The sequence below is a fragment of the Pseudomonas putida genome, from assembly GCF_022627325.1.
Lineage (GTDB): Bacteria > Pseudomonadota > Gammaproteobacteria > Pseudomonadales > Pseudomonadaceae > Aquipseudomonas > Aquipseudomonas putida_X.
Genome location: NZ_JAETZZ010000011.1, coordinates 163,534 through 245,214 on the forward strand (window position 1 = coordinate 163,534; position 81,681 = coordinate 245,214).

Below are 81,681 nucleotides of genomic sequence, written 5' to 3' on the forward strand. Positions count from 1 at the left end.
GTCATCGTCACCGAAGTGGCCGACCTGTTGCCACCGCTCAAGCGCCTGCTGATCAACAGCGTGGTCAAGTACGTGAAGAAGATGGTGCCGGCCTACAACCTGCCGAACGCCGTGCGCTTCAACGATGCCCTGGCGCGGGGCAAGGGCCAGCCGGTGGTCGAGGCCAACCCGCAAGCCAATGATGTTGCCGTGCTGCAGTACACCGGCGGTACCACCGGTGTGGCCAAGGGCGCAATGCTGACGCACCGCAACCTGGTGGCCAACATGCTGCAGTGCCGGGCGCTGATGGGGTCGAACCTGCATGAAGGTTGCGAGATCCTCATCACCCCGCTGCCGCTGTACCACATCTATGCCTTTACCTTCCATTGCATGGCGATGATGCTGATCGGCAACCACAACGTGCTGATCAGCAACCCGCGTGACTTGCCGGCAATGGTCAAGGAACTGGGCAAGTGGAAGTTCAGCGGCTTCGTCGGCCTCAACACCCTGTTCGTTGCCCTGTGCAACAACGAGGCGTTCCGTGCGCTGGACTTCTCGGCGTTGAAGATCACCCTGTCCGGTGGCATGGCGCTGCAGCTGAGTGTGGCCGAGCGCTGGAAAACCGTCACCGGTTGCGCCATTTGCGAAGGCTATGGCATGACCGAGACCAGCCCGGTTGCGGCGGTCAACCCGGCCGAAGCCAACCAGGTCGGTACCATCGGTATCCCGGTGCCCTCGACCCTGTGCAAGGTCATCGATGACAGTGGCAGCGAGCTGCCGCTGGGCGAGGTGGGCGAGTTGTGCGTCAAGGGGCCGCAGGTGATGAAGGGCTACTGGCAGCGTGAAGAGGCCACCGCCGAGATCCTCGACAGTGATGGCTGGCTCAAGACCGGGGACATTGCCCTGATCCAGCCCGATGGCTACATGCGCATCGTCGACCGCAAGAAGGACATGATCCTGGTCTCGGGCTTCAACGTGTATCCCAACGAGCTGGAGGATGTACTGGCTGCCCTGCCGGGCGTACTGCAGTGCGCTGCGATCGGTGTGCCGGACGAAAAGTCGGGCGAATTGATCAAGGTGTTCATTGTGGTCAAGCCGGGCATGACCGTCACCAAGGAGCAGGTGATGGAGCACATGCGCGCCAACGTCACCGGCTACAAGGTGCCGCGTTACATCGAGTTCCGCGATGCGTTGCCAACCACCAACGTGGGCAAGATCCTGCGCCGCGAGTTGCGTGATGAAGAGCTGAAGAAGCAGGGCCTGAAGAAGATCGCCTGATCCTCGCCAACGCCCGGCAATATCCGCATCACACTGGAAATCCGGGGCCGCTTCGCGGCCCCTTTCGCGACATCCCGCCGCGCCTGCCGGGCAGTGCAATCAGCGCAGTTTTTCCAGCATCTGGTAGTACCACATCCCCGCCGCCAACAGCGGATTGCCCAGCAGGTCCCCCATCGGCACCTTGATGTGCTTGCACCCGGCAAAGGTATCGAACTTCTCCAACGTACCGGTCAGCGCCTCGGCCATGATTTCGCCCATGATGTGGCTGGTGGCGATGCCGTGCCCCGAATAGCCCTGGCAGTACCAGACGTTGTCCGAAAGCTTGCCCAGTTGCGGTATGCGATTGACCACGATCCCCATCGCGCAACTCCACTGGAACTCGATCGGCACCCCTTTGAGGGCCGGGAAGGTGCGCTCGATGCATGGGCGCAGCTCACCTGCGATATCACGTGAATCCTTGCCTGAATAGTTGGCGCCGCCGCCGAACAGCAGGCGTTTGTCGGCAGTGAGGCGATAGTAGTCGAGCACGAAACGGCAGTCGTACACCGCCAGGTCCTGGGGGTTGATCTGTTCGGCCAGTTCGCCCAGCGGCGCGGTGGTGACGATGCCGCCCATGGCGGGGAAGATCTTGCCCTTGAGCTGACGCTTTTCCAGCTTGTGGTAAACGTCGCCGGCCAGCATCACCTGGCGTGCTTCGATTCGGCCTTGGGCAGTGACCACTGCAGGGCGCGGGCCATGCACGATGTCCAGCACCTCGGAGTTCTCGAAGATCAGCGCGCCCAGTGCGTGCGCGGCACGCGCTTCGCCCAGGCACAGGTTGAGCGGATGCAGGTGCAAGTTGCGCAGGTTCTTCAGGGCGCCCAGGTACAACGGGCTTTGCAGATGCTCGGCAACCGCGTTGCGGTCGAGCATCTGCACCTGGTCGCCCATGCCGCGGCGATGCGCCTGGGCTTCGAAGGCGCGCAGCTCGTTGAGGTGTGACGGTTTCATCGCTGCATGCAGGTGGCCGCGTTTGAGGTCACAGGCGATGCCATAGCGCTCGACCCGCTGCTCGATGATCTGGTGCCCGCGCCAGCGCAAGTGCCAGATAAAGTCATCCACCTCGCTGCCCAGGCGGTCGCGCATCTGCGTGCGCATGGCTTCGTCGCCCGAGAGGCTGCCGGTGACCTGGCCGCCGTTGCGGCCGCTGGCGCCCCAGCCGATGCGGTTGGTTTCCACCACCGCCACTTTCAGGCCGCGCTCGGCCAGCTCCACGGCGGTGGCCACGCCGGTGAAACCGCCGCCGATAATCGCCACGTCCACCTGCACAGTGCCCTTGAGCTGCGGGTACTGCGTGTGGTCGTTGAGCGAGGCACTGTAATAGGAGGGCGCGCGCTGGGCCGGGCCGTTGTTCACTGCTGCGTTCATGGGTGTTCCTTATTCTGAATTGGGTGAGGCTCAGGCCTGGTGCAGGTACCAGCGCCAGTCCTGTTCGCTGACTTCGGCCATGAACTGGCGGTACTCGGCGCGCTTGACCTTCAGGTACACCCCGAGGAAGTCCTTGCCGAGTGCTTCGCGTGCCCACGCCGAACGCTCCAGGGCGTCGAGGGCGGTCAGCCAGTCGGTGGGCAGGTGCTCAGTGGCTTGGGCGTAGCCGTTGCCTTCGACCGGTGCGCCCGGGTCGAGGCGTTCGCGGATGCCGCAGTGGCTGGCCGCGAGAATCGCCGCGGCGGCCAGGTACGGATTGGCGTCGGCGCCACAGATCCGGTGTTCGACATGGCGGCTGTTGGCCGGCCCGCCGGGCACGCGCAAGCTCACCGTGCGGTTGTCGACACCCCAGGTTGGCGCCAGCGGTGCATAGCTGTTGGCCTGGAAGCGGCGGAACGAGTTGGCGTTGGGGCAGAACAGCAGCAGCGCGTCGCGCAGGTGGCGCAGCATGCCGGCAACCGCTTGGCGCAGCAGCGGGGTGCCGGCCTTGTCCTGGCTGGCGAACAGGTTGTTACCGGCGCTGTCGGCCAGGCTCAGGTGCATGTGCATGCCGGTGCCGGCCAGTTGCGCGAAGGGTTTGGCCATGAAGCACGCCTGCATGCCGTGGGCGTGCGCCACGCCTTTGACCAGGCGCTTGTAGCGCACGGCCTGGTCCATCGCTTCCAGAGCATCGCCATGCTCGAGGGTAATTTCCACCTGGCCGGGGGCGTACTCCGAAATCGCCGTGCGGGCCGGGATGCCCTGGGCTTTGCAGGCCGCGTAAAGGTCGGCGAGAAACGGCTCTATCTGCTCCAGCTCACGCAGGCCATAGACCTGGGTGCTGCGCGGGCGGCCACCGTCGTTATCCAACGCCGGTTGCGGACGGCCCTGGGCGTCACGCTGCTGGTCGAGCAGGAAGAACTCCAGCTCGCAGGCCATCACCGGGTGGTAGCCATCGGCCTTGAGCGCTTCGATCGTGCGTACCAGTACATGGCGTGGGTCGGCGACGCTGGCCGGCAGGCCTTCGCTGGGGTGCATGCTGACTTGCACGGCGGCGGTCGGCACGCGGCGCCACGGCAGGCGCACCAGGCTGCCCTCCAAGGGGTAGGCGCGACAGTCGATGTCGCCGACGTCCCAGACCAGCCCGGAGTTTTCCACGTCATCGCCGTTGAGGGTCAGGCCCAGGATGGTGCTGGGCAGCGGGCGGCCGCTCTGGTACACCGCCAGCAGTTCCTCGCGGTGCAGCAGCTTGCCGCGCGGCACACCGTTGGCGTCGAGGATGAACAGTTCGAACAGCTCGATATCGGGGTTGTCGGCAAGGAAACGTTGGGCGTGTTCTACGGGTGCAAAGTGCATGAGAAATTCGCTCGTGAGCATACAGGGCCGCCGCCTGGTGGCGGCCCGGCTGAGTCAATCGGCCGAAGGGTGGCCGGGTTTTGTCAGATGCGCGAGTGAAGTGTCCGGTGGGCGGGCGTGGCGACAGTGCCAGAGAGCCCAGAAGGCCAGGATCACATGGACCAGCGGGTTCTCACCGGCGCACGTGCGGGCCTTCGGTAGCGAAGGGCGCGAAAGCGGCGGGGCGATGGGCTGGGCACAGATCATGCGTTGGATACTCACATGCGACGTCAGGTTGATTAAAGCAGTGAATGGCAACCTTCACTCTGGTATCGGCTAAACATTCGGGCGGGCCGGTACAGACAGCAAAATGCCGGTAAATCTGCGACAATCGCGCATCCATCGAATGCCGATCATGCACAAGCAGGCTCACCTGCATCACTAAAAAGCCCCATGACTGACCACGCCATCGACAAACTGCTGCAAAACCTCGACCACGCCATGATCGCCGACCGCCATCGCCTGCGCCGGCAACTGCATGAGCTGCGCAAGCGCCCCGACGAGGCCAAGCTCGCGCAGTGGGTGGAGAAGGTCCAGGCGTCTTGCGCCCAGGTCACCGCGCGCCAGCACAGCGTGCCGCGCATCCGCTACGACGACAGCCTGCCGATTGCCGCCAAGCGCGACGAGATCAAAAAGGCATTGGCCGAAAACCAGGTCCTGGTGATTGCCGGTGAGACCGGTTCGGGCAAGACCACCCAGTTGCCCAAGATCTGCCTGGAGCTGGGCCGCGGCAGCCACGGCCTGATCGCCCACACTCAGCCACGGCGGATTGCGGCGCGCAGCGTTGCTGCCCGGGTGGCTGAAGAGCTGGGCACACCGCTGGGCGCCCTGGTCGGTTACCAGGTGCGGTTCGAGGACCAGAGCGACGCCAATACCTTGGTCAAGCTGATGACCGATGGCATCTTGCTGGCCGAAACCCAACATGACCGCTTCCTCGAGCGCTACGACACGATCATCGTCGACGAGGCGCACGAGCGCAGCCTGAACATCGATTTTCTGCTCGGCTACCTCAAGACCTTGCTGCATCGCCGCCCGGACCTGAAGCTGATCATCACCTCGGCGACCATCGACCTGGAGCGCTTCTCCAAGCATTTCGACGGGGCGCCGATCATCGAGGTGTCTGGCCGTACCTATCCGGTGGACACTTGGTATCGCCCGCTGACCAGCGAACAGGACGAAGAAGGCAACCAGGTCGAAGAGGACCTCACCGTCGACCAGGCCATCCTCGCCACCCTCGATGAGATCGCCCACCACGAGCGCAGCGAGGGCAAGGGCCCCGGCGACGTGCTGGTGTTCCTGCCGGGGGAGCGCGAGATTCGCGATGCCGCCGAAATCCTGCGCAAGGCCCAGTTGCGTCATACCGAGATCCTGCCGCTGTATGCGCGCCTGTCTCCGGCCGAGCAGCAGCGTATCTTCCAGTCGCATACCGGCCGGCGTGTGGTGCTGGCCACCAACGTGGCAGAAACCTCGCTGACCGTGCCCGGCATCCGTTATGTGATCGACACCGGTACTGCGCGCATCAGCCGCTACAGCTACCGTGCCAAGGTCCAGCGTTTGCCGATCGAAGCGGTGTCCCAGGCCAGCGCCAACCAGCGTAAAGGCCGATGCGGCCGTGTCGAACCGGGCATCTGCATACGTCTTTACAGCGAAGAAGACTTCAACGGCCGGCCAGCCTTCACCGACCCCGAGATCCTGCGCACCAACCTGGCGGCGGTGATCCTGCAGATGCTGCACCTGCGTCTGGGCGCCATCGATGCCTTCCCGTTCATCGAGCCGCCCGATGGCAAGGCCATCAGCGACGGCTTCAACCTTCTGCAGGAGCTGTCGGCGGTCAACCGTGAAAACCAGCTGACGCCCTTGGGCCGTCAGCTGGCGCGCCTGCCGATCGACCCCCGGCTGGGCCGGATGCTGCTCGAAGGCGCTCGCCAGGGCAGCCTGCAGGAAGTGCTGATCGTCACCAGTGCATTGTCGGTGCAGGACCCCCGCGAGCGCCCGCCGGAGCGTCAGCAGGCGGCTGACCAGGCGCATGCGCAGTGGAAGGATGTGGATTCCGATTTCGCCGCGCTGGTCAACCTGTGGCGTGGCTTCGAGGAGCAGCGCCAGGCGCTGACGGCCAACCCGCTGCGTAACTGGTGCCGCAAGCATTTCCTCAACTATTTGCGTCTTCGCGAATGGCGCGATGCCCATCGTCAGTTGTCGCTGATCTGCCGTGACCTGCAGCTGACGGTCAACAAGGAACCGTCCGACTACCAGAAGATGCACAAAGCCATCCTCAGCGGGCTGCTCAGCCAGATCGGCCACAAGACCGAAGACGGCGATTACCAGGGTGCGCGTCAGCGGCGCTTCTGGGTGCACCCTTCCTCGGGTATTGGCCGCAAGCGCCCGCAATGGGTGATGGCCGCCGAGCTGGTGGAGACCACGAAGCTGTATGCGCGCATGGTGGCCAAGATCGAGCCCGACTGGATCGAGCCGCTGGCGACTCACCTGGTCAAGAAGAACCACTTCGAACCGCACTGGGAGAAGAAGCGTGGGCAGGTGGTGGCCTACGAACAGATCACCCTGTACGGGTTGATCCTGGTCGGCCGCCGCCCAGTGCACTATGGCCCGATCGACCCGGTTACCTCGCGTGAACTGTTCATACGCGAAGGGCTGGTTGGCGGCGAGATCCAGTCGCGGGCCAAGTGCCTGGCCGCCAACAAACGCCTGCTTGAAGAGCTCGACGAGCTGGAAGCCAAGGCGCGCCGGCGCGACATTCTGGCGGATGAAGAAACCCTTTACGCCTTCTACGAAGCGCGCCTGCCAGCGGAGATCCACCAGACCGCGACCTTCGACAGCTGGTACCGCATGGGCAGCCAGAAGGACGCCAGCCTGCTGATCATGCGTGAGGAAGACGTGTTGGCCCGTGAGGCCAGCGAAGTCACGGCGGCGCAATACCCGGACAGCTTGCAGGTAGGCGAACTGCGCCTGCCGTTGAGCTACCACTTCGAACCGGGCCACCCCCGCGACGGTGTGACTGTAAGGGTACCTGCGCCGCTGCTGCCAAGCCTGCCGGGCGAGCGCCTGGAGTGGCTGGTGCCGGGCTTGCTCGAAGCCAAGTGCGTGGCGCTGGTGCGCAACCTGCCCAAGGCCTTGCGCAAGAACTTCGTACCGGTCCCGGACTTCGTCAAGGCATCGCTGGCGCGCATGACGTTCGGCCAGGGTGCCTTGCCTCAGGCCTTGGGCCAGGAGCTGTTGCGCATGACCGGCGCCCGTGTGTCCGATGAGGCCTGGGCAGAGTCGGTAGGGCTGGTCGAAGGGCATCTGCGCATGAACATCGAGGTGGTCGATGGCCAGGGCAAGTTCCTCGGAGAGGGCCGCGACCTGGCCGAGCTGACCGCACGCTTTGCCGCCGCCAGCCAGGCAGCGCTGGCGGTGCCGCGCGAAGACAAGAGCGCGCAGCCGGTTCAGGCCAAGGCCTTCAGTGAGGTCAAGCAGACCGCCCAGCAGAAGATCGCCGGGCTGTCGATGACGGTGTACCCGGCGTTGGTGGAAGAGAGCGGCAGCGTGCGCGAAGGGCGTTTCTCGACCCAGGCCGAAGCCGAGTTCCAGCATCGCCGTGCTTTGCAGCGCCTGTTGCTGCAGCAGTTGGCCGAGCCTGCCAAGTTCTTGCGTGGCAAGCTCCCGGGGCTGACCGAACTGGGCTTGCTGTACCGCGAACTGGGCCGCGTCGAAGCGCTGGTAGAGGACATTCTGCTGGCCAGCCTCGATAGCTGCATCCTCGAAGGGGAGGCCACGCTACCGCGCGATGGCGCGGCATTGGCCGGGCTTGCCGAGCGCAAGCGGGGAAGCTGGGCGGAACATGCCGAGCGCCTGGCCCGCCAGACGCTGGAAGTGCTCAAACTCTGGCACGGCCTGCAAAAGCGCTTCAAAGGCAAGATCGACCTGAGCCAGGCGGTGGCGCTTAACGACATCAAGCAGCAGTTGGCCAACCTGGTGTATCCGGGCTTCGTGCGCGAGACGCCTGGGGTGTGGTTCAAGGAGCTGCCCCGTTACCTCAAAGCGGTGGAGTTGCGCCTTGAGAAGCTTGGCAGCCAGGTGCAGAAGGACCGGGTTTGGAGTGGCGAGCAGGCCAACCTCTGGGCCCAGTACAAGGCCCGTGCCGACAAGCACGCCCAGGAGGGCAAGCGCGACGCGCAGTTGACCTTGTACCGCTGGTTGCTGGAGGAATATCGGGTGTCGCTGTTTGCCCAACAGTTGGGCACGAAAGTACCGATTTCTGACAAACGTCTCAGCAAACAGTGGTCTCAGGTAGAAGCCTAAACCCGGGAACTTGTGGCAATATTGAGGCAATTCGGGGCCGCATTGCGGCCCCTCGCGGGTTCAACCTGCGCCTTGGACTTGGTACTAAAGTGCTATTACTCCAGCCAGCGCCCTGTGGCGATGGCCTTTGACCAGAGGAACGATCGTGCATAACGTCGTGATCAGCGGCACCGGCCTGTATACCCCGGCCCAGAGCATTTCCAACGAAGAACTGGTGGAATCTTTCAACACCTGGTCGCAACAGTTCAACCGCGACAACGCTGCCGCCATCGAGCGCGGCGAGGTCGAGGCTGCGCCTCTTTCGGACGCTGCCTTTATCGAGAAGGCCTCGGGTATCAAGAGCCGCTTCGTCATGGACAAGGCCGGCATTCTCGACCCGCAGCGCATGAAGCCGAGGCTGGCGGAGCGTTCAAATGACGAGCAGTCGATCCTCTGCGAGATGGGCGTGGCCGCTGCCCGTCAGGCGCTCGAGCGCGCAGGGCGCACGCCTGCCGATGTCGACGGTGTGATCGTCGCCTGCTCCAACCTGCAGCGCCCGTACCCGGCCATCGCCATCGAAGTGCAGCAGGCGCTGGGGATTGAGGGCTTCGCTTTCGACATGAACGTGGCTTGCTCTTCGGCCACGTTCGGTATCCAGACCGCAGCCAACAGCGTGCAGCTGGGCCAGGCCCGTGCCTTGCTGGTGGTCAGCCCGGAAATCTGTACCGGCCACCTGAACTTCCGCGACCGCGACAGCCATTTCATTTTTGGTGACGCCGCCACCGCCGTGCTGGTCGAGCGTGCCGACCAGGCCACCTCGGCGCACCAGTTCGATATCCTCGGTACCAAGTTGCAGACCTCGTTCTCCAACAATATCCGCAACAATTTCGGCTTCCTCAACCGTGCTGCGGAAGAAGGTATCGGGACGCGGGACAAGTTGTTCGTGCAGGAAGGCCGCAAGGTATTCAAGGAAGTGTGCCCGATGGTCGCCGAGCTGATCGGCAAGCACCTGGGTGAGAACGGTCTGCAGCCCTCAGACGTCAAGCGCTTCTGGCTGCACCAGGCCAACCTGAGCATGAACCACCTGATCGTCAAGAAGCTGCTGGGGCGTGAGGTGGCCGAGGAAGAGGCTCCGGTCATTCTCGACCGTTATGCCAACACCAGCTCGGCGGGGTCGGTGATCGCCTTCCACCTGTACCAGGATGACTTGGCCAAGGGTTCGCTGGGCGTGTTGAGCTCATTTGGGGCAGGTTATTCGATTGGCAGTGTGATTCTGCGCAAACGCTGACGGTGGGCACTGGCCCTGCGCCGGGTTGCCGGCGGCGGGCCTGTGTATTTCTGGCAGGCGAAAAAAGGCGGGAAATGCCGGATGGGGTCGGCATTTCCCGCCTTGAGTGAAGCTTGGCCGTTGCAGCTTAGAACTTGGCTTCCAGGTCCACCTGCAGCGTGTCGACGTCGGCGTTGCTGTTGGGCAACTGCGACAGGTCGGTCTTGGCCATCAGGTAGGCAGCGCCCAGCGAGAAGTTCTTGTCGATTTCATAACCGACCTTGAACTTGTGGCCGCGCGAGCCGGTGTAACCGTTGCCGAAGTCGGAGTCGGTGAACAGGCTGACCACGGCGTTGCGCTGAACATCGCGGTAGTTGTAGTCCAGGCTCCAGGCGCCGACTTTGGTCTTCAGGCCAGCCAGCCAGGCCTGGTCTTCGCCGTCGGTGCTTTCGGTGTTCTTCACGTACTGGCCATACGCCGACAATGGGATGGCGAGGCCGGTGAAGTCCAGCTGGCCGAAGCCTTCCACCAGGTTGAACTCATTGGTGGTATTGCCGAACGACTGCAGGATGGTCGCTTCCTTGTCGTTGTCGTAGCCATAGATGCTCGCGCCGACGGTGAGCTTGAGTACATCGGCGGGGGCGAACTTGGCGCCCAACTGGCCGTGGTAGACCTGGGCGTCGTGCTTGTACTGCACGCCGTCGCCGTCCACGTTGTCCTTGAGCGTGTACTGGCCCGCGCTGGCGAAGACTTCGGCGCCGCCGAGGTCGGTCTTGTAGGTAGCGGCAACGCCTTCCGGGTTGATGTCGCCGTCCCAGATGATGTCACCCATGCTCACCCAAGGCTGTGCCATCTTGCCGCCGATCAGGTGCAGGTTCGGGATTGCGGTGGGGTGCCAGTCGAGGTAGGCCAGGTCGACCCACAGCGATTTCTTGTCGAAGTAGTTGTCGAAGCTCTGGTTGGTCGAACGGCGGTCTGCGCTGCTGCCGGTGGCGATGCGGATGCCAGCGTCGACTTGCGGGTTGATCTCGCTGTAGAAACCGACGCGGGCGCGGACGCGCTGGCGGTCCTGGTTGCCGCTGCTGCTGTTCGGGTCGTCGACGTTGACGTCCTCGTAGCGCAGGCGCACATCGCCTTTGACCTGGGTCTTGGCAGCCCATGCCACTTTTTGTTCGAAGGAGCTCATGCGTTCAGACTGAGCTTTCTGGTCGGCCTTTTCCTTGGTTTCTTTTGCCAGGTCACCTTGCAGTTCGTTGTACTGCGCCTGGTTGATCGAGCCGTTGGCGCGGAGCATTTCGAGCAGCTTGGCGTCGACAGCCGCACTGGCCGGAGTACTCAGAGCCAGCATCATGCCGGTAAGGCTCACTCCGGTAAGTGTAGAAACAAGACGCATAAGGTTCTCCCTACTAAAAAATATTGGGGAGGCTCAGCGTCCACCCCCATGTTGGCATGTCTTCGGAAAGGGCCTGAATAGACAGGTTCTGAGGTTCCGGAAAACAGGCGCAAGTATTGCGGGGGCGAATGACAGAATAATGTCTATTTGGTGGCACTGCCGTTAAGTAATTGAGAATCAAAGGGTCGGGCCGGCATTCGGCATTTGAGTGAGAGGCCGGTATTCCCTGATACTGATGCCCTCACTCCGCGAGTCGACATCGTGACCAGCCTCTACAGCCTTGCCCATTTGCGTGACCTCCCTGCGGCGACCTGGGACGCCCTGGTGCCTGCCGGCCAGCCGTTCCTGCGCCATGCCTTCCTGAGCGCCATGGAGGACAGTGGCAGTGTCGCGCCAGCTACCGGCTGGGCGGCAGAACACCTGGTGCTGGAGCGTGACGGGCAGGTGCGTGCGCTGCTGCCGGCGTACCGCAAGTGGCACTCGTACGGTGAGTACGTGTTCGATCATGGTTGGGCCGACGCTTGTGAGCGTGCCGGTATTGCCTATTACCCCAAACTGCTCGGCGCCGTGCCGTTCAGCCCGGTCAGCGGCCCGCGCCTGCTCAGCGTCGACCCGGCCGATGGCCTGCTGGTGCTCCAGGCGTTGCCTGAGTATTTGAGCAAAGCCGGGCTATCCGGGGCTCACATCAACTTCACCGACCCTGGCCTGGATGCAGATATGGCCGGCTTGCCTGGCTGGATGGAGCGCCTGGGGTGCCAGTTCCACTGGCGCAACCGTGGCTACCGCGACTTTCAGGACTTTCTCGACAGCTTGAGTTCGCGCAAGCGCAAACAGATGCGCAAGGAACGTGAGCAGGTGGCGGGGCAGGGCATCGACTTCCGTTGGTACCGAGGCGATGAACTGGAAGAGGCCCAATGGGATTTCATCTACCTCTGCTACGCCAATACCTACGCCGTGCGTAGGCGTACGCCGTACCTGACCCGCGAATTCTTCAGCCTGCTGGCCCAGCGCATGCCCGAGGCCCTAAGGGTAGTGATGGCCCGTCAGGGCGGTCGCGATGTGGCCATGGCCCTGAGCCTGGTGGGGGGCGACAGCCTGTTTGGGCGCTATTGGGGCTGCCTGGATGAGTTCGACCGGCTGCACTTCGAGACCTGCTTCTACCAAGGCATGGACTTTGCGATTGCCGAAGGCTTGCAGCGCTTCGATGCCGGCGCGCAGGGCGAGCACAAGCTGATTCGTGGCTTCGAGCCGGTGCTGACCCGCTCCTGGCATTATCTGCTTCACCCAGGGCTGTGCAGGGCGGTGGGTGATTTCCTGCAGCAGGAGCGGGCAGGGGTCATGGGGTATGCCGAGCAGGCGCGTGAGATGTTGCCTTACCGCCGGGATTGAGACCTGCCAGGCCTCAATCCACCCCGACGAAGCCGCCCGTCTGGTGATGCCATAGCCTGGCATACAACCCTTGCTGGGCCAGCAGTTCACTGTGGCTGCCACTTTCGACGATATGCCCCTGGTCCAGCACCACCAGGCGGTCCATGCGCGCAATGGTCGAGAGGCGGTGGGCGATGGCGATCACCGTCTTGCCTTGCATCAGGGTTTCCAGGCTTTCCTGGATCGCCGCTTCCACCTCAGAGTCCAGCGCTGAGGTGGCCTCGTCCATGATCAGGATGGGCGCGTTCTTGAGCAGCACCCGTGCTATCGCGATGCGCTGGCGCTGGCCACCGGAGAGCTTGACCCCACGCTCGCCCACATGCGCGTCGAAGCCCGTGCGGCCTTGGGCATCCGACAGCTGCGGAATGAATTCGTCGGCACGGGCCCGGCGCACGGCTTCGTGCAGCGCTTGCTCGCTGGCATCAGGGCGCCCGTACAACAGGTTGTCGCGGATCGAGCGATGCAGCAGTGAGGTGTCCTGGGTGATCATGCCGATCTGCGCCCGCAGGCTGGCCTGGCTCACCTCGGCGATGTCCTGCCCGTCGATCAGGATACGCCCGCCCTGCACGTCGTAAAGGCGCAGCAGCAGGTTGACCAAGGTAGATTTGCCGGCGCCGGAGGGGCCGATCAGGCCGATCTTTTCGCCCGGGCGGATGTCCAGGTTCAGCCCGTCGATCACGTTGCGAGCCTTGCCGTAGTGGAAGTCGACGTTATCGAAGCGCACCGCGCCACGGGTCACTTTCAGCGGCGCTGCCTTGGGTTTGTCGGTGACAGTGACCGGCTGGGCGATGGTCTGCAAGCCGTCCTGCACCATGCCGATGTTCTCGAAGATGCCGTTGACCACCCACATGATCCAGCCCGACATGTTGACGATACGGATCACCAGCCCGGTGGCCAGGGCGATGGCGCCGACGGTGATCAGCGATTGGCTCCACAACCAAAGGGCCAGGCCGGTAGTGGCGACCACCAGCAAGCCGTTAAGGCTGGTGATGACCACGTCCATGCTGGTGATCACCCGCGACGCCAGCTGGGTCTTTTCAGTCTGCTCGCGAATCGCTTCGCGGGCGTACTGCTGCTCGTAGTCGGTGTGGGCGAACAGCTTGAGGGTGGCGATGTTGGTGTAGCCGTCGACGATACGCCCCATCAGCTTGGAGCGGGCATCGGAGGAGACCACCGAGCGTTCCTTGACCCGTGGCACGAAGTAGAACAGCGCGGCGACATAGCTGGCAATCCAGGCCAGTAACGGCAGCATCAGGCGCCAGTCGGCCTCGGCGAACAGCACCAGTGAGGTGATCGCATAGATCAGTACATGCCACAACGCATCCACCGCCTGTACTGCCGAGTCGCGCAGGGAGTTGCCGGTCTGCATGATGCGCTGGGCGATACGCCCGGCAAAGTCGCTCTGGAAGAAGTTCAGGCTCTGCTTGAGCACATACGTGTGGTTTTGCCAGCGGATCAGGCTGGTCATGCCCGGGTTGATGGTCTGGTGCACCAGCAGGTCATGCAGACCGAAAAACACCGGCCGTAGCAGCAGGATCACCACGAGCATCCAGATCAGCTCACCGCTGTGCTCGCTGAAGAAGTTGGCATTGGGCGTGCCTTGGGCCAGGTCGATGATGCGGCTCAGGTAGCTGAACATCGCCACCTCGATCAGCGAGGCGACCAGGCCGACCACCAGCAGGGCGAGAAAACTCGGCCACACCTGGCGTAGGTAGTAAAGGTAGAACGGCCACACCTGGGTGGGCGGCGACTCGCTGGGCGCATCGCGGAAAATATCGATCAGTTGTTCGAAACGGCGGTACAGCATGGGTGACAACACTCCTGTTCAACCCGACCCTCAGGCGGTTTCACGTCCTTGTGAAGCCTGCGGTCAGTCGATGCGTTTGGCTGACTTGATGAACACCGGGTCGGCCGGCACATCGCGCATGCCTTTCTTGACGGTGGTGGGCGAGTTGACGATCTGGTCGACCACTTCCATGCCCTTGGTCACTTTGCCGAACACGGCGTAGCCGGCGTCGCGGCCCGGGTTGAGGAAGTCGTTGTCGGCCACGTTGATGAAGAACTGGCTGGTGGCCGAGTTCGGGTTGGACGTGCGGGCCATCGACAGGGTGCCGCGGGTGTTCTGCAGGCCGTTGCTGGCTTCGTTGCGGATCGGGTCACGGGTCGGTTTTTGCACCATCTGCTCGGTGAAGCCCCCGCCCTGGACCATGAAGCCCGGGATCACGCGGTGGAAAATGGTGTTGTTGTAGAAACCGCTATCGACGTATTCGAGGAAATTCTTGGTACTGAGCGGCGCCTTCTCGGCATTGAGCTCGATTTCGACCTGGCCGAAGCTGGTGTCGAGCACTACGTGAGGGGTCTTGTCGGAGGCCATGACGGTGGTAGCAAAGGCGACCGAGCAGGCGGTGAGCAGAAGTTTTTTCAGCATGAGCTCAAAGATCCTTGAGAGGTGGAAGCGGCTGCGAGGAACTGCAGCAAAGTCTGGTTGAAGACTTCGGGTTGATCGAGGGGTGTAGCGTGCCGGGAATCATCGATGACTACCAGCCTTGCCTGCGGCATCAGGGCAACATAGCGCTCTTTGAGTTGGACCGGGGTGTAATCGTGGTCGGCAGCGAGCACCAGCGTGGGACAGTGTATCTGGCCGATGCGTTCCTGCACGCCCCAGTCGACGATGGCGTCGAAACTCTTGAGGTAGGCGCGTTTGTCGTTGCGTGCCCAGCGTTGCGCCATTTTCTGGCGCAAGTCGGCTTGCTCCGGTTTGGGGAACAGGCGCTGGGCCAGGCCCTTGCCGACTGTCTCGACACTGAGGATGCGCGCCAGGCCCCAACGCTTGGCCCACCAGACCCAGTCGCTGCGTGTGCGGCGTTTGACCTCGGGGGCGCTGTTGACGATGCACAGGCTGCGCAGCCATTGCGGATGGTCGACGGCGAACTGGAAGCCGACCATGCCGCCCATCGACAGCCCCACGAAGTGCACCGGGCCGGTCTGCAGGTGTTCGAGCAGGGCCAGCAGGTCTTCGCTGAATGTGGCGATCTGGTAGCCCTCGCGGGGCTTGTCGGAGCGGCCGTGGCCGCGGATGTCCATGAGGATCACCCGGTAGTGACGGCTGAGCGCGGGTAGCTGCAGCTCCCAGTCCTGGCTGCTGGAGCCCAGGCCGTGCAGCAGTACCAGGGGGTCGCCCTGGCCGTATTCCTGATAATGCAGCGAGCATCCTTCATGTTCGAAATAGGCCATGGGCACGGTTCTCTCAGGCTTGCGGCGGGGCTGCGAAGGGCACGTCCAGTGGCGCGGTATCGAAATTGCGCAGCAGGTCGATGAGGATCTGCGTGGCCGGGCCCAAGGTCTTTTCTTTGCTCGAATAAAGGTAGAACAGTGGATGTCGGCTGCCACCCTGGTCCAGTGGCAGCGGCTTGAGCACCCCTTCGCGCAGTTCGCGGTCGATCATGTGCCGCGGCAGCCAGGCAAAACCCAGTCCGCTGCTGACGAAGGTGGTGGCGGTACCCAGGCTACCGACGGTCCAGCGCTGTTCGGCGCCTAGCCAGCCCACATCGCGGGGTTGGGCGCGGCCGGAGTCGCGGATCACCACTTGCAACTGGCTTTCCAGGTCCTGGAAGGTGATCTCCCGGCCCAGGCGGTGCAAGCTGTGCTCGGGGTGGGCGACGGCCACGAACTCCACAGCACTGAGCTCGGTGCCCAGATAGCCGCCGATGCTATAGCTGCTGATGGCAAGGTCGGCGATGCCTTCATGCATGACCTCCTCCACGCCCGACAGCACTTCCTCGCGCAGGCGCACCCGGCAACCACGGCTCTGTGGCATGAACGCCGCCAGGGCACGTACCAGGCGGGTACTGGGGTAGGCGGCATCGACCACGACCCGGACCTCGGCTTCCCAGCCTTGCTCCATATGGTGCGCCAGGTCTTCCAGCTGGCTGGCCTGCTTGACCAGGTGCCGTGAGCGGCGCAGCAGTACGTTACCGGCCTCGGTCAGCACGGCTTTGCGGCCATCGATGCGCAGCAGTGGCACGCCGAGCTGCTCTTGCATGCGTGCCACCGTGTAACTGACCGACGATTGCGAGCGGTGCAGAGCTTCGGCTGCCTGGGCAAACCCACCGTGATCGACCACTGCCTGCAAGGTTCGCCACTGATCCAGGGTTACGCGCGGCGCTTTCATCTTTGGCTCCTGTTGACCTAAGCTGCGCTCTTTCAAGGAGAGCGCCCCATGAAGAAATGTTGTGCGGCAATACTGATGTGCCTGCCCCTCGGGGCCATGGCTTACCCCATCGACGTGGAGAAGGAACTGGCCGGAGTCAAGCTGGACTACACCGCCTACGACACCGCGTACGACATCGGAGCCATCACCCTGAACAACTATGGGCAAGTGCCGGCGGCCTGCAAGGTGACGTTCCGCAACGGCCCGGAGGCGCCACGGGTACGCCGGGTGAACGTACCGGCGGGCAAAAGTGTGGACGTTACGGCCAAGTTCAACCGGCAGATCATCAAGCTGCGTATCGCCTTGGACTGCAAAGCGGTATAAAACTGATTATTCGATAAATTGAACCCACTTTTTACGCTTTTTTATCGATAGGTCAAGCCTTAATCTCACCTCCATCGAATCGCAACCCTTTCTGCCGATGGAGGCACCCATGTCCCGCGTACTGATCATCGAAAGCAGCGCCCGCCAACAGGATTCCGTTTCCCGTCAACTGACCCGCGACTTCATCGAACAATGGCAAGCAGCGCACCCGGCCGACGAGATCACGGTTCGCGATCTGGCGGTGACCCCGGTGCCGCACCTGGACGCCAACCTGCTCGGTGGCTGGATGAAGCCTGAAGAACAGCGCAATGCCGCTGAGCTGGACGCCCTGGCCCGTTCCAACGTGTTGACAGATGAACTGCTGGCGGCCGACGTGCTGGTGATGGCTGCACCGATGTACAACTTCACCATCCCCAGCACGCTCAAGGCCTGGCTTGACCACGTCCTGCGTGCCGGCATCACCTTCAAGTACACCCCGACCGGCCCGCAAGGCCTGCTGACCGGCAAGCGTGCCATTGTGCTGACGGCCCGTGGCGGCATCCACGCTGGCGCCACCAGCGACCATCAAGAGCCGTACCTGCGCCAGGTGATGGCATTCATCGGCATTCACGATGTGAACTTCATCCATGCCGAAGGCCTGAACATGAGCGGTGACTTCCACGAAAAAGGCCTCAACCAGGCCAAGGCCAAGCTCGCCACCATGGCCTGAGCGTCAACGAATTCCCAACCCTGACACCTTGTTTGCTCCTTTGGGTGTACCCGCCCGGCCTCGATGGCCGGGCTTTTTTGTGGGTGAATCGCTCACGCCCATGAAATGCGCAACCCCCACATCGCGCAGGGTTGAACACATCGGGCGCAACCCGCTAAGGTCGCGGCCTTGATTTACGAGAGGCAACCATGGGCTACCTGATAATCGTCGCGCTGATCCAGGCGTTTTCCTTCAGCCTGATCGGCGAGTACCTGGCCGGGCACGTCGACAGCTACTTTGCCGTGCTCGCACGGGTGGTGCTGGCGGGCCTGGTCTTCCTGCCGCTGACCCGCTGGCGCCAGGTCGAACCGCGCTTCATGCGCTCCATGCTGCTGATCGGTGCGCTGCAGTACGGCATCACCTATGTCTGCCTGTACCTGAGCTTCCGCGTGCTGACCGTACCTGAGGTGCTGCTGTTCACCATTCTCACGCCCTTGCACGTGACCCTGATCGAGGACGCGCTGAACCGCCGTTTCAATCCTTGGGCCTTGCTCGCCGCCCTGGTGGCGGTCGCAGGTGCGGCGGTGATCCGCTTCGACAGCATCAGTGGCGACTTCTTCATTGGCTTCCTGCTGCTGCAGTTGGCCAACTTCACCTACGCTGCCGGGCAGGTGCTGTACCGCCATCTGGTTGCCCGCCACCCCAGCGACCTGCCACATTACAAGCGTTTCGGCTACTTCTATCTGGGTGCGTTGATCATTGTGTTGCCGGCCTTCCTGCTGTTTGGCAACACTCAGCATTTGCCGAGCACCGACGTGCAATGGCTGGTGCTGCTGTTCCTCGGGCTGTGCCCGACGGCGCTGGGCTTGTACTGGTGGAACAAGGGTGCGTGCATGGTCTCAGGCGGTACGCTGGCAGTGATGAACAACCTGCACGTGCCGGTGGGGCTGCTGCTCAACCTTCTTATCTGGAACCAGCACGAGCCATTGGGGCGCCTGTTCATCGGTGGTGCGATCATCCTGGCCTCGGTGTGGCTGAGCCGTCTGGGCAGCCGTACGGATGCACCGCTGGTGCGCAGGGCCTGACATGCACACCATCCTGGTCATCGTCGCGCCGATCTTTGCGCTGATCCTGGTCGGTTACCTTTGCCGCCGGACCAACAAGCTTGGCGACGAGGCGGCGGCCGAGATCAACAAGATGGTGGTCTGGCTGTGCCTGCCGGCCCTGTTGTTCAAAGTCACGGCCACTGCAACCTGGAGTGAGGTATGGCACCCAGGGTTCATCGTGGCCTTTGGCGCAGGGGCGCTGGCCATGTTCGTGGCCACCCTGGCCTGGCGGCTGTGCAACGGCCACGGGCTGGTCGCAGCCAGTATCGATGGGCTCAGCGCGGGGTATGCCAACACCGGCTATATCGGCATCCCATTGTGTTTGCTGCTGTTCGGTCAGCCCGGATTGCAGCCGGCGTTGATTTCGTCGTTGATCGTGGTCTGCCTGGTATTCGCGATATCGCTGACGCTGATCGAGATCGGCCTACAGGAAGAGAAGCGGATCGGCCGCGCCATGTGGGTAGTGGGCAAGGCGCTGGCGAAGAATCCCTTGGTGATTTCGCCCGTGGTGGGGGCTGCTTGGGCAATGACCGGTCTGGGCTTGGCGGAACCGGTGATGCATTTTCTCGACATGCTCGCCGTCGCTACCACGCCGTGTGCGTTGATTTCGCTGGGGGCGTTTCTGGCAGAGAAACGCAGCGGCGCCCAGGCCAGCCCATGGCCACTGATTGCGATGAAGCTGGTGGGGCAGCCGGCGCTGACGTGGGTGCTGGCGTTCAAGGTGTTCAGCCTGCCGACCATGTGGGCCGCATCAGCGGTGCTGCTGGCTGCACTGCCGACGGGGACCGGGCCGTTCATGCTGGCGGAGTATTACAACCGGGAAGCGGGGCTGATATCGCGCACGATCCTGTTGTCGACGGTGGCTTCTCTGGTCACCTTGACTGGTTTGCTGTACCTGCTGGGGTATGCGGGGTGATTTGGAGTTGCTTTGCAGCCCTTTCGCGACACAAGGCCGCTTCCATGGACGAATCTTGAAGCGCACATGGTCTGCACGCCTTACACGCTGTTACGTCTAGCGGATAACTAAATCAGATTTAGTCCCTTTCCTGTAGGGCATTTCCCAAAGATACTGCCGGTGATTGTGGTGTTTTGGGTTGGCTACTAGTCTCGGCTGGTCGTTGAGTTTCAACGATCGGCTTTGACAGGCCGACTCAAATTGCAATCCATAGCTTTGCCTTCAATGGTGGCTGTGCGTGGGGCGCCTTCGGGTGCGCCGGGTTTCTCAATTTGACCGGTCTGTCAACCCGTGCACAGCTGCCACCCTTTGTTTGACAGCAAAGGGCGGTGGTCCCGATCCACAAATTGAGGGTTACATCATGCTGAAGATAGTCCCCGATCCACCCTACAACCTCCACTCCCTGGAAGACACGCTGCTGATGGCCGCCGACTATGCGCTATGTGCAGAAGCCGTCGCTCAGCAAGCCGTTTTGTTGCAACCGAGGTCACCCGTTGCGGTGTTGATGATGACGTCCATGCACGAACTTGAAACCCTGCGCAGGTTACTTGAATCAGCGCTGGCTCAAGTCCAAAAGCCAGCGGATTCTCACACATTACATTAATCCGCATCATGATTTGCCTGGGCTGACCTGTGGTGATAGGGCGAGTCCAGGCATCTGGAACTTCAGGGAGATGAATCTGTGGCCACCGAAGAAACCAACTTCACTGTTGGCAGAACCATCTTTTACCAAGGTGAAAATCAAAACCATCCATTATTCCGCATCGAACCCGGCATCCCTTGCCAGAGTGCTCGCGAACAGGCCTCAGAACTGATGGGTTATGCCCATGACCTGTCCATCGACGGTCTGATGGAAGATAAACCCCAGCTACTTTGGGCCTCGCATTACCTCTGCGCCCTAGCCAAGGCCCTGCTTGATGATGCCGAACTGGGGATGATGAAAAGCTCTTGAACCAGTCACTGCGCCGTTCCCCTTTTGTGTTTATGCGGGGTAGCTGAGGGCCTCATCGCCGGCAAGCCGGCTCCCACCACGACCGTGCAGTACTTCAGGTCTGCGCTTTACCTGTGCAAGCAACCGTCTTGGCCAATTTTTAGAGGCCGGCGCAATCCATGTGGGAGCCGGGCTTGCCGGCGATGGGCCGCACAGCGGCCCCTGGGATCTCAAGCCTCGCTCAGGTATTCCAGGCGATGCGGCGCTCGCTCCGTCGAAGCGCGCCCCGCCAGCCCGATGCGCATGTCATTGCCGCTCGGCTGCTGATACAGGCTCAGCCCGAACTCCGGCAACACTGCCAGCAGGTAATCGAAGATATCCCCCTGGATCCGCTCGTAATCCGCCCACACCGTGGTGGTGGTGAAGCAGTAGATCTCCAGCGGCACCCCCTCGGCGCCGGTCTGCATCTGCCGGACCATGCAGGTCATGTCCTGATGCACGTTGGGGTGGTTTCTCAGGTAAGCCAGGGCAAAGGCGCGGAAGGTGCCGATGTTGGTCAACTGGCGACGGTTGGCCGACAGCTCGGCCACAGGCCCCAGTGCTTCGTTCCACTCAAGAAGTTCCTGACGCTTGCCGGCCAGGTAGTCACCGAGCAGGCGCACGCCGCTCAGGCGCTGTTCTTCTTCCCGGGTCAGAAAACGCACGCCCGATGCATCGATGAACAGGCTGCGTTTGATCCGCCGGCCACCCGATTGCTGCATGCCCCGGTAGTTGCGGAACGACTCGCTCATCAGCCGCCAGGTTGGGATCGAAACGATGGTCTTGTCGAATTACTGCACGAGTGAGCTCAGGCCTCTGACCGACAACCGACATTCATTAATATCAACAGCTTACGTAAACATGACTGATGTCGGTTTTTTTCAAGCCCGATTGACACCGTATAACTATAGCGCCCCCAGTTCAGCTCGCACCTGGATGCCGCTTCCTTCCTTCAACAAGCTAAGCAAGTCAAAAGTCAGCCTCCTCGTGTAAGGCATATGAATTCAGAAATACCTCGAAAGCGAGATGGGTCTGGTGTCTGGCTTTGATCAGTCTGATCGTTTGGCAAAGAAGCGCTGCACGCTCGACTTCGACACGCCCAGCTCCTGGGCAATCTCAGAGTTCGACATGCCGGCCGCCTTCAAAAGGGGAGCGCGTTCGAGTGCTTTCTGAACGTCGGGTGCAGCAGGTCTACCAGCTCTTCGTGCGGGCTGCGTGGTGATGGCATCGATAGTCCCTTCCTGTTTGAGAGTGTCCAGCTTGGAAGAGATCCGCTTGAGCGCGATATCAACAGGTTCCCCAGAGTGAGCAGAGTGGGCGAGCAGGAGTAAGAGCGCGGCATCGACCTCGAGCATGGAGGCCACGTTCGAAACGGTCTCCATCGTCACGTTTGTCTTGCCACGCTCGATGCGATTTCTCTCTCTCCGACCGATCAGGGTCAGATCGTCTTGCGTCATTTTTCGGCTTCGTCGCAAGGCTCTGACAACCGCCGCAAGGGCCTCGCTGAGTGACATGTTCGCCATCCGTAAAAAGCAGGATGTAGCCACATTGCGTCGACCCATAACACGCCCTATAATGCCCATTAAGAATCGAAGGAGACTCCTCCATACCCGCAAAAATTTTGCGAGGATGCTCTGCACCCAAAATTTAGTTGGGCTAAATATATGCCGTAAATTGACAAAAGTAGGATGCGGAGAAGTTGGTGCATTGCCTCCGGGCGGTGGCGTCACGTAACAGGCTGGAAAGCCTAGGCAGAGTGGTGCGTTGCATTAATCGCGTAGTAATTGCTTTCGACTACGGTTTTTGTGTGCGAGTAGATAAACGTAAGGATAGGAAATATGTTCGTAGCTCATGAATCTTGGAGTTCAAACGCATCTGCGCTGTTAGGCGAAGGCCACACATGCATGAGGATTGTGGAGTGGCAAAGCTTCTATCACCTGTATCAAATAGTCGTGAATGAAATGCAAGGCGGAAAAAAGGTTGCGCGTCAATATTTTCTAAGTGATGTGGATGAATTGGAAAACGTTCTTGAAAATCAGAGTGATGAATTTGAAGTGGCGGAGGTTTTGTTGCAGAGTCCTGGCTGGATGAACGGAAGTGGGGGGTGGGCTCTGAATAAGATTTTGAGTTTAATCGTTGGGCGTGGGCAAGAGGGCGGTAAAGTCATCATGCATAAAGTAGGGGAGGGCGTGGTTTACACGTCACCGGCTGGGGGTAAGATTGATACGTTAGAGGAGGACGGCTTCAAAGTCCTTATCTAAGTTTCCGGTTAGGTAGGGTGTAGTGGATTTACTTGATTAACCGCTAGCGCTATACAGCAGGCACGCTGCGAACGCTCGCGTGAAATGGCGAAATATGCTGTGCCATGAACGGTGCGAGACGAGATGCCGGATTCGGTTGGGAGTGCGTCATGATGAGCTCAGTTCGACCACGGTTAATAAGCCCCGGCGACGCCGTTCTGTTTCTAGACTTCGACGGCGTGCTGCATCCCGATGCTGCATTTCGTACCAAGCACGGGATCGAGTTGCGGGCAGCCGGAGAGTTGATGATGCATGCAGAAGTGCTGCAGGGCATTTTGGATGACTTTCCAAGAGTTAGGATTTCACTATCTACATCTTGGGTTCGAATGCTCGGCTATCAAAGAGCGCGTGCCGCCTTGCCTGAGGGGTTGCGAAATCGAACGGTATCTGCGACTTGGCATTCCCGAATGCGCGCTACGGCGAGGGAAGGGTATGACCTTTGTACTCGGTATGAGCAAATTTGCGGTGCTGTAGCACGAGCTGGAATTACTCGGTGGGTCGCGATAGATGACGATCCAGATTTCAGTTGGCCCGACGGTGATTCTCGTTTGGTTCGTTGTGACCGTAATCAAGGGCTGGGAAGTCCGACAACGCAAGAAGAACTGCGAGTAAAGCTGGCGAAGCTGTTCAGCTGAACTCAATCCCACCGAGTAGGAATTTTCACCCGCTACAGGGTGCTCACCATCCTGTGCGCTGTGGCGATCGGACTCAATCACGCTTATCGAGGTTCCTGATGATTAAGAAGCGAGCTCCCCTTTCGACGCGTGATGCGGTTGATGATCCTGCGGTCACAATGCCGCGCACCGTATTGAAGGCGATGGAACTGAGTTTCGGATTTCCGATCACGGCATATCTGTCGGCAGCTGTGTTCGGTGCAGGGGAGTTCTACATTGAGGGGTTCGTGTTTAAAGACAGCTGTAGACGCTTCGATGATGGAGCCAGGATTCGTACCTCTATCATCATGTCGTCTCAAACTGTCGAGGGGTACTTCGTTGCGCAGACGCTGAGTAGTACATATGTGATTTGTGATTGGGCAGGCGTCGACGCAACTGATCAAACAAGATTCAAGCATTGATCAAGTGACGCCTGCGGGAGGCTGGTTATGCGACGGTTTCAATCCAGCCGGCCTGCAGCCCGGAGGAGCGATAGATCGAATTACAGATGCTGCTGCATCACATAGTCGAGAGAAGTTTTCTCAGAAACTCCTGGCGACGGTGAATGCTACCGAGGATCTTGTAGTCGCGCTCACCATCTTGGTTAAGGCTGCCCGCGTCCATCAGACCTAGGATATAGCCCTCGATTTTGTTCCTTGCCTGCCGAGTCGTTAGAAAACGTTGGGGCATTGAGCAATGTTTCGTAGTAACCCAAGACTGCTGGCGTGTTCAAGCGAGATCTCCACGAGATAAACCTGGAGCGATTTTATCATGCGTATACTCAATCGCCTGTTACTGCCCCGGCAGAGGCTGGCTCCTCGAGGGGTATTCAAACCTGAGTACTGAACTGTGGAGTCCCGCTAGGTCGAGACCAGGACGATGCCGCATGCGTTGAAAGGTGGAGGAGGTACTGAATGAAGGTCACACAAGCAGGTCAGCTCGATGGGATCATTGATGTGGTATGCGATGTATGCGGGATGTCCACACGAGATGGTGACGGTGAGCTTCAGTACGGAACCATGCATGCGTCTTGGGGTAGGGGCTCAGCGCATTGCGGCGAAACGTACGAGCTTCATCTGTGCGAGAACTGCTTCTTCTCTCAAGTGGCGGAGATGAAGCGGATGAGGTGGCTCGCTGCGATGTTCGATGACGATGGTGATGCGATTTTGGATAATCACTTATATGGCCGGGTTCGACAACCTGCTGGAGATGGTGGTAGCGGGCTGATCTGACCGATACGCAGATCTTGGTTAGGTCAAATTATGGCTCAGCAATAATTATGGCTGATCCATGATTTCCCTTAACTTTGAGCCATCTGCCGTGTCTGGTTTTGACCTTTCAAGCTTCGATTCAGTCACCAGCACGCTCCTGTCGCTAGGATGGGTCGTGAGACATTTGAGCCTCAGGGAGCGCATCGATGTAGTGGATTTGCGGTAAGTGCGGACAACCTGGCATACACGAAATAGCGTTGAGCCATAATTCACTCCTTCTTCTTAGAGTTGGAGCGTTTTTGTGGGTAGGCACCAGCCACTCAGCAGGAGTTGCGGAGGCGTGAGAGACCGCTGCCTACCTAGGCAATGTGCGTTTAGCGCACGCTCGCTCGCACTTTCTCCCGGAAGCTGTTCTCGTAGCCGTCCTGTAGTTTGACCTTCTCTGCAAGGGTTGACAGCAAGGTGCGCGCGATGACGATGATGCCGTCTCGGTCACCGATGATAGCGTCGCCTGGGTAGCAAACGACATTGCCGCAGGCGACTGGAACGCCTACCTGGCCTGGGCCCCATTTCGACGGGCCGGCAGGATTCACTGCTCGCGCATAGACAGGCAAGCCCATGCTGTTCAGTTCTTCAATGTCACGTATCGCACCGTCAATCACGACTGCTGCCACCTGCTTGGCCAAGCAGATCTCGCCCAGCAAATCGCCGAAGACCGAACGGTTTACTTCGCTGTTGCCATTGATGACAAGCACATCACCAGGCTGTGCTTCGTCCAGAGCCCGATGAATGGCGAGGTTGTCACCTTCACGGGTATTCAGCGGCAAGATGGTGCCGAAGAACGTGGCCTTGCCAGCGGTGTGGCGAATGGCAGACGCCATCATGCCCATGCGCTGGAGTACGTCACCGATGAGCGCTACGGGGTAGTGAGAAATTTCTTCGATCAACGACAGGTCAGCTCGCTCCCAGTTGGCATTTACGCTGATCGACTCATCGGACACATTGATGAACATTTGATACCTCCACTTCGTATAAAAACGGCTTAGCTGAACGATTTCGGCACAGGCTGGTTGACTGGATGGGCAGGGGCTCCACCTTTGAGCACGGCAGCAATTGCCTCGAGTGCGCTCATGCCGACGCGCATCAGCGATTCGTCCGTCTGTCCGGCAACGTGAGCGGTGACGATCAAGTTGGGGGTATTGGCGATGTCCGGGGTTGGGTGATCAAACGGCTTGATCATGTCGATGTTCTCGGCATCAAGTACGTCTGCGCCTGCGCCGGCGAGTTTGCCGCTCTTCAGCGCATCGACCATCGCGCTTTCATCGACAACTCCACCTCGGCTGGTATTGATCAGCATCGCGCCATCTTTCATCTTGGCGAACTCTGCCGCCCCTATCAGGTTGCGAGTTGTTGGAAGTAAGGGGACATGCAGGCTTACAACATCGGCGGTTGCAAGCAGCGTGTCGAAATCTACCCAGCGACTATCGGAGCTCGGCTCGATCGCTGGATCGGTGAAAATCACCTTCATGCCAAAGGCTTCAGCAACCGGTGCCACGCTGGAGCCGATGTTGCCGAAGCCGACCAAGCCCAGGGTGCGGCCTTCAAGTTCGATTCCGGTCAACGCTAGGCGGTCTTGAGCCCAGTTACGGTTACGAGTTTGCTCGGTGGCCGTTGGAAGCTTGCGGCACAGCGACAACAACAAGGCGAAGACATGTTCAATCACGCTGCGCTGGTTTGCACCAGGGGTGTTGGTCACCCAGACGCCGTGGCTTTCAGCCGCTTTGTAGTCAACGTTGTCATAACCTGCACCGTGACGCGCAACGATGCGTAGCTTGGGAGATGCAGCGATCATCTCTGCGCTGATGTGGCCACCGCGCAGAAACACAGCGTCCACCTGATTCCGGATCTCTTCGTAGCCAACGGCGTTAGGGCCATATGCCAGTCGAACTTCACCCAGCTCAGACAGGCGGGCAAGAACGGTTTCGTGAATTGGACTGGTAACGTAGATAAGGGACATGCTGATCACTCAAGAAAATTGGTGTTTTTTATCGTCTGCAGCTGCTTGGCTGCGAACTGTCCAGAGGACGATCAAACCGAGCAGGCCTGCGCCGGACAGAATGAAGGCGGGAGCGGTTTGGTTACCGGAAACGCCGATCAGCCAGGTGGCCATGAAGGGGCCAATGCCGCCGCCGATCACGGCGCCTACGCTGTGTCCGAATGCGACGCCGGTGTGGCGAACATGGGTGGGGAAGAACTCCGGCATTACCGAATAGGTACCAGCCAAGCACAGCGCGTAGGGGATCATGCCCAAGGCAAGGCCTGCCATGGCGAGGCTCATTTGGCCTTGCTGCATCATCATGAAAGATGGAACAGAAACGACTGCATACCCGAGATACGAAAGGCGCAACACTGATTTGCTGCCGATTATTGAACCCAGGTGACCAGCCAGAGGGATCATGACCGCAGCGAAAAGAACTGCTACCAGCACGATAGTGGACGCATCTGCTTTGGAGTATCCGAGGATCGAGCTGAAGTAAGCGGCAATAAATACCGTGCCGATGTAAGTGCCGATGTTCTGCACCAAAGAGATCATCATCACTTTGAGGAGGGGAAGAGGGTAGTCGCGAATCAGCTCAGCAAATGGCTGGCTTTTTGGGTTCTCGATGTCGGCTTTTTTGGACTCAAACTCAGGGCTGTCTTCGATGCCCAAGCGCATCCACAGGCCGATGATGCCCAAGGGCAGCGCGAGCAGGAAAGGAACGCGCCAGCCCCATTCGGACATCTGCGGATCAGTCAGCGATGCGGCAGCGAGACCGGCGATAGCAGCTGCCAAACCTTTACCGAACTGAGCAATGGAAGGCAGGAAGGAGATGTAGAGCGAGCGTCTGTTAGCTGGAGCCCATTCACGAATGTAGCTCGCGGCGCCACCGATTTCGCCACCAGCGGAGAAGCCTTGAAGCATGCGCAGAAGCACCAAGAGAATCGGTGCCCATACACCAATCTGTGCGTAACCTGGGAGCAGACCGATTAGCGTAGCGGCCAGACCCATCAGCGTAATACTGGCGATCAGACTTGCACGGCGCCCCACTTTGTCGCCGAGCCAACCGAATGCAACTGCGCCGATGGGACGTACCAGGAAGGCGGATCCGAACACTAAAAATGTGTTGAGCAAGCCAGTGGTGGGGTCATCGGATGGGAAGAAGACCAGCGCTAGGGTGGCAGCGAGGTACCCGTAAACGCTGAAGTCGTAATACTCAACGAAGGTTCCGAAAACGGCGGCAGCAGTGGCTTTTTTGGCCTTCGACTTACTATCAGCTCCAAGCTCCGGCATGGCGACGGACTCCGTCAACGTGTTGTTGTTATTCATAGGTCACTCCAGCTTATCGGTCACGTCCATCTTTAAAAAATGGGACAGTGTCCTGTTTTGTTTTTTAAAGAATCCTCGGGCTCAGCCACCTTGTCAACAGGCGGCGATTGCTCTGCAGCTCAAAACCGGCACAGAATGGGCCCTCCCCCATGCCCAGCAAGTCGATTAAATGTCAAACGCGCCCACTGAAAATGCGGCTTCCAAAGCCCCCGCAGCTACGTCCAGCCACGGTCGATTGATTGTGGTGCTGGATGCTTTGGTCAGACGAGCGGATGGCGAAGCGTGGGGCGTCAGAGAGTTGGCTAATGACCTGGGTGAAAGCCGGAGTACCATCAACCGCATCTTGGTTTCTTTGGTTGACCGAGATTTTGCGGTTGAAGATGGGGTCGGGAAGTATCGAGTGGGGCCGCGCTTCAGAGTGCTGATGCACGCTTTGAATCATCGCAGTCATCTGTTGGAGACGGCGCGACATCTCCTCGACGGACTGGCGGAGGGTGCAAAACAGGCGGCGTTGTTGTCGGTGTACGCGCCGCATCTAAACGGCTACTACGTTCTACACTGCGGCGAGGCCCCGGCCACTCTGTTATTCAGGCCCAAGAGCGGAAATCCCTTTCCCTTGGAGTTCGGAGACATCGGTAGAGGGTTCAGGGAGTATCTTCGAAAGCATCCCTCTTCAGATGAAATATCACCTGGCCAAACATCGATTGAACCGCCGCAGGGTATTTCTGAGACCGAGTTTCCCCCTGCTGTTTCGATGGTGGTGAGGCAATTGGCACCGGGGTTGCTGATCTTAGTTTCGCTTCACGATCTTGGTGGTTTTGATGCCAAGGATCGGGACTCGGCCGGGGCGACTCTCAATGAGATAGCCGACCGGCTATCGCAGGCATTTGGGGTATCTGACAGCTTCGGTCGTGATGTGGTCAACGACGGCGACAGTTCTATCGTTGCCCGGCTAGAGGGGCTGCTGCAGTTGGTATGCGCCCAGCCAAATGGCTACAGGTGCAGATTGGGCATGGCTGCTCATTTGCAATGCAATGCAGCAACTGCCAAGAAAATCATCGGTTCTGTCATTGTGGAACGCTTGATACATATTGATGGCCAGGTGATCTATCCAGGTGCCCGTCTGTACCAATGGGCTGCTCTGCTAAGCAATGAAACCTACTCTCCGGTGAAACTCTGCAAAGCCATCATTGACTCCGTCGTGAAGGAGACGGGAGAGACAATTGCGTACCTCTCGTTTGACGGGGCTACTTCCAAGGCCCAGTTCCTTGAGGTTATTCAAGGTTGGCGTCCTATCCAATACAAGCTAGAAACTGGGGTAGATGTCCCGCTATATGCAGGGGGGGCCGGCAAGGCTGTGCTAGCCCATTTGCCGGCGGATTTTGCTGATGGTTTGAAGCTTGAGAAGTTCACCGAGACAACCATAACTTCCCATTCACAGCTCCGGTCTGATCTTCAGGCTATCAGGGAGCGAGGATGGTCGGTGGGGGACGGCGAACGGGTTCTGGGCGCGTTTGGTATCGGCGTTCCGTTCTTTATCGATGGGCGAGTAGCCGGCTCAATCTCCGCCACGATACCGAAGTACCGGAAGGAAGACTGTGACGTTCCGTCCTTGGTCGAAAACATGAAGCGGGCCTCTAGACGCATAGGCCAGTTGCTTTCAGTAATCAAATTAGCTGATCCTCAGAGGCCTTGAAAACTACCCAGGATAGTGTTCCCGTAATCAGTATGGTTGGCAGGTTAACGAGGCTGCTTTCGCATATAACCCCAACCGAACCAAACACGGTTTCTATTCCAACGTCGAAATTGAGATGGGTGAGAAATTTAGCGTCAACCAGGCGTTTATGGCGCGGCATTCGCACTGGAGAGTGCAGGGAGTCTTAGCGTAATCCGGGTAATACCCAGCGTACTCGTAGCAGCGATGGGTGAGATTCTCAAGCAGTCGATCCACGGTCATCGACTCACTGAACTTGTATGCCGCTCCAATATCCATGAAGAGGTAACCACCGTAGGTACCTTGCTTGTTCTATTGCTCAAAGTAGAAATTAGTCTGCGCGATGGCTAATGCGCATCATTCCAGGTTTGTTTTGGCAGTTTATATGAATATGTCGGAACGGACGCTCATTGGAAATTATTGATGAGATCGGACAAACACCTGAGAAAGCAGTAGAGGCGGCACGGATCGAGGAGGCCTGAAATATGCTCGTTAACTGAAAAATACCATTAAGGGTTATTGCGCCGAAAACTGATTCAGATAGGTGAGCGGGCTCATGGCGCCCACCTATAACGGTTTGCTGGATGATTGTGATTAGGTTTTGAAAACGCCGACAAGACGCGTCTGCTCTACGGCTTGTTCGTTCAGTAATTGGCTAGCTTTGAAAGAAGCTCGGCTCTTTTCGGATAACGATTCTGTAACGTCACGTATCGTTGAGACGCTCCTACTCACTTCGTCTGTTACTCGGCTTTGTTCCTCAGCCGCGCTGGCTATTTGTAGGGTCATTTCATTAACCACACTTACGGCTGATCCAATGCTATGGAAGGATTGAGCAGCCAAATTGACCCTGTCTACGCCTTCAGCGACTTGTAGAGTACCACTGCTCATAGCGCTGTGAACATTCCGAGCGCAAAGTTGAAGTCGGACAATTACATCCCGGATTTCTTCAACCGAGCTACCAGTATGCTTAGCTAAACTCCTAACTTCATCGGCTACCACAGCGAATCCTCTGCCACTCTCTCCAGCTCGAGCTGCCTCAATGGCGGCATTCAAAGCGAGTAGATTGATTTGTTTTGCGATAGAGTGGATGACTTGTAAAACAGAGCCGATTTGCTGACTGCTATCAGACAGTCCTTGAGCATGATCCATTGCTTCGGCCAACCCTTTAGCCAGTTGTTGAATCGTATTGGCAGTCTGGGTTATGACGCTCAAACCTTGCTGGGCAGAATCCTCTGCCTCTCTAGTCGCTAGCGCAGCTTGAGATGCGTTCTTAGCTACGTCAATTGCAGAGGAGCTGAGTTCATGCGTAGCAGTAGCGACCTGGTCGACCTCTAGAAACTGTTTTTGTATCCCAATATCAAGGTCGGTAGCTAATGAGGCCGACTGTTGTGATGTCTTGTTTGCATCTCCAGCGAGATCCTGGATTTCTTTAATCAATGGCTGAAGGGAATCCAAGAAACGGTTAAACCAACTTGAGAGCTGTCCCAATTCATCGCTTCGTTTGTAAGAAACTCTTGAGGTCAAATCGCCTCCGCCCACTGCAATATCTTTGAGCGCATTTGCTATTTCTAATATGGGCTTCGTCACGCCTTTCGCGGTAAACCAAATGAAAATTAATCCCAGCAAGCCAACAAGGCTACCCACTAATAATTGGAGGGCGAGGTTCTCATCGTTTCTATGATCAAGTTCGCTTTTAAGATATAAAGCAGGAACCAAAACTTTAGACTTAGGGGCGCTGATCAGAATTTTCCACGGTTGCGAGTCAGGAATTGGTGCTGTAGGAGTAGACACACTGAGGCTTTGCTCGTCAGATACGATTTCCTGGCCATCGCTCAGCTTGCTGCCTGTAATGGCGCGCGTTGTGTCGCTAGTAACAGTGCCTAGCAGGTTCTGATTAGCGCTGTCGCCGGCGATGATTCCGCTTGGTGTGAAGATTCTTATTGTACCTGTCCCGCCGTAAAGTGAGTTTGCTGCGCTTCCAACCAGTGCTTGTAAGTTGTTGAGGCTGATATCGAGGCCGGCCACACCTAAGACTTCACTCCCGCGCTTGATGGGGAAAGCAAGGGTGATGATTAGAGTGCGCGTACCAGAAGAGTCATCGAAGTAGGGTGAAAGCAAGCACGGTTTGCCCGTTTGAATAGGGCAGTCATACCACCTGCGAAAGGGCGATCCGTCAAGTCCGGGTGTCTCGTCATTTATAATGGATTCCGGTGTGGCCATTGATGTTAGGCTTCCGCTTCCACGTGATATATAATATGAAAATCGGCCCAGTTCATTACTACCAAGGGCTGTTTGATTTATATAATTTCGGTCTGATTTGTCAAGAGCGTTTGGCTCGAATACAATGTACATACTAAGAATTTCAGCGTTGTTTGACAGTTTTTGAGAAGCTAGTGAAATAAGTTCCTGTCTAATTGCTCCGGGGAGGAAGTTGTGTCTTACTGATAGCTCTTGTATCTTTGAGGCCTGGTTTGCTAAGTCTTGTCCTTCCTTGAAGGCCGATAAAAAATATTTTTGCAAGCTGAAGCTTTGTGCTTTGCCTTCAACTAGAAGCCGCTGTTCGGTCGCGAGTTCGATAGATTGAAAACTGCTATTCTTAACGAATTCATTGGATATATTAGCTCTGATGATCGATGTATACGTTAAGCATGCAATGGAAGATAGAAGACAGATTCCAACGAGCAGCGTTAAACGGTGCTGTATTGACATTCGTAGCAGGGGCATTGGAACGCTCCGAAATTTCTCGATGTAGAGCTGACGGTAGACCCGTCAGCTTGGTACCTAGATCTCAAAAGACTGCTCAGAAGAAAGTGCCGACGACCAACTGGAAATAGGAATTCAAATTATTACTTCCCGTTTGTAATCCGCCATTTTCAGAAGATTTATCGGGTTTGAAAAAACCTATAAGCGGACTAATCATAAAGTGCTCATTTATCATCCACTCTACATAAATATCGGCTTCATCACCCGAGAGGTTTGTATGCGACTTATCAATGCCATCGAAGTCAAAGTACAAAGCACCAATGGTAAGGTCGTCACTTGGTCTCGCCTTAAATCCTACGTGGTGAACGCGAGTATTAGTATTGAAGGGGCCAGCATAGTTTCCAGCCACCTCGCCTTGGAACCAAGTTCCGTAGCCGCGGCTCAAACCATAAAACAGTGGATCGAACTCTTCTGAAAACCGACTGTACCGATATGTCGCTTCTGGTTTCCAAGGCGTTTCGCTGAACGTCCAGCTACCTTCAAGATACCAAGCGTTTTCTCTTCCGCTTTTCTTATCTTGTGTAGCGTATTCGAATGCGAGATTTAGATCATCTATGCCAAACGAACTTTTCCCGCGCATACTTACAGTTTCCATACCGTCCCGCTCCAACTGTGCCGGAGTGGAGTAGTCTGGATTAACGTCAAGGCCTTTAATGTATGTAGTGCCCAGTGTACCACTATCGCTAATGTACTCCGCGTTCACCACTGCAAGCTCTGTTTGAGCCTGGGCTCTGTTATCAGATTTTAGCCACATAAAATCGCCGCGAAGCCCACTGCTGCCACCAATTCGGAGGACGGTGGTTTTATCAAAGGCTTTACGAGGTGCTAGGTAATAGGCGCCTCCTCGGTCGAAATTTGACCCAAGGTTTGCATCTCCGAAGTTTAAAGCGTCACCTTTAATAAGGAAACCATCTCCAACTGTTACTTCTTGGCGTCCAGAAGAGATATCAATTCCATTATTGCCAAAAGCTGGGAACAGATTACCTGAGCGCCATCCCAGATAAGCATCCTCAATTGCGGTACGTCGTTCGGTTCCTTTTGTGAAACCAGCTGCATCGCCGTCGCCCCAGCTTCCGGAACTCAGAGCACTCAACGCGCCATAGAGTGTAGTGTCAAGTGCAAAGGCTTGACTCCCGTCAAACCCTAGTTTTACGTAACCTTCCTGCCACTCTTTACTGCCAGATGACGTTTGCCCCACCGTTGAGTACGATTCATCGGAATGCATGAATGCAGCGATGGCTTGGAAATTTGCGTTGAGCTTGGTCTTTTCGTGATTGACTAATTCGTACGCTGAAACCTGCAAGCAAGGAATGAAGAGGACAAGCGCTGATGCGATTTTTTTTCTGGTATGCATTTCTACCGTGCTCTTATGTTGTTGTGAGGCAGAGGTGATTGCAACTCTAGTTTTGGTGGAGGCGCCGTAGCTTTGTTTATGCAGGGCACACATGTGAATGGGCGCCATTAGATTTATTTGCAGATGCCGTGCCAATGAAGGTTCAACGCTTAACTCCAGGGCGCTTGGTAACAACCGAGGGTCAGCACAGCGTGAAAGTGTTCATTTATTGAACGACAGTGTTTAAAGCTTGAACAAGTTTTGTCGCTTATCAAAGGCTAGGGTTACGCTGTGGAGGGCAGTTCACAGATGAAGTGTGCAATATTTGAACACGTACTTTAATAGTTGTGTTCAAAAATTAAACACGCATGGGCTCAAATCCTATGGATCTAAGGGTGGCACAATTTGTGCTAGATGAAGATTGGTTGCAATCAAAAACAACAAGGCAAAGGTAAGTTATGAGCAGTCTCGAACAAATGTTGCCCATGGAACTCTGGAGCGGCCGTCTTTTTACAGGTCAATGGATTTCTAGTGGTGCTAATCGACCTGTCTTTGAGCCCGCCACCGGCTGCGAGCTTGGTTCTGTCGCGATGGCTGACGCGCAAGTCGTTTGCGAGTCTGTTAAGATCGCAAAAGTTGCTCAAGACTCTTGGTACCAATTGCCATACGAAAAGCGCGCTGAGATTCTAAGAAAGGCCTTTACAATAGGTGAGACTTTCCGAGAGGAAATAGTTTATTGGATTGTCCGCGAAAGTGGTTCTACAAGGGCAAAGGCAGAGTTTGAGCTATCAGTTTCGCTCAAGTCCTTGCAAGAAGCAGCTGCACTTCCCGCAAGAAGTCAGGGTGAAGTATTGCCCGCACGCGCCGGGCGCCTGAGCATTGCTAGGAGACGGCCGTTGGGAGTTGTCGGTGTAATCTCTCCCTTTAACTTCCCGCTATACCTAGCAATGCGTGCAGTTGCGCCTGCACTCGCTGTTGGAAATAGCGTTGTGTTGAAGCCAGATCCCAGGACGGCTGTTTGCGGAGGTTTGATAATTGCCCGGCTCTTTGAGCTCGCAGGGCTGCCCAGTGGGGTGCTACATGTGCTTCCGGGAGAAGGTGATGCAGGTGCTGCATTGGTCTCGGCACCTGAAGTAGCAATGATCCAGTTTACCGGATCTACAGCCGCGGGGCGGAAAGTCGGTGAAGCTGCAGGAAAACATTTAAAGAAAGTTTCTCTAGAGCTAGGTGGAAAGAATTCACTTATCATCTTGGACGATGCTGATATTGATATCGCTGTTGCTAATGCTGTATGGGGCTCATACTTGCATCAAGGTCAAATCTGTATGGCGACGGGAAGAATCCTCGTTCAGAGGGGGATATATGACCAGTTTCTGACCCGCCTTGTAAAAAAAGCAAAAACCATGCAGGTTGGTGACCCGTCAAAAGAAAATGTCGAGTTAGGGCCAATCATTAATCAGCAGCAGATCGATAATATAAAGCGTATTGTCCGGTCTGCAGTTGAGGCCGGAGCGAAGCTGGAGGTCGGCGGGGGGCACGAAAATCTATTTTTCGAGGCAACCGTATTGAGCAATGTTAGTAATTCCAATCCTGCATTCAAAGAAGAGATTTTCGGCCCCGTGGCTGTGGTGATTCCTTTTGACAAGGATGATGATGCCTGTATTTTGGCAAATGATACAGAATATGGCCTGTCTGCTGGTGTTATCACAAGTAATGTAGGACGAGCTATGAAAATAGCTGACTGTATAAATTCCGGTATACTTCATATAAACGACCAGACGGTTAATGATGAAGTAGTCAACCCTTTCGGTGGGACTGGAGCTTCCGGAAATGGGTCTAGCGTTGGCGGGGCGTCAAATTGGGAGGAGTACACACAATGGCAATGGCTCACTGTCCAAAGTGAGGCGCCACTGTACCCGCTCTGAAGACATTAAGGATTGTGTGGTAGCTCTCTTTGGCGCCAAGGCAACTCGGCGCCTTTTTTAGGACGACAGACGGAGAGCTAGATATAATCGAAAGGGCATGGAACGCATATCTAGGAAATACGTCTAATTGAAGCGGTAACGCCATGATAAATAAAGACATCTCACGAATGGCCATCCTCGATGACGCAAGGCGTGCATTGTGGGAGGGAGCAACGCTACCCAGTGGTCTCCTTTCGGCCGACGTGGCTGAATCCTGGAAGCGCTCAAGAGATGCTGGCGTGTCACCGTGGGATAAGCGACTGGGCGTTTATTTTGCTATTCATGAGCTTTCTGATAGCGATTTGCTTTTGGGTAAATGCGCAGCTCCAGAATTGGAGAGGCTTTGGGATGTATTGGGTGGCTCTAACTGGACGTTACTTTGTGTGAACACTCAGGGGGTAATAGTGCATGCTAAAAATTCCCAAGTCACAAGCCCTCTAGATTCTTTGGTTGTCGGAGCTCGTATACATGAGTCAGATATAGGTACCACAGCGCCAGGATGCACTATCTTCGGCCAGCAGCCTATAGTTATTGCCGGTGGCGAGCATTACCTTAAAGAGTTCGAAAACTTCTTCTGTGTTTCAGTGCCGTTATTTGGTTTGCGAGGTGAGTTTGTCGGTGCATTGGATGTGACGGGAATAGGTTCTAAGAACTCAGGTGCTGTCTTGGAGCAACTAACTATCGCGGCTATGGCGGTTGAGAGCCGCTTGTATGCATCCGTTAAGGATTGCGAAATTATCGCAATGCAGTTTGACCCTCGTTTCATAGGTACGCCGTATCAAGGGCTGCTCGCCATCGATTCGAGAGGAGTTGTCCAAGCCGCAAATGGTGTGGCAAGAAAAATTCTCGGATTAAATGGGCCGCTTGATGCTCAATGCGAATTAAGATGGGATGAGGTTTTTCAAAGTAGCTCTAATAAAGTTTCTGGGGCGCCTGATCTTATAGATCTGCATGAGGGAGCTTCAATTTATGCCCAGCTCTTGCAAAGCAGTAAGCTCCCAGCCAGCTTTAATCTTGACGTTGTTCCAACCGTCTTAGGTGAAGACGCTGTAGTTAATAAAATGTTTGGGATGGCCAGTAAAGCCTTTGCTGCCGGAGTACCCATCTTACTCCTAGGTGAGACTGGCACTGGTAAAGAGGTTTTTGCACGCGCTTTGCACGACGCCCATTGCACAAATGCACCGTTTGTTGCAATAAACTGCTCTGCTATCCCGGAATCGTTAATAGAAGCTGAGCTATTTGGATATGTTGAGGGATCTTTCACCGGCGCAAAAAAAGGCGGGGCTAAAGGACGTTTAGAGGAAGCCAACGGCGGGACGCTGTTACTCGATGAAATCGGTGATATGCCATTCTTGCTCCAATCTCGACTTCTTCGAGTACTGCAGGAAAAGGCTGTAACAAAAATAGGTAGTTCCGAGAGGTCTTCTCTGGATATCCGAATTGTTTGCGCTACTCACTGTGATGTCAACCAGCTGATCGCCGAGAAGCATTTTCGCGAAGATTTATACTACAGAATCAATGGCTTAAAGGTTTCCCTTCCTCCGCTTAGAAATAGGAAAGATGTACATGCGCTTATCAAGCGGCTTTGCTTGGCGCTTCAGGGAGGTGCTCTCAGCGCTGAATCGTTAGAATTGCTCCTAGGCCAAAAGTGGCCAGGTAATATTCGCCAGCTCGAACAGTCGATTAAGTTGGCAGTAGCGCTTGCAGGGCCCGGTGCTACATTACTTCCGGAACATTTTCCAAATCTGACGATTCTCGAAGATAGTCGCAGTTCTAGTCTTCTCAAAGAGTATGAGAAAAGTAAGATTCAAGATGCTCTAGAGGCAAATGGCGGTAACGTCAAAGCTACCGCAGAGCAACTAGGGATTGCTCGCGGTACTATCTACAGGCGATTGCGCAGCGAGTGAACTTAGCCGTATCGCCGCGAATTGCTCCGCTGAACAGAGTCGTGGAGAATCTGGATGCTTCTGGGAATGTTAGTCAAGTTAGTTGATGGGTCTAACCCTGCGCGATTGAGAGAAGGGTTGGCCTGGCTGTTTGAGTTTGTCCGGCCACGCATTTATTCAGTTAGCGGCTTGCTTATTCTGTCTGTAATAGCATCAGCCCTCGCGTTAGTTCAGCCCTGGCTTATTAAACACTTGATAGATGAGGGCATCTTGCGGAAGGATTTTACGCACCTGATGCAGACTGCAATTTGTATGTTTGCAGTTGGAGTTTTAAGCAGCGTTTTAAGTTGTGTAAGTCGCTATTTTCATACGAGGCTCTCTGGTGACATATTGTTCGATTTACGCAAGTCTATTTATAGCCATTTGCAAAAGTTGCCACCCAGCTTTTATGTGAAGAGGCGGCTGGGCGATATAGTGTCGCGGATAGATGGTGATGTCTCCGAAATTCAAAGGTTTTCGATTGATGCGCTATTTACAGCCGTTTCGTCAGTCGTAGGTCTCATAGGTGCGATATGCTTTATGTTGATGTTGTCCTGGCCTCTCACTCTGATGTTGTGCGTGTTAGTGCCCTTCGAAATTTTATGGCTTAGTTATATGCGTAAAAAAGTTGCGGCAAATACAGCTCTCTTGCGTGAGCGGTCAGCCGATGTCTCTTCGTATTTAGTTGAGAAATTGCCGGCCATGAAATTTGTACAATCGTGCGTTAAGGAACAGGCCGAGATTGAACAGTATAGCTCGCTGGGTCAGCGTTATATGCATCAGTTGTTAAGGCTTCAGGTGGTTGAGTTTATCACCAAGGCATTACCTGTAACGGCTATTTCCTTCTGTAAGATGCTTGTGTTTGTTGTTGGTGGTTATTGGGTGATGGCAGGTCAATGGCAGTTAGGTGCACTGATTGCCTTTTCAACATATTTAGGAATGGCAGTCGGGCCGGTTCAAAGCATGATGGGGCTGTATGTCGCAATCCAAAGGATGACTGTTAGTCTCGATCGCGTGCTTGAGTTGAAAGGAGAACCAGTTTTGGTGAGCGATATTAAAGCGCCGAAAGAGCTCAAGAATCACACCGGCGATTTGGTCTGTGATGGTGTTTGGTTTAGATATCCAGGTCAAGATAGCTACGTGCTGCGTAATGTAAGTTTCCATATTGAATCGGGTTCTAAGGTTGCTTTTGTGGGTTCATCCGGTTCAGGTAAGACAACTTTAACCGACCTTTTGCTTAGATTTTACGATCCGGACGGCGGTAGAGTCTTTCTCGGTGGTATTGATTTGCGCAATATGAGTCTTGCTCATTTGCGCAAGAAAATTGCTATTGTTTCTCAAGATATCGTTCTGTTTAGAGGTACTTTGAAGGAAAATATTACCTATCCCTCAGCGTGTTCTTCATTATCAGACCTCAGGCAGGCGTGCGATCGAGCTAAACTCACTGATTGGATTGATTCACTTCCTGAAGGCCTAGATACGCAAATGGGCGAGCGTGGTCAGCGGCTATCAGGAGGTCAAAAGCAAAGACTAGCGATAGCGCGTGCGCTTCTGCAGCAACCCGAAATTCTCATATTAGACGAAGCTACTTCAGCAGTGGATGAGCATACCGAGCGCGAAATTCTTGACGAGATCGATCTTCTCTTTACAGGAAAAACAAGAATTGTTATTAGCCACCGCAAATCTACGCTTGAAGGTTGTGACAGGCAGCTGTCGTTTTGTAATGGAGGCGTGAAGGTTGAAATTCAGAAGCTTGAACTGCATAAAAAAACTAAAGCGGAGTATTGAAATTGAGTATTGTGGTTGTTGGTGGCGGGCCAGCCGGTGTATCTTGTGCAGTAGGTCTTACCCGTATGGGATATCCTGTCCAACTAATAAATTCGCCTCGTCGGTTCAACTCTTATGAAGGTATTTCCCCCCGAGTCTGCCGAGCCTTGGTAGACGCTGGTTTACAAAGGGCGGCCGCTACAGTAGAGACGCCGAAGCTAAGACAGGTTGAATGGGGTGAAGAGATCAGTCGCTTTAATAGCGAGTCGGTTATTGATAGGCGGGTTTTTGATTTGGCCCTGTTAGAGGACGCTGCCGCGCACGGTGTCGTGATTATCAATGGCCAGGTAACAAAGATTGAAACGATGCGTAATGGCTATGTCATAAGTTTCGAATCTGATAGCAGACAAGAAAAACTGCAAACTTTTTTCCTAGTTGAGGCTCGCGGACGAAAGGCTGCCTACGGTAGGGACAAGATAACCGGGCCAGGCAGTGTGAGTTTAATCGCCGGCTGGAAGTCAGGCGTCATTCTAAGATCATCGATACTCGAAAGCCTAGAGACTGGTTGGATGTGGGCCAACAGTACTAGCGATGGTTTTTTGTATACTCAACTATCCCTAGATGCAGCTAGTGACTTTTTGAAAGATCTTATGGAGCCCGCTGCATATCTCGATTATTTGCGTAAAGAATCTAAATTTTTTTCAAAGATTTGCATGGCCGGAATTCAATCAGCTCAACCAGTATTTGCTCGTGGTAGTACGCCGATTTGTAGTTCTGCAGTAGGTGGCCCAAATTGGTTGAAGATTGGTGATGCTGCAATGGCCGTCGATCCTCTATCCGGAAATGGAATTTTTCAGGCGTTATCTACGTCACTTCAAGCGCCCGCAGTGATCAATACGCTTATCACTCGCCCTAAAAGCTCACAACTAGCCTTGGACTTTCACCGTGATCGCATTCAACATCTTTTTACGCGATTCGCACGCGTCGGGCGAGATTTCTACAGAATCGGTTTGCAAAACAATCCCAATTCAGATTATTGGAAAGCGCGTTCGCTATGGCCTGATGACGTTCCCTTAGATACAGTAATCAATTTCAAATCAATTCATATTACCGAAAGGGGGGTGGTGGATCACGGTTTGATCAAGCGGGCTCGAGTTGTCGCCTCGTCCGAGCAGCCGCTTGGGATGTGGCACTTGGGAGGCCTGGAGTTAGCGCCAAGAGTGCAGCGTGTACTGCAAGGTGAAAGTCTTTCGAGCGTGGTATCCGATCTGGAGGGCGACGATTCAAAGAGGTTTAAAGCTTGGCTACGTAACCAAGGCTACAATGGGGGATGATCACCTACGAGCGTGTATAGGTGCGTGTTCAGTTGCCTTGAACACGTGTTCTAAAATTGAGCATTTCTACCGAGTTCGCTCATGGCATTGCCCTGTCTCGTTTGAGGTTAACTAGCTGATTTTAAAGCATTTGTCATTTCTGGCACGTATTTTGTTGTTGGTTGTTGGTGTGTGCGCCCGTTCAGATGAACGAGAGAAAATAAGCACGTCGCGGTATTCACTGCCTAACAATAAGAGGGCCTTAGCCCTTGTGATAAGCCAGAGGACGTCGATTGATGAAGTCACTAAAACACCTCGTTGTAGCCTCCAGCTGCGCGGGCTTTTTCTTATTCTCTGCTCAAGACGTCTCAGCGCAGACTGGTGAGCAAGTCCTCAACGGGGTTTGTGTAGCATGTCACCTGAAGCGCCCAGATGGCACGCTGGAGCGAATCGATAGCGTTCGTAAGACTCCTGAAGGCTGGGATATGACTGTGGTACGTATGATGCGTAATCATCAAGTGCCGCTAAGCCTTGAAGACCGTACAGAGGTTGTGCGCTATCTGGCTTCAACCCGTGGCCTCAGCATCGATGAAACGGAGGGTAGGCGATATGTGCTTGAAAAAGAGCCTGTCGCTAGCGATGAAGCTCCAAACCAATTGCTGACCGAAACATGCAGTCGGTGCCATTCATTCGCACGAGTAGCTCTTCAGCGGCGAACAGCAGATGATTGGGAAAAATTACTTAATTTCCATTTGGCGCAATTCCCTGGCATTGAGCTGCAAGCATTAGCGAGGGATAGAGACTGGTGGTCAGTAGTACATAATGATGTACTTCCCTACCTTTCTACGCACTTCCCTTTAGGTCGTGCGCCGCAGCCAGTGAACTCCGGCCTGGAAAAAGATTGGGTGATTGCAGGCCATGTGCCTGGCAAAGGTGATTATGTCGGTACGCTTGACGTAAATAAAGTAGGCGATACTTACAGCGTCAGAATGGCCTATAAAATCGCAGGAAAAAGTGAATCCTTCCAAGGTAAGGCAGTATTGCTAGGGGATGGTGAGTGGCGTGCTACATTGACAGATGGTGCTACAAAAATCCAACAAGTCTTTGCCTTGGGTAAAGACGGTGCTCTTAGCGGACGCTGGTTTATCAAGGGTAATGAGGTTGTGGGGGGACGCTTCGTTGCGATACCCAAAAACTCACCGTCTAGGGCCATTGGGGTAAGCCCAGAATATGCACGAGTTGGTGTTGATACTGAAGTTACTATTGTAGGCGCAAAACTGAGTGGTAAGGTTGTGTTCCCCGCTGGTATGAACGGAGAAGTCGTCTCCCAGACCGATGATAAGTTAGTGATCCGAGTAAAACCTGAAAATGATCTGGGTTCTGTGAAGATCGCTGTTGGCGCGACGGAAGCCCCGTTGGTTGTTTATTCAAAGCTTGATCGCATCTCTGTAGAGCCCAATATGGCGGTTGCGCGTGTTGGTGGTAACGGTGGCCCCATCCCTAAAACTCCTGCTCAGTTCGAGGCAGTGGGTTACCTGAATGGCTCCGATGCCAAGCCAGGTACTGCGGATGATGTCCGTGTCGGAGTATTTTCGGCGAAATGGTCGGTTGACAATTGGGATGAGGCGGCTACCGCCATGAAGGACGCTCAATTTGCTGGAACGATCGATGAAACTGGAAAGTTCACCCCGGCCGATGCTGGGCCTAATCCTGACCGCCCTATGTCGACAAATAATCTTGGTAACTTAAAGGTAACAGCCGCTGTTGAGAATAAGGGTCAACAGATTACCGGTGAAGCCCATCTATATTCCACGGTTCAGCGGTTTATTGACCCACCAATTCGTTGAGGTGCTATATGGGCGCACTTACTCTGATTCGCCACAATTCGCACAAGATAGAAGTTGATGGTCATTCGATGCTTTTGCATGTGCCTTCAACCGGCCTCTTTGAACTTGACGAGATTGGGCGTCGTATTTATGAAGTCTTCAGTACAAATGATGAGATTGATTTGGATGAGATTGCATCCGAAATCGGTCATGAATATTCACCGCAAAACATTTTGGATTGTGTGCGGTCGATGCTTGACATGGAGATCGTACGGGAGTCTGGTGTAAGTGAAAAATTACGCGTTCCGTCCGTGGTCGAATCCATCCCACTTTCGACGATTGTGCTCAATGTTAACACTGGCTGTAATCTTTCTTGTACTTACTGTTATAAGGAAGATCTGACTACCCCGTCCAAAGGGGAGAAAATGCAGTTTGATACAGCCAAAGCGTCTTTCGATCTCCTGCTCCATCAAGCTAAAGATAGGGCACAGGTGAACGTTGTTTTCTTTGGTGGTGAACCGCTATCAAATTATCCACTTATTCAACAAGTTGTTGAGTATGGTGAGCTACGTGCCAAAGAAGAGGGGAAGGCGGTTGAATTCTCCCTGACAACGAACGGCACACTCCTCACTGAGTCCATAGTGGATTGGCTTGATCTGCATAAAGTCGCTGTTACAGTCTCGATGGATGGCCCTAAGGCGCTTCACGATAAAAACAGGATCACCGTCGGAGGCCAAGGCACTTACGAGGTAGTTGCTCGCAAGGTTAAAATGTTGTTGGAGCGTTATAAGGCCAAACCTGTAGGCGTTCGAGTTACGCTTACTCGAGGCGTTACAGATGTTATTGGAATTCATGAGCATCTTAAGAACAATCTCGGTTTTGCTGAGGTAGGTTTTGGCCCTGTGACGTCTGGTGGTGTTTCTGCATTTAACTTGGATTCAGTCTCGCTCAAGCAAGTTTTTGATGACATGAAAGTGCTTGGACGAAAATATGTTGAAGCCGCTTGCCGCAATGAAAATATCGGCTTTTCCAACATGCATCAACTTTTGGTGGATATTTCACAAGGAACTAAGAAGGCTGTCCCGTGCGGTGCGGGTTTAGGACTTTTGGCAGTTGATAAAAAGGGAGACCTTCATCTGTGTCACCGCTTTGTCGGTTCCAACGAGCCTACCTATGGCAACGTAACCCAAGGAATTGATACTCCAAAGCTCGCATCATTCATAACGAAAGCGCAGGACAGGTCGCAGTTTGGTTGTAATACGTGCCGGATTCGTTCGATCTGTGCAGGTGGCTGTTATCACGAGTCGTATGCTAGGCAGGGAGACCCTTTTGCTCCCGTGTACCACTATTGTGATTTACTTAGAGACTGGGTTGACTTTGGCATCGAATCGTATGTAAAAATTATGACAAAAAACCCTGCATTTTTTCGAAATCATCTCGATGCCAGGAGTAAATAATTATGAAGAATTTCATACCTGCAAACGCCAAAGCTAAACTTCTCACTGAAGCTCTGTCGGAAGGTCGAGAAGAAGAAGTAATCGCTATGAACGCTTTAGTGGGCTGTTCTACGTCATTCGATCCTGGGTGGGAAGTTGACGGCTTCGGGGGCGTATCTAACCTGTGCCAACCCATGGAAGCAGATCTATACGCATGCAGCGATCCTTGCTGGTGGCCAGCTCAAGTACCAGACACCATGTCTACCTATCCCAATTGGGATGATAAGGCTGCTGACACGACTCAGGACTGGCGCAATCTTAGTTCTGTATTTCCCGATTCTTGAGGTATGATTATGAAAAATAAAAAAATAAATGCTCTCATCATATCTGTATTAATATCGGTAGCTGCTGAGCATGCTCTTGCTAAAGAGTATATAGCTGCGCCTATTCACCCACATAATATTGCAATTGTCGATACTGAGAAGTTTTCGGTGGTAAAAATTCTCAATATTGATAATAGTCATACTCCCGCCACTACGCTCTCAATCAGTCCTGAGGGAAAGTTTGTCTACGCTATTGCCAACGGTAGCCAGAGTGTTGTGAAAATCGATATAGCTAGTGGTGCCAATGTCGGAAGAATCGATATGAGTACTCCTGGTGAAAAAGTAACAGCGATGTGGGGTATGTCGCTTTCGCCGGATGGCAAAACTATAGTCGTTTATCAAAACCCGGTGAAGATGCTCCTCACTGAGTATCAAGTGCAGCCAACAAAAATTGCTTTCTACGATTCGGAAACTCTGAAGCTTAAATTCACAGCGCCTGCGCCGCGACAAATCGCTACGCTCATGTTCTCAACTGATGGTAAGAAGTTGTATGGTATGGGGCGCGAAATGTATGTTTTCAGTGCTCTTGACGGTAAGAAGATCGACCAGATGCCAATTCAAAGTTGGTCTAGTGATAAAAACTTCCCGCCGGATCTTTTGAATGTCTGGAGTCAGTATGAAACTTCAAATATGGTTGTGGCTCCATATTATTTAAAGCTTCGCAACAAGTCAGATGATGATCCAGAAGTTTTTCAAACAGGTTTGTATACTTTGGATTTAAGGACGGGCGCGCAAAAGTTGGTCAATGTCGAGCCGACTAAGTCAGTCTATTTTTCGGCCACAGCGAGTCCTGATCATAAGCGCGCCTACGGAGTGTATAATGTCCTCCAGTCATTTGATTTGACAAAAGAAGGAAAGCCAATTAAGCAAATTCCTTTGCCGCATACTTATTATACAGTTCATGTGACTCCCGATAATAAGAATGTCTGGCTTGGCGGAGCAGCTGCCGACTTCTTAGTTTTGAACGCTGAGACACTCGAGAAGGTTGCCCAGGTGGAGATTCCAGGAGGGGGGCATATGTCCAACAATGCTGTTCGTATGTTCTCGGTTAAAGATGGCTCATGGTAAGAGTCGGCATCATTGACAGCGGTGGTGCTAAGTGGGATCTGCAAGGCTCCGCAGCATTCGACCCTCAAGGTCAGATCACTGATGCTAGGCCCGATATGCTGGGTCACGGTACTGCCGTGGCCTCAGTTATCAGCCAAGGGTGCCCCGGGGCATCTTTGGTTCACGCTCAAGTTATGACAGATCGAGCTGTCACCAGCGCGTTGAGAGTAGCAGCAGCGTTGAGCTGGTTAACTAATTTGGGGGGGGAGCGCCGCGTGGACGTCGTTTGTATGAGTTTTGGCTTGGCCGCGGACAGGGAATTACTAAGGTTATCTATCAATGAAGCATTCGAAGCCGGAATAATTTTGATTGCATCCTCGCCAGCAAGACGTCTGCCAGAGGTTTCGTGTTATCCGGCTGATTATGAGTGTGTTATCGCGGCAACTGGTGATGCCCGCTGCGATTGGGGTGGAGTCTCGGTGCTTTCTCCGAAATTGTTTGGTACTTGGAGTAATAGTCCTGAGCAAGGTGGCCAAGGGGCTGCAGGAGCGAGTATCGCTGCGGCAAGACTCGCAGGACTTGTAGCGGAACTGATGTTCAAGTCGAGTGGGCCTTTAAGCTATCCGGATATCGTTCGTACATTAGTAAGGAAGGCATCTTTCCATGGTGCTGAAGTTAAACGGTAAACTACGTCCCGTCTGGGGATGTCTAGGAGTGCTGCGCCTCTGATCTTTTGTTGTGCACTATCAAATTTCAATAATAACGTTTTTTGCATTCGAGTCTTTTGATGAATAAGAAATTTCTTGTTGCGGTAGTTTTCTCGTTGCCTGCTTTTGCGAGCGCTGGCCAGTGTCAGGTGGATGTGGCAAGCTCTGATCAGATGCGCTTTGATAAGAGTGTCATTGAGGTAAGTAAGAGTTGCCCTACCTTTAATTTGACCTTGAACAATTCAGGCACTATGCCAAAAACTGTAATGGGTCATAACATTGTTATTGTTAAAAAGTCTGACGCAGACTCGGTTGCGCGTGATGCAATAGCTGCAGGCGCAGGTTCAGAATATGTGAAAGCAGGCGACACCCGAATTATTGCGCATACAAAGATGTTGGGTGGTGGTGAAAAAGATACCATCGCTATTGATCCTGCTAAACTTCAAGAGGGGGAGGAGTATTTGTTTTTCTGCTCGTTCCCTGGGCATCGAGTTATGATGTCGGGAAGCTTGTTAGTTAAAAAGTGATCTGGGCGGCAGGTGCCTATAGGCTCCTGCCTCGATCTCAATTTGTAATTTATTTTTTCGTTGGTTTTATTAAAATGTTGTGTGTATTCAATGGTGATATCAGATCTTCTGATAAAAAAAGCGTCCGCGTAAGCTGCAAACGGATGTTGGCTTTTGTCGAAGCGAACGCGCTTGTTAGGCACGCTATTCGCTAATATTCATGCTTTAAGTTATTGGGTCTTTTCGTTCCCTCAAGCTACGCAAATGGATATAGTCTGGCAACCCTTTTTCAATCAAAATCTAAAATAAAATGGCCACCAATCGGTTACCGAATGGTGGCCAGCGGTACTGCTCTCCGTCAGAACTGCACCTATCTGATCTATCGCGAGGAAAAGCCAACCTAGCGCCCGATCAAGAATTCTTATCTGTAGCTACACGTCATGATTTCATGATGGTTTGACGCTTAGTAAAAAAGCCTCTTTAGCATGCGCATAGAGAGGCTGAGGTTTAGCAAAACCAAAAGATTTGCGTGAGAAGATCCTGCAAAACGTATTTAGCCGTATATGGAGTATTTTTGCAATTTTAGTTTGTGATTATGTGATCTTGAAATTAGAAACATGCATCCCCGAAAAGTCTCCGACTACGGGGCGAATAGCGCTAACTAAAAGCCCCCGGCAGCTTATGGCTGTCGAGGGCTCCCATTAGTTTGAGACTCTGTCAGTTGGGTAGCACGTTGGGCGCATCGTTCAGGCTTTGCTATAGATCGCCTTGATGATGTCTTTGGTGGTCTCAATGTACCCCTGGACATCCTCGTCGGTCATTGGCAGCGTCAGTCCGATCTGGCCACGGTGCACTGGGTAGTAGCCACGGGTGGCCATTTCCAGGGCATAGATGCCCATGCTGTTCTCATCGATCTTGTGCCAGTAGTCACGGTGGGTCGTGATTTTTTGACCTGGCTCCTTGGTGAATGCATAGGCGAAGACCGAGAAGGAGCCGAATACGGTGAACGGGTAGCCTTGTTCGGCTGCCCAGTCGTTCAGTTCTTTCTTGATGGTTGCTGCCATGTCGTTGAGGCGTTTGTACGCCTTGGCATCCATGGCTTCCATGCAAGCAATGCCAGCAGCACAGGCCATAGGGTGGCCGTGGTGGGTGCCGGAGATCATCACCTGGTTATCTTCGAGAACACGGAATACTTTACGGCTACCGCCTACGGCACCAATCGGCAGCCCACCGCCGATCATTTTGCCCATCACGGTCAGATCGGGTTTGATTTCGTACTCGCTTTGCAGGCCATTATAGGCGGCCCGAAGGGTGATGGTTTCGTCCACGATCAGGAGGATACCCAGCTCCTCGGTCAAGGCTCGCAGCTTTTGCACGAACTCTTTTTTGAGCTCAACGATGCCGCCTGCGCACGACTGGAGTTCCATAATCACGCATGCAATTTCTTCGGCATTCCCGCGCAGGATCTTCTCGCAGGCTTCAAAGTTGTTCTGGATCAGAACCAGAACGTTGTCGCTCTTGTAGGATGGAATGCCGTCAGAGTCTGGTAACGCTTTCGGGTTGAAGTCTGGCCCCGGGAAGTTGGCTGGGCTTGGATGTGCAGAGATGGCCAGGTCGTCTGTGAAGCCGTGGTAGCCACCCTCGAATTTGGCGATTTTATTTCGCCCAGTGTAGCCGCGAGCAATCCGAACAGCGCTGAGGCAGGCTTCGCTGGCCGAGCAAAAGAACTTCACCTGTTCGACGGACTCGATCCGGTCGCTCAGCAGTTTGGCCAAGCCTAGCTCATGATCCGTTGGGTTCCCGAAGGAGAATCCACTCGGCAGCAGCGCTTCAATGGCTTTCACCACAGCAGGGTGGTTGTGCCCGAGTACATTGGTTGAAAAATTATTATTAAGGTCAAGTAGCTTTCTGCCCTCAATAGTGTGGATATACTGTCCCTCACCTTTATCGACGAAGATTGCGTGCGGGCCGTAACCAAAGGTGCGACGGCTAAAGCCACCAGGAATGTAATCATTCCCTTTTGAAGTTTCTGCTTTGGAAAGATGAAAAGCTTCCGAGAAATTTTTTAGAGATTGTTGGTAATCAAGCTTCATGGCTATTTCCGCATTCAAAGTGTCTTCAGCTGTCATCAAGGGCGGCGAGTTGTATTGCTTTTCCTCAGCGCTATACCCTTGTCTCCATCCGGAAAGATTTCTCTTTTTAAGATGAAGGTCAGCTCCTTTCCTAATCTCTGAGCCACCTATTAATTAATAAGGTTGTTTCGGAGATTCGCAGATAATACTATTTTTATTTCGTTGTTAGGGGCAATCTCGGTTTTAGGATTGTTTGATCGCAATTCGTGATCGTGTAGCTGGGAATCGATTGGGTCGCCGTATCACAAGAGTTTTGAGCAGAGATTTACGTTGGCGGTTTGTCAAATCGAGCAACTTGAGAGCTCTGAAGCGATGTGCTTTTGAGGGCTGTGCCCGCATCAGGGGATTGGAAGTGGGTAGCGAGTGTTACCGATTCGAGGCGGATTGTTACCCATTTATTACTATTGAGTTCATAGCTTTATAGATAAAATGTGGGTAGTCATGGCATGCCTAGAGCCGGCTTGGCCGTGCATCGAGCTTGTGTCGCTGCGCGCTGCAAATCGCCACATCAGCGCTCATAGGGCCAGATTGCTGCGCTGGGTTGGCGCGAGGCGAGTGAAAAAGCGTATTACTCGGCACCTATGCTCCTACAGGCCTTCGAAGGTTATGATCTTTGCATGAATCTTGCTTGATATTTAGCTTCGACAATTTCCATGAGCCGAGCCCCCCATGGATACTAGACAATTAATCTTGGCCTCCAGACTCGCTGAGACCTTGCATTTCGGCAAGACTGCGGAAATTGAGAATATTGCCCAATCTGGGTTGAGCGCACAGATCGCGAAGCTGGAACACGAGCTAGGCTTCAAGTTGTTCGAGCGTACCAGTCATCGCGTGTCTCTTACTGATGCGGGTCAAACTTTTATCGAAAGAGTACGAGTTCTTCTGGATAATTTGAACAATACGGTCGTGGAGTGCCGGGCCATTGCGGAAAGTAGCCGTGGTGTCCTGAAGCTTGGCTTCTTTGGAGAGGCGGCTGGAGAGCTGACGCACTTAATATTTTCGTTGTTCCAAAAGAGCAATGCGAACATTCGGTTAGTGGTTACCGAGCTCTCGATGACCAATCAGGTGCAGGCGTTGATTTCCGGAAAAGTGGATGCAGCACTCATTCGACTTCCGGTTTGCGATCCGCGTCTTGAGTTCGATGTCATGTTTGATGAGCCTCGTGTTGCGGCGGTGCCCATAAACCATGAGATGGCCGATGCTCCGATATTGCGAATGGCCGATATTATCGAGCAGCCGTTTGCAGTTGCAGGGGAGGGGGCGCCTTCTGAGTGGGCCGCCTACTGGAGCTTGGCAAACGAGAGGCCTGGCCGCATTGGTGCATATGTGCAGTCGATTCCTGAAAGCTTGGCCGCTGTTGCCTACGGTGGAGCTTTCGATACCTACCCACTGGCTGCCACGCGTCTGTACACGCATCCAGGTGTCCGATATGTGCCTTTGGCGGATGCGCCTCGTAGCATCTTGGCCATCGCGACGGTCGCAGGCAATCGTTCTCCAGCTGTGCGATCACTGCGGCGTTGTGTAAACGAGATCATTGAAACCTCGTTATCGTGCATTCCAGAGGCTCGGCGGGCCCAGGTAGCCTGATCACCGCCGAGTATCACTCAGAATAGATATCGTGTAGAACCCGGTCGGTTGCCTCACCGGGTGTGCACATTAAAAAGGGTAATGGCGAGGTTGGCGTTGCACCGATACCCATTGGGTTGTGGTGAACTCGTCGATTGCCCAATCACCATTGAACCGACCCAGGCCGGAGTTCTTCTCTCCACCGAATGGGACGTTGGCGGCATCTGCGACTGGGATGTCATTGACGTGCGCCATGCCGGAATGAATCCTCCGGGCAAACTGCACACCTCGATCCAGATCGCCACTGAACACTGCTGCTGAAAGACCGAACTGGGTATTGTTGGCCAGCTCAAGCGCATGATCTGGGTTGTCCGCACGCATCAAGCCCGCAATCGGGCCGAAAATCTCTTCGACCGCCAGCTCCATGTAAGGTTTAACCTCAGTGAAGACATGAGGAGCGAAGACCAAGTCTTGAGACTCTCCAGCATAGGCCAGTACGGCGCCTTCACGCTTGGCTTGGGCTACCTTCTGGGTCAGGCCATTGAACTGCTTCCGGTTGATCACTGGGCCAACTGCCGTTTGCGGGTCTCTCGGATCACCAATAACGAGCTTGCTCACACGCTGGATGAACAAGGAAGCGAAATCATCATAGATTGAGTCTTCGACAATGATCCTGTTAATGGCCATGCAGATTTGGCCCTGGTGCAGGAACTTGCCTACTACTGCAGCGTGTACAGCGAGTTCAAGGTCAGCGTCCGCCAATACCACGAATGGGTTGTTGCCCCCCAGTTCGAGGGCTACGTGTTTGAGGTAGTCACCGCTACTCGCTTGGCGAGCGATGTTCTGGCCAATTGGGGTCGACCCTGTGAATGAAATGAAGCTTGGGACAGGGTGGGACACGAAGTCGTCGCCGATTTCGGCGCCAGCGCCCACGACCACGCTGAGCAGGCCTGATGGTAGCCCTGCTTCCTCGAAAATTCGTGCAAGTAGGAGTCCTCCAGTCACCGGGGTGTCACTGGCCGGTTTCACAACGACTGCGTTACCAAGAGCCAGTGCCGGGGCCAGGGAGCGTTGGGTCAAGTGGAATGGAAAGTTCCACGGACTAATGACGCCCACGACGCCCAGTGGGCGTCGGTAAACGCGGCTTTCCTTGTTCGGGATATCCGACTCCACAATTCGACCATGTACACGGTTTGGGAAGGATGCAGCCTCTACAGTGATGCCTTTGGCTGTTGCCCACTCGATCTCGGCCTTAACACGCGTACTGCCCGATTCCGCGATGATCCACTCCACGATCTCTTCGCGACGCTCATCGAAGATCTGGGCCGCACGGAGCATGATTGCAGCACGAGCAGTGGGGCCTGTTTCTGCCCAGGCAACCTGAGCCTCTTTGGCCCGCGCGTAGGCTTCGTTCAAATCATCTTTGCTGGCTAGGGGGATTTCGATCAATGGTCGACGTGTGTAAGGGTCGCTAACAGTCATTGATCGACCTGTGCTGCCCTCGCGCCAGATTCCGGCGATGGGTTGAAGGTTAAACGAGGCATAAGGTTGAGGCTTATTCATTGTTATCTCCAAAATCACGTGGTCAGAATCAACCACTTGCATTGCTCGATAGCCTTGAATTGGCACGGCTACCGTTCTGTTTTCTGTTTGTTATGCCGTCTGTCAGGAGGCAGCGTGGGTTGCGTGGAGCTTGTCTTTAGCCCGGTAGCCATTGAGTAGGCCTAGCACTGCGGCGACCAGCACTAGCCACGGTAGGTAGGTGGCTAGCCCTTCTTTGGTGCCGGTGAGTTCGTTGAAGTTTTTCACTGCGAGGAACACCGCGAATGCAAGGCCACCGCCACCCAGGGTTGGAGCAATTACTCCCTGCCAGGAACTGCACTTTTTGGTTTTGACGGTGAAGCCAACCACTGCTGCGGCGCCAAGCGTTTGCAGTGCCAGAATGGCAAGCGTCCCCAGGCCGACCATCCACATGTACAGGTGTTGAATTGGATCGGAATTGGCGACCATGAACGCGCCGACGACAAGGACTGTGGCTATCGACAACGTCACGCTGGCGACATGAGGGCTCGCATGTTTCGGGTGTACACGGCTGAGTGGCTTCGGTACGAAGTGGCTACGTGCGAGTGCGAAGAGGTAGCGGCTGAGGGCATTGTGGAAGGAAAGCAGCACTGCAAAGACACTAGAGACAACGAGGAGCTTCATGACCTCTGTCGAGAGGGTGCCCACATACTGTGTGTTGGCATTGAAGACGAAATTGACCATGTCCGCCCCAGCGATGGCTTGGACATCGCTGTTTGCGTAGGCGAGTCCGATGCTCCAGGTGGTGAGGGTGTAGAAGATCCCGATGATTGCAATAGCTACATAGGTAGCAAGGGGGACGGTACGGTTTGGGTTCTTGGCTTCTTCACCGTAGAGCGTGGTGGATTCAAATCCAACGAAACAGCAGAACGCAAACATCAGCGCTACGCCCAGGCCAGGGGTAAATACCTGAGAGGGTAAGAAACCGTTCCAGCTCAGCTTTCCAATATCAGTCTGTGCGATGACTGCGACGTCGAAGATCACCAAAATCAGGATTTCAAAGATCATCAACACGCCTAGTACCTTGGCCGATACCTTCACGTCCAGGTAGCCAAATACGCCGACCAAGCCAATGATTAGCAGCGCCACAATACGCCAATCGACCTGCATGCCGGCGAAGGAAGAGCTAAGCTCAGCTCCAAAGGCCGCGAATTGGCCGTATATGCCGGCGAGCATTGCGATGTAGGCCAGCAAGGCTATGCCACCAGCAGCGTTGCCTGCGGGGCGGCCTAGGCCATGACTTACAAGTTCAGCAAATCCGCCCGCGCTGATCACATGGCGGCTCATCGCCGCAAAACCGATCGCGAACAGTAATAGCACCAGCGAGGCGATGAGGTAGATCCCGGGCGCGCCAGCACCCCCCATTGCGAATACAACCGGGCCGGCGCCTAAGGTAGCGCCAAGCGGAGCCGCAGCCGCGATGACAAAAAAAACGATGTCTGAGACACCAAGAGATTTGGGCTTCAGCCCTTGTTGCGCCGTGTCATTTTGCATGCAGATCTCCCCTAACAGCGGGACAGTTTTTGGAGTAGTTATTGGTCTAAGGATTCTTCGCCTGCTTGTGGAGGCTGGCAATCGCGAAAGCCTGATCGTTCAATCTAGGTAAGCGATTGAACAAAGGCTTCGCGCACCGTTCCTTCCAGCTACATCCAGGCTCAGCGGGTAAGACTGGTGAAGTAGATGGGATTAGAAGAAAGTGCCTACGATCAGCTGAAGGTAGGTGTTGGTGGAATTGTTACCCAGCTGAAGGCCGCCGTCTTCCGCCCTCTTCTTCGGCTGGAAGAAACCAACTACAGGGCTGATCAGGAGGTGCTCGTTTACCATCAATTCCGCATAAAAGTCGAGTTCCCGTCCGTCAAGATTGCCAAGGCCCTTGTCGATTGTTTTAAAGTCGAATGCCAATGCACCCACCGTTAGATTTTCGGTCGGCTTCGCTTTAATTCCAATATGCTGGACTTTGGTGTTTTGGTTGAACGGGCCTGCATAGTTGGAAGAAACTTCCCCTTGGAACCAAGTCCCATAACCCCTGCTTTGGCCATAAAAAAGGGTGTCGTAGTTTTCGGAGAAGCGGCTGTACCGATAGGTGAGCGTCGGCGACCAAGGTAGTTCTTTGAATGTCCAGCCACCCTCAAGGTACCAAGCGTCCTCGCTGCCGCTTTTTCTATCTTCATTAGCATATTCAAATGAAAGATGGAGTTGTTCAACGCCGAGAGAGCCAACACCCCTGATACTTACTACGTTCATTCCATCACGCTCGAGCTGCGCTGGAGTGGCGTAACGTTCATTTACGTCCATCCCATGGATGTAAGTGAGGCCAAGCGTGCCTAGTTCGTTGACGTGCTCAAGAGTGGCGATTCCCATCTCTGTTTCGGCTTGGGCGCGGTTGTCTGATTTGATCCACGCCAAATCACTACGCCATCCCTGGTCACCTCCAAGTTTCACGACAGCTGTGTTTTTGAAGGCTTTGCGGGCGGCAAGGTAGTAAGCACCGCCACGATCATAGTTACCACCCAGGCCCACGTCACCATAGCTCACGCCGTCGCTGTGGATCATAAAACCGTCCCCAATGGTAACCTGTTGGCTACCTGCAGAGACATCTACCCCGTTGTGGCCGAGGGTAGGGAACATGTCTCCGGATCGCCAGCCGATATAGGCATCGTTGACAGCAGTTCTGCGCTCACTGCCCTCGGTAAAGCCAGCAGCATCTCCGTCGCCCCAAGTGCCGGAGCTGATCAGGTTGAATGCACCATACAGACTGGATTTTTGAAAAAACTCCTGGCTACCGCTCAGGCCGTACTTAATGTATCCCTCACGCCAGCTCGAACTCCCTGCGCTTCGGTTGCCAAAGACGTTATAGCTTTCTTCGCTATGCATAAGTGCATACACAGCCTCTAGGTTTGCATCGATTTTAGTGCCGCCACTTGCAGTAATTTCATATGCATGGCTGGCCAGTGAGTAGCTAAGGGCCACGCACGGAATAATCTTTGTGATGCTGTTCTTGCTAAATATCATGACTAGTGTCCTTTGTTATCTTGTTGTCGGCAGAGTCATTGTCAAAGGCAATGCTGAGCCTTCTCTTGTCATTAAGAGTTTGAAGACTCAGCAGTAACTAAGGGGCTGCTCAGGTACCCAAGGGCTGTATGCGTAGGGTCAGGTAGAGGCTGGATTTCCGTTGTTGGCTAGCCGCTTAGGCTTTCGGATCCCGTTAAGAGTACCCACCACTGCTGCTACCAATACCAGCCAAGGGAGTTGGCTAGCGAGCCCAGATTTCGCACCACTCAGATCCTGGAAGTTGGAGATCGCAAGCAGAACTACGGCGAATAGTCCGCTACCGCCAAGCACTGGGGCTACGAGTCCCTGCCAGAAGTGACCTTGGCGAGTTTTCTTAAAGTAAGCGATGACAGCAATGGATCCCATTGTTTGCAGAACCAAGATGCCCAGAGTGCCAAGCGCCACCATCCACATGTAGAGGCTATTAATAGGGTCGGCATCTGCGACCATGAAGGCTACGATTATGATCAGAGTAATAGCGCTTAGAGCGGTACTTGCATTGTGAGGGGTGCTGTGTTTGGAGTGTACGACGCTGAGCTTCTTGAACAAAAATCCTGAGCGAGACAGAGAGAAAAGATAGCGACAAAGAGCATTGTGGAATGACAGTAACACAGCAAATAAACTTGTTACGGCCAAGATCTGCATCAGGCTGGTCGACCATACACCTACATATTTGGTATTAACGTTGAAAACGAAGTTTACAAGGTCGGCCCCTGCTGCTGCCTGGATATCCGAACCATTGTATGCAATGCCTAGACACCAGGTCGTGATTGTGTAGAAGATGCCAATAAGTGCGATTGCGATGTAGGTCGCTTTGGGGATCGTCTTGTGAGGTTTTTTTGCCTCTTCGCCGTAGATGGTTGTGGACTCAAAACCGACAAAACAGGCAAATGCGAACATGAAAGCGACGCCTAGGCCAGGTGTACTGAAGTCGGTTGGAAGAAGGTTGATGAAAGTGATTGCTGATGAGTCAGATTTGATGAGCACGGCCACATCGAAGATCACTAAAATAAGAACCTCTAGGATCATGAGGACTCCAAGAACCTTGGCTGAAATGTTGACATCTAGGTAGCCAAAAGTTCCAACGACGAGAACCGCTAATACGGCGCTAACTTGCCAGGTTAATTCGATGCCGGCAAAATTCTTGAACGCTTCTGAGTTAAAAGCCGCGAAGGCACCGAAAATACCTATGAGCATGCAAATGTAGGCTAGGATGGCGATCCCTGACGCTGCATTCCCGAATGGTTTCCCTATCCCAACCTTTACTAGCTCAGCAACCCCCCCTGCGCTCACCACGAAGCGGCTCATCGCCGCAAAGCCAATGGCGAACAGCATGAGAATTATGGACGCAGTCAGGTACAAGCCTGGTGCGCTTGGGCCTCCGATTGCGAATACAGCTGGGGCCGCGCCTAGGGTTGCTCCAAGTGGAGCGGCTGCAGCTACGACAAAGAATACGATGTCCGACACACCCAGTGAATTTTGCCTTAGCTTATGCTCAGTGGTTTGCATAATGTTCTCCGCAAGTTGCCATTCTCCCACTCTGTTGACTAGTCAGTTTCACAGGGAGTTGTTGTTATATGATTTAGATTGCGATGGCTTAATTGCGTCCTAGCGCTTGTCGTAACTTTCCCCAAGGCTATAAACTCTTTGAGTGTCAGCTGTTTTCTAAATCCTTAAGTTCAGCTCGTTTTCGATTGGTTACACGCTGACTTTCTTAGAACCAACTCTTTTGGGTTATAGCTAGTGACAGCCCGCTGGGAGCCCAGGCCTCCGATACGGAGCCTGGGCTAGTCCACACCTAGACTTTGCCGTTTGGCTTCACGCGCGAGAGTACGCTGCATACAGCCTCGACCGCGCGATCAGCCTCCTCTCTGCTCATCGTGAGGGGAGGGGACATGCAGAGGTTCGTTGCGTTACTGATGCGCACGATCACGCCCGTTTCTTCGCGAATAATGTCGGGAATGACCAGGGCTGCATCCGGGAGTGGTTGGCGGGACTCTCTATCCGTGACCAATTCAATACCGATACCCATTCCGGCCTGGCGCACTTCACCTACGCAAGGGTTGTCCCTGAGCGCCGTGAGTTGTTCAGCGATATAAGTACCCATGTCGTTGGATCGGTTGATCAGATCTTCGTCCTCGAGGATCCGGAGGTTTTCCAAGGCTACCGCGCACGCTACGGGATGGCCGCTGTATGTATAACCGAGCGGGTAGCCATGGCCTTCGCGGACGGTGTCGGCTACGTCTCGGCTCATGATTACCGCACCGAGAGGAATGTAGCCGCTGGAGATGCCCTTAGCGGTCACCATGATGTCAGGGGTGACTCCGTACTTCTCGGCAGCGAACCAATGACCTGAGCGTCCAAACGCCGATACCACTTCATCGAATATCAAGAGAATTCCATTTTTCTTGAGCACTTGTGACATGCGAGGCCAGTAGTCGACTGGCGGGGGAACCATGCCCCCAACACCCATGATTGGCTCCGCAATCATGGCTGCAATATTCTCGGCACCGATGCTGGCGATCATCTTCTCCAACTCGTTGACACAGAAATCAGTGGGGTTCTGTCCGTCGAAGTAGTAATGTCGGTAGGCATTGGGTTGGGTTAGATAGGCGACATGCGGTAAGCCTGGGCCCATGCCGTCGCGCAGCTCCGGAAAGCCAGTTGCTGTTCCTCCCCCATAAGCCAGGCCGTGGTAGGCGTTGTTCCGTGAAAGGATCCAAGTGCGCTTGGGTTCGCCACGCTGAGAGTGGTAGTAACGAGCAGTTTTGATTGCCGCATCATCGCCCTCCGATCCCCCGCTGGTGAAAAAGCTCATTTCCAGATCACCAGGTGCAAGACGGGCTAGCTTCTCTGCCAACTCGATTGCGCGTTCATTCGAGAAGTCCCAGAAGCAGGTGAAATACTCCAGCTGCTTCATCTGGCGAGCTGCTGCCTCCGCGATTTCCTCCCGGCCATGGCCAATCTGTGCCAGCCAGAGGCCTCCAGTCGCATCCAGGTATTCGCGACCTTCTGTGTCCCAGAGTTTGCAACCCTTGCCGCGTGCGAAAATCGTGCGGCTGAACTCGCTCTTTGGTAGGTGAGGGTGGATCAGGTGATTGCGATCCAACTCAAGCATTTTTTCAAGATGATTCATTTGGTTGCCTCTTGCTGTGATTGGGACGCATGGCTGGCGCCTGGGTCGCCTGGTCTTATTTTTCTGAAGCTCAAGGACGGCTGGTTGTGCTTACCAGTGCGCCTACTTTTGTAGGTTCACTCATCACAATTGAGCTGACGATTCGATAATGTGACAGGCCCTATAGAGGTTCAATGCAGGGGACGTGATTGCTTAATCAGGTTTTTTGATTGGATTTTCAGCTTCGAGTGTCAAAGTCGTGGTGACTATATAAACGGGCAGAAACGCAGAAAAGCCGACGCTTTGGGCGGTCAGCAGAGAGGGAGGCAATCAGCAACACTATATAGCTGGGGGGGGCGAGACTGGAAAAGCTTGGCAGTATCTGCTAAATTGAGATTCCTAGAGCTTGAGAGGCGCAATTCCTCAGTGCCATGATCACCGGTGATCTGTTTCCATTTAACGTGGCCAGCGTCATGGTGTTGGATGAGGCGTCAGAAATAGGTACGTATTTGATGCCAGGATGGTAGTAAGTCTTGCTAAGGGATACTGGGAATGTGTCAAATGCGCCTGAGTATGCTACAGCAGCTATTACTTCAGGGATCGAATTGACGAAGGCTGCAATTCTACTTGGCTCCTCGCGGATGTCCGCTAGACTCCAATATGAAATTAAGTCGTGTGGAGCGCCTTCCGTTGGTATGGCAAATGGTTTATCTAACAGGTCTGCAACTGTTAAGGACTGACGTGTGGCAAACTCATGTGTCGATGGTACTACCGCTACGCGTGACTCTTGGAAGAGCTCTATGTACTCAAGCCGCTCGTCATAGGTAGGTAGTCGCATAAGTACAACATCAACCTTGCCTCCAATGAGCGACTGAATTTGGTTGGTCATTTGCAACTCTACAAAAACCAAGCGGATATCCGGGTTGAGCCGCTGAAATAGAGAAAATATGGGATGAGTATATTCTGCTGCTTGATCCCCAAAAAAACCTACCCTTACGACTGCTCGTTTATTTTCAGCTATGGCTCTGCATTCTGCGATTGAATCTTGCATGCAATCAATTAAGACACGTGCTTTCTCGATGAAGCGCTCACCTGCTTCAGTCAGTGCGACCCTACGATTTGCTCGTATGAAAAGTCGAAAACCGAGGTCGCTCTCCAACTTAGCGATCTGGGCACTCAAGCCAGATTGAGCCATGTTCTCCAGCTCAGCGGCCTTCCCAAAGTGGAGGGTTTCGGCGAGCCGGACAGCGAGGAGAAGTTTTTTTGTGTCCATAGTCGTTCAGGCCGAGAGGTAGAGGCTTCCCTCCCTGAGAAGCAAGAACCGTGCAAATAAGTTGAGCCATCAACCATTTTTCTTCGGGCGCAGCTTTTACTGGCTTGCTTCGCCAAAGCACCCATACTAGAGGGCTTGGGGGCTGAAGCACCGCAGGCACTGGTAGGTTGGGTCGGTCTGACTCGACTTTCAGAGAGGCGGGTGTGTTACCAGCGGGCGCTCGGGTTGGGTAAATCAGAGATCCCCTTTTGGGTGCGTGTGTGCTTGGGTAGCACTATCAGGATGCGTCTCACACCGCTTTGGCAGCTGCGCTGACTGTGTGCATTGTTGAACACCTTCGATTTGCTGAAAGCCAAACCTGAAGTTGATCCATATAGGCATTTGAGGAACTCAGATTTCCTGAGGTCGAAAATGCTGCTCTTTTCATTTTCAGAAAAGACTTCAGGTCTGACATTCAAGCTTTTACGGCAGATTAGCTTTGTTGACGCAGCTTTTCGATGAGTTTTCTGGCTCGGTTTGCTCCAACGTCTACGTGGATATCAACCATAGGAGCGGTGCCAAAATCAACCATGTTCTTGTACTGAGCTTCGATTACTACCTTGTCCTCGTCGAAGGTGAGTACAGTCTGCTCGATTACTTTCTCGAGTGTTTCTTCTGGGTCGCTAACCGGGTTGGTCGCCATTGTCCAGAAGTAGTGGGTTGAGTTTTCAGTTTCCGGGGTCACCCCATGGAAGCCACGCATGTGGAAGCCGCCCCTTTCAGGATCATTCAATGGATAGGCGCCTGCGTCGACAGCTCCTGTCCAGATTCGGAGGTGCGTAACCAGGAATTCAATTTCCTGCCACCGGTCGACCTTGCCCTTGAATGGGTACGCCGTCACATAGGTCGGAGGTGGGGTAGAACCTGGCATATGCCTAATCACCCGAACTGAAGTATCGTCGCTCTCTACTTTCATTTCGGCATTCATATGAATGCTCGCGTTTCCACCAATAGTGCGTAGGTGGACATACCCAAGGTGACTCAGATCCAACAAGTTGTCATGGATCAGTTGATAGGGAGCCTCGTAGTGATATATGTCGCCCTCGAAGAGATATTTTCCGCTAGAGTGCACATTGTATTCAGGCGGTTCGCAGGTGGGGTTGGAGTTATTGGCGCCCCCGAACCAGATCCAGACGATCTTATCCCGTTCTTGTACGTGGAATGACGCTACTTTAGCTTTGGTTGGGATTTTTGTTTGGCCTGGTACTTCTATACATTTGCCGCTGGCGTCAAACAAAAGCCCGTGGTAACCGCAGCGCATACCCTGTTCTTCAACCGTTCCACGAGAGAGAGGCAGGGCTCGGTGGCAGCAGCGATCTTCGAGCGCAGCAGGTTCGCCGTCTGCTGTGCGGAAGAGCACAACTCGCTTACCCAGCAGGGTTCTTGCTATCGGCTTGTCATTCAGCTCCCAAGCCAATGCTGCAACATACCACTGGTTCATAGGGAATTTGGGTGCTTCTGCGGGGGCACTCACTTCATATGCCAGTGCTTGACCTTGTGATGTACTCATCTACATTTTCCTCCGACAGGATTGTTATTGCTACTACTACAAGTCCAGTACAAGCCGCTTGCTGTGAGCGCGCGAGCAGCAAGGGGTGAAGCAATTGTTTTGGGAGTGTTCGGAGGCAATCATGTACTGATCACGATGATCCGGAGTGCCTTCCACAACTCGCGTTATGCACGCGCCGCAGATGCCTTGTTCGCAGGAGCTTTCGATCTCGATGCCATTCTCAAGCAGAACCTCAAGTACAGTCTTGTCTGCTGGCACCTCAAAAACCTGCCCCGATTGACGGAGCTCAATTTCGAATGAACTATCTCCTTCGACCATCTGGGGCTTGGCTGCAAAGTCCTCACGGTGTATCTGAGGGTCGTCCCAACCTTGAGCTCTAGCCGTGTTCTCGATATGAGACATAAAGCCCAATGGGCCGCAGCAATAAAGCTGATCACCTCTGGAGGGGTGAGCGAGAATCTTCTCTGCATCTAGCGCTTGGCTAGGGTGTCCATTGTTGAGATGGACATGCAGATGCTCCTTGTATGGAGATTGATTCAGCGCATCCAGAAACGCTAAGCGCTCAATTGAACGGCCGCAGTAGTGGAGCTCGAAATCTTTACCCGTTGCGAGCAGGGTATGGGCCATGGCCAAAATTGGAGTGATTCCGATGCCCCCTGCGAACAACAGGTATCGATCACCTGTGAGATCAAGTTCGAACAGGTTTCTCGGGCTTCCGATGGAAATCAAACTCCCCTCGGCCACAGTTGTGTGCATTCCACGGGAGCCCCCTCGTGACTCCGGCTCGTGGAGCACCGCAATGACGTACCGCTCACGTTCCTGAGGGGCATTGCAGATCGAGTATTGGCGTGTCAGGCCAGGGGCTACATGGACATCGATGTGTGCGCCGGCTGTGAATGCAGGCAGCTGCGCACCGTCCAAAGATTTTAATTCAAAGCTGCAGACACCCTCAGCTTCGATGATTTTTCGAGAAACGCAGACTTCAAGCATGAGCTTAACCCCACCGGACGTTGCAGTGTTTGATGGCAGAAAGAGAGGTAGCCGGATTTAGCGCGGCAGGGCGCTACAGGCCAGGGCTAGAAAGATATGCAGGTAGGTGAGTTAGGCATGGCACGGAACCTCTATTTTTATTGTGGTGCCGCGAACGCTTATGATGCGGGCGCGAAATCATCGTGTGATTCTCATACTAGGCATTTTAGTTGCGGTGTCAACTAATCTGGCCAAAAACACAGGAACCACTCGTCATGCCAGATGCACCCTTGAACCTTGAACGCTACGTACCTGCGTTGCTGACATTCTTGACCAACAAGCTCTCCAGCAGTGCTTCGGCCTGCTACCGCAAGCATTTTGGGATTGGGATCGTCGAATGGAGGCTGCTAGCCCTGCTCGATGTGGAGCAGCACATTAGCGCCAACCGAATGGTGCAGGTCATAGGATTGGATAAAAGCGCCGTCAGCCGAGCGCTTCAATTGCTGGAGCGCAGCGGACACATCACGATTGAGGTAGATGCGGAGGACGCTCGCCGGTACACCGTGTCGATGACCGCGTCGGGTAAGCAACTTCACGATCGGGTGCTGGTGACGGCTTTGGAGCGTGAAAAATTACTTCTCTCGGGACTCAGTGATGAGGAGGTAGACACTCTGATCACCTTATTGAGAAAGATGGGGGATCAGCTGGATGCAGTAAACGCGGTGGAGCCTGAAGGCTAAAGGGCCGGCTTCGGCTTGGTTCCATGCTCAACCGATCTAGGCTACTCGCAGCCTGCTATGTCGAGCTAGTCGTCCGCCAAAGCCTCACCCCAGGTGAATGCCCCCTGGATAGTAATTCGACAAAAATTCTGGACTCATCAGTCCGGAATGGTTAAGGTGTACCTCAGAACTGATCACCGGATCTCAAGAAATGGCAAGGCCTCAAGAATTCAATACTCAACAAGTACTCAGGAAGGCGATGGCTGTTTTCTGGGAAAAGGGGTATGAGGCGACCTCTCTGTCAGACCTGATGGCTGCCACTGGCTTGAGCAAAAGCAGCTTGTATGGGAGCTTTGGAGATAAGCGCGAGCTATTTCTGGCTGCATTTGATGTTTATCGCCAGGATCGTAAGCGAGAGATGATTCGGCTGCTCAGCGCTGACAATGCTCGCGACGGTATAGTGTCTTTCTACGAGAGTTTGTTCGCAAACCTCGATGCGAAGACTGCACACAATGGTTGTATGAGTGTGAACCAGGCAGTAGAGATGGCTCCTCGAGATTCGAGGGTGAAGGATATGGTAGGGGATGACTTCAAGACTATTCACGAAGCTGTGAGCGCCGCGATCAGGCGAGGTCAGAAAGACGGCTCAGTCAGGAATCGGGCTGAGGCAGAGGAGATCGCGAGTATTCTGGTTCTGGCATTTCCAGGTCTCCAGCTTATGGCACGAATAGGTGCCGACCAGGAAGCTATGAACAAGAATTTGGCATTGTTGATGACACAGTTGGATTAAAAAAATTTATCAATTCTGGACTGATAAGTCCAGAATAACCGTGAGGACAGCATGAAAATTCAGCAGATTCGTAATGCAACAGTTGTTCTGGACTACGCCGGAACTCGGCTTTTGGTGGATCCATATTTGGCGGAGCAGGGGGCCTATCCAGGCTTCGAAGGTACTGTTAACAGCCACCTGCGAAACCCCACTGTCCCTTTGCCGATGCCAGTTAGCGAAATCATCAAAGCGGATGCTGTAATCCTGACCCATGTCCACCCCGATCATTGGGATGAGGCCGCCATTAATCTGATTCCTAAGTCGATGCCGATTTATACCCAGAGTGCCGCTGACCAGGCTGTGGTGCTCTCCCAAGGCTTTACCGATGTGAATCTGATTGAGGGGGCTGTTCTTAACGGGATCAAGTTCTTCCAAACCAATGGCCAGCACGGCTCGGACGAAGCTCTGCAAGCCATTGGCGAGATCCTTGGTGATGTCTCCGGCGTTGTGCTCCAGCACCCGACAGAGAAAATCCTCTACATAGCCGGTGATACTGTCTGGAACCACCACGTCACCGATGCGCTGGAACAATTCACGCCGGAAGTTATTCTGCTGAATGCAGGTGACGCTCAGGTCATTGGCCTGGGGTCGATCATCATGGGCAAAGAGGATGTTTGGCGTGTTTTCCAGGCGGCTCCTGAGGCTGAGATTGTCGCCACGCACCTCGAGTCAGTTAACCATGCAGTCCTGACGCGGCAGGAGCTCGTCCAGTTTTGCGAGGAGAAAGGTATGACCAGCCGGGTTAGCATCCCGGCTGATGGTGAAACGTTGAGCTTTTGAAGGACAGGCCAATGATCGTTGATGCAAACAAGAAGCTGGTTTGTGACTTTTACGAGGCTATCGAGCGGCGTGATTATGAAGCGGTTGCGGAGTTCTGCCACGAAGATTTCAACTTCTATGTGCATGTGGATCGCCCTATGCCTGGAGCGGCAGGGCTAGTGGGCTCTGAGAAGAAGAACTTTGACATGTATGACCACTTCACCTTTAAGATTCACGAGTTGCTTGCCGAGGAAGATCGTATTGCTGCCTACATGATCTTCGAGGGCGTCCAGGTCAGAAGCGTCGAAGGAACACCTGTGAAAGGCGGTCTCGTACGGTTCTCGCTAATGATGCTGCTGAAGGTCAAGGACGGGAAGATTATCGAGAAGCGGGCGCATTTCGACAACAAGGACATCGACTCTCAGCTCGTAGCAGCTTAATCAGTAAATGAAAGGCCCACCTGCACAGCATTGCTGATGTAGGTAGGCCTTAGTTCTTCCAGCTGCAGCCAGGCCATTTATCTCAAAGACTCTCGCGTTGTAGCTTGACGAGGCGCTGGTATAGCCTCAGACCCGTTCGCAACAGCAGTGCCTCAGTCGCTCAATAGGCTTTGTAAAGAAAGGATTCGCTAGACAGAACCACATCCACACGATCACCTTCAGGATCCTGCTGACGTTTGATTTCCATGCTGAAGTTGATGGCGCTCATGATACCGTCGCCGAAATTCTTCATGGATCAGCTCTTAGGTCGTCATCCTGTATACATTGATCATCTCGTACCAGCAGTAAATCATTGGGTCATTCGGTACAGCGGTCGGTAGCGAGCCTATGTAGGTGCGACCTGCAGTCAGGCAATTGCCTAGTCGAACAGATCAAAAACTTGCCACTACTTCGGCTTGAGCTTTGTCGAAGGTGATCTGGCCACGGCAGCCTGCAGTTGTTTACTCTTTGGAGAGGCTTGCTGCGTCAGATAGCTGTCACGGGCCAGATCTCCTGTCGAGGTTCCTCAGTTCAAAGACAGGGCTTCAGATCTCCGATTTGCGTTCGTCCTGACGGGCTGAGTGAGAAGGAACAGCCTAACTGTGCTGAAAAAATCTTTGCTCAGGCGCTCTGTATTGCTCTGTTCTACCTGCCGGGGGCTGGGGACGCGGGTGGCTGCTCACGTGGGCGTGAGCAGCACTGGTATAAGGTATTCAACATCATATTCTGGCCTACTGCGGTACAGGTAATCGCTCGACAAACCCCTATGAGGCGCTAGCGGTCGGTGATTGCTTATCCGCAATACTGTCCTGCGTCTGTTGATCCGCCTTACCCAAAGGGCTGCTGGCTCACACTGAACGCAGGCGAGGTTCTGAGTGCCTGCATGAAAGGAATTCACTTCGGTCTGCTGTAGTCCCTGGAGAAGAGGCGGTGGTATCAGCAGACATTCGACGGCTCCATCGAGATGTCAGCAGAGGCCCATCAACATTCCAAGGAGGGTGAGGGGGGTTAGAGAAACGCTACCTCTCACAATTCGTGCCATCTTGACGAATACGTAACTATCTCGCTTTCAAATTGCCGATTCGATTCAGACCGCTATTAATCTGTAAAAGTTATTGAATGATCTGGCTTCGTTGATTGCTATCGCACGCGTCCAGGTAAAAAATCGATGCTCCATAAAATCTGCGAAGTTGTAGTTGAACGGGACGGCTGGTGAGTTTTGGGGGGGGCGGCCAGTTGGGCTCCGCGAATCGGTGATCAAGTCCAAGAATAATTTGGCGCTGGGGGTTATGTTTATAATGAGGATGAGCATTCAGTGGCGTGTTCTACTGCTGGTAGGGTTTTGCTTGATAATGGTTGTGTCCATCCTTATATCACTTCTTACGTATAGAGCTGATCAGAATTCTGATATTGTGAAGCTTGAAGCATCCGAAATGTTGCGGCTTTCAGCAAGCCGCGCCTTAGCTGCTGAGGGGGCAGTTCAGGCCAGATCAATACAGCAGTTCTTTCAGTCCGGTTACCAGGTTGGTTTGGATATCTCGCAGCACGCCCTGCAGCTCCGCCAGCTAGTGCAGCGTGATAAAGTTTCTTCAGAGACTGTCCGCGAGGAATTGACTCAGATGATCAGGCATACTCTCGAGGGCAATCCAGGTCTACTAAGCCTCTACTTGGTATTTGAGCGTGATGCCTTAGATGGGGCAGATTCAATTTTTCGTGGCTTAGAGCGGCTTGGTAGCAATGAAGTCGGGAGATTCTCAATTTACACTGCTCAACAGGATGGAAAAGTCATCGCTAAAACAACGCCAGAAAGCGTTATCTCAGATGCAACTTTGATGCTCGATGGAACACCTTTTAGCACTTGGTATGACTGTCCTAGAAAAACACTGAAACCATGCCTGCTTTCTCCGTACTTTGATGAGTCGTCAGGAAGGAAAACTCTGATTACCACTGTCTCATTTCCGCTAATACAGAATGACAAGGTGATCGGGGTAGCGGGTATGGATATCAGCCTTGAGAGCATTCAAAAAATTGTCCATAGCGGCGCTGCTAATCTCTACGGTGGAGCTGGAAACGTCGGTGTCTTCAGTCCGACTGGGCTACTAGCCGGTCATAGCAGTGATGTTAGGCTTTTGGGGAAGTCCCTCATCGAGGCTGGACTTAAAAATGGGGCGGATATCCTCCGAAAAAGCCAAGGTGGAATGATCAAGCCAATTTCAGACCAAGAGCATCTAGGCGTTTTGGTTCCAATTCATCCCATCCCCGAATCGAAGCCGTGGGGCGTGCTCCTGGATGTGCCGGCGAATACGGTGATGGAGCCCGCGCGCTCCCTTCAATCCAGATTGGATGCTCGAACTCGGGAAGATACGATATGGGCCATCGTCTACGGTGTGTTGGTAGGTTTGATCGGACTGCTTCTGGTCTGGCTAACTGCTAGAGGTGTGACAAGGCCGATCAACCGAATTTCTCTGATGCTCCAAGATGTTGGCGGAGCCGAAGGCGATCTGACGAAACGTCTGACATACTCCCGTCCCGATGAACTCGGTACGTTGGTAATGTGGTTCAACACTTTCCTGGACAAGCTGCAGCCATTGATGGCTGATTTGCAGCAGCTTGTGCGGCAAGCTCATGGCAATGTCGATAAGTCGGCGGTCATTTCCACGGCGATAAGTGATGGGATGCAGCAGCAGTACCGAGAGATCGATCAGGCCGCCACTGCTTCTCATGAGATGAGTTCCACCGCACATGAGGTAGCTCGCAGTGCTACTCAGGCTGCCGATGCTACTCGAGATGCTAGAGGGGCGGCGGAGAATGGCCAGGCGGTTATACGCATGACGACCCAAACAATTGGGAACCTGTCAGGCGCGATCTCCGAAGCAATGACCCAGGTTGAGGGTTTAGCTATCCGCAGCGACCGCATTGGTAGGGTTTTGGAGGTAATCAGGGCCATTGCTGAGCAGACGAATCTGCTTGCTCTCAATGCCGCCATTGAGGCGGCTCGCGCCGGCGATGCAGGCAGAGGCTTCGCGGTTGTGGCTGACGAGGTAAGGAAACTCGCAGGCAGCACTGGAGCTTCAATTGAGGAAATACGGACAGTAATCGACGAGCTTCAGGCTAGTACTCGGAATACCGTTGCTGCAATGGAGAGAGGGGCTGTCCATGCAGTGGAAGCAGTTGAACAAGTAGGGAGTGCTTCAAAGGCTTTCGGCCTTATCGGTGAATCAGTGATTGTCATCAGCGAAATGAACTTACAGATCGCAGCCGCTGCTGAAGAGCAGAGTCAAGTATCTGAGGAAGTGAGTCATAATGTGGCTGTCATTCGAGATGTCACGGAATCGCTGTCTAATGAGGCGCAGGAGTCTCTGGAACTGAGTAAAGCCATCAGCGAGCTTGCATCCGCTCAGCAACTGCTGGCCCAGCGTTTCAAGGCGTAACAGAGTCATTACCTGAAATATGTCGAGAATCTGGCCGAACGGTGTGGAGTTTGTCCAGAAAATTCAAACTAGCTTGCGGTAGATATTCTATTTTCCGCCGCAAGCTCTGCCTTGATTCTTGATTGTAGATTGGTAGCAGTCAACGATTGCAGGAAAGTTCCTACAAGGTGACTTGGCATCGAGAATGAAGGCCTGCGCCCATTCGTAGCGATTATTCTGGCCCGCACTATCTCGAAAGTCTCGATTCAAATAGAAATTCTTCGTTTGAGTAAAACTTCGAATCCTCTAAGAAACCCTCATGACGTCTCGATGCCATCATTTGTCCTTTAGGTACTTCACAGTTAATGGTCTGTAATGTCCAGCGCTCCTTGCCTCTCCTTACGTCCAGCGCGACGATAGACGAGAAGTATTTCTCTACCGCTTCGGTTCGCTCTGCGCCCCAGAAGTCAGGCGTGGTGTTGCCTGTCAGAAGATAGACCAGCGGAGCGTTCCTCGAAGCGAGTGGGGAGATTCATTAGCGGGCTCTCAACTGAATTTTTCTCGCATCCGACCCCTCCATATGGCATGGCCTAAAGGGAGGGATTCTTGTGTCAGCACTTCAACTGTACGTGATCGAGTATGAACTGCACGGCGATCATCGGACATTCATCATCCGTCTCGAGAAGATGGATAACGCTACTGCTTGGCACTGGGCGAGCTGCGATGCTGGTGTCGGCATCATTCCCAGATTTGGTCAGCACAACATCAAGCTGGTGAGTCGGCCTTTGGCCGAGCGCTATGGCATCTCCGAGGTGAGATGGAGGTTAGCGGGGCAGGGGCCGGAGTTCATACCTCCCCCTGTTGATTTCAAGAAGTTCTCAGAAGGGGCAGGTGGCGCGTAGCGCCATGCAGATCAAACTGGAGGTTAGCTATGCAACCTAAGACTGAGGGCCCGGAAGAAAAAGGGCCTAGCGATGTCCCATTTATCAACGACCCGGAAAAGCCCACGTCGCCGCCTTTGAATGATGCCGATGCCACGGACGCAGCAGAGGCGGAGGAAGACATTCAAGACTACGCAGAGTCGATCTAGATCCGAGGAGCTACGCATGGATACCTATCACCTGAGCCCAACCGCCGATGGCTGGGAACTCAAAAAAGCGGGCGCTGAACGTGCTTCGAAGCGTGCCCCCACCAAGCAAGAACTGGTTAGCTCACTGTCCGACTTCTTTCACGGCAAAACAGCATCGGTGAAGATCCACAAGTCGGATGGCACCATCGAAGAAGAACGCACCTACCCGCGTTCGGCTGATCCGAGGCGTTCAAAAGGGTGATCTCAGTCACCGCAAGTGACCTTGGAATTGAGCTAAGCGACGCGAGCAGTCACGGTTTGTACAAGTGGCTGCTCGCAAGCTTTCTTATCGCTAAAAGGATTCGCTCAACTGTCGCGGTGGAGGCCTATCGGAGCTTGGTTGATCGGCATGGCCTGGACACCCCCGCCAGGCTCGCCCGATGCTCTCACCAACAGCTGGTCGTATGGCTTGGCCAAGCTGGTTATGCCAGATATGACCAGTCCACTGCGAGACGATTGCATGCGTTGGGGACGGGGCTGTCCAGTGATTTGGATGCTCAGCTCAGCAGCTTACGCCAGGGTCTCATTGACCTGCCCACATTCCAACGCTGGCTTTTAAGTTTTGAGGGAATTGGCATTAAAACTTTGGAGATTTTCATGCGAGAAGCTGCCGCACTGCTCGATAACGAGAGGCTGTAAGGGCTCTTGGAAGGGCACGACTGAGACCGCCGCCCGAGGATATCAGTGCGAGCCTAAGTGCATGCCAGCGTTGGAACTTTACGCAATCAACTGCCACGCCAGGGCGAGCCCGGCCGATACTATCCTCAAGATGAACAGACCCAACGGCAGAGCACTATGGCGTTTCCGCAGTACGGAGGTGCGTTTCGAGCGGCGTATCATCATGATTGCGTGCGGATGGCCATATGCCTTCATCGACCCGATGCCTTTAGCATGGAACACTGGAATATCTCAGGACGGGAGGTTCCATGAAGCTCGAGGCCGAAGGACTATCGCTACGCGGACACACAGCGCTGGTCGTGGAAGACGATGTAACACTCAGAACGCTGCTCGTAGACATCCTGATTGAGCTCGGTGCTCATGCGTGTGGTTTTGGTAATGCGGAGGATGCCCTCATCCATCTTCTTGAAAACCACGGCAACTGTTCGTTGATAATCGCCGACCACGGTGTGCCTGGCACACTCAAGGGAGTGGAGTTCCTGCAGATGGTGGGGGAAAAGTGGCCCGACATTCCCACTATTCTGACTTCCGGTTTCCAGTTGGAGAGCTTAGGTGAGGGTCTATCCAGTGAATTCTTATTCAAACCATGGTCGGTCGAAGAGCTGATTGCGACAATCGCCAATGCCTTGGTTCGCAAGCCCGGTACTACGCAGCAGGACGTTGATCAACATCCTGCATGAGATGAGGCTTCACGCACTCTATGAAACGTTCTAGCGGCCAGGGTTTTTGGAGGAAGTGGATGCCTTGGGGTAGTGCCTCACTCATTTCAGGGTGATAGCCGCTGGATACGATGACGTCGGTGTCTGGCAGTTCCTTACGTGCGATCCAAGCCAGGTTCAATCCTGTCGAGACTCCCGGAGTCCGGACATCGGTAATCACCAGTGACCATGGTTGCAGTCTCAGCATCGCAATGCCTTCATCGGCAGTCGCCAGCGCAGTCACGGCTGCGCCTAGATCCTCCAGCAGCATCGTGATCATTTCTCGGAGGGCGGGTTCATCCTCCACCAGAAGAACGGAGGGAGGCATATCGGCGAGTTTTGGCTCAATCATCAGGGTACTCTTTTCCAAGCGCACGTGAATAAAGCCATCCATCCTCGAACCGCCGCAACGGAATGGCGATGCGCGATATCATTCCGACATCGCTTCGCCGGGAAAATTCACTCGCATTATCTGAAAGAAATTTCACCTCATTTTCTAGCGTCTTCGCTGGGCGCTTGAGTGGAATCGGCGTCGGCCTTAGGTACTTCCTGATCACATTTCTCGCCCATCGCCCGGTACTCCTTTCGCAGCGCATGCAACTGCTTGTTGTCCAGCGCTTCGAGGTCAAGGACGGATCGCTCGGCAGGCTTTGTCGCCCGGATCAGCTCGTCCAGCTTGAGATGGATGATGTCGTTGTCCCGGTTTTGAGTGTTCTGAATTAGGAAGACCATCAGGAATGTGATGATCGTGGTAGAAGTGTTGATAATCAGCTGCCACGTATCGTTGTAATGAAACCAAGGGCCGGAGGCTGCCCACATCGTGATTAGTACGATGGCAATGAGAAAGGTGCTTGGCCTGCCTGCGTGGTCTGACAGCCGTTGGCAGAATTGCGCGAATTTCATGATGCTCTCCCTCTGATACGTTGCGCTTACTCAGTTGACCGCCCGCGTGATCAGAAATCATTTTTTACATTTGGCGGATGCTGCGAAAGATGGGCACGATCACTTTGAACAGCAGCGGCGCAAGCAGGGTCAACCGCTACGACTTTGCTTTGGAGGGTAGTCATGGAAGTCGAGCCGCTGTTGACAGAGCTCTTGATGGCGCGTGGCCCAGGTGGGCAGGAAGATGAGGTACGTTCGATTTGTCTGCGAGAGCTCACTGCATTCTGTGATGACTTGAAAGTCGACAGGGCGGGGAACGTCATAGGCCTGATCAAGGCTGCGCATGACAGTGATTCTGGCGAGGCAGTCAGGGTCATGGCGCACCTGGATGAAATCGCCATGATCGTGAGAACGGTCGAGGCTGATGGGACGCTTAAGGTCGTCGCGCTTGGTGGCGCTCAGCCGATTTGCTTTGGTGCTTGCCCAGTCGACATGCTGGGCGACCGGACGACACTTCCGGGCGTTCTGTCCTACGGCTCGATGCACAACAGTGGCAGCACCCCCACGGGCCGAGACGTATTGGCCGGCGACGTCCACTGGAATGATGTTCATGTGGTTACTCGCCTAACCAAAGCCGCCTTGGAAGAAGCGGGTATACGACCAGGGTCGCGCGTGGTGCTGAGTCAGCACTGGCGCAGGCCATTCATCGTCAACGACTGCATTGCCGCACATTTCCTTGATGATCGAGCGCCTGTCACCGCCGTGATTCATTCCGCTGCTTTGCTCAGCCAGCGTCGGCATTTGCTCAAGCAGGATGTCTGGGTGGTGTTGACCACACTCGAGGAGGAGTCCAACGCTGGGGCAATGTATGCAGCCCGTACGTTACCGGGAGATACCACCATCGCGGTTGAAGTAGCGCCCGTACTAACTGAGTACGACACGCGGCTATGCGCAGACCCGATTATCAATACCGGCGATCAGAAGGGCTACTACAGCCGGACGGTGATCCATGGCTTGCTCGAGGCTTCCCGTCGTGCCGGCTACGAACCCCAGGCAGCTTTACTGTTGGACTTCGCCTCGGATGCCAGTGCCGTAATGAGCGCAGGAGTCTGCGCGCGTGCGGGCTGCATTGCCATTCCAACTGAAAACACGCATGGGTTCGAGTTGATCCATTCGCAGGGGATTTCAGCCTGCGCCGCGACGCTCGACGAGTATCTGATCGACCCTTAGACTACCTGTTTCAAGCTGGTCATGACCGCAGCTCGGCTGCTGTGTTCTTCCTCCAACCCCTGAGGTTCATAAGACACAGCACTACCTGAAGCACAATCAATGCCCACGCTTGGGCATGCCATCCCCAGACCGTCCATAAAATGTTGCTTGCGATAAAGCAACAGAAGCCCACTTTGCGCCGCCCAGGGCGGTGCGATCCAATACACCAGGCTGCCAGCACTGTGACCGCCATCGCTGGCCATTCCAGCAGCTCAACCCAATTTTCCATCAATCCATTCCAGACCGTTTCCATAAACCTTGAGCCATCTTCAAAGGGTCAATCCGTTTGTAGTAATCGGGATTCTCTCGGATTTGGAGTTCACTCTGGAGGACTGGGTTCCGCATACGATATGGCAGGTGACGCGATCCATTAACGCTCAGAGTCGTAACCGCTGATTGCCAGGGGAGCGCGCATCGCAGCAAGAAAAGACCATGATTTTGGCGATGATGGAGCAGGGGCAGATTTTCGACACTAGCAAAATGCGAAACTGGCTGACCACCCACCGGAGTCTGATGCCTACATCAATAATTGAGCCTCACCACGCCCTTCTCCTTAGTTAAATAGGGGGCGCCGTAGCCTGCCCGAGGCTCCTAGAGAATGTCACTCTTCGGGAATAATCGAGATCTTGCCGTTGCGCTCGACAATGGCAAATTTGATCTGCTCCACTTTTTCGATTCCCTGGCTATCGCGCGCAGATTCAAGAATATCGTCTTCAGTGAGTCGCGCTCGGTGCATACGGTGGTGCAGAAAACGGCCATGCTCAACGACCAGCGTAGCGTGGCCGTCCAGCAGTCGCGCCAAAGGCTTGGAATTGAGTTTCGCGAGCGACAGTCCGACATCCAGGACGATCAGCGTCGCGATGACCAACATGGCATTGGTGAAGGAAAAATCATCGCCCAGCAAAGCCTGTTGGGTTGCTTCGCCGATGATTAGCAGCAGCACAAAATCAAAGGTCGTCAAGTCAGCTAAGGAACGTCTGCCTGCAACGCGAAACAACAGCATGAGGGCGATGTACATGCCGGCTGCGCGAAGGATTGAATCCATTACTCGCTCCTAAGGGAATAGGAAGGTAGAGAAGTGGACTGCACTGGATGGGCCTGCGCGCACCGCGCATTCCAGTGTTCCAACATACTCGCTGCGTAAGGTCAGATAGAGCGTGGCAATGCCATCCTCGCTAGTTCCCAGTTGCAGCAAGATGGCCTTGCCCTGTGAGAGCGAGGCTTGTGGTTGAGGTTGTAAGGTTTCGATGCTGGCTTCGCGCAGTAGTGAACCATCGAGCTGCACCATGATGGGTTCTCGGGCGCTGCCCCGTACAGTGATGCGCAAGCTGTCAGTTGTGCCACTGCGGCTGAGGCGTTGATACTCAACATGCAGACGGCCATCAGCGCTCGTGACCTGAGCATTGCTGAGTGGGCCATTACCGAATACGCCGGCCAATCCAAGTAAGACAATGACGATCAACAGGTACCAACCGGTGCGTTCGAAGCGCCAGACGCGCTGCTGCATGGTCATGTCTTCCTGGACAGGCTGCTGTCTCGACACCAGTTCATCATCCGCCATAGCCCTAATCCTCAGGCGCGCTCCCCACGAAGCCAGCGCTCGTGATAATGGATCAGGCGGGTCAGTCCGTAGACGGCCCCGTCATGCATGACTTGCGCTCGCTCTCCAAAAAAACGCTGGGTACGGGTAAATACGGCAATTGGTTCCCCGGCAAATGCCCACCCAAAGCACAGCGTGCCGGGTAGAACCTCAGATGCTGGGTTAGGCCCGGCTACACCGGTAGTTGCAATAACGACATTGGCATCGCTGTCCTTCAAAGCCCCTTGAGCCATCTCCCAGGCGACTGGTTCGCTCGTCAGCCCGTATCGTTCGATGGTCTCCGCGCTTACACCTAGCAGACGCTTCTTGGCGGAGGGGGAATACACTACGTAGCCGCTTTCAAGCACCTCGCCCGTTCCTGGGAATGCCGCTAGCAGAGCGACCATGCAGCCTGCTGTGCAGGACTCGGCAGTCGTGAGTACCAGATGCTGGTCTTTGAGGTATCCAAGCACGGCCAGTACGGGATCACTTGCCATTCTGATGTCGACTCGTTGTTCTTTTATGGTGGACGTGTCGGCCATGTAAATGGTTCACCGGTTCAGCGTATGTTCGCTTGGGTTCTTGACTTGAACTTCATTTCCCGCGTGAGCATCAATTTAGGTAGCACGGAGCTGTGCTCCGAAGTGTTATTTGAATGACAAAGATAAGGGTAGGGTAGCCATGAAAAAGCACACTGACACTGGGCATAGGCCAAAGGCCCCGTCAAAATCCCAGGGGGAAGAAGAACGCGACAAGGATGCTCATCGACCGGACGGCTCATCAGGCACCGATCATGATTCGACCGCACAGAAAGCAGCGCGTAATGGAGGGGAGAAGAAGCACTGAGGCCAGCAACAGCTGGCCTCAGTGCTTTCATCAGAGGATGGGTTTGCCGCCGGTTATCCCGTAGCGTGAACCCGAGATGTAGCTGGCCTCATCAGAACCCAGCAAGACATAAATCGGCGCGACCTCCACCGGTTGCCCTGGTCGCCCCATTGGGTAACTTGAACCGAAATTCTTCACGGCTTCTTCCGGCATGGTGGCAGGTATCAGCGGTGTCCAGATCGGGCCGGGGGCTACGCTGTTGACCCGTATGCCTTGCTTGCCGAGCAGCTGGGCGAGGCCGGAGGTGAAATTTGCAATCGCACCTTTGGTGGCGGCATACGCCAACAGGCTGGGTGATGGGGCGTCGGAATTGACCGAGCTGGTGATGATCGAACCGCCTTTTGGCATCGAAGGCAATGCGCGTTGGCAAATCCGGAAAATGGCGGTGATGTTGGTATCGAAGGTCTTCACTCATTCATCGTCGTCAATTTCGGCCAGGCTTTCATGGGCCATCTGGAACGCGGCGTTGTTCACCAGGATATCGATGCGACCGAACCGCGCCACGGTCTTGTCGACAACGTCGTAGCAATGCTGTTTGTGTGCGAGGTCGCCAGGCAGCAGCAGGCACTGGCGGCCAGCGGCCTCGACCCAGCGCGCTGTTTCCTGAGCATCTTCGTGTTCATTCAAGTGGGCAATGGCAACGTCGGCGCCCTAGCGGGCGCAGGCAATAGCCACCGCGCGCCCGATGCCGCTTTCGGCGCCGGTGATCAGGGCGATTTTGCCTTCGAGCCGATTGTTGCCGATGTAGGTCTGCTCACCGCAGTCTGGATACCCATTCGTTTCGAGAACCTCATCCTAGGCCACTAAAGCTGCTCTTCTGAACCTTTGAGGCATTGACGACTCAACCGAGCATTGATGAGGGAGGGCTCGAGATGCGCACCTTTGAGAGAGACCTCTTCGCACCTCAATCGTTAAAGCTCAAATGTTTGGCCGCGTGGTTTCGGGTGCTAGAGGACAGGGTATGGCGTATGGAATCGCCGGACGACTATCACGAGGAATTGCTTCGACGGGCGGATGAAATGGATCGTCAAGGAATCATTTCCTGGCAGGAGTGGCGTGATCTACGTCTCCAGGCTGATGCTGCTTACCTCAGAGCGGTAGCCGGGGACGATTTTCCCTCACGGTTTTTCGGGAGTTGAGGTAGGGTATACCGCTGCGCTGCGCCCTGAGGTAGGGGAGGGCTTCATCGACGCCGCGCCGGTATCCACGTAGGTCAGTTCACATGACATGTCAGCCCTTACTGTGTTCGTCTGACGTCGGCCCAGTCCCGCGCTTAATCCCACGCGGCCCAGCTATTCCCCAAACGGCCAGTCCAACCAGCGGTAGAGCCAGGATCAGCAAGGCCCACATGGCTTTGGTCGCATCGGTCTTGTCGCTTCGAAACACGCTGACTATCGCCCACAGGTCGATCAACAAAAGAATCGTTGCTACCGCGATCCAGAAGTACGTACCAAGATCGTTCATAGGTTTGTCCTCCGATGGCTTACACGTAATCACTCCCTAACGTTCCAGCGGCCGCCCCTGGAACGAGAATCACTTTCCGGCAGTTATCCTGTTTTTGATCGAACATTTTGTAGCCCATGGCAGCCTCTTCCAGGGCGAGGCGGTGAGTCACGATCAGTTCCGGTTCCAGGCGCCCGGCTTCTATGTGTTCGAGCAGTTCTGGGAGGTATTTCTGCACATGGGTCTGGCCCATCTTGAACGTCAGCCCCTTGTCGAACGCATCGCCAAACATGAAGGCGTGAATGAAGCCGGCATACACGCCCGGCACACTGACTACGCCCCCGCGCCGCACTGCGGCAATGCTTTGGCGCAGGGCCTTGCCGCTGCTGCCCTCGATCTTAAGTGCCGTCATGACTGTTTCTGCAGTGCTGCCCTTGGCCTCGAAGCCAACGGCGTCGATCACGGCGTCGACGCCCCGCATACCCGATGTTTGTCGAATGATGCTGTCGGCGGGATCATCATCCTGCTCAAAGTTCATTGGAGTTACGCCGTAGGCGTCGCGGGCGTAGGCTAGGCGGTAGTCGTTGTCATCCACCATGAAGATGGTCTGCGCGCCGAGCATTCGCGCGCACGCCGCGCTGAGTAGACCCACTGGCCCCGCGCCGTAAATGGCGACTGAGGAACCTTGGCCGATCTCGGCGTTGATGACGGCCTGCCAGGCGGTCGGCAATATGTCGGAAAGAAAAAGCACCTTATCGTCAGCTAAGGCGGTGGGCACCTTGAAGGGGCCGACATTGGCTTTGGGTACCCGCACATAATCGGCCTGGCCGCCTGGAATACCACCATAGAGATGGCTGTAACCGAACAACGCAGCGCCTGGTGGGATGCCTTTTTTGTTGATGATCGATCCGCGCCCGGTGTTTGTGGTCTCGCAGGCAGCGAAGAGATCGTGTTGACAGAAGAAGCAGCTTCCGCAAGCGATAACGAAGGGAATCACCACCCGGTCGCCTATTTGTAGATTGGTGACGGCGCTGCCGGTGTCCTCGACGATCCCCATGAACTCATGACCGAAAATATCACCCGCTTCGGTTTCTGGAATTTTGCCTCGATAAAGGTGCAAATCAGATCCGCATATCGCCGTGGCGGTGACCCTCAGAATGATGTCGTCAGCTTCCTCGATGATGGGATCAGGGACGTTATCGACCCTGACGTCGTTTGCTCCGTGGTAGGTCAGTGCTCGCATCGTGCGTTCTCCTGCATAGAGTTCAGAGGTTATGCAGGGGAAGCCTTGGGCATTAAGAAAGTTCAGCCAAACTGAGTCAGTGGTTAACTTAAGCGCTAAATGTTGGGGTGAGGTTATTTTTGTTTACCTATAAAACTTGGCTTGAACCTTTTCAACCTTGCCATTCGTCCTGAAAACTCGTGGTGCGTTAGCACGTATCGAGTGCAGCTTGCTCCCACGAATAGAAAGGCGCGCATTTATTTGAGCGCTTGATCAGCCGCGAGGAGTAAAACATGTTTATTCACAATAAGCGCTTGCAATATACGGTGCGCGTTGCTCAGCCCAATCCAGGCCTTGCAAACTTGCTTTTAGAACAGTTCGGCGGCGCTCAGGGTGAGCTGGCCGCTGCCAGTCGATACTTCACCCAGGCCCTCGCCGAGGATGACCCAGGCCGCAAAGACCTGCTGATGGACATCGCCACTGAAGAGCTGAGCCACTTGGAGATTGTCGGCTCGATCATTGTGATGCTTAACAAAGGTGCCAAGGGCCGACTTGCTGAGGGGGTCGAAGAGGAGGGAGAGCTGTACCGAGCCATCAATGGCGCCGGTAACGATTCCCACATTACCAGCATCCTCTACGGCGCCGGCGCTCCGCTTACCAACTCGGCAGGGGTGCCATGGAGCGCGGCCTATGTGGACACCATTGGCGAACCGACGGCTGATTTCCGCTCCAATATCGCTGCCGAAGCGCGGGCGAAGATCGTGTACGAGCGCCTGATGAACGTGACGGACGACCCTGGCGTGAAAGAAGCGCTGGGTTTCCTGATGACACGAGAAATCGCACACCAGCTTTCTTTCGAAAAAGCGCTGCACGCCATCCAGCCTAACTTCCCTCAGGGCAAGCTTCCTGGCATGCCGGAGTTCACCAACAAGTATTTCAACATGTCGGGTGAGCCGAATGTGCGTGGCCCTTGGAATGAAGGCGAGGAGTGGGAATACGTCGAGAATCCCTCGGCTGCCGTTGATGGCGGAGATGGCACCGCTTCGGTGGAACTGGCCGCTCCTGATCTCGCGGTATTGGAAGCCATGAAGCTGCGGACGATGTCGGATCCAGCCAGCAACCCGGTCACCGGGGCGGATCTCGGCTCGGGCTTGGTCAACGGTAAAGATGACTGATTGAAGGAGGCCCCATGAGCACTTCGAGAAGAAGGGATAAGGCTCAGGCTGACATCGGCTTCGAGCATCTGATGAGCGCGGCGGTCGCAGAGTTTGAGGCCGACTCACGCCTGGCTTGCCGAGCGATGCGGGTAAAGATGGCGATAGGCATGTTTGGCGTAGGCTCGGTGCTGCCCAACGATCTGCCCCTGAAGCTTCCCACTGAGTCGTTACACGAGAGTCTGGTAAGCCACACCCTGCAGTGAAATCGATTTTCACACCAAAGGAGAATGACGATGGTTGCTCGCAAAACCGTAGAAGATCTGTTCATCCATGAGCTTTCGGATGTGTACAGCGCTGAGAAGCAGATCACCAAAGCATTGCCGCGCCTGGCTCGGGCATCTACCAACCCGCTTTTGGCTGATGCGTTCACCTCACATCTGGCGGAAACCCAGGGGCAGATAGAGCGCATTGACCAGCTGGTAGATTCGGCTGGATTGAAACTCAAGCGGATGAAGTGTGTAGCCATGGAGGGGCTGATTGAGGAAAGCAAAGAGCTGCTGGATGAAATCGAGAAGGGGGCAGTACTCGATGCGGCGCTGATAGGGGCATGCCAGAAGGTCGAGCACTACGAAATCGCCAGCTACGGCACCCTGATTGCGATGGCCAAGCACCTTGGCATGGAAGAGGCCGCCTCGCTATTGGCAGACACCCTCGCAGAAGAAAAAGCCGCTGACGAGAAGCTATCAGCGATTGCCGAAGAGGGCGGCAATCAAGCAGCGACACTCGAGAAGTGAATCTGTGGAGCCCGGCTTTCGCCGGGCTCCCCGACAGGCGCTATGTTCGTGAATGTGATGTCTGATTCTGGGCTTGAAGACATGCGTTCCATGAGCCTGTCTCAGGGCTTGGGGCAGCACTGAGTCATACGCTGGGCTCAGGTATGGCCAGAAGAGTGAGGCTCCGCCATGGAGTACAGATGGTCAACTAATCGGACAGCTGGGGGGCCAACAGGCGCCGGCGCCGTGAATCGAACGCCTTCTCAGGTAAGAGAAGGAAAGTTGTACAAGAAAATTTATTTGTATCGGAAATCAGGCCAGTTGTCCGATACCCATATGGGTCCACGCCACAGTCATTGAAGCGCTGTCGTGTTTTGCTATGGTTAGGTTTCCGTATAAGACTAAAGTCGTAGGAGGACGGCATGCGTATTCGTGGTGATGTTTTTTGGGATTGGGCGGATCCAGTGCTTCATCATCGCAGCCACGACGAGGAGCTCGATGACGGCACGACTATCGATGTTCAGGTCAGGCTCTCGCGCATAGGTCAGACGCAAATGTTCATCGGCGTGTACGCAGGAAGTGGAATGGCGCTGCATGAGGAAGCCTTCGAATCCCGCCCCGGCGAGTCAATGACCCGAGCATTAGCCTGGGGGGTTGGTCGAGCAAGGCGTCTGGCGACAGATCAGCGCGCTAATGTGAAACAAGTGGCCTAGCTGCAGCCAGTATCCGTGGCCGTTGGCTCAAGCGTCAGCGGCCACGACCGTCTTCTCTCAAAAGCCAATCCCATTTACCAGCGTTAGGGTCAGCCATTTGCTGCTCGTCCCGTAAAGCCTTTAACGCCGTGTACTGAAAGTCAGCTCGTATCCGCAGATTTGCGCAGTCTGGGACTAGCCATCTGAGGCTTCCAAAGCGCTGAGCGACCTCAGTACCTGGCCACAAGCATTAAGTTGAGCCGTTATTAGGATCGATTGGAATAGCATTCCCGACCTTGCTAAATAGTCTCTTATTGACATGCCTAGGGCGTCATCCCTTCGGATCTCATAAGCGTTCGACAGAAATGTGGTTGATCCTAGAAGCCGCACTCCAGCGCGATCGGCGAGCATCATCGTCGATGTCTCTAGCAGTTCTTTACTCTTCCTCAGCCGCTGCTCACGCAACCACTGCTAAGGAGAGACCTGTGTGGATACCTTGAACATTCGCGAGAAATGGCTTCGGCCCAACAGCGCCAGCCTCGGAATTCTGCGCTACCTGTGATTGATCAGGCCTTCTCGCTTCAGCAGCTTGATGTTGGTTTGTTTCACGATCACCTCTGTCAGTTCATGATCGCTGAACCAGCGGCATTCCACGATTTCGTGACCCGCGCTCGGCAGCATCGTGGGTTCGATAGACATTTGATAGAGGTAGTGTTCTTCGTCATCGAAGATGTAATGGCCCAGAAACCGAGCGCCAGTGAAGGGCAGGCTTGTCTCCTCCTTCAGCGTAAGCGTCCGGCGAACTCACCTTGCGTAAGTCAGGCCGGCACCCACTGATGCGGCAGCAACTGTCCGATCTCACTGGCCCGTTGGGTCGGCAGCCGCGTCAGCACATCTTTGAGATAGGCAT

72 protein-coding genes and 4 pseudogenes (1 of these 76 only partly in view) are annotated in these 81,681 nt (G+C 54.6%); 41 read left to right on the forward strand and 35 right to left on the reverse strand.

Features of this window, described 5'->3' with window-relative positions:
* Positions 1–1,257, forward strand: the 3' portion of a protein-coding gene (gene fadD1 / locus JNA92_RS18390; protein WP_241806069.1) for a long-chain-fatty-acid--CoA ligase FadD1. Its footprint begins 441 nt before the window's first position; 1,257 of the gene's 1,698 nt are visible here — the last part of the coding sequence; its start codon lies off the left edge, out of view; its stop codon occupies positions 1,255–1,257.
* Between the two features lie 99 nt (positions 1,258–1,356).
* Here the strand turns inward: fadD1 and JNA92_RS18395 are convergent, their stop codons facing one another.
* Positions 1,357–2,664, reverse strand: coding sequence for an NAD(P)/FAD-dependent oxidoreductase (locus JNA92_RS18395; RefSeq protein ID WP_241806070.1), 1,308 nt, complete (start codon positions 2,662–2,664; stop codon positions 1,357–1,359).
* A 30-nt stretch (positions 2,665–2,694) separates the two neighbouring features.
* Positions 2,695–4,059, reverse strand: coding sequence for a glutamine synthetase family protein (locus JNA92_RS18400; RefSeq protein WP_241806071.1), 1,365 nt, complete (start codon positions 4,057–4,059; stop codon positions 2,695–2,697).
* 432 nt (positions 4,060–4,491) lie between these two features.
* Between JNA92_RS18400 and hrpA the strand changes: the two genes are divergently transcribed.
* Together hrpA and JNA92_RS18410 are read left to right on the forward strand one after the other, a co-directional pair.
* Entirely contained in the window at positions 4,492–8,397 is a 3,906-nt protein-coding gene (gene hrpA / locus JNA92_RS18405; RefSeq protein ID WP_241806072.1) for an ATP-dependent RNA helicase HrpA, read from the forward strand.
* A gap of 145 nt (positions 8,398–8,542) precedes the next feature.
* Positions 8,543–9,664, forward strand: coding sequence for a beta-ketoacyl-ACP synthase III (locus tag JNA92_RS18410; protein WP_241806073.1), 1,122 nt, complete (start codon positions 8,543–8,545; stop codon positions 9,662–9,664).
* Positions 9,665–9,791: 127 nt separating this feature from the next.
* On the opposite strand, the gene JNA92_RS18415 is transcribed toward JNA92_RS18410, so the two are convergent.
* Positions 9,792–11,036: a putative porin gene (locus JNA92_RS18415; RefSeq protein WP_241806074.1), complete on the reverse strand. Its 1,245-nt coding sequence runs from the start codon at positions 11,034–11,036 to the stop codon at positions 9,792–9,794.
* Positions 11,037–11,297: 261 nt separating this feature from the next.
* Here JNA92_RS18415 and JNA92_RS18420 point away from each other — a divergent pair, with 261 nt between their 5' ends.
* Entirely contained in the window at positions 11,298–12,425 is a 1,128-nt protein-coding gene (locus JNA92_RS18420) for a GNAT family N-acetyltransferase (RefSeq protein ID WP_241806075.1), read from the forward strand.
* Positions 12,426–12,438: 13 nt separating this feature from the next.
* On the opposite strand, the gene JNA92_RS18425 is transcribed toward JNA92_RS18420, so the two are convergent.
* The 4 genes from JNA92_RS18425 to JNA92_RS18440 form a co-directional block, all read right to left on the reverse strand.
* Entirely contained in the window at positions 12,439–14,271 is a 1,833-nt protein-coding gene (locus JNA92_RS18425; RefSeq protein WP_241806076.1) for an ABC transporter ATP-binding protein, read from the reverse strand.
* 63 nt (positions 14,272–14,334) lie between these two features.
* Positions 14,335–14,892, reverse strand: a complete 558-nt coding sequence (locus JNA92_RS18430) for a peptidylprolyl isomerase (protein WP_241806077.1) — start codon at positions 14,890–14,892, stop codon at positions 14,335–14,337.
* The gene (locus JNA92_RS18435) at positions 14,886–15,698 is read right to left on the reverse strand and encodes an alpha/beta fold hydrolase (protein ID WP_241806078.1); all 813 of its coding nucleotides are present in this window, start codon (positions 15,696–15,698) and stop codon (positions 14,886–14,888) included. Before JNA92_RS18435 ends, JNA92_RS18430 begins: the two co-directional genes overlap by 7 nt.
* A gap of 13 nt (positions 15,699–15,711) precedes the next feature.
* Positions 15,712–16,635: a LysR family transcriptional regulator gene (locus JNA92_RS18440; protein ID WP_241806079.1), complete on the reverse strand. Its 924-nt coding sequence runs from the start codon at positions 16,633–16,635 to the stop codon at positions 15,712–15,714.
* Positions 16,636–16,683: 48 nt separating this feature from the next.
* Between JNA92_RS18440 and JNA92_RS18445 the strand changes: the two genes are divergently transcribed.
* The 6 genes from JNA92_RS18445 (at position 16,684) to JNA92_RS18470 (ending at position 20,699) form a co-directional block, all read left to right on the forward strand.
* Positions 16,684–16,998: a 3-phosphoglycerate kinase gene (locus JNA92_RS18445; protein WP_241806080.1), complete on the forward strand. Its 315-nt coding sequence runs from the start codon at positions 16,684–16,686 to the stop codon at positions 16,996–16,998.
* A 109-nt stretch (positions 16,999–17,107) separates the two neighbouring features.
* The gene (locus JNA92_RS18450) at positions 17,108–17,707 is read left to right on the forward strand and encodes an FMN-dependent NADH-azoreductase (protein ID WP_241806081.1); all 600 of its coding nucleotides are present in this window, start codon (positions 17,108–17,110) and stop codon (positions 17,705–17,707) included.
* 188 nt (positions 17,708–17,895) lie between these two features.
* Positions 17,896–18,771 carry a carboxylate/amino acid/amine transporter gene (locus JNA92_RS18455; RefSeq protein WP_241806082.1) on the forward strand — a complete coding sequence of 292 codons (876 nt, stop codon included), beginning with the start codon at positions 17,896–17,898 and terminating at the stop codon, positions 18,769–18,771.
* 1 nt (position 18,772) lies between these two features.
* Positions 18,773–19,708 carry an AEC family transporter gene (locus JNA92_RS18460; protein WP_241806083.1) on the forward strand — a complete coding sequence of 312 codons (936 nt, stop codon included), beginning with the start codon at positions 18,773–18,775 and terminating at the stop codon, positions 19,706–19,708.
* A gap of 400 nt (positions 19,709–20,108) precedes the next feature.
* On the forward strand, positions 20,109–20,351 hold the full coding sequence (locus tag JNA92_RS18465; protein ID WP_241806084.1) for a hypothetical protein: 243 nt from the start codon (positions 20,109–20,111) through the stop codon (positions 20,349–20,351).
* A gap of 78 nt (positions 20,352–20,429) precedes the next feature.
* Positions 20,430–20,699, forward strand: a complete 270-nt coding sequence (locus tag JNA92_RS18470) for a DUF3077 domain-containing protein (protein ID WP_241806085.1) — start codon at positions 20,430–20,432, stop codon at positions 20,697–20,699.
* A 209-nt stretch (positions 20,700–20,908) separates the two neighbouring features.
* Here JNA92_RS18470 and JNA92_RS18475 read toward each other — a convergent pair.
* Both JNA92_RS18475 and JNA92_RS18480 read right to left on the reverse strand, forming a co-directional pair.
* Positions 20,909–21,508: pseudogene (locus JNA92_RS18475) on the reverse strand (mechanosensitive ion channel family protein); the annotation flags it as partial.
* A gap of 258 nt (positions 21,509–21,766) precedes the next feature.
* Positions 21,767–22,231: a helix-turn-helix domain-containing protein gene (locus JNA92_RS18480; protein ID WP_241806086.1), complete on the reverse strand. Its 465-nt coding sequence runs from the start codon at positions 22,229–22,231 to the stop codon at positions 21,767–21,769.
* Between the two features lie 324 nt (positions 22,232–22,555).
* On the opposite strand from JNA92_RS18480, the gene JNA92_RS18485 reads away from it, so the two are divergent.
* From JNA92_RS18485 to JNA92_RS18500, 4 genes are all read left to right on the forward strand, one after another.
* Positions 22,556–22,978: a hypothetical protein gene (locus tag JNA92_RS18485; RefSeq protein ID WP_241806087.1), complete on the forward strand. Its 423-nt coding sequence runs from the start codon at positions 22,556–22,558 to the stop codon at positions 22,976–22,978.
* Between the two features lie 152 nt (positions 22,979–23,130).
* Complete coding sequence (locus tag JNA92_RS18490) at positions 23,131–23,652, forward strand: HAD domain-containing protein (protein WP_241806137.1); 522 nt, start codon at positions 23,131–23,133, stop codon at positions 23,650–23,652.
* A gap of 98 nt (positions 23,653–23,750) precedes the next feature.
* The gene (locus JNA92_RS18495) at positions 23,751–24,092 is read left to right on the forward strand and encodes a hypothetical protein (protein ID WP_241806088.1); all 342 of its coding nucleotides are present in this window, start codon (positions 23,751–23,753) and stop codon (positions 24,090–24,092) included.
* Between the two features lie 492 nt (positions 24,093–24,584).
* Complete coding sequence (locus tag JNA92_RS18500; protein WP_241806089.1) at positions 24,585–24,902, forward strand: hypothetical protein; 318 nt, start codon at positions 24,585–24,587, stop codon at positions 24,900–24,902.
* A gap of 353 nt (positions 24,903–25,255) precedes the next feature.
* Here the strand turns inward: JNA92_RS18500 and JNA92_RS18505 are convergent, their stop codons facing one another.
* From JNA92_RS18505 to JNA92_RS18515, 3 genes are read right to left on the reverse strand one after another with little or no spacing between them, the layout of a single operon-like run.
* Positions 25,256–25,894, reverse strand: a complete 639-nt coding sequence (locus tag JNA92_RS18505) for an RraA family protein (RefSeq protein ID WP_241806090.1) — start codon at positions 25,892–25,894, stop codon at positions 25,256–25,258.
* Positions 25,895–25,923: 29 nt separating this feature from the next.
* A complete protein-coding gene (locus JNA92_RS18510; protein WP_241806091.1) occupies positions 25,924–26,898 on the reverse strand; it encodes a hydroxyacid dehydrogenase in 975 nt (324 codons plus the stop codon).
* 9 nt (positions 26,899–26,907) lie between these two features.
* Positions 26,908–28,248, reverse strand: coding sequence for an MFS transporter (locus tag JNA92_RS18515; protein ID WP_241806092.1), 1,341 nt, complete (start codon positions 28,246–28,248; stop codon positions 26,908–26,910).
* A 169-nt stretch (positions 28,249–28,417) separates the two neighbouring features.
* Between JNA92_RS18515 and JNA92_RS18520 the strand changes: the two genes are divergently transcribed.
* A complete protein-coding gene (locus JNA92_RS18520) occupies positions 28,418–29,944 on the forward strand; it encodes an IclR family transcriptional regulator domain-containing protein (RefSeq protein ID WP_241806093.1) in 1,527 nt (508 codons plus the stop codon).
* A 612-nt stretch (positions 29,945–30,556) separates the two neighbouring features.
* Here the strand turns inward: JNA92_RS18520 and JNA92_RS18525 are convergent.
* The gene (locus JNA92_RS18525) at positions 30,557–32,686 is read right to left on the reverse strand and encodes a methyl-accepting chemotaxis protein (protein WP_241806094.1); all 2,130 of its coding nucleotides are present in this window, start codon (positions 32,684–32,686) and stop codon (positions 30,557–30,559) included.
* A 76-nt stretch (positions 32,687–32,762) separates the two neighbouring features.
* On the reverse strand, positions 32,763–34,079 hold the full coding sequence (locus JNA92_RS18530) for a hypothetical protein (protein ID WP_241806138.1): 1,317 nt from the start codon (positions 34,077–34,079) through the stop codon (positions 32,763–32,765).
* A gap of 437 nt (positions 34,080–34,516) precedes the next feature.
* On the opposite strand from JNA92_RS18530, the gene JNA92_RS18535 reads away from it, so the two are divergent.
* The 10 genes from JNA92_RS18535 to azu all read left to right on the forward strand — a co-directional run bounded on the left by JNA92_RS18535 (position 34,517) and on the right by azu (position 46,953).
* The gene (locus tag JNA92_RS18535; protein WP_241806095.1) at positions 34,517–35,983 is read left to right on the forward strand and encodes a benzaldehyde dehydrogenase; all 1,467 of its coding nucleotides are present in this window, start codon (positions 34,517–34,519) and stop codon (positions 35,981–35,983) included.
* 167 nt (positions 35,984–36,150) lie between these two features.
* Complete coding sequence (locus JNA92_RS18540) at positions 36,151–37,929, forward strand: sigma-54-dependent Fis family transcriptional regulator (RefSeq protein WP_241806096.1); 1,779 nt, start codon at positions 36,151–36,153, stop codon at positions 37,927–37,929.
* 54 nt (positions 37,930–37,983) lie between these two features.
* Positions 37,984–39,735 carry an ABC transporter ATP-binding protein gene (locus tag JNA92_RS18545; protein WP_241806097.1) on the forward strand — a complete coding sequence of 584 codons (1,752 nt, stop codon included), beginning with the start codon at positions 37,984–37,986 and terminating at the stop codon, positions 39,733–39,735.
* 11 nt (positions 39,736–39,746) lie between these two features.
* Complete coding sequence (gene qhpG, locus JNA92_RS18550) at positions 39,747–41,048, forward strand: flavin-dependent monooxygenase QhpG (protein WP_431312472.1); 1,302 nt, start codon at positions 39,747–39,749, stop codon at positions 41,046–41,048.
* A gap of 275 nt (positions 41,049–41,323) precedes the next feature.
* Positions 41,324–42,874, forward strand: coding sequence for a quinohemoprotein amine dehydrogenase subunit alpha (peaA, locus tag JNA92_RS18555; protein WP_241806099.1), 1,551 nt, complete (start codon positions 41,324–41,326; stop codon positions 42,872–42,874).
* 8 nt (positions 42,875–42,882) lie between these two features.
* On the forward strand, positions 42,883–44,310 hold the full coding sequence (gene peaB / locus JNA92_RS18560; protein WP_241806100.1) for a quinohemoprotein amine dehydrogenase maturation protein: 1,428 nt from the start codon (positions 42,883–42,885) through the stop codon (positions 44,308–44,310).
* Between the two features lie 2 nt (positions 44,311–44,312).
* On the forward strand, positions 44,313–44,633 hold the full coding sequence (qhpC, locus tag JNA92_RS18565; RefSeq protein WP_241806101.1) for a quinohemoprotein amine dehydrogenase subunit gamma: 321 nt from the start codon (positions 44,313–44,315) through the stop codon (positions 44,631–44,633).
* A 9-nt stretch (positions 44,634–44,642) separates the two neighbouring features.
* Positions 44,643–45,740 (forward strand): quinohemoprotein amine dehydrogenase subunit beta, encoded by a 1,098-nt coding sequence (gene peaD, locus JNA92_RS18570; RefSeq protein WP_241806102.1) that lies wholly within the window; start codon positions 44,643–44,645, stop codon positions 45,738–45,740.
* The gene (gene qhpE / locus JNA92_RS18575) at positions 45,734–46,405 is read left to right on the forward strand and encodes a subtilisin-like serine protease QhpE (protein ID WP_277818205.1); all 672 of its coding nucleotides are present in this window, start codon (positions 45,734–45,736) and stop codon (positions 46,403–46,405) included. Before peaD ends, qhpE begins: the two co-directional genes overlap by 7 nt.
* Positions 46,406–46,506: 101 nt before the next feature.
* A complete protein-coding gene (gene azu, locus JNA92_RS18580; protein WP_241806103.1) occupies positions 46,507–46,953 on the forward strand; it encodes an azurin in 447 nt (148 codons plus the stop codon).
* Positions 46,954–47,678: 725 nt separating this feature from the next.
* Here the strand turns inward: azu and JNA92_RS18585 are convergent.
* Complete coding sequence (locus tag JNA92_RS18585; protein ID WP_241806104.1) at positions 47,679–49,025, reverse strand: aspartate aminotransferase family protein; 1,347 nt, start codon at positions 49,023–49,025, stop codon at positions 47,679–47,681.
* A 708-nt stretch (positions 49,026–49,733) separates the two neighbouring features.
* Between JNA92_RS18585 and JNA92_RS18590 the strand changes: the two genes are divergently transcribed.
* Positions 49,734–50,651 carry a LysR family transcriptional regulator gene (locus tag JNA92_RS18590; protein WP_241806105.1) on the forward strand — a complete coding sequence of 306 codons (918 nt, stop codon included), beginning with the start codon at positions 49,734–49,736 and terminating at the stop codon, positions 50,649–50,651.
* Between the two features lie 69 nt (positions 50,652–50,720).
* Here JNA92_RS18590 and JNA92_RS18595 read toward each other — a convergent pair whose 3' ends face one another.
* From JNA92_RS18595 to JNA92_RS18630, 8 genes are all read right to left on the reverse strand, one after another.
* On the reverse strand, positions 50,721–52,193 hold the full coding sequence (locus JNA92_RS18595; protein ID WP_241806106.1) for an aldehyde dehydrogenase family protein: 1,473 nt from the start codon (positions 52,191–52,193) through the stop codon (positions 50,721–50,723).
* 102 nt (positions 52,194–52,295) lie between these two features.
* On the reverse strand, positions 52,296–53,705 hold the full coding sequence (locus JNA92_RS18600; RefSeq protein ID WP_241806107.1) for an APC family permease: 1,410 nt from the start codon (positions 53,703–53,705) through the stop codon (positions 52,296–52,298).
* Positions 53,706–53,897: 192 nt separating this feature from the next.
* A complete protein-coding gene (locus JNA92_RS18605) occupies positions 53,898–55,223 on the reverse strand; it encodes an alginate export family protein (protein ID WP_241806108.1) in 1,326 nt (441 codons plus the stop codon).
* Between the two features lie 138 nt (positions 55,224–55,361).
* A complete protein-coding gene (locus JNA92_RS18610) occupies positions 55,362–56,771 on the reverse strand; it encodes an APC family permease (RefSeq protein ID WP_241806109.1) in 1,410 nt (469 codons plus the stop codon).
* 289 nt (positions 56,772–57,060) lie between these two features.
* A complete protein-coding gene (locus JNA92_RS18615) occupies positions 57,061–58,398 on the reverse strand; it encodes an aspartate aminotransferase family protein (protein ID WP_241806110.1) in 1,338 nt (445 codons plus the stop codon).
* A gap of 364 nt (positions 58,399–58,762) precedes the next feature.
* Positions 58,763–59,650, reverse strand: a complete 888-nt coding sequence (locus JNA92_RS18620) for a LysR family transcriptional regulator (RefSeq protein WP_241806111.1) — start codon at positions 59,648–59,650, stop codon at positions 58,763–58,765.
* Between the two features lie 472 nt (positions 59,651–60,122).
* Complete coding sequence (locus JNA92_RS18625) at positions 60,123–61,199, reverse strand: aromatic ring-hydroxylating dioxygenase subunit alpha (RefSeq protein ID WP_241806112.1); 1,077 nt, start codon at positions 61,197–61,199, stop codon at positions 60,123–60,125.
* 36 nt (positions 61,200–61,235) lie between these two features.
* Positions 61,236–62,189: a PDR/VanB family oxidoreductase gene (locus tag JNA92_RS18630; protein WP_241806113.1), complete on the reverse strand. Its 954-nt coding sequence runs from the start codon at positions 62,187–62,189 to the stop codon at positions 61,236–61,238.
* A 254-nt stretch (positions 62,190–62,443) separates the two neighbouring features.
* On the opposite strand from JNA92_RS18630, the gene JNA92_RS18635 reads away from it, so the two are divergent.
* The 4 genes from JNA92_RS18635 (at position 62,444) to JNA92_RS18650 (ending at position 64,915) form a co-directional block, all read left to right on the forward strand.
* Positions 62,444–62,908, forward strand: a complete 465-nt coding sequence (locus JNA92_RS18635; protein WP_241806114.1) for a MarR family winged helix-turn-helix transcriptional regulator — start codon at positions 62,444–62,446, stop codon at positions 62,906–62,908.
* Positions 62,909–63,098: 190 nt separating this feature from the next.
* Positions 63,099–63,677, forward strand: a complete 579-nt coding sequence (locus tag JNA92_RS18640) for a TetR/AcrR family transcriptional regulator (RefSeq protein WP_241806115.1) — start codon at positions 63,099–63,101, stop codon at positions 63,675–63,677.
* A 51-nt stretch (positions 63,678–63,728) separates the two neighbouring features.
* Complete coding sequence (locus JNA92_RS18645) at positions 63,729–64,496, forward strand: MBL fold metallo-hydrolase (protein WP_241806116.1); 768 nt, start codon at positions 63,729–63,731, stop codon at positions 64,494–64,496.
* 11 nt (positions 64,497–64,507) lie between these two features.
* The gene (locus JNA92_RS18650) at positions 64,508–64,915 is read left to right on the forward strand and encodes an ester cyclase (RefSeq protein ID WP_241806117.1); all 408 of its coding nucleotides are present in this window, start codon (positions 64,508–64,510) and stop codon (positions 64,913–64,915) included.
* A gap of 160 nt (positions 64,916–65,075) precedes the next feature.
* Here JNA92_RS18650 and JNA92_RS25845 read toward each other — a convergent pair whose 3' ends face one another.
* Positions 65,076–65,207, reverse strand: coding sequence for a hypothetical protein (locus tag JNA92_RS25845; RefSeq protein WP_277818206.1), 132 nt, complete (start codon positions 65,205–65,207; stop codon positions 65,076–65,078).
* Positions 65,208–66,573: 1,366 nt separating this feature from the next.
* Here JNA92_RS25845 and JNA92_RS26125 point away from each other — a divergent pair.
* Positions 66,574–67,527: pseudogene (locus JNA92_RS26125) on the forward strand (HAMP domain-containing protein); the annotation flags it as partial.
* Positions 67,528–67,788: 261 nt separating this feature from the next.
* Positions 67,789–68,385, forward strand: a pseudogene (locus tag JNA92_RS26130) (methyl-accepting chemotaxis protein); the annotation flags it as partial.
* Between the two features lie 87 nt (positions 68,386–68,472).
* Here JNA92_RS26130 and JNA92_RS26135 read toward each other — a convergent pair.
* Positions 68,473–68,634, reverse strand: coding sequence for a hypothetical protein (locus tag JNA92_RS26135; RefSeq protein ID WP_431312470.1), 162 nt, complete (start codon positions 68,632–68,634; stop codon positions 68,473–68,475).
* A gap of 338 nt (positions 68,635–68,972) precedes the next feature.
* Here JNA92_RS26135 and JNA92_RS18665 point away from each other — a divergent pair, with 338 nt between their 5' ends.
* The 3 genes from JNA92_RS18665 (at position 68,973) to JNA92_RS18680 (ending at position 70,851) form a co-directional block, all read left to right on the forward strand.
* A complete protein-coding gene (locus JNA92_RS18665) occupies positions 68,973–69,266 on the forward strand; it encodes a DUF6555 family protein (protein WP_241806118.1) in 294 nt (97 codons plus the stop codon).
* A gap of 204 nt (positions 69,267–69,470) precedes the next feature.
* Positions 69,471–69,695, forward strand: a complete 225-nt coding sequence (locus JNA92_RS18670; protein ID WP_241806119.1) for a DUF2188 domain-containing protein — start codon at positions 69,471–69,473, stop codon at positions 69,693–69,695.
* Positions 69,696–70,419: 724 nt separating this feature from the next.
* Positions 70,420–70,851, forward strand: coding sequence for a response regulator (locus JNA92_RS18680; protein ID WP_241806121.1), 432 nt, complete (start codon positions 70,420–70,422; stop codon positions 70,849–70,851).
* On the opposite strand, the gene JNA92_RS18685 is transcribed toward JNA92_RS18680, so the two are convergent.
* Positions 70,817–71,221 (reverse strand): response regulator, encoded by a 405-nt coding sequence (locus JNA92_RS18685; protein WP_241806122.1) that lies wholly within the window; start codon positions 71,219–71,221, stop codon positions 70,817–70,819. The genes JNA92_RS18680 and JNA92_RS18685 overlap by 35 nt on opposite strands.
* Positions 71,222–71,358: 137 nt before the next feature.
* Positions 71,359–71,772, reverse strand: coding sequence for a low affinity iron permease family protein (locus JNA92_RS18690; protein ID WP_241806123.1), 414 nt, complete (start codon positions 71,770–71,772; stop codon positions 71,359–71,361).
* A 162-nt stretch (positions 71,773–71,934) separates the two neighbouring features.
* Here JNA92_RS18690 and JNA92_RS18695 point away from each other — a divergent pair, with 162 nt between their 5' ends.
* A complete protein-coding gene (locus tag JNA92_RS18695; RefSeq protein WP_241806124.1) occupies positions 71,935–72,981 on the forward strand; it encodes a M42 family peptidase in 1,047 nt (348 codons plus the stop codon).
* A gap of 19 nt (positions 72,982–73,000) precedes the next feature.
* On the opposite strand, the gene JNA92_RS18700 is transcribed toward JNA92_RS18695, so the two are convergent.
* The 5 genes and pseudogenes from JNA92_RS18700 to JNA92_RS18720 form a co-directional block, all read right to left on the reverse strand.
* Positions 73,001–73,249 (reverse strand): hypothetical protein, encoded by a 249-nt coding sequence (locus JNA92_RS18700; protein ID WP_241806141.1) that lies wholly within the window; start codon positions 73,247–73,249, stop codon positions 73,001–73,003.
* A 372-nt stretch (positions 73,250–73,621) separates the two neighbouring features.
* Positions 73,622–74,065, reverse strand: a complete 444-nt coding sequence (locus JNA92_RS18705) for a DUF421 domain-containing protein (RefSeq protein WP_070383760.1) — start codon at positions 74,063–74,065, stop codon at positions 73,622–73,624.
* Positions 74,066–74,074: 9 nt separating this feature from the next.
* On the reverse strand, positions 74,075–74,581 hold the full coding sequence (locus JNA92_RS18710; protein ID WP_241806125.1) for a hypothetical protein: 507 nt from the start codon (positions 74,579–74,581) through the stop codon (positions 74,075–74,077).
* An 11-nt stretch (positions 74,582–74,592) separates the two neighbouring features.
* Positions 74,593–75,096 (reverse strand): CinA family protein, encoded by a 504-nt coding sequence (locus JNA92_RS18715; RefSeq protein ID WP_241806142.1) that lies wholly within the window; start codon positions 75,094–75,096, stop codon positions 74,593–74,595.
* A gap of 379 nt (positions 75,097–75,475) precedes the next feature.
* Positions 75,476–76,228: pseudogene (locus JNA92_RS18720) on the reverse strand (SDR family oxidoreductase).
* Positions 76,229–76,356: 128 nt separating this feature from the next.
* Between JNA92_RS18720 and JNA92_RS18725 the strand changes: the two are divergent.
* A complete protein-coding gene (locus tag JNA92_RS18725; RefSeq protein ID WP_241806126.1) occupies positions 76,357–76,623 on the forward strand; it encodes a hypothetical protein in 267 nt (88 codons plus the stop codon).
* A 91-nt stretch (positions 76,624–76,714) separates the two neighbouring features.
* On the opposite strand, the gene JNA92_RS18730 is transcribed toward JNA92_RS18725, so the two are convergent.
* Positions 76,715–76,948, reverse strand: coding sequence for a PLD nuclease N-terminal domain-containing protein (locus JNA92_RS18730; protein WP_008091025.1), 234 nt, complete (start codon positions 76,946–76,948; stop codon positions 76,715–76,717).
* A gap of 19 nt (positions 76,949–76,967) precedes the next feature.
* Positions 76,968–78,170 (reverse strand): zinc-dependent alcohol dehydrogenase, encoded by a 1,203-nt coding sequence (locus JNA92_RS18735; RefSeq protein ID WP_241806127.1) that lies wholly within the window; start codon positions 78,168–78,170, stop codon positions 76,968–76,970.
* Between the two features lie 272 nt (positions 78,171–78,442).
* On the opposite strand from JNA92_RS18735, the gene JNA92_RS18740 reads away from it, so the two are divergent.
* The 4 genes from JNA92_RS18740 (at position 78,443) to JNA92_RS18755 (ending at position 80,792) form a co-directional block, all read left to right on the forward strand.
* The gene (locus JNA92_RS18740) at positions 78,443–79,324 is read left to right on the forward strand and encodes a manganese catalase family protein (protein ID WP_027609203.1); all 882 of its coding nucleotides are present in this window, start codon (positions 78,443–78,445) and stop codon (positions 79,322–79,324) included.
* Positions 79,325–79,338: 14 nt separating this feature from the next.
* The gene (locus JNA92_RS18745; RefSeq protein ID WP_063422659.1) at positions 79,339–79,569 is read left to right on the forward strand and encodes a hypothetical protein; all 231 of its coding nucleotides are present in this window, start codon (positions 79,339–79,341) and stop codon (positions 79,567–79,569) included.
* Positions 79,570–79,599: 30 nt separating this feature from the next.
* On the forward strand, positions 79,600–80,100 hold the full coding sequence (locus JNA92_RS18750) for a ferritin-like domain-containing protein (RefSeq protein WP_241806128.1): 501 nt from the start codon (positions 79,600–79,602) through the stop codon (positions 80,098–80,100).
* Between the two features lie 401 nt (positions 80,101–80,501).
* Positions 80,502–80,792 carry a hypothetical protein gene (locus tag JNA92_RS18755; protein ID WP_241806129.1) on the forward strand — a complete coding sequence of 97 codons (291 nt, stop codon included), beginning with the start codon at positions 80,502–80,504 and terminating at the stop codon, positions 80,790–80,792.
* A 797-nt stretch (positions 80,793–81,589) separates the two neighbouring features.
* Here the strand turns inward: JNA92_RS18755 and JNA92_RS18760 are convergent.
* Positions 81,590–81,681, reverse strand: a 92-nt coding sequence (locus JNA92_RS18760; protein WP_241806143.1) for a transposase domain-containing protein, incomplete at its 5' end; no start/stop codon positions are given.

What these genes read in the sequence shown, in the direction of transcription:
- JNA92_RS25845 (WP_277818206.1), bottom strand. Translation starts at nt 65,207, where the DNA reads ATGAAGAATTTCGGCGACGGTATCATGAGCGCCATCAACTTCAGCATG.
- JNA92_RS18435 (WP_241806078.1), bottom strand. Translation starts at nt 15,698, where the DNA reads ATGGCCTATTTCGAACATGAAGGATGCTCGCTGCATTATCAGGAATAC.
- JNA92_RS18710 (WP_241806125.1), bottom strand. Translation starts at nt 74,581, where the DNA reads ATGGCGGATGATGAACTGGTGTCGAGACAGCAGCCTGTCCAGGAAGAC.
- peaD (WP_241806102.1), top strand. Translation starts at nt 44,643, where the DNA reads ATGAAAAATAAAAAAATAAATGCTCTCATCATATCTGTATTAATATCG.
- JNA92_RS18450 (WP_241806081.1), top strand. Translation starts at nt 17,108, where the DNA reads ATGTCCCGCGTACTGATCATCGAAAGCAGCGCCCGCCAACAGGATTCC.
- JNA92_RS18525 (WP_241806094.1), bottom strand. Translation starts at nt 32,686, where the DNA reads ATGCCCCTGCTACGAATGTCAATACAGCACCGTTTAACGCTGCTCGTT.
- JNA92_RS18700 (WP_241806141.1), bottom strand. Translation starts at nt 73,249, where the DNA reads ATGGAAAATTGGGTTGAGCTGCTGGAATGGCCAGCGATGGCGGTCACA.
- JNA92_RS18645 (WP_241806116.1), top strand. Translation starts at nt 63,729, where the DNA reads ATGAAAATTCAGCAGATTCGTAATGCAACAGTTGTTCTGGACTACGCC.
- JNA92_RS18590 (WP_241806105.1), top strand. Translation starts at nt 49,734, where the DNA reads ATGGATACTAGACAATTAATCTTGGCCTCCAGACTCGCTGAGACCTTG.
- qhpC (WP_241806101.1), top strand. Translation starts at nt 44,313, where the DNA reads ATGAAGAATTTCATACCTGCAAACGCCAAAGCTAAACTTCTCACTGAA.
- JNA92_RS18615 (WP_241806110.1), bottom strand. Translation starts at nt 58,398, where the DNA reads ATGAATCATCTTGAAAAAATGCTTGAGTTGGATCGCAATCACCTGATC.
- hrpA (WP_241806072.1), top strand. Translation starts at nt 4,492, where the DNA reads ATGACTGACCACGCCATCGACAAACTGCTGCAAAACCTCGACCACGCC.
- JNA92_RS18605 (WP_241806108.1), bottom strand. Translation starts at nt 55,223, where the DNA reads ATGATATTTAGCAAGAACAGCATCACAAAGATTATTCCGTGCGTGGCC.
- JNA92_RS18600 (WP_241806107.1), bottom strand. Translation starts at nt 53,705, where the DNA reads ATGCAAAATGACACGGCGCAACAAGGGCTGAAGCCCAAATCTCTTGGT.
- JNA92_RS18705 (WP_070383760.1), bottom strand. Translation starts at nt 74,065, where the DNA reads ATGGATTCAATCCTTCGCGCAGCCGGCATGTACATCGCCCTCATGCTG.
- JNA92_RS18695 (WP_241806124.1), top strand. Translation starts at nt 71,935, where the DNA reads ATGGAAGTCGAGCCGCTGTTGACAGAGCTCTTGATGGCGCGTGGCCCA.
- JNA92_RS18490 (WP_241806137.1), top strand. Translation starts at nt 23,131, where the DNA reads ATGAGCTCAGTTCGACCACGGTTAATAAGCCCCGGCGACGCCGTTCTG.
- peaA (WP_241806099.1), top strand. Translation starts at nt 41,324, where the DNA reads ATGAAGTCACTAAAACACCTCGTTGTAGCCTCCAGCTGCGCGGGCTTT.
- JNA92_RS18510 (WP_241806091.1), bottom strand. Translation starts at nt 26,898, where the DNA reads ATGTCCCTTATCTACGTTACCAGTCCAATTCACGAAACCGTTCTTGCC.
- JNA92_RS18500 (WP_241806089.1), top strand. Translation starts at nt 24,585, where the DNA reads ATGAAGGTCACACAAGCAGGTCAGCTCGATGGGATCATTGATGTGGTA.
- peaB (WP_241806100.1), top strand. Translation starts at nt 42,883, where the DNA reads ATGGGCGCACTTACTCTGATTCGCCACAATTCGCACAAGATAGAAGTT.
- JNA92_RS18595 (WP_241806106.1), bottom strand. Translation starts at nt 52,193, where the DNA reads ATGAATAAGCCTCAACCTTATGCCTCGTTTAACCTTCAACCCATCGCC.
- JNA92_RS18630 (WP_241806113.1), bottom strand. Translation starts at nt 62,189, where the DNA reads ATGCTTGAAGTCTGCGTTTCTCGAAAAATCATCGAAGCTGAGGGTGTC.
- JNA92_RS18530 (WP_241806138.1), bottom strand. Translation starts at nt 34,079, where the DNA reads ATGCATACCAGAAAAAAAATCGCATCAGCGCTTGTCCTCTTCATTCCT.
- JNA92_RS18485 (WP_241806087.1), top strand. Translation starts at nt 22,556, where the DNA reads ATGTTCGTAGCTCATGAATCTTGGAGTTCAAACGCATCTGCGCTGTTA.
- qhpE (WP_277818205.1), top strand. Translation starts at nt 45,734, where the DNA reads ATGGTAAGAGTCGGCATCATTGACAGCGGTGGTGCTAAGTGGGATCTG.
- JNA92_RS18520 (WP_241806093.1), top strand. Translation starts at nt 28,418, where the DNA reads ATGTCAAACGCGCCCACTGAAAATGCGGCTTCCAAAGCCCCCGCAGCT.
- JNA92_RS18755 (WP_241806129.1), top strand. Translation starts at nt 80,502, where the DNA reads ATGCGTATTCGTGGTGATGTTTTTTGGGATTGGGCGGATCCAGTGCTT.
- JNA92_RS18535 (WP_241806095.1), top strand. Translation starts at nt 34,517, where the DNA reads ATGAGCAGTCTCGAACAAATGTTGCCCATGGAACTCTGGAGCGGCCGT.
- JNA92_RS18750 (WP_241806128.1), top strand. Translation starts at nt 79,600, where the DNA reads ATGGTTGCTCGCAAAACCGTAGAAGATCTGTTCATCCATGAGCTTTCG.
- JNA92_RS18585 (WP_241806104.1), bottom strand. Translation starts at nt 49,025, where the DNA reads ATGAAGCTTGATTACCAACAATCTCTAAAAAATTTCTCGGAAGCTTTT.
- JNA92_RS18625 (WP_241806112.1), bottom strand. Translation starts at nt 61,199, where the DNA reads ATGAGTACATCACAAGGTCAAGCACTGGCATATGAAGTGAGTGCCCCC.
- JNA92_RS18730 (WP_008091025.1), bottom strand. Translation starts at nt 76,948, where the DNA reads ATGAACGATCTTGGTACGTACTTCTGGATCGCGGTAGCAACGATTCTT.
- JNA92_RS18400 (WP_241806071.1), bottom strand. Translation starts at nt 4,059, where the DNA reads ATGCACTTTGCACCCGTAGAACACGCCCAACGTTTCCTTGCCGACAAC.
- JNA92_RS18680 (WP_241806121.1), top strand. Translation starts at nt 70,420, where the DNA reads ATGAAGCTCGAGGCCGAAGGACTATCGCTACGCGGACACACAGCGCTG.
- JNA92_RS18440 (WP_241806079.1), bottom strand. Translation starts at nt 16,635, where the DNA reads ATGAAAGCGCCGCGCGTAACCCTGGATCAGTGGCGAACCTTGCAGGCA.
- JNA92_RS18685 (WP_241806122.1), bottom strand. Translation starts at nt 71,221, where the DNA reads ATGATTGAGCCAAAACTCGCCGATATGCCTCCCTCCGTTCTTCTGGTG.
- JNA92_RS18425 (WP_241806076.1), bottom strand. Translation starts at nt 14,271, where the DNA reads ATGCTGTACCGCCGTTTCGAACAACTGATCGATATTTTCCGCGATGCG.
- JNA92_RS18540 (WP_241806096.1), top strand. Translation starts at nt 36,151, where the DNA reads ATGGCCATCCTCGATGACGCAAGGCGTGCATTGTGGGAGGGAGCAACG.
- JNA92_RS18620 (WP_241806111.1), bottom strand. Translation starts at nt 59,650, where the DNA reads ATGGACACAAAAAAACTTCTCCTCGCTGTCCGGCTCGCCGAAACCCTC.
- JNA92_RS18445 (WP_241806080.1), top strand. Translation starts at nt 16,684, where the DNA reads ATGAAGAAATGTTGTGCGGCAATACTGATGTGCCTGCCCCTCGGGGCC.
- JNA92_RS18480 (WP_241806086.1), bottom strand. Translation starts at nt 22,231, where the DNA reads ATGTCACTCAGCGAGGCCCTTGCGGCGGTTGTCAGAGCCTTGCGACGA.
- JNA92_RS18715 (WP_241806142.1), bottom strand. Translation starts at nt 75,096, where the DNA reads ATGGCAAGTGATCCCGTACTGGCCGTGCTTGGATACCTCAAAGACCAG.
- JNA92_RS18465 (WP_241806084.1), top strand. Translation starts at nt 20,109, where the DNA reads ATGCTGAAGATAGTCCCCGATCCACCCTACAACCTCCACTCCCTGGAA.
- JNA92_RS18670 (WP_241806119.1), top strand. Translation starts at nt 69,471, where the DNA reads ATGGATACCTATCACCTGAGCCCAACCGCCGATGGCTGGGAACTCAAA.
- JNA92_RS18430 (WP_241806077.1), bottom strand. Translation starts at nt 14,892, where the DNA reads ATGCTGAAAAAACTTCTGCTCACCGCCTGCTCGGTCGCCTTTGCTACC.
- JNA92_RS18725 (WP_241806126.1), top strand. Translation starts at nt 76,357, where the DNA reads ATGCGCACCTTTGAGAGAGACCTCTTCGCACCTCAATCGTTAAAGCTC.
- JNA92_RS18505 (WP_241806090.1), bottom strand. Translation starts at nt 25,894, where the DNA reads ATGTTCATCAATGTGTCCGATGAGTCGATCAGCGTAAATGCCAACTGG.
- JNA92_RS18610 (WP_241806109.1), bottom strand. Translation starts at nt 56,771, where the DNA reads ATGCAAACCACTGAGCATAAGCTAAGGCAAAATTCACTGGGTGTGTCG.
- JNA92_RS18735 (WP_241806127.1), bottom strand. Translation starts at nt 78,170, where the DNA reads ATGCGAGCACTGACCTACCACGGAGCAAACGACGTCAGGGTCGATAAC.
- JNA92_RS18545 (WP_241806097.1), top strand. Translation starts at nt 37,984, where the DNA reads ATGCTTCTGGGAATGTTAGTCAAGTTAGTTGATGGGTCTAACCCTGCG.
- JNA92_RS18515 (WP_241806092.1), bottom strand. Translation starts at nt 28,248, where the DNA reads ATGAATAACAACAACACGTTGACGGAGTCCGTCGCCATGCCGGAGCTT.
- JNA92_RS18690 (WP_241806123.1), bottom strand. Translation starts at nt 71,772, where the DNA reads ATGAAATTCGCGCAATTCTGCCAACGGCTGTCAGACCACGCAGGCAGG.
- JNA92_RS18650 (WP_241806117.1), top strand. Translation starts at nt 64,508, where the DNA reads ATGATCGTTGATGCAAACAAGAAGCTGGTTTGTGACTTTTACGAGGCT.
- JNA92_RS18455 (WP_241806082.1), top strand. Translation starts at nt 17,896, where the DNA reads ATGGGCTACCTGATAATCGTCGCGCTGATCCAGGCGTTTTCCTTCAGC.
- JNA92_RS18635 (WP_241806114.1), top strand. Translation starts at nt 62,444, where the DNA reads ATGCCAGATGCACCCTTGAACCTTGAACGCTACGTACCTGCGTTGCTG.
- JNA92_RS18745 (WP_063422659.1), top strand. Translation starts at nt 79,339, where the DNA reads ATGAGCACTTCGAGAAGAAGGGATAAGGCTCAGGCTGACATCGGCTTC.
- azu (WP_241806103.1), top strand. Translation starts at nt 46,507, where the DNA reads ATGAATAAGAAATTTCTTGTTGCGGTAGTTTTCTCGTTGCCTGCTTTT.
- JNA92_RS18495 (WP_241806088.1), top strand. Translation starts at nt 23,751, where the DNA reads ATGATTAAGAAGCGAGCTCCCCTTTCGACGCGTGATGCGGTTGATGAT.
- JNA92_RS18415 (WP_241806074.1), bottom strand. Translation starts at nt 11,036, where the DNA reads ATGCGTCTTGTTTCTACACTTACCGGAGTGAGCCTTACCGGCATGATG.
- JNA92_RS18460 (WP_241806083.1), top strand. Translation starts at nt 18,773, where the DNA reads ATGCACACCATCCTGGTCATCGTCGCGCCGATCTTTGCGCTGATCCTG.
- JNA92_RS18740 (WP_027609203.1), top strand. Translation starts at nt 78,443, where the DNA reads ATGTTTATTCACAATAAGCGCTTGCAATATACGGTGCGCGTTGCTCAG.
- JNA92_RS18395 (WP_241806070.1), bottom strand. Translation starts at nt 2,664, where the DNA reads ATGAACGCAGCAGTGAACAACGGCCCGGCCCAGCGCGCGCCCTCCTAT.
- JNA92_RS18640 (WP_241806115.1), top strand. Translation starts at nt 63,099, where the DNA reads ATGGCAAGGCCTCAAGAATTCAATACTCAACAAGTACTCAGGAAGGCG.